Genomic DNA, 115343 nt, shown 5'->3' with positions numbered 1-115343 from the left:
TTGGGCGCTGCCGCCGTGGGCGGACTCTCGGCAGGCTTCTGGGCGGTGGCGGCGGGCTTGTTGGCCTGGGCGGCGCGGGCGGCCCCGCTGGCCGCGGCCTTTTTCTCGGCGGCTACCGAACTGGCGCTCTGCCCGAAGGCTTTGCGCTCCTCGGCGGCCACTACCACCACTTCGCGGCGCAGCACTGGAATGGTGAAATCATTGTCGATGGCCACCTCCACGAGGTCGTTGTCGAGCAGGCGCGTGACGATGCCTTCCTCGCGGCCAGTGAGCAGGCGGACCCGGTCTCCTACGTTCATATCTGTAATGCTGGATGTTGAATCTGAAAGGCTGAACGGGCGGCGTCGAAGCGCGCCCCAGCCCGGTAAAGGTACGCAGAATAGCCCCGGCCGGCCGACGGCGAAGAATTTTGGCCCATAGCGGGCCGCCGGGTTCCGGTAAAGAAAACCGTCAGGAGCGGAGCAGTTCCGGCCGCTTGGCGCCCGTTATTTTCCTTGGCTTTAATATTAATAGTAGAGCCCGTGCATCACGAAGCCGCGTTGGGAGTTGTACTCCAGGGCCGGGGCGGGCAGGTGAAAGATGCTGGCCACGTAGAAAACCCGCTTCAGCAGCTTGCTGCGGGTCGGAATGCGCATCAGGTTTACGTCGAAGCTGAGGTAATATTGGCGGTAAGCGTGCAGGCCCAGCGCGGCGTTGGCGTCCCGGTCGTTGAAGACCATCTGCTGGGCCCCGTAGCCCACGGCGGGCTGCAGCCACTTCGGCCACCGGCTTTCCGGCTTCAGCCAGGCGGCCAGGTCGGCGCAGACCCAGTAGGTGTGGCCGTTGTAATCCTTCAGGTACTGCTCGCCCAACGATTTGCCCAGCACGTTGGGCCGGAGCTTGGCGTAGCGGGTGGTGTGAAACGAGTACTTGGGCATCAGGCGCACCTCGTTCCAGGCCAGCTGCTGGGCCATCAGGCCCGCCGAGCCCAGGAAGTTGGCGGCCAGGTCGGTGGCCGAGGCCCCGTAGGCCGGGTCGTGGCCGTCGAAGTACTCGATGGGGCTCTGGAGCACGAAGCCCACCAGGCCCCCGTACCACAGCGCGCGGCGGTCGGGTACGCCCGCCCAGCGCAACATGTCCACGGCTCCGCGGCTTTCGTGGAAGGCGCCCCAGAAGTGGCCGGCCTTGTCGAGCTGCTTCCACTCGGGCAGGTCGTTGAACCAGTGAAACTGGCTTCGCTCCCCGGTGTACCAGCCCTGGTCGAGCACGTAGAGCAGCCCCGTGTACGTGACGGCCAGCCCACCGGCCAGCAGGGGCAGGCGGCGACTCAGCGTCGAGGAGTCAGTGGTGGTGAACAGGGGCGAGGCTGCCGCCGGCTCCCAGCGCCGGGTGGTAGCCGGCCAATGCCCGATGCGGCCCGGCGCGGCAGCCGAGGACAGCGGGGCGGCGGCCAGCGGAGCCGGTAGCACCGACTGCGCCAGACCCGGGAGCGGCAGGGCCAGCAGCGCGGCGGCCACTGCCCGCCGCCCCGATTTAAGCACCCCGGAAAAACGAAAAACTGCTCTCATGCATCGGCGGCTACTGCGGGAGCCGGGGCGCCAAAGCTACGAACAAAAGCACGGGCCGGCTTGGCTGCCGCAGAGAATGTTGCGTACCTTTAAGCTCGGTTTTTACCGCCGCCTCACGCCGTTTTTGTTGCGTAATATTTTCACGCTTCTATTTTTCTCCTTTCCCACCATCTTCATGAAAACACTCCGACTCCTGCTGGGCCTGCTGTTGCTGCTGGCCGGGCTGCCCGCGGCCCGGGCCCAGGTCGTGACGACCCAGCCCACCAGCTTCCGCGAAACCGACCCCGTGACGCTGATTTTTGACGCCACCCAGGGTAATGCCGAGCTGGCCAACTACACCGGCGACGTCTATATCTGGACCGGCGTGGTGACTAACCTGAGCACCTCCAACGTGCAGTGGCGCCACGTGAAGAGCCCCTCGTTTACGACGCCCGACCCGGCCGCGCTCATGACGCGCGACTCCAACAACCCCAACCTGTACCGCATCACGCTCACCCCGCGCTCCTTTTACCCGGTGCCGGCCAATGAGCAGATTCTGCGCCTGGGCATGATTTTCCGCAGCGGCGACGGCAGCAAGGTGGGCCGCGGTCCGGCCGGCGACATCTTCGTCGACGTAGCCCAGAACATCTTCGACGTGCGCTTCACCAACCCCGTGCCCAACGGCAACCCGGTGATTGTGGCCGCTAACACGCCCTTTTCCGTGACGGGCACCTCGGCCATTCCGGCCACGCTCACGCTCACGCTCAACGGCTCCCAGATTGCCCAAGTCAACAACGCCACCTCGATTACGACCAACGTAACCCTGACCCAGCCCGGCACCAGCACCCTGCGCCTGACGGCCTCCAACGGCACCACCTCGGCCTTCACCGAGCTGCAGCTGATTCCGCGGCCCGTCGTGACGGTGGCTGCCCTGCCGGCCGGGGCCAAAAAAGACGGCATCACCTACCTGCCCGGCGGCACCTCGGCCATTCTGAGCTTCTCGGCCCCGGGCAAGGAGTTTGTGTACGCCATCGGCGAGTTCAACAACTGGCAGCTGGCCAACGCGGGCTTCATGAACCGCACGCCCGAAACCGACGCCGCCAACGGCCGCTGGTGGGTGCAGCTCAACGGCCTGACCCCCGGCCAGGAGTACGCCTACCAGTTCCTCGTCGACGGCTACCTGCGCGTGGCCGACCCGTTTTCGGAGAAGGTGCTGGACCCCAACAACGACCGGTTTATTCCGGCCGTGACGTATCCTAACCTTAAAGCTTACCCCACGGGCGCCACCACCGGCATCGTGTCGGTGCTGCAAACCAACCAGCCCACCTACCAGTGGCAGGTCAATAACTTCCAGCGCCCCAAGCGCACCGACCTGGTGGTGTATGAGCTGCACCTGCGCGACTTTGTGGCCCGCCACGACTACCAGACCCTGACCGACACGCTGAGCTACCTCAAGCGCTTGGGCGTAAACTGCATCGAGCTGATGCCCGTCAACGAGTTTGAGGGCAACGACTCCTGGGGCTACAACCCTTCGTTCTACTTCGCTCCCGACAAGTACTACGGCACCAAGGACGCCCTGAAGCGCTTCATCGACGAGGCTCACCGCCGCGGCATTGCCGTGGTGCTCGACATGGTGCTCAACCACTCCTGCGGCCAGAGCCCGATGGTGCAGATGTACTTCGACGGCGGCAACCCCTCGACCAACTCGCCCTGGTTTAACCGCACGGCCACGCACCCCTTCAACGTGTGCTACGACTTCAACCACGAGTCGCCCTTCACCAAGTACTTCGCCAAGCAGGTCATGGCCTTCTGGCTGCAGGAATACCACGTCGACGGCTACCGTTTCGACCTCAGCAAGGGCTTCACCCAGACCAACTCCGGCTCCGACGTGGGCCAGTGGAGTGCCTACGACCAGTCGCGCATCAATATCTGGCTCGACTACTATAACTTCATGAAATCGGTTGACCCGACGCTGTACCCGATTCTGGAGCACTTCGCCGCCGGTACCGAGGAGAAAGTACTGGCCGACGCGGGGCTAATGCTCTGGGGCAACATGAACGGCGCCTACACCGAAGCCATCAAGGGCAACGGCGCCAGCTCCAACCTGGTCAGCTCCAGCTACCAAAACCGGCAGTTTCAGGAGCCCAACCTGGTCAGCTACATGGAAAGCCACGACGAGGAGCGCCTGATGGTGTCGGCCCTGACGGCCGGTAACGCCACCAACCCCGACTATAACGTGCGGGACCTGCCTGTGGCCCTGGCCCGGGCCGAAATGGCCGCTGCCTTCCACCTCACTATTCCCGGCCCGAAGATGATCTGGCAGTTTGGGGAGCTGGGCTACGACGTGAGCATCAACTTCAACGGCCGCACCGGTGCCAAGCCCATCCGCTGGAACTACCAGGCTGAGCCGGCCCGTCGTCGCCTCTACAACGTGTACGCCGCCCTGGCTGCCCTGCGCGTGCAGGAGCCCGCGTTTGAGTCGCGCACGTTCTCCGTGGGTGGCCGTACTAACATCAAGACCATCCGCATCACCGACCCGAGCATGAACGTGGTGGTCGTGGGTAACTTCGGCGTGGTGGCCGACAGCGTGTTGCCCGGCTTCCAGGCCCCCGGCAAGTGGTACAACTACCTGCGCGGCGACAGTATCACGGTCACCAATGTGGATGCCCGCCTGCCCCTGCGGGCCGGGGAGTACGCCGTCTATACCTCGCGCCGGGTGAAGCTGCCTGCTTCCGTGGTGCTCGGCACCACCCCGCGCCGCGCCACGGCCGCCAACCTGAGCCTGAGTGCCGCGCCCAACCCGGTTGCCGGCGTAGCCACGGTATTTTACACCCTGACGGCCGCCTCGCCGGTGCACGTATCGGTGACGAACCTGCTGGGGGCCACCGCCCAGGCCCCCGTGGAACTCGGGCGGCAGGGCAGCGGAGCCCACGAGCTAAAACTGCCCGTGGCCGGGCTAGCCAACGGCGTGTACCTGGTGCGCCTGCAGGCTGGCGAGCAGCAGCAGACCATCCGCTTACTGGTGCAGCACTAAGCGTACCCGCAAGGCATAAAAAAAGCGACCTGAGTTCAGGTCGCTTTTTTTATGCCTTGGCCGGCCAAGTTACTTGGTCAGGATGGTATGGTAGTCCACGAGGTCGTCGATGGGGGAGCGGATGATTTTGCCCACTTCCATGTCGTGGCTCTTGGCCACCTGGGCCAGCGCGTCGCGGAAGTTGTAGCCCACCGAGCCGATGCAGTTGAACGTGTAGTTCTGGTAGGTGGGGTAGTGCATTACCAGGTTCTGGAAGAATGTCTCGAAGCCGTCGAGCACGATTTCGCGGCAGTAGCTCACGTTGTTGTGGTCGTAGGCAAACTTGGCGAAGCTGGCCAGAAAGCGGTTGGGCAGGGGCTGGTTGTAGAGCCGGTCAATGACCTCGTCGCGGGTGAGCTTGTAAGTGTCGCGGAAAGCCTCCTGCAGGCCGTCGGGCAGCAGGTTGCGCAGGTAGTCGCGCAGCAGGCGCTTGCCGATAAACGAGCCGCTGCCTTCGTCACCGAGGAAGTAGCCCAGCGAGTCCACGCTGTAGGTGATTTTCTGGCCGTCGTAGAGGCAGCTGTTGGTGCCCGTGCCCAGGATGGCAGCAAAGCCCGAGCCTACGCCCAGCAGGGCCCGGGCCGCGGCCAGCAGGTCGTGGTCGACGTAGACCTTGGCCTGAGTGAACACCTGGCGCATGGCGGCGGCCACAATTTCCGCCTTCTTGGCCGACGAAATGCCGGCGCCGTAGTAGTGCACCTCCGTAATGCGGTCCTGGGCCAGAGTGTCGGGCAGGTTTTGCCGCAGCGAGGCCAGGATGGCGTCCGTACCCACAAAGTCGGGGTTGTAGCCTTCGGTGTTGAAATAGATGCGGGTGCCCTCGTCGTCGATAAGGCACCAGTTGGTTTTGGTTGAGCCGCCGTCGGCAATAATGACCATAGGAAAGAAGAAGTGAGTTAGGAGTTCCGAAGGGCCCGCAGCCGGGGGCAGCCAGCGGCGGCGGCACGGGGTAAAAGGTGCGGCAGGCGGCAGCTCAGCGTACGGCGGGGCTGCAATCTAGGGCTTAGGCCGCAATTATTCGCCACGTGGCCCGGCCCGCCGCCCCCGGTGACGGCAGCAGCGCAGCAGGAGCGGGAAATGTCGAAATAAATTACGCAAGAAATTTATGCCTCCGGTTAGTGAATAGTCACTCATAACACTTTTCTTTGTCTCCCGTATTGGCCTCAGGGTCGCCCGTTATTCAGCGGCTCGGCGGTACCCCACGATTCACACATCCTCTTATTTCACCCCCTTTTTTTCAACCCCACACCAATGAAAAAAATCTTTACCCTCGCGGCCCTGGGCCTGCTGTCGGCTGCCTCGTTTGAAGCTCAGGCTCAAATCACGGTCGACGGTGTGATGAGCGCCGGCGAAATCGGGGCTGCCAACTCCGGCCGCTACGTTTCGCTGGGTGCCTTTTCGTTAGCGCACCCCGCCGGTTTCGGCGACTGGGGTCTGCTGCGCATGTACGGCGCCAACTCGGCTACCAAGCTTTACATTGCCCTGGCCGGCACGCCCGAAGCCAACGGCAACGGCTTGCAGATCTACATGGACCTGCCCAACAAAACGGGGGTTCCAACCGGTACCGGCCTGCCCGCTGCCACGGGCCCTGGCACCACGATGTTTGAAGGCGCCGGCATCACCGGTACCATCATGGACCAGCAGACCGACGCCGGCCTGGCTCTGAAAGGCGAGTCTCTGACCTCGTTCAGCCCCCAGGCTGTAGTGTACACCTCGGCCACGGCTGGCTCGGCTGCCCAGCTGGCTCCCGCCCTGACCGCTACCGGCGCGGCCGTAACCATTGCCGGAGCTACCGGTAACTTCGCCATGTTCAACGGGACCCGCATGGCTTACCGTGGTACCACCGACGGCAAAATCACCACCAACCCCGGCAACACCAACGGCGGTGGCGCCGGCTCCTACGGCTGGGAAATTGAGCTGGACCGCGCGGCCCTGGGCCTGCCTTCCGGTGCCAACGTAGTACGCCTGTTTGCTGGCTACGTCAGCAACACCGGCTACTGGTCGTCGGACGTGATTCCGGAAATCCCCGGCAACACGTCGAACCTCGAAAACAGCCCGGACTTCACCCAGGAGACGGGTGTGCAGTCGGCTGCCTTCAACGTGGTAGTACTCAGCAACCGCAGCGCCGCTGAGGCCGCTGTCGCCATGAGCGTATTCCCGAACCCATCTTCCGATAAGGCTACGGTTACCTACCAGGTACTGGACCGCGCCCAGGCTGTGAACGTAACGCTGACCGACCTGATGGGCCGCACGGTACGCACGCTCCAGGACGGCGTGAAATCGGCTGGTTTCCACAATGTGGGCCTGAGCACCCAGGACGTTGCCGCTGGCACCTACATGGTGAAGGTGAAGGTTGGCGAAATGACCGCTACGCGCAAAGTAGTACTGCTGTAAGCATTCCTGCTGCCACTAAAAAGCCCGCTGCCCAGCAGCGGGCTTTTTTTGTGCCTTATCCGGAAGAAGGCAACGGCCCCGAAATGAGCTCTACCCTCCGCACGCCGGCAAACGCGCAGTTGGGCACGGGCCGAACAGGCTGCTGCGTGTGACTACGACCCTGCCATCTATAAGGAACCCAAGCGGTAAGGCCAGCGCGTCGCCTGCAGCCCGCAAGGCAAGACTAGCCCGACCCTAGACCAACTGCGGGAGGAACACGCCCTGGGAAGTGCGTAAGATTGGCTCGAACACCAGAAGGCATTGCCCGCACTACTTGCTCCTGCGGGCCAGCAGTATGGTCCGGTGGTTGGGTGCAAAAACCTAGGTACAGTGCTTAGGCAGCTAACCCAGCACGAAACATCGTTAGCGGCTGGGCACTGCTGGCGGATTTGCAGCAGGGGCATAAAAAAAGCCTTCCTGAGGGAAGGCTTTTTTTATGCTTGTGTCAGTCAGGGCTAGTAGCCGTCGTTCTGCTTCAGCGAGGGGTTAGCCGACAGGTCGGAAACCGGCAGGGGGAACAGGGTCCGGTAGGGCTCCAGGCCCGTACCGGCCTGCACGTTGCCCTTCCAAGGCCACAGATAGGTCGAGCTGGTATACACGCCAAAGCGGATCAGGTCGGTCCGGCGCTGGGCTTCCCAGTACATTTCGCGGCCGCGCTCGGCAAGCATAAAGGCTTCGGTGAGCGTGCTAACGTCCGAAACGGCGTTCGGCTGGTTCATGTCGAAGCCGTAGCCGCGGCGGCGCAGCATGTTGACGTAGTTCAGGGCCGTTGGGTCGGTGGTCTGACCCATACGCATTTTGGCTTCGGCGTACATCAGGTACACGTCGCCGAGGCGGAAGAGAGGGAAGTCCGTATCGGCGAAAGTTCCGGTTGGGTCTGCGGTAGGGCTGGGCTTGCCATCCGACTGCAGGTTTTTGAACTTGGTCACTGCCCAGCCGTCGCGGAACACGATAAGGCTGTTCATTTCCAGGTTTTGCCGGGTCGTGAAGAAGATGGCGCGCTTGTCGGCTGGGTTAGCCGCGTCAGCGGCCGTGCTCAGGCCGAAGCTCAGGGGCAGATTTTTCTTGGCGCGGATTCCGCTCCAGGCGTTGGTGATGCCCATGGCTACGGGCTGCAACGACCCACCCGAGGCGGCGTGCACCAGGAACGTGGTAGCGCCGTAGCTCTGGCTGCGGGTGCCGTCGCAGACAACCGGCAGGATGATTTCGTTTTTAGCCTTCACGTCGTTGTCGGCCAAGAACAACAGGCGGTACTCCGGCGCCAGCGTGTAGCCGGCCTTCAGGATTTTGTCGCAGTAGGTAATAACGTCCGCGTTGTGCTCGATACCGGTGTATACTTTGGCATTCAGGTACAGCTTAGCCAACAGCGTCCAGACGGCTGCCTGGTCGGCCCGGCCATACTCGGCCGCGTGGGCCGGCGTCATTAGGCCTTCGATGTCCTTGAGCTCCGTCTCGACGTAGCTGAACAGAGCAGCCCGGCTTTTCTGCTGGGGCACCAAGTCTTTGCCCGGCAGGTCGTTTTCCGTCACGAACGGTACGTTGCCGTACATGTCCAGGGCGTGGTAGTAGCTCAGCGCGCGCAGGAAGCGGGCTTCGGCGCGGTAGTAGCGGGCATTGGTCAAATCACCACCGGTGATGCCACGGCTGCTGAGCTTGTCGTCACTCATCTCCCGGATGTACTCGTTGGTCGAGGCAATCTGGAAGTAGATCCGGTCGTACATAGCCTGCACGAAGTCGTTGCTGGACGACCACTGCGAGGTGTTCAGGGCCTGGATAGAACCGTCGGTCCAAGCTACAGCGGCCTCGTCGGAGGTCAGCTCTTCCATTTTCCAGAGCAGCCGCAGGTAGGAGGTTGCACCTTGGTCGGCCCCGCGTACTTCGGGGTCCGGATCGTCGGAAGGCTTAAGGCCCGTCAGGTGCAGACCGCCGTAAAGCTTGGCCAGTACCTGCTTCTGCAGAACCGGGTTGCTGTAGATGGTCGCCGTGTTGAGGCCGAATTTGGGCTCCTGGTCCAGATCCTTCATACAGGAAGTGGTACCGAAAAGCAGAGCTGCGGTGAGCGAAGCCACCGTCAGGCCCTGGGTAATAGTTCTGTTCATCGGATGGGAAGTTTTAGAGACCAAAATTGAGGCCTACCGTGAAGGTACGCGGACGGGGGTACAGGTTCTTGTCGAGACCGTTAAAAATCTCGGGGTCAAGGCCTTTGTACTTGGTGACGGTGAATACGTTCTGAACAGCGAAGGTCAGGTGAAGGTTCGTGGACTCCTGGATCAGGCTGCCGAAATCGTAGCCCAGGGTGATGTTATCCATCCGGATGAAGGAGGCATCGTGAACCCAGTAGTCCGACAGGCGCGTCTTTTCGCCGGGGGCGGCAAACTGGCTGTTGAGCAGCTCCGGCGTGGCGTTGCCCAGGAAGGGCTGAGCCTGCAGCACGTTGGTGTAGTAGGAGTTGTTGGACCGGACGTTGTCGTACACGTAGTTCTTCTGGTAGGAGCGCAGCGTGAAGGCCAGCGTGGCCTTGTGAACCGACAGGTTGGAGCTCAGACCGTAGGTGGCCTTGGGAGCCGCCGAGTGGTAGCGGTACAAGTCCTGCTCGTTGATCTGGCCGTCGTTGTTGCGGTCTACGTACTTGTCCAGTACGGGCTTGCCGTTCTCGTACACCTGCTGGTACACGTAGTAGGAGCCGACCGGATAACCGGCGGTGTTTACCTTGATGTTGTTGCCGGTACCGCCGTCGATGCCTTCAAAACGGTTGCCGGGGCCGGCGTTAGCCGATTCCTGACCGAGGTTGGTGATTTTGTTGCGGTTCAGGGTGGCGTTGGCGTTCAGCGTCCAGTTGATGTCGGTGCTGCGTACCACTTGGCCGGTCAGGCCCAGCTCCAAGCCGCGGTTTTCGAGGTTACCGGCGTTGGTGAAGAACTGGTTCGAGAAGTTGGTGCCGGCCCGGGCCGTGATGAGCGCAATCAGATCATTGGTTTTGCGCAGGTACACGTCCACGGTACCCACCAGGCGGTTATCGAGGATGCCATAGTCCAGACCCGCGTTGTAGGTCTTGGTTTCCTCCCACTTGATGTTGGTATCGTAGGGGCTGATGCGCAGCGTGGGGTAGTAGATACCACCGAACTGGTAGCCTACCGTGCTTTCCCCGGGATTGTAGTTAGCCAGCGAGGGGTAGTCATTGCCAACGATATCCTGCTGACCCGTTACGCCGTAGCTGACGCGGAACTTCAGGTCCGAAATCAGCGTGTTGTTGGCCAGGAAGTCCTCGCCCTTCACCCGCCAGGCCGCCGATACGGCTGGGAACAGGCCGTTGCGCACCGACTTGGCAAAGCGGGAAGAAGCGTCGTTCCGCAGCGAGGCCGTCACCAGGTAGCGGTCCTTGTAGTTGTAGTTCAGACGGCCGTAGAACGAGATGAGCACGTTCCGGGAGTAAGCGTCAAAGCCCGACTTGGTCGACACCAGCTGGCCATCAGCCTGGTAAGCCTGCTGGAAGGGCGTGTTGCGGCGGAAATCCTGGTAGGAGTGACCGGCCAGCAGGTCGAGGCGACCCAGGTCGTTGGGCAGCTGCTTGGAGTAATTGAGGTAGAATTCGAGCAGCTTGTTGTCGCGGCTCTGCGAGTAATGGTCGTTTACGCCCTTGCGGTTAATCTCGGAAGCGGCAATGGCCGGTACGAAGGTGGTGCCGTTGCTGCGGGAGATGTCGTAGCCCAGGTTCAGGTTGGCGCGCAGGTCGGTCAGGAAAGGCATCTTGTAATCAAGCTGCACGTTGCCGATGCTCCGTTTGATGGTGCTCCGGTCGCGGCGCTGCTCCAGACGAGCTACCGGGTTGGTCGGGGCCAGGCCCACGAGGCCGCCCGTGGTCGAGGTCAGGTCGAGGGGCTGGTAGTAGCCTCCGTAGGCGGCGTAGCCGGCGCCCGGGGCAAATACTGGCTTGGTCGGGTCGAAGAAGGTTGCGGTACCTACTACACCCTGGTCGGCGTAGTTGTTGTCAACCCAGGAGCCCTTCACGTTCAGGTCCACCTTCAGATTGCCGTCGAGCAGCACCGGAGTGAGGCCCAGCGACACCGAGTTACGCTTCAGGTCGTTGGTTTTGAGCAAGCCCTGCTGGGTGAGGTAGCCCACCGAGGCGCGGTAAGGGAGCTTGCCGGCGCTGCCGGTCACGCTCAGGTTGTTGTCGCTGGTATTGGCGGTGCGGTAAATCTGGTCCTGCCAGTTGGTGTTGGTGCCGGGAAACAGGTTCGCCAGCGCCTTCTGGTCGTCGGTGCCCTTCTCGTTCACGATGGCACGAATCTGGTCGCCCGACAGCACTTCCGTCTGCTTGTAGTTTTTCGAAACTGAGAATTGGGTGTTGAAATTCACCCGGGTCTTCTCGCCCTGCAGGCCTTTTTTGGTCGTAATCAGAATAACGCCGTTCGAGGCGCGCGAGCCGTAGATGGCCGTAGCCGAGGCGTCCTTCAGGACCGTGAAGGTTTCGATGTCGTTGGGGTTCACCAGGCTCAAGGCGCTGGGAGCACCCTTCAGCTCGTTGTTGTCCACTGGCACGCCGTCGATGATGACCAGCGGGTCGTTGCTGGCGTTCAGCGAGGAGCCCCCGCGGATGCGGATGGTGCTGCCCGAGCCGGGCTGGCCGCTGTTGGAGGTAATCTGCACGCCGGCCACTTTGCCGTTGATGAGCTGCTCCGGAGTCGTAATCTGACCCTGCACAAACTCCCGGGAGCTAACCGTGGTGATGGAGCTGGTTACGTCCTGGCGGCGCTGGGTGCCATAGCCCACGACTACGGCCTCGCTGAGCAGGGTGGTGTTTTCGCCGAGCGTGATGCCCGCCACCGTGGCATTCTGGCCCGATACTACCGTCACGGGAATGCGCTGGGAGGTGTAACCTACAAACGACGTGACCAGCGTGTGCGGACCAGCCGGCACGTTCAGGATAGAGAAGGTGCCGTCGGAGTTCGTCGAGTTGCCGAGGCTGGTACCCTCGATCAGGACCGTCACCCCGGGCATGCCTTGGCTTTTCTCATCCACAACCCGCCCGCTCACGGAGCCAGTCTGGGCGAAAGCGCCGGTGAAGCCGGCACAGAAGAACAGCAGCAGAAACAGTAGTTTCGGCAGGTAAGGGTGTTTCATTGAAAAAGGGTTAGATGTGGGAATTAAATACCGAGTGGGCCGGTGATGAAAGGTGGTTGAGAGCAGAAGCGCGGCAGGAGCGAACAGGTTTCCGAAAAACCCGGTTTTTTCATGCTTTACTTTCGTTTTCAGGGCACCTGATGCGTTAATAAACTGCGAAAGATAAAGTTTTAAAAACCACAAAACCAAGGTCGGCTTAATTCCCCGTTTAAATAGCGTTTCGTTGGTTTAGTATAAGGTCCTGATGGAACAATGCAACTAGCAAATAAACAGTGAATTGCGTCTGTTAGGGTGGTGGTGCTTACCCCAAGGGCTAGCAAACCGGAATACTGCCTTTCGGGCCGCTAAGTTAGTGCGTAGTCACCAACCCGGGGGCAGAATACCAACCCAAATACTCGCAGCTGCATTGGAAATGTTATATTTATTGTGGTGGGTGATATGCAACTCCAGGAGCCGTTGGGCTACTAGCTCCAGTGAGGGAGCAAAAGCCCGGAAAACCTGCCCCAGGGCTCTGCCCGGCTGCGTCCGGCGGAAGCAGAAGCCACGGGAGCTACTCAGAAGCGGGTTTTCGCCGTTAGCGGCGCTTAAAGCGGCTTTTAGCGCCGAAAAGTCGGTACCTTGCCGCGCGGCCGGCCCGCTCCGGCGGCCGCGGCACCACCCGCGGGCTGCTGCGGCTCGACGGCGGGTAAATAGCCGCCCACTTTTCTGTCCTACTCTTCCTTTTTCCCACCCATGAAGCAGACTGTCCTTTTCCTGCTAACCTGGCTGACGGCCCTGGCCGCCTCGGCCCAGGTGACGCTCAAGCTCACCAGCGTGCCCGCCAACACGCCCGCCAACGCCGTGCTGTACGTGGCCGGCTCGTTCAACAACTGGAACCCCGGCAACGCGGCCCACGCCCTGACCAAGAATGCCGACGGCACCTACCAGATAACGCTGCCCGCCGGCACCGGCACTATCGAATATAAGTTTACCCGCGGCAGCTGGGCGGCGGTGGAAACCAACGCCACCAACGGGGCGGTGCCCAACCGGACCTACACCTTCGGCACGAGCAGCCTGGTCAACCACACGGTGCTGAACTGGGAAGACCTGGGCGGCAGCGGCGGGGGCTGCCAGAGCACGGCCCTGACGCCCAACGTACAGGTGATGAGCACCAGCTTCCAGATTCCGCAGCTCGGGCGCACCCGCCGCATCTGGCTGTATTTGCCCAACGACTACGCCAGCAACCCCGGTAAGCGCTACCCCGTGCTCTACATGCACGACGGCCAGAACGTATTCGACGCCTGCACCAGCTTTTCGGGGGAGTGGGGCGTGGACGAAACCCTCAAGCAGCTCCAGCAGCAGGGCCTCGACGCCACTGGCTGCATCGTGGTGGCCATCGACAACGACGGCGCCCAGCGCCTGAACGAGTACTCGCCCTGGAACAACCCCCAGTACGGCGGCGGACAGGGCGACCAGTACGTGGATTTTCTGGTCCAGACGCTCAAACCCTATATTGACACCAATTACCGCACCCTCACCGGCCGGGAGTTTACCGGCATTGCCGGCTCCAGCATGGGCGCCCTGATTTCCACCTACGCGGCCCTGAAATATCCGAGCGTGTTCAGCAAAGTGGGCGTGTTTTCGCCGGCTTTCTGGTTTGCCGAGCAGCCCCTGTTTCAGTACGTGCAGCAGCACCCGGCCAACCCCGATACCCGCTTTTACTTCGTGTGCGGCTCGGCCGAAAGCCAGACCATGCTGCCGCTGATGCAATCCATGCGCGACGCCCTGCAAACCGGCGGCGTGCCAGCCCAGAACCTGAGCTTCAACCCCCGCGCCGACGGCCAGCACGCCGAATGGTTCTGGAAGCGAGAGTTTGCGGCGGCCTACCAGTGGCTCTACGCCCCGGCTGCGCCCACCAGCGCCAAGGGCGGGACGCTGGCCCTGGCTTTCAGCGCTTACCCTAATCCGGCCAAGAATGCCCTGACCGTGCAGCTGCCCGAAGCCGTGAAGGATGCCAAGCTCGAAGTGCTGGACTCCACCGGCCGCGTGCAGCTTAAAAGCAAGGTCCGCGCCGGGCAGGTCGTCGACGTGAGCCGCCTGGCCAAGGGCGCGTATTTCCTGCGGTTGACGGCCGGCAAACTCTCCGGTACCCAGTCGTTGCTCAAGGAGTAACAACGCGGCCGCGGCCTTGCGAAAATGGGAGCCAAACCGGCGCGCTGTTGAAAGGTTTTCAACATAAAAACCCAAAAATTGCTTGCGCGGCCAGAAACCGAACCTATCTTTGCAGCGTTAAAGCCCAACAACAACTCGGCTCTGACCTTTCTCCATGACCTTTCACAACGCACAGCAAGCCTGGTGGTGGCCTCTCCGAAACTCCGGACGGGAAAGCCTGTGCGCGTAGGTAGGTCAGTGACATAACCTCGCATCAACTAGCAAGCAAAGCCCGGCCACCCGCCGGGCTTTTTTGTTTTCCGGCCGGTCGGCATCCTCACTTCCCTTTTCGTTTCTGCGCTGCTGCCACCCCGGCGCGGTGCCCGCAACCCGACTTCTCGCCATGCCTACCTTCGAACCCCTGGAGCTCAAAACCCGCCACGTCCGGCTGCTGGCCGACACCGTCACGCCCGTCGGGCTGTACCTGCGCCTGCGCGACCGGTACGACAACTGCCTGCTGCTGGAAAGCTCCGACTACCACGGCCAGCAGAACGCCTTTTCCTACCTGGCCTTCGACCCGCTGGCCCGCTTCCAGGTCAGCCGCGGCGAGCTGACCCTGACCCGGCCCGACGACTCGGTGACGACCGAAACCCTGGCTACGCCCCGCCTGGCCTTGCAGCGCCTGCAGGAGTTTGCCGATTCCTTCCGCACCGCGCCCAGCGAGTTCGACTTTATTACCGGCGGGCTGTTTGGCTACATCGGCTACGAGGGCGTGCAGTACTTCGAGGACCTGACCCTGAACGCGCAGAAGCAGGCCGCGGGCGGCATTCCGGAAATCATGTACGGCACCTACCGCTACGTTATTGCCATCAACCACGTCCGCAACGAGCTGTTCGTGTTTGAGCACACGCCGGCCGCCGAGCCTACCGACGAGGACGGGCTGCGGCAGCTGGTGAATCTGATTCGTAACCCCGTGGTGCCCGAGTTTGGCTTTGGGCTGATGGGGGAGGAGACGACCAACTTCACCGACGAGGAGTTTCTGAAGGTGCTGGCCGCTGGGCAGCAGCATTGCCGCCGCGGCGACGTGTTTCAGATTGTGCTCTCGCGCCGCTTCCAGCAGGGCTTCGTGGGCGACGAGTTCAACGTGTACCGGGCCCTGCGCTCCATCAATCCCTCGCCCTACCTGTTCTACTTCGATTACGGCAACTTCAAGATTTTCGGCTCCTCGCCCGAAACCCAGCTGCTGATCAAGGGCCGCGAGGCCAGTTTGTTCCCCATTGCCGGCACCTTCCGCCGCACCGGCCACGACGCCCAGGATGCCGCCCTGGCCCAGCAGCTGGCCGCCGACCCCAAGGAAAACGCCGAGCACACGATGCTCGTGGACTTGGCCCGCAACGACCTGGCCCGGCACGGCGACAATGTGCGGGTGAAGACATTCCGCGAAATCCAGTTCTATTCCCACGTCATTCACCTCGTCAGCGAAGTGAATGCCACCCTGGCTGCGGAGGCCAACTCCCTGCAGGTGGTGGCCGACACGTTTCCGGCCGGCACGCTCTCGGGGGCGCCCAAGCACCGGGCCATGCAGCTCATCGATGCCCTGGAACCCACCGGCCGCGGCTACTACGGCGGCTGCCTGGGCCACCTGGGCTTCAACGGCGACTTCAACCACGCCATCATGATTCGCTCTTTCCTGAGCACCGCGGGCCAGCTGTACTATCAGGCCGGGGCCGGCGTGGTGGCTGCCTCCGACATCAACTCCGAGCTCCACGAGGTGCACCACAAGCTGGCCGCCCTGCGCAAGGCCCTGCAGGAAGCCGAGCGGGTGGGGGGGAAGCTCACGGCCACCGTGTAATTACCCATTGCTGGATTCGCCCGAACAACTGCCATGAAAATTCTCGTCCTCGACAACTACGACTCCTTTACCTACAACCTCGTGCAGGTGCTGCGGGAGCTGGGCTACGGTGCTGCTACCACCGTGGTGCGCAACGATAAAATCAGCCTCGACGACATCGAGCAGTACGACGCTATCCTGCTTTCGCCCGGACCCGGGGTGCCCTCGGAAGCGGGGCTGATGCCGGACGTTATTCGCCGCTACGCGCCCACCAAACGCATGCTGGGCGTGTGTCTGGGCCACCAGGGCATTGCCGAAGCCTTCGGTGCGGAGCTCTACAACCTGCCCGCCGTGCTCCACGGCATTGCCACCGACGCCGACGTGCTGACTCCCGACGAGCGGCTGTTTCAAGGGCTGCCCGCCCAGTTCAAGGTGGGCCGCTACCATTCCTGGGTGGTCACGCCCGAGTCGGTGCCAGCCGAGCTGGAAGTTACGGCCCAGGATGCCCAGGGCCAGGTGCTGGCCTTCCGTCACCGCCGCTACGACGTGCGCGGGGTGCAGTTTCACCCCGAGTCCATCCTGACCGAACACGGCCACCAGATGCTCAAAAACTGGCTCGAAGGGTAGCCAAACCACAATTGCCTGCCGGCTGGGTGTAAGCCGGAAGGTCCGTAAGGCGGCGGGATTCCAGCGTTGAGTTCCCGCCCGCAGTATTCAGAAAGCCTCATTAGCTCCCGTGAAACAGTTTCTCGCCCCTCTTTTCGACCAACAGACCCTGAGCCGGGACCAAGCCCACGCGGCGCTGTCGCAGCTGGGCCAGGGCGCGGCCAATGCGGCCGAAACCGCCGCCTTCCTGGCTGTGTACCGCATGCGCCCCATCACGGTGCCCGAGCTGGCCGGCTTCCGCGACGCCCTGCTCGACCTCTGCCGCGACCCGCAGCTGGGCACCCACGAGCTGCTCGACATCGTGGGCACCGGCGGCGACGGCAAAGACACGTTCAACATTTCAACCCTGGCCTGCTTCGTGGTGGCTGGGGCGGGGCACAAGGTGGCCAAGCACGGCAACATCGGCGTGTCGTCCATCTGCGGCTCCTCCAACATCCTGGCGCACTTCGGCTACGACTTCGAGGCGTCGTCCGACGCGCTGCGCCGCCAGCTCGACGCGGCCAACATCTGCTTTCTGCACGCCCCGGCCTTTCACCCGGCCATGCGCCACGCCGGCCCGGTGCGCCGGGAGCTGGGCGTGCGCACGTTCTTCAACATTCTGGGTCCGCTCGTGAATCCGGCCCGGCCCACGGCCCAGCTGGCCGGCGTGTTCAGCCTCGAACTGCTGCGTCTGTACCACTACCTGTTTCAGCAGACCAGCACCCGCTACGCCGTCGTGCACGCCCTCGACGGCTACGACGAGGTGTCCCTGACCGGAGCCACCAAAATCGTGTCGGGGCGCGGGGAGCAGCTGGTGCAGCCCGCCGACCTGGGCCTGCCAACCTACGACGCCCGGGAGCTGGCCGGCGGGAGCACCGTGGCCGAGTCGGCAGCCCTGTTTGTGGGGGTGCTCGAGGGCCGCGCCACCGCCGCCCAGCGCGACGTGGTGACGGCCAACGCGGCCCTGGGCATCCAGTGCGTGCAGCCCGAACTCTCGTTTGCCGATGCCCTGGCCCAGGCCCGCGAATCCCTGGATTCGGGCCGGGCCCGCGAAGCTCTGCGCCAGCTGCTGGCCGCCTGAGCCAGCCGAAAAAAAACAGTTACACCACCCGTCCGGCCGCCAAAACCAACAACCGGCCGCCTGGACTTATCACCCCAAATGTCAATGAGCACGCCCACCATTCTCGATACAATCATTGCCCACAAGCGCCGCGAGGTAGCCGAACGCCAGAGCCTGGTGCCGGCCAAGCTACTCGAGCAAAGTCTGCACTTCGGCAGCCAGCCCCTGAGCTTGTGTAAGTACCTGCAGCGCGACGATTTGAGCGGCATCATCGCCGAGTTCAAGCGCAAGTCGCCGAGCAAGGGCGTCATCAACGCCCACGCCCCGGTGGAGCGCACCACGCTGGGCTACATGCAAGCCGGCGCCTCGGCCTTATCGGTGCTGACGGATACCGAGTTTTTCGGCGGCAAAAACGAGGACCTGACCATTGCCCGGCGCTTCAACTTCTGCCCCATTCTGCGCAAGGATTTCGTGGTGGATGAGTACCAGATTCTGGAAGCCAAAAGCCTGGGGGCCGATGCCGTGCTGCTGATTGCGGCCGTGCTCAGCGGGGAAGAAGTGTTGCGCCTGGGCCGGCTGGCCAAAAGCCTGGGCCTGGAAGTGCTGCTCGAAATCCACAGCGCCCAGGAGCTGGACGCCGCCCTGCACCCCGACGCGGTAAGCTTAGTGGGCGTCAACAACCGCAACCTACACGACTTCAGCGTGAGCCTCGACACGAGCGGGGAGCTGGCCCGGCTTATTCCGGCCGAATACGTAAAGGTGACCGAAAGCGGGCTGCGCACGGCTGCCGACATTGAAGCGCTGCGGGCCGTGGGCTACCGGGGCTTTCTTATCGGGGAAACGTTCATGCGCCACAGCCGCCCCGAAAAGGCCTGCGCCGCCCTGGTGCAGCAGCTGCGCGCCACCGAGGCCGTCACGTTGTTATAGCCTCACAAACGCCTACGCACCCAAGCTTATGTCCACTGCCGCCGCTGAAACTGCCGTTCCTGCCCTGCACCTGAAGGTGTGCGGCATGAAGTACGCCGACAACATTGCGGCGGTGGCCGCCCTGGAGCCCGACTTCATGGGCTTCATCTTCTTTCCCGGCTCGCAGCGCTACGTGGGCGACTCCCTCGACCGGCGCCTGCTGGAAAGCCTGCCCGCCACGCTCCGTAAAGTCGGGGTGTTCGTTGACGAAAGCCCCGCCGTTATTCACCGGCAGGCCGTGCGCTACGGTCTGGAGCTGGCCCAGCTGCACGGTCACGAAACCCCCGCCCAGTGCGCGGCCGTGCAGGCCCTGGGCGTGGGCGTTATCAAGGCGTTTGGGGTGGACGCCAGCTTCTCGCTGGAGCAGTTGCGGCCCTACGCGCCCCACTGCGCTTACTTTCTCTTCGACACCAAGGGGCCCCAGCCCGGCGGCAACGGCACGGCGTTTAACTGGGAGCTGCTGCGCGACTACAACCTGCCCGTGCCCTACCTGCTGGCCGGCGGCTTGGGGCTGGAAAATGCCGCTGACCTGCTCCGGCTCGATTTGCCCGGCCTGTACGGCCTCGACCTGAACAGCCGCTTCGAAACCTCCCCGGCCGTGAAAGACCCCGAGCGGCTCCGGCAATTGTTCCGGCTGCTGGGCCGGGCCTGATTCCCTTTCTCTGAACTAAACGACCTCATGGCAACTCTTCCCCCTTCTTCTTCGGCCTACGCGCCCAATGCCCGCGGCTACTACGGCGAGTTTGGCGGCGCTTTTATTCCCGAAATGCTCTATCCCAACGTGGAGGAGCTGCGCCAGAACTACCTAACCATCCTGGCCGACCCAGACTTTCAGCGCGAATACCAGCTGCTGCTGCGCGACTACGTGGGCCGGCCCACGCCGCTGTTTGAAGCCCGGCGCCTGTCGCAGAAGTACAACACCCGCATCTTTCTCAAGCGCGAGGACCTCTGCCACACCGGGGCCCACAAGGTCAACAACACCGTGGGGCAGATTCTGCTAGCCCAGCGCCTGGGCAAAACCCGCATCATCGCCGAAACCGGGGCCGGGCAGCACGGCGTGGCCACGGCCACCGTCTGCGCCCTGATGGGCCTGGAGTGCATCGTCTACATGGGCTCGGTGGACATGGAGCGGCAGCGGCCCAACGTGGAGCGCATGCGCCTGCTGGGCGCGGAGGTGCGCCCGGCCACCAGCGGCAGCCAAACTCTCAAGGATGCCACCAACGAGGCTATCCGGGACTGGATCAGCAACCCCGTTGATACCCACTACATCATCGGCTCGGTGGTGGGCCCGCACCCATACCCCGACCTGGTGGCCCGGCTGCAGTCGGTCATCAGTGAGGAAATGCGCAAGCAGCTGCTGGAAAAAACCGGCTCCGAGCTGCCCGACTACGTGGTGGCCTGCGTGGGTGGGGGCTCCAACGCCGCCGGCGCCTTCTACCACTTCCTCGACGAGCCCGCCGTGCAGCTGGTAGCCGTGGAAGCGGCCGGGCACGGCATTCACTCAGGCCACTCGGCCGCCACCTCGGTGCTGGGCAAGCCGGGCATCATCCACGGCTCGCGCACTCTGCTCATGCAGGATGAGGACGGCCAGATTACCGAGCCGTATTCCCTGTCGGCGGGCCTCGACTATCCCGGCATCGGGCCCCTGCACGCCTTTTTGGGCGCTTCGGGCCGGGCCCGCTTTATCAGCATCGAAGACGAGAAGGCCCTGGCCGCGGTGGCCGAGTGCAGCCGGCTGGAAGGCATCATTCCGGCCCTCGAAACGGCCCACGCCCTGGCTGCCCTGAGCCAGCTCGGCGCCGGCCCCGACGAGGTGGTCGTCATCAACCTCTCGGGCCGCGGCGACAAAGACCTGGAAACCTACCTGAAATACGCCGACCAGCTGCGCCAGTACTAGACGCCATGACCAACCGCATCCACCAAGCCTTTCAGCAGCCGGGCAAAAAGCTGCTCAACGTGTATTTCACCGCCGGCTACCCCACGCTCGACTCCACCGTTCCGGTTTTGCAGGCCCTGACCGCGGCCGGCGCCGACCTAATTGAAATCGGGATGCCCTTTTCCGACCCGCTGGCTGACGGGCCCGTGATTCAGCAAAGCAGCACCGTGGCGTTGCAAAACGGCATGAACCTGCGCGTGCTGTTTGCCCAGCTCCGGGATATCCGCCAGTCGGTGCCCAAAACGCCGATTCTACTCATGGGCTACCTCAACCCGGTGATGCAGTTCGGGGTCGAAAACTTCTGCCGCGAAGCCGCCGCCGTGGGCGTCGACGGGGTCATTCTGCCCGATTTGCCCCTCGACGACTACGTGGCCGAGTACCAGGAAATCTTCCGTCGCCACAACCTGCGACCCGTGTTTCTCATCACCCCCCAGACGGCCCCTGAGCGCATCCGCCGCATCGACGAGCTGACCGACTCGTTTCTCTACCTCGTGTCGGGGCCCGGCACCACCGGCGGGGCCAACACCCAGGCGGCGGGCGTGCAGGAAGCGTATTTCCGGCGCATCGAGGCCATGAACCTGCGCAACCCTCGCCTGATCGGCTTCGGCATCGGCGACCAGGCCTCGTTCCGCCACGCCTGCCAGTACGCCGAGGGCGCCATCATCGGCTCGGCCCTGATCCGGGCCCTCGACGGCGCCGCCGATGCCCCGGCCGCCGCCGCCCACTTCGTACGGTCGGTGCTGGCGTAAGCTGGGCCGCCGCTATTTACTTTTTGAAAATCAACCCAACCCCGTGATAATTCAACTTGATCCTACCATCTCGGAAGCCGCCAAGGCGGACATTCTGAGCCGCATTAACGACCTGAAATACAAGGTCACGGAAGTCAACACCCAGCGGGCCCACTACCTGGTGGCCATTGGTAAGGCCGACATCGACCTGCGCACCATCGGCCAGCTGCCCGGGATTCTGGACATTCACCGCGTATCGGACGAGTACAAGCTCGTGTCGCGCAAGTGGCGGGTGCGCCCCACCGTGCTGGACCTCGGCGACGGGGTTCGCATCGGGGAGGGCAGCCTGAGCATCATGGCTGGGCCGTGCAGCATCGAGAGCGAGGCTCAGATGGAGAAAATCATGCAGCACCTCGTCGACAACGACGTGCGCATCATGCGCGGGGGCGTGTTCAAGCCCCGCTCGTCGCCGTATTCGTTCCGCGGCCTGGGCATGGACGGCCTGAAGCTGTTTCACCAGATGGCCCGGGCCCGCGGCATCAAGATCATCACCGAGGTCATGCAGGTGTCGCAGGTCGAGGAAATGCACGACTACGTGGACGTATTCCAGGTCGGCGCCCGCAACACCCAGAACTTCAACTTGCTCGATGCCCTGGGTGGCGTCGACAAGCCCGTGCTCATCAAGCGCGGCATCTCGGGCACGCTCGAGGAACTGCTCTCGTCGGCCGAGTACGTGTTTTCGGGCGGCAACGAGAAACTGATTCTCTGCGAGCGGGGCATCCGTACTTTTGAAACAGCCTCGCGCAACACCCTGGATTTGAACGCGGTACCGATTCTGAAGGAGAAAACCCATTTGCCCGTTATCGTGGACCCCTCGCACGGCATCGGCATCCGCGACTACGTGGCTCCGATGGCGCTGGCCGGCGTGATGGCCGGGGCCGACGGCATTGTGTACGAAGCCCACGAAAAGCCCGAGGAAGCCGCCTCCGACGGGGCCCAGACCCTGAACTTTGCCGAGTCGGCGCGGCTGGTGCGCAACCTGCGCCGGGTGTACGCCCTGCGTCAGGAGCTCGAATAAAGGCAGTTTCCGGCAGCTACACCGGCCTGCTTCCCACTACGGCCCTTGTCACGCGCTGGCAAGGGCCGTTGGGTTGCCAAAACCTTGCTTACTTGCCCGGGCATCCGGCCCCGGCCGACATCCGGCCACCGCCCCGCGAGTTACGAGCACCGTCCCATGTTCTTCGGCTTTAATATTTACAGTGGCCTGCTACTGCCGTTTTTCGTGCAGGGCGTGGTAGTGAGCGGGGTCCTGGGGGTGCGGGGCTCCCGGCAGCAAACCGCCGCCGACGGCTGGCTGGCCCTGCTGGTGGGGCTGTTCACGCTGCGCCTGACTCAGTGGATGCTGGGCTTCGGCGGCTGGTACGACGCCCACGACGCCCGCACCACGCTCATGTTTTACCTGCCCTTCAACTGGGGGCTGGCAGTAGGGCCGGTGCTGTACCTGTATTTCCGCAGCCTGACCAACCAGGAATTTCGGTTTGAGCGCCGCCACTGGAAGCATTTCGCACCGGCGCTGGCGTATTTGGCCGTCCGCCTGCTCGTGCTGGCCTACGACCTGGGCTGGTGGCGGGGCCTGCGCGGGCAGCCCTTGCCGGCGCACTTCGGCACCAAGGGCCCGCTGATGGCCTGGCTCGACGGGCAGCCTTTTGCCTACGGGGTGGAAGTGCTGGGCTACGTGCTGGTGCTGCTCTACGCCCGCCGCACCCTGCGCGAGTACCGCTCCTACGCCCGCTACCTGAACGACAACTTCTCCGACACCGACCAGATCCGGTTTCGCTGGCTGCGCAACGTGCTCGTGGCCGTGCTCATCGGGACGGGCGTGACGCTGGTATTCAGCTTGATAGACGCGCTGGTTAGCCCCCTGAGCTACTACCAAGCCTGGTACGACTACCTGTTCACGGGCCTGCTGATTTACTACCTGAGCATTGCCGGTCTGCTCACCGGCCACCGCCTGGCCGGTCTGCACTTCCAGCCCGCCGCCGCTGCTGCCGGGGCCGCCGTGACAACCCCGCTGGCGGCATATTCGCCAACTTCCGCTGCCGAAGTACCTGCCGCGCCCGAGCCGGCGGAGCCCACCCGTACCTCGGCTGCCACCGCGCAAACTCTGGCCAAAGCCCCCGCAACAGAGCCGGCGGAAGGGGAGAAGGCCGAGGATGAGCTGGCGCGCTGGACCCGCCGTCTGCGCCGCCACCTCGCCACGGAGCGGCCCTACCTGGCACCCGAACTGACGCTGGGGGAACTGGCCGCCCAGCTGCGCACCAACACGTCCTGGCTGTCGAGGGTAATCAATGCCGGCTGCGGGCAGAACTTCAACGACTTCATCAACGAGTACCGGGTGCAGGAAGCCGAGCGGCGCCTGCGCGACCCGCAGTTTCGCCACTACACGCTGCTGGCCGTGGCGCTGGAATCGGGCTTCAACTCCAAGTCGACCTTCAACCGCGTGTTCAAAAAGCTGCGCGGCCTTACGCCCGGCGAGGTGGCCCGGTCGGGCTAGGGTGCAGCAGGTGCCAAACTATAAAGTGGCACGTCCCAGGCCATAAATCGGGGCGTCTGGGCGCAATGGGCACGGTTCCTTTGGGTATCGTTTCACGTCAACCCCATTGCCATGCCTGCCAAAACCTTCCTGCGCGCCCTGCTGATTGCGCCGTCCGCCGCCTTCTCGTCCCGCTGGGCCGATACCGCCCTGCTGCTGTTTCGCCTGCACCTGGGCTTGTCTATTGCCATCGGCGCCGGCTGGGCCAAGCTGGTCGGGCTCTACACCGCTACCGAGGCCGCCAAGCTCGCCGGCGCCGTGCCCGCCCCCCCCGACTGGTTTGTGCAGCAGGTGGCCGGTTTGGGCTTCACCCAGCCTTCGCCCTATCTATGGGCCTGGCTGGCCTGCTGGGGCGAGTTTGCCGGGGGCCTGCTGCTGGCTCTGGGCTTGCTCACCCGCTGGAGTGCCCTGCAACTGGCGTTTCAGTTTTTCGTGGTGGCCTTTCTGTGGTACGAAGCCCCCGAACCCCTGCTGGGGATGTACTATCAGCAACTGCTGTTCTGGTCTTTCGGGCTGGTGGCCGTGCTCGGCAGTGGCCGTTATTCCCTCGACCATTGGCTGAGCCAGAAACGGCTGCCGCGCGTACCACGGGTGGCCCTGGCGGGTGCCTTGCTGCTGGCGCTGTTAACTGCTCCGGTGGCGGCCCAGGCGCCGGCTACCGTGGCCATGCGGGAGCTAGCGGGGCTGGCTCGCCCGTGGCAGGGGTCTCTCACTTACTTAGACTACCAAACCAAGCGGCCGGTAACGCTGCCCACGGTGCTCAACGGCATGCAGTCGGCCCCGCGGGAGCTGGTGCTCGACTTCATCTACCAAGAGCCCGAGGGCGGGCAGGTGAAAGGCTACGACAAGCTGCAGCTATCCGCCGATGGCCGCCGGATTATTTGGGACGGCACCCCGATGCAGGTAATAAGCCGGCAGCGCGAAGCCGACCGCACCCTGGTACTCGTGCTCGAAGGCCCCGGGCAGGACGATAACCGCGCCTGCCTGATTCGCCGGACCCTGCGGCTCGGAACCCGCCAACTCTCCGTCGTCAAGGAGGTGAAGTACGCCGATTCCGCGGCTTTTCTCACCCGAAACACCTATCGGTTTACCCAAGGCGCGCCCTCAGCGGCAACAGGGGCGGATATTAAATCAGCTAAGTAGTCTATTAGCTATGCCTTGATTTTGAAGGGGTATTCTGAGTATTTAGATAATTGTTCTTGTCAAGTAGTATAAAAATTGAGGGGTGCTAGAAGAGGTAGCTGGTGTTACCTAAATGTTGCCCTGAAATAAACATGCCTTTTCGACATACAACGTATTTTAAATATCTCTATGTTTGCCCTCAGTATGATGATCCAAACCGCAATGTGCATTTGCCTAACCAATACTCGTCCTGTGCAGGACGGAGTCGGGCTGCGTTGCCGTTACGGAAGCTAGGAGCACATGCTACTTACCCTCTGAAATTCAACTGAAGCCCGACTCCTCCCCAGGAGCCGGGCTTTTTTTCTGCTCAAAAACGCCATGTTACAGCAAGAGTATTCCCGCTACACGGCCCAGGACCAGTTGGTCTGGAAAGTATTGTTTGACCGTCAGACGGCCCTGCTGCACAAGCGGGCGGCTTCGGCTTTCGCCCAGGGTTTGGCCAAGGTGGGCTTTCACCGCAACGCCATTCCCGATTTTGCCGAAGTAAGCCAGCGCCTCCACCAAGCCACCGGCTGGCAGCTCGAGCCGGTGTTGGGCACGCTCAACGACGCGGACTTCTTCGGCTTGCTGGCTCAGCGCAAGTTTCCCGCCACGGTTTGGATCCGGTCCATGGCGCAGTTCGACTTCATCGAGGAGCCCGACCTGTTTCACGGCGTGTTCGGGCACGTACCCCTGCTCATGGACAAGGCCTTTGCCGACTTTCTCTACTTTTTGGGTCACGTGGCGGCTCAGCATCTGCACGATGCGCCCGCCCTGGCCCAGTTGGAGCGGCTCTATGGCTTCACGGTCCAGTTTGGGCTGGTGCTCGAAAAAGGAGAAACCCGCATGTACGGGGCCGGTTTGCTGTCCTCGGCGGCCGAAATCCACCATTGCCTCAGCGACACGAGCAAGCGGCAGCCCTTCGACCTGGCCACCGTGCTGCAAACGCCCTACAGTGAGCAGCACCTGCAGGAGCAGTATTTCGTGCTCAACAGCTGGGAGCAGCTCACCGAAAGCGTCGCCGATTTGGCCGCCATTCTTTCCTCGGGCTGGCAGCTGCAGCCTGTTCGGTAAGATGATGAGGAGGAAATAATTTGCCTGATTCTCCAATAAAAAAGCCCCTCGGCATGCGCCGAGGGGCTTTTTTATTATCTGAAACTGTCACAGCACAACACGCTGCTTACTCGATAATCAGGCGCTTCACTATCTGGCCCTGGGCTGTGCTCAGCTGGACCGAGTATACACCCCGGGCCAGGCCGCTCAACGACAGCGCGTGCTGACCGGAACCAGGCGCCGCCAGCGAGTAGGTGCGTACGGTTTGGCCCAGGGAGTTAAGCAGTGTAGCCGTCACGGGGTGCTGGGCCAGCGAAATCGGGAGCAGCAGCAGGGCCTGGTCGTGGGCGGGGTTGGGGTAGAGCTGCACCTGGGGCCCGAGCGCGCCGGGGGCAGCACTCGTCACCTGGCGGGTGCTGAACAGCACCCGGAAGCGCGGCCCGTCGAAGCCGGCACTCAGGCTGAAGCGGTAGGTGGGCTGCTGGGTTAAGTCCGTAACCGTGCCGGTTTGGGTGTCCTGCAGGTAGGCGCGCATTCCGGCGGGCAGATTCAGCAGCCGGGCGGCTTCCAGCGAATACGTACCCGCTACCGTCGCCCACACCCGGACCGGTACGGTTACGTCGGCGCCGGTCAGGGCGGGCAGGCCGCTGATGGACAGGGTTTCGGCGTCGGCCGGCAAAGCCAGTCCGGCGACGGGGCCACTGAGCTTGTAGGCATCAAAGGCCGGGTCGAAGGCGGCAGTAGCGCCTTTTTCAAAGTATACCGTGGCGGCGTCGCGCTGGGTGCCTTGTACCAAGTCGAGCTGCAGCAGGGGCCGGGTTTCGACGGTGGCCGGGCGGCTGAAGTCCGGGTTTAGGTAGCTCGTCAGGCGGGCGGCGTTGGTAAACGAGAGGCTGCCGGCCACGCCCGCCGTGGTAGTGCGCACAAAAAAGCCTTGGCCTACCGCAAGGTAGCGGGCATCCCCCACACCGTTGACGAAGCTGCCGTAGCTGCCCTCGTAGGGCCCCGACGATTTGTACACGTACACGGCGTTATCCAGCCCTGATAAGCCAGCTGCGGCCACGGTCCAGTCGATGGGCGCCGGGTACGGATTGCCCAGCAGGTGCCAGCCTGAGGCGGCCTCGGGGCCTCGGGTGAGGCCGGTGCGGGCAATGGGCCCGGTGGTGAGCGGACCCACAAAATCAACGAGGGCCGCGGCGCCCAGATTCACGGTGTAGCCCACGCCGGGAGCCATAGTTTCGGTGGTAGCGGCCGGCGAAAACCAGCCTTGGTCAAAGGAGCTGCGTGCCCCGCCGATCCGGCTTTCGTTGAAGCCAAACACCGTCGGGTAGGGTAGCACGGCGCCGGGAGTAATGGCTGAGTTGTACGCCGGGTTCAGCACCGGCGCGAAACCAGTCGTGGCCAGGTCGCCCAGGGTCGTGTTGCGGACCGGAGCGGCGTAATGCCGGTAGCCCAGGCCGGGGTTGGCAGGATTGATGTAGCGCTGTACGGTGGCATTGCCGGTGACGGCCGCCGCGCCGTTGTTTACGACCATAGCCGAGCCCGTAGCGTCCGAGAGCAGGGTCAGGGCTTGGGCGTTGGTGGTTAGGTTGCCGTTCAGGGTCAGCAGGCGGCTGACGGCCACAGGTCCGCTCAAGCTGGCGCCGGCCGAGCCCACTTCCAGCGTGCCCACCGTCAGCCGACTGCTGCCCCCCAAACTTTGCGCCGCGGACCCGGCCGTGACGAGCATGCCTTCCCCACTCAGGGGGCCATTGGTGAGTACCGTGCCGTTCACGGTCAGGGTGCCAGGACCGGCCAGGGTCAGGCTGGCCCCGGCGTCAATGGTCAGGCTGTTGACGCTGGCGGCGGCCGACAAAACCGGCATCCGAACGGCGGTGGCCGGGATGGTGACGTTGGTGGAAACGGTCGGGACCACGCTGGTGCTCCAGTTGGCCGGGGCAGTGTACACGCTGCTCACGCTGCCCGTCCACTGGCTGCTCACGGCCGGCGGATTCACGACGACCGTAATGGGAAACTGTTCGGTTTGGGACGGGGCGCCGTCGTCGGTGGCCGTCACCAGAATGGTGGAGGTGCCGATGTTGCAGGCCCCGCCGGTGACGCTTAGATTCAGGGTCGGATTCACGGTGTTGGTCACCGAGTACGACGTGTTGCAGAGGCCGTTGGTGTTCACGGCCAGCCGCACCGTCTGCCCGACTTCGGGGCCCGAAAACTGCGGGGCAATGCTGACGGTTTCACCCTGGTTAACGAAAATTGTGTTGTTGGCCGGTAGGTTGGACGCCACCGGCGGTAGGTTGCCCGGGGCGAAGACGCGGTACGATACGCACCGGCCATCGAGCCAGTTGACCCCGCTCGGATTCACGTTGTCGGGGTGGGAGGCGTCGTTGAGGTTGAAGCGGCCCGTCTGGATGAAGTCGATGCCGTTGCCCCGGTTGGCGCCCACCGTGGCTGGAGCCCCGCCGAAGCCATTGACGCCCTGGGAAGCGCTACCCGTGGTCCACTGCATGTCGCCGTAGGAAAACGACACGTCGTCGGTAACGATGTCGGCCCGGTTGGCCCGCAGCACAATCTGGAAAGTGTTTTTCTTGTCGGTGGCCGCGTTGTAGTAGCCCACGCGGTTCCAGGTCACCACCAGCCGGTTCTCGTAGAGCTTGTACCAAATGCTGCCGCTGCTGGCCGGGTTCGTATCCACGTCGGCCCAGAAGGCGGCCACCATGGGCGTCGAAATCGGGAAGCCCGAGGCCGAAAACGCCTGCAGGGGGCTCGTAAACGTGAGGTTGCCGTTGGTATTGATGTAAACCGAAGTGTAGGGCGTGCCAAACAGCGTGAAGGTGAAGCCCAGATTGATTGGGCCCAGGGAGCCGTCGTCGTTGCGCGGCACCTGGGTGTAGCCGCCCACGGCCGGAATCGACACCGAGTCGAGGGGCTCGAAGCAGGCGGGCAGGGGCCCGGTGCTGGCGGGAAGCAGTTCCGGCGTCGGAGCCGCGAGGCGGTGCGCGGCGCTGAGTTGGCGCTTGCGGGCGGCGTAGGTCGGGTCGGACAACGCCGGGTCATGCACCCGGGGCGGCGCCGACGGCGCCTGGGCGCGGGTATAGGAAATGGTGCAGGCCGCCAGCCAGACTGTGGTAAGAAACCGGGGTAACAGGGTAGAGTAGAAGTTGGGCATACGCTACAGAAAGTAAGAATCAGAGGGGCAAATACAGGAGCAACGGCGAAACGCCAGCAGCGGCAGCTTGCCGTATCGGGCATTTTTTCGCCGCCAAGTAAACAGGTTAAAAAGGCGTGGCTACTGCCTTCAAATTACTGTGCCGATGGCGGGAGCACAGAGCTGGCTTGGGTAGGAAATAGTCAGGTAAGCGGGTGTGGAATAGGTGACTTCAGGGGTAAATCTATCAGAGTTTCAGCAGAGTTGAAAGCCGGGAGTAGCACAAAAAAAAGCTCAGCTATAACAATAGCTGAGCTTAGGGGTGATCAGGGTTCCGGCTGGGCGCGGCGGGCTGCGTCGAAACGAAGCCGCGGTAAACCAGATGCTACAACCATGGCCTCAGAAGGCAGTTGGCGCCCGCGGGCTTATCGGGCGCCGGTCTGTACCACGGCGCCGAGTTCCGTGAGCAGGGCGTAGAGGCCCACGTAGGTGCGGTTGAGGTAAATAAAATGCTCTGAGCCCCGGGGTTCGCGCTGCTGGCGTAGCTCGGGCTGCTGCAAAAGGTCGTCGCCGAGGGCATAGAGAGCCTGCATGTAGGCGGGGTCGCCGAAGTCGAAAGTGGGCTGGCGAAACGGGCGGCCTACCAGCTCGAGCGAGGCCTGCATGGTGCGCAGGTAAAAGGCGCGACGCGCGGGGGAATCGTCGGGCCGCAGCACGCCAGCCTGGGTGAGTAGATCCGCCAGCCGGGTTTCGTCGGCCAGGGTTTCGGTCGTGAGCAGGGCCGTAAACAGCGCGTAGACGTCGGCCGGAATTTCCTTCACGCAGCCAAAGTCGAGCACGCCCACGGTGCCGCCCGCGTCGGAGCGGAGCAGGAAGTTGCCGGGGTGGGGGTCGGCGTGCACCTGCCGGAGCGTGTGCATCTGGAAGGCGTAGAAATCCCATAAAGCCTGCCCAAGCTGGTTGCGCACGGCCTGACTGGGCTCGGTGAGCAGAAATTCCTTCAGGTGTTGACCCGCCAGCCAGTCCATGGTCAGGATGCGGGCCGCCGACAGCTCGGGGTAGTAGCGGGCAAACTCCAGGTGGGGCAAATGGGCGCAGCGGGCCCCGATGTCGGTGCCACGCTGCAGCTCCAGGACGTAGTTGGTTTCTTCGAGCAGGCGGGTTTCTACCTCCTCCAGATAGGGCCGCACCTGGGCTTCACTGAGCCCCATCACCCGCAGGGCAATGGGCTTCACGAGCCGGATGTCGGAGCGGATGCTGTCGGCCACGCCGGGGTACTGCACTTTCACGGCCAGGAGCTGCCCGTCTTTGCGGGCCTGGTGCACCTGCCCGATGCTAGCCGCCTGCCGGGCCTGCAGGTCAAACTCATCGAACAATGCGAAGGGCGACTTGCCAAAGGCCGTCTGGAACGCCTTGACCACCAGCGGGCCCGACAAAGGCGGAGTTTGGTACTGGGCCTGAGCAAATTGGTCGGCGTAGGCCGTGGGCAGCAGGTTTTTCTCCATGGCCAGCATCTGCGCCACCTTCAGCACCGAGCCCTTCATTTCGCTTAGCGCCCCGTATAGCTCGGCCGCGTTGGCCTGGTGCAGGTCGGCGGAGCTGCTGTCGGCGCCCACCGAGCGGCGGGCGTAGTGCTTCACGTAGTTGGCGCCGACTTTCAGGCCGGTTTTGGCGAAGCGGGCCGCCCGGGCCACTTTGGTGGTCGGCAGCGAATCCAGCGAGGACGCGGGGGCCCCGGCGGCCGCCGATGGGGGTAGCGGAGCAGGCAGTTCGGGTTCTTCCGGCATCAGCGGCGACGAATCAGGAAGCGGGCAAAGTCCAGGGCCGAATCCAGAGAGTTGCGGCCCACTAGGTCGAAACTCAGCGTCACGGCCTTTTCCACGGCGGCGTCGGTGCGCTCGAAGTTGAGCGAGTCGTCCTTGGCAAAGAAGCCCAGCACAAACAGCGCCTGAGCCCAGAAAAAGCGCGGGTACTGGCCCTGCACCAGCGGGCGGGAGGCCACTTCCTCGGTATGGCGGCCTTCGCGCAGCAACTCTTCCACAAACTGCTCGAAGTCCTGGCGGAAGTCGTCGAGCACCCGGGGCGTGAGGCCGGGCACCGCGGGCAAGTACGTCCGCAACGACCACAGGGCGTAGCTGCGGTGCTGCTTCAGGATTTCGAGCAGGGTAAAGTAAAACGCCAGCAGCTTCTCGCGGGCCCCGTAGGTAGCCCACACCGGCTCCTGGGCCGCCCGCGCCCGGGCGTCGCGCCCGAAGTCGGCCCAGATATCCCGGTCGATGGCGTCGAAAGTGGCGTAGTAGCGGTAGAAATCAGCCTCGGGAAGGCCCAGCTTCTGGGTCAGCTTATATACCGAAGCCGGGGCCGCGCCTTTGCGCAGCACGTGGTCGAGGTAAGCCTGTTTGATGCGCTCTTTTTCCATGCTTCTATAACCGGCAGAGGGTCCGGAGGTTCCTGCCGGACCGGATTAAAACGACTGCCGGCGGCCTTTATTCGGCCGCCCGGTAGGCCGCCCGCAACGTGTCGATGGCGCGCTGGCGAGCCAATTTGTGCTCCACGATGGGCGCGGGGTACTTATCGGTACCGAATTCGGGAATCCACTGCCGGGCGTAGGCCAGCTGGGGGTCGTACTGCTCCTGCTGGCTAAGGGGGCTGTAGACCCGAAACCAGGGCGCGGCCACCACGCCGGTGCCCGCCATCCACTGCCAGTTGCCCACGTTGTTAGCCATTTCGTAGTCGATGAGCTTGTCGGCAAAGTACCGCTCCCCCCAGCGCCAGTCGATGAGCAGGTGCTTGACCAGAAAGCCCGCCGCCGCAATCCGGGCCCGGTTGGGCAGGTAGCCGGTTTCGTTGAGCTCCCGCATGCCCGCATCCACGAGCGGGTAGCCCGTGCGGCCTTCGCACCAAGCCTGAAATTCCTTTTCGTTGTTGCGCCAGGGCACCCGGCGCAGGCGCTTCTCGAAGCTTTTGGTGGCCGTTTCGGGATAGTGCCAGAGCAGCATCATGAAGTAGTCGCGCCAGATCAGCTCGTCGAGCAGCTTGGGGTTCAGCTCCCGAGCCTGGGCCATCATTTCCCGCACGCTGAGCGTGCCGAAGCGCAGGTGCACCGAGCGGCGGGTGCTGCCGGGCTCCAGGGCGGGCTGGTCCCGGGTCTGGTCGTAGTGTTTCACCACCGCATCGGAAGGCAGCTTGGCGGGCGGCACCGGCTGCTCGTTGCGCTCAAAGCCCATGTCGGCCAGCGTGGGCCGGGCCGGGGCCTTGGCAACGTGGTGGAGGTGTTCTTTCTTGAACTGCCGCTTGGTGGGGTAGGGCCGGAGCTGCTCGTCCCGCAGGGCCGCGTGCCAGGCCCTGTTGTAGGAGCCGTAAGTCCGCTGGGGCTTGCCCGACTTACTGAGCAGCTCGTCCTTGGCAAAAATCACCTGGTCCTTGACGAGGTGCAGCTCCGCGTCGTGCTTTTTCAGCAGCTTCCCGATGGCTGCGTCCCGCTCGGTGGCGTAGGGCTCGTAATCCTCGTTGGTGTACACGGCGGCCACGTCGTGCTCCTGGAGCAGCTGGGTGAAAATCTTCTCCGGCTGGCCGTAAAAAGCCAGAAACGTGCCGCCGGCTGCCTTGGTCTGAGCCGCCAGCTGTTCCACCGCGTCGAAGATGAACGTGACGCGGGCATCGCGCTTGGTGGGCAGCTGGCTGAGAATTTCCTGGTCGTAGATAAACAGGGGCACCACCGGCAGCCCGCTTTCCAGGGCGGCCGTCAGCCCCGCGTTATCATGCTGACGCAGGTCGCGCCGGTGCCAGAACAGAACGATTTTCATCTAGTTGTCAGTTGCTCGTTGTTGGTTGTCAGTTACTTAGTTGTTCGGCCTTGCTGACGGCTGCTCCTAAGACCTAACAGCCAACAATGAACAACTAAAACCCCTACTTCAGCCGGCCCATGCCGCCATCCACGGGCAGCACTTGGCCGGTAATGTAGGAGCTATGGTCGGAGAGCAGAAAAGAGGCCATGTAGGCCAGGTCCCGGGGCTGACCAATGCGCTGCAACGGGCTGCGCTTGGCGCTGGCTTCCTGCTTTTCGGGCGTGTTGAGCAGCGGGGCGGCCAGGGGCGTATCGGTCAGGGTGGGCGCCACAGCATTCACCCGCACGCCGCTGGCGGCGTACTCGGCGGCCAGGGCCCGGGTGAGGCCTTCCAGACCGGCCTTGGCCGTGGCAATGCTGGCGTGGAAGCTCATACCCGTAGTGGCGGCCACCGTACTGAAGAGCACCACCGACGCGCCCTCGGCCTTTTTAAGCTTCTTCATAACGGCCTGCAGCACCTGCACGGCCCCAAGCACGTTCAGCTCGAAGTCGGAGCGGAAGTCGTCGAGGGGAATCCGCTCGAAGGGGCGCAGCTTGATGCTGCCCGGGCAGTAGACCACCCCGTGCAACACCTCGGGCAAGGCCGCCAGCGTGTCGGCCGGCAGGGGCTGGGTGGCGTCCCAGGGTAGAAACGTGGTGCCCAGCGCGGCCAGCTCCGCCGATTCGTGGCGGGAAGCCGTGAACAGGTGAGCCCCAAGTCCTTGGAGCAGTTCGGCCGTGGCCAGCCCAATGCCGGACGAGGCACCAACGAGAAGAATGTTCTTTTGCGAAAAATCCATGCAGGAGCTACAGTCGAGGTACGAGCTGACAACTAGGCTGCGCAGCCAAGGTTTATATATTGTAACCTAAATCCCGTTTTTGAAGAATAGCAACTATGCGAATAATTGCTGTTAGCAAAAATTCGCTGTTTGATTCGCGCCCTTGCCGTCCTTTTGCCTAGCTTTCGGTCCTGAACGTCACCTCCACGCCAAACCGCTCTTTTCGCGCTATGAACATTCGTAAACTGCTGGTCGCCAACCGCGGCGAAATTGCCATCCGCGTGCTGCGCGCCGCCACCGAGCTAGGCATCCCGACCGTGGCCATCTACACCTACGAGGACCGCTACTCCCTGCACCGCTACAAGGCCGACGAGGCCTACCAGATCGGGCGCGACGACGACCCGCTCAAGCCCTACCTCGACATTGAGGGCATTCTGCGGGTGGCCAAGGAAAACGGCGTGGACGCCATTCACCCTGGCTACGGCTTTCTCTCCGAAAATGCCACCCTGGCCCGGCGCTGCGGGGACGAAGGCATCCGCTTCGTGGGCCCGCGCCCCGAAGTGATGGAGGCCCTTGGCGACAAGGTGGCGGCCAAGAAAGTGGCCGTGCAGTGCCAGGTGCCCATCATCGAAAGCAGCCAGGACGACCTCAACGACTTCGAAACGGCCCAGCGCGAGGCCAACCGCATCGGCTATCCGGTGATGCTCAAGGCGGCCTCCGGCGGCGGCGGCCGGGGCATGCGCGTGATTCGGGACGACGAGCAGTTGGAGCGGGGCTTCTTCGAGGCCCGCAACGAGGCCCTGAAAGCCTTCGGCGACGACACCGTGTTCCTGGAAAAGTATGTGGAGCGGCCCAAGCACATCGAAGTGCAGATTGTGGCTGATACCTACGGCAACATCGTCCACCTCTACGAGCGGGACTGCTCGGTGCAGCGCCGCTTTCAGAAAGTGGTGGAGGTGGCCCCCTCGCTCGATCTGGCCGACCACCAGCGCCACCTGCTCTACGAGTATGCCCTGCGCATCTGCCGGGCCGTGAACTACAACAACGTGGGCACGGTCGAATTCCTGGTGAACCCCGAGCTGGACCGCATCTACTTCATTGAGGTGAACCCGCGCATTCAGGTGGAGCACACCGTGACGGAGATGATAACCGGCATCGACCTGATCAAAACCCAGCTCTACATTGCCGACGGCTACCGGCTCTCCGACCCTGAAATTGGGCTGGAAGTGGGCGGCAAGCCGATGAAAACGGGTTACGCCATTCAGTGCCGCATTACCACCGAGGACCCCGAAAACGACTTCAAGCCCGACTATGGCACCATCGTGGCCTACCGCTCGGCCGGGGGCTTCGGCATCCGCCTCGACCAGGGCTCGGTGTACCAGGGCGCCAAGATTTCGCCGTTTTTTGATTCGCTGCTGGTCAAGGTGTCGGCCCACGCGCCCACGCTGGAAGGGGCGGCCTCGAAGATGGCCCGGACCCTGGACGAGTTCCGCATCCGCGGGGTGCGCACCAACATCCAGTTTCTGCAGAATATCATTGCCCACCCCGAGTTCGTGAGCGGGCACGCCAACGTGGACTTTATCAAGGACCACCCCGAGCTGTTCCGCTACAAGCCCCGGCAGGACCGCGGCTCCAAGGTGCTGGGCTTCGTGGGCGACATTATCGTGAATGGCAACCCCGACGTGAAGGGCCTCGTGGACCCCAAGCGGGAGCTGCGCAAGCCCAAGCTGCCCACCTTCGACCCGGCCGCCGACTATCAGCCCGGCACCAAAAACAAGCTCACCGAGCTGGGCCCCGAAGGCTTTGCCCAGTGGCTGCGCGAGGACCCGCTTATCCACTACACCGATACCACCTTCCGCGACGCCCACCAGAGCCTGCTGGCCACGCGCATGCGCACGTTCGACATGCTCAAGGTGGCGGAGCGCTACGCCAAAATGCACCCGCAGACGTTTTCGATGGAAGTCTGGGGCGGCGCGACCTTCGACGTGGCCCTGCGCTTTCTGCACGAAGACCCCTGGGAACGGCTGGCTAAAATCCGCGAAGCTGTGCCCAACATCCTGCTCCAGATGCTGATCCGCGGGGCCAACGGCGTGGGCTACAAGGCGTATCCGGATAACCTGACCGAGCGGTTTGTGCAGCAGGCCTGGGAAACCGGCGTCGACGTGTTCCGCATCTTCGACTCGCTGAACTGGCTGCCGGGCATGGAGTCCTGCATCAGCTTTGTGCGCAAGAAAACCAAGGGCCTCGCCGAGGCCAGCATCTGCTACACCGGCGACATTCTGGACCCCAAGCGCAACCAGAAGTACTCCCTCGACTACTATCTGCGCCTGGCCAAGCAGGTCGAAGACGCCGGCGCCCACATCTTGTGCATCAAGGACATGGCCGGCCTGCTCAAGCCCTACGCCGCCACCGAGTTGATTACGGCCCTGCGCGAGACGGTCAAGATTCCGATTCACCTGCACACCCACGACACCTCGTCGTTGCAGCCGGCTACCTACCTGAAGGCGGTGGAAGCGGGCGTGAACGTGATTGACGTGGCTATGGGCTCGTTGTCGGGCCTGACTTCCCAGCCCAACTTCAACGCGGTGGTGGAAATGTTTCGCGGCACGCCCCGGCACCGGGAGTTCAACCAGGAGAGCCTCAACGATTTCTCCAACTACTGGGAAACCGTGCGCGAGTACTACTACCCCTTTGAGTCGGGCCTCAAGGCGGGCACCTCGGAGGTGTTCCAGCACGAGATTCCCGGCGGTCAGTACTCCAACCTGCGTCCCCAGGCCGCCGCGCTGGGCCTGGGCGACAAGTTCGAGCAGGTGAAAAAGACCTTCGCTGATGTCAACGAGCTGTTCGGTGACATCGTGAAAGTGACGCCTTCATCGAAAGTGGTCGGCGACATGGCTTTGTTTCTGGTGACCAACAACCTGACCACGGCCGACGTGCTCGACAAGGGCCACGCGCTGAGCTTTCCCGAGTCGGTGCAGAGTTTGTTCCGCGGCGACATCGGGCAGCCCGAGGGCGGCTGGCCTAAGGAACTGCAGAAGCTGATTCTCAAGGATGAAAAGCCCTTCACCGACCGGCCCAACGAGCACCTCAAGCCCATCGACTTCAAGAAGGAGATGAAGGAGTTTGAAGCCAAGTTCGGGGCGCCGGGCAAGTTCACCGACCTGCTCAGCTATCTGCTCTACCCGAAGGTATTCGAGCAGTACTGGGCGCATTTGCAGGAGTTTGGTGACGTGTCGGTGGTGCCGACCCGGGTGTTTTTCTACGGCCTCAAGCCCGGCGAGGAAACCATCATCGACATTGCCCGCGGCAAGTCAGTGATTATTAAGCTGCGGTCCGTGGGCGAGGTCAACGGCGACGGCTGCCGCACCGTGTTCTTCTCCTTCAACGGGCAGACCCGCAACCTGGAAGTGCGCGACAAGTCGGTGGAAGTCAAGACCGTGCGCAACCAGAAAATTGACAAGGGCAACCCCCGGCAGGTGGGCGCCCCGCTCCAGGGCATGCTATCAAAGGTGCTGGTGCAGAATGGGCAGCCGGTTAAGAAAAACACCCCGCTATTCATCATCGAGGCCATGAAGATGGAAACCACCATCACCGCCCCCGACGACACGACCGTGCAAAGCCTGCAGCTGCCGGAAGGCACCCTGGTCAACGCTGACGACCTGGTGCTGACGCTGGGCTAAGCCGCGGAAAGCAGAATGAAAAAGGCGTTGAGCCCGGCCAGAGGGCCCGGTTCAACGCCTTTTTCGTTGGCAACTCTCTAGCGCAGATACACTGCGTGCAGCACGGCAGTCGGGCTGGTGGCCGCGTCTGCGAACAGGCGCAGCGTGTCGCCGCTGAGTTGGTAGGTGCGGGTGGCTTCGAGGGCCCTGGTAAAGCCGGTTTCGGTGACGGTGCCGGCCGGATCGACGCAGGCCATACGCGTGGAAAGCAAGGGGCCGAAGCGTAGCTGGCCAGTGGCGGGCAGCTCAATCGTGCCGCTGAAGCGGTTGCAGCTGCCGTTGCCCTCGGCCCGGAGCTCGGTTTCGCGCAGCAGCAGGTAGGGCTCCCGGCTTTCGGCCGGCGGCGGTACGGGCTGGCCGTTGAGTTGGCGCAGCACCCAGCGCGTGTTGCGCAGCGGTGCCGGGGGCGTCGTGGCCGGCGCCGGGGTGGTAGTGGTGGCCGGAGCGGAGGTGGCGGGGGGCGTGGTCTGGCAGGAAGCGGCGGCTAGGCCGGTTGTCAGCAGCGCGGCAATACGGAGGCGGGAAAGAACCATGAGTGGCAGGCTTTAGGCGGAAAGACGACGGCGCAAGGGCAAAAATTTCGGCCCTGGCGCCCCGAATTCTACTCAAAACCTTGCAAAAGAGTTATTTTGCAAGATGCAAAGAGTACTATTCGCCCTGCTGTGCAGCTGCCTTATTCCCACCGCGCTGCTCGCCCAAAAAAAACCTGTTGCCGCCCCTGTTGCTTCCCCCATTGCCACCGCCACTGTTGATAGAGTGGTGCGCGCCCTGGCCGCCGACGACATGCAGGGCCGCGCCACCACCCAGCCCGGGGGCCTGAAAGCCGCGCAGTTTCTGGCGGCCGAGTTCCGGCGCCTGGAGCTGGCCATGCTGCCGGGCCTGACCACCTACGAGCAGACCTTTCCCGCCTACGAAACCCGCACGGCGGCCCTGTACGTGACTATCAACGGCGTCAACGTGCCCCATGATAAGGCTCTGCTGGTGTCGGGGGAGCCCAAGCTGAACTGGTCCGACGATGACGACCCCGCCGCCCGGGTGATGGTCATTGGGGAGCAGGCCCTGCCTCCGCAGCTGTTTGGCCAGATTTTGCAGCCCAAGGAAAATCTGATTGTGATTCTGGACCCAGCCCACGCCCCGGAGTTTGAGCGCCTGGCCAGGCGCCTGCGCGGGACCACCCTGCACGCCGACAAGCCCGGGCCGTATTCCTGCGTGGTGGTGCTGACGACCACACCCAACGCGGCCATCAAGTTTCGGGTAGCGGCCAACACGGCCGTGCGGCCCCTGGAGCTACGCAACGTGGTGGGCGTGCTGCCCGGCCACGACAAAGCCCGAGCCGAGGAGCTGGTCGTTTTCTCGGCCCACTACGACCACCTGGGCTTCCTGCCGCCCGTGGCCGGCGACTCCATTGCCAACGGCGCCGACGACGATGCCAGCGGTACCACGGCCGTAGTGGCGCTGGCGGAGCACTTCAGGAAGAAAAACGACAATGCCCGCACGCTGGTGTTCGTGGCCTTCACGGGCGAGGAAATCGGGGGCTACGGCGCCCAGTACTTCTCCAAGCAGCTCGACCCCCAGCGGGTAGCGGCCATGTTCAACATCGAAATGATTGGTAAGCAAGCCAAGTTCGGGCCCAACACGGCCTTCATCACTGGCTTCGACAAGTCCGACTTCGGCAAGCTGCTCCAGCAGAACTTAGCCGGTTCCCCGTTCCGCTTCGAGCCCGACCCGTACCCCGAACAGAACCTGTTTTACCGCTCCGATAATGCCACCCTGGCCCGGCTGGGCGTGCCGGCCCACACCATCAGCACCGACCAGATTCCGACCGATAAACGCTACCACACCGTTGACGACGAGGTGGAAAGCCTGGACGTGGCCAACATGACGGCCGTCATTACCGCCATTGCGCGCAGTGCCACCGGCATCATTTCGGGTGCCCAGACGCCGACGCGCATTGCTCCCGAAGCCGTGGTAAAGCGGCCGTAGCCCTGCCATTCCGAGCACGAAAAAGCCCCGGCATCACAACGATACCGGGGCTTTTTCGTGGCTGCCAGGGCGCGGTGGCCGCGGCCTTATTGCTTACGCAACGACGAATTAATGCCGGGCAGAGCGGGGGCGGGCGGGGAAGGAGGCGTGGCAGACGGAGAAGTTGGTTCCTCCAGCAGCGTATCGACCGGCGGAGGCAGCTGCTCGTGCTGGAGCTGGGCCAGCACCCCGGCGTTGAGGTAGCGTGGATTGGCCGGTTCGGGGTCGTTGAGGCCGGTCAGGGAAGTGCCGTGCCGCGGCATATCGGCCGACTGGGCCCAGCTATAGTGCGTCGCAACCATGAAGAGCAAAGCGAGAAGCAGAAAGTATAATTTCTTCATGTCGCGGTTTTTTAACATTTATTATTGAACAAATATAATAAAAGGATTTAAACAAAAAAACAGCCGGACGAAAAACGCCGGCTGTCAGAACTATGGGATAGGAAGACGGGGCTAGTGCAGCGGCATTCGTAAGCTCAGGCCGCCGCCCACGGTGAACCCCTGCCGGGCGGCGCCGGACAGGGCCTGCCCCGCCGTGAGGTCGAAGCGCAGGCCCGGGTAGGGCCGCCAGGAAACGCCAGTAGTCAGGCCCGGCGCCAGCTTCTGCTGCTGCCGCCAGGTGGTGTAGCCCTCGGCGAAGAAGTTGAACCGCCCACCCAGAGGGCCGTGCAGGGCCAACGTACCCAGGTATTGGCCCACCTTGGTATCGGCGGCGCGGAAGCCCCGCTGCCGGAAACCCAGGTTGGATTCGAGCCGGTACCGCTCCCCGATAACCTGGGACACGAGCAGGCGGCCGCCGGGCTCCAGAGTCTTGTCCTGAAAGGATTTGTCGCCATTGCGCATGGTCATTTCGGCCAGCACTATCACCTGCGAGCGGGCATTCTGGGTGGTGGAAGCCAGAAACTTAGCCCCCACGGTCAGGGGGGCGAAGCCGGTGGGGGTGACCACGGCGCCGGGCGTTTCGCTCGAGGCCCCGGGCCGGGCCAGGGGCGTCACGTAGCTCTGGGCCACGCGCAGCTCGATGTCGTTGAAGAAGCCGATGCGCAGCACGCCGGTCGAAACCGGCCGGTTTAAGGACCCGGTGCTGCTGAAGGGGTAGTAGTGGTGCAGGTCCGCGTCGAGCTGAAATTGCCCGGGGTACAGCATGTTGGTGGTGATGGTTTGCCCCGAGCGGTCGGGACGAACCTGGCGAACGAAAGTTGACTCTTTGTAATCAATGATTTCCGTCTGGGCCAAGGTGCGGGTGGCGGCGCTCAGTAGCACGGCCGACCCAAGCAGAATGGTCTTGCGCATTCCTTGTGACGCAAGCCGCTGCTTTTAAGTTCGACTTTTCCGGGAAAACTTATCTTTTACGAAGACAACTAACCCAGGGTTACGGTACTAGGAGTATCTTTTTGCCCCGATTTTTGCCGGCCGCAACCCAAACTCAGTTACTCCAGTCGCTCCAGCGCCGTCCGGTCCCAACGGGCCAGCATGGCGCCGGCTTCGTAGGTGCTCTGCAAAAAGGAAAGCAGCTTGTGGTCGGGGTTGGCTGCGGTCCGGACGGCCTCGTAGGGCAGCAGAAATTCGCCCAGCGCGTCGTTGAAGTAGGCTTCCTTGGGGTGCACGTGAAAACCGGCCAGGCCCTGGGGGCTGGGGGCCGCGTAAGCGTAGAAAGCGGCATCCTGGTCCCCGACGCCCGGCCAGAAGCCGTGGCTGATAACTTCGTGGGAATAGGCTTCCCTCGTGATACGGTCGGCGCCGTCCCGGGCCGGTGCGCGGCGGCCCGAGAAGCGGGTGACGGCCAGATCGAAGCTGCCCCAGAAGAAATGAACCGGGCTGCATTTGCCCAGAAAGCGGCCCCGAAAAACCTCCAACACCCGGCCGGCCTGACTCAAAGCCCGCCAGAAGCGGTGGGCGTACTCCGGGTCGTAGCTGGCGTGCTCGTGGTCCTGGTCGAAGGGAATGGGGTCGTCGATTTCCACCGGCACCTTCCAGATTTTCACGTACAGCCCCAACTCGGCCAGCTGGTGCAGAAGCTCCTGGTAGAAGTCGGCCACGCTGCGGGGCTCCAGCTTCAGGGTGCGCCGGGCCCCGTCGCTGCACTGAATCAGCAGCTGGTGGTCGATGAAGTCGAAGTCAATCTGGAAGCTGCGGGCCTCGTAGGGCATGGCCGTCGTGGTCAGGCCCCGGGCCGTGACGTAGAGCGGCACATTCCACCAATGGTTGACCAGCGGCACGCAGGCCAGCCGGATTTTGCCCACCATCTGCGTCCACAGGTGCAGGGTCGAGCGGGTGTCTTGCCATTCGGCCAGCGGCAGGGCCGGCCAGGCTTCGTGCAGGTGAGTAGAGGCAGCCATAGGAGGGAAGAGTGAGGGAATCAGAGCAGTAGTTGAATATAGGAAAACCTGCTCGGATATCGACTGCCGCCAACGCCAGCTTGCCCTGCCGGCCGTTTGCGGACCACTGCCGGGAATTTCTACCTTCGCGGACCGCCCACCCGGGCGGCGTTAGTTGGCCACTAAACCCCGTTGCTGCTCATGAAAAACGTTCCGCGCCTGCTTCTGATTGTGTTGCTTCTGCTGTGCGCGGGCCCGGGGGCCTGGGCGGCCAGAGTGGATACGGTGGCCATTGCCAGCCCGGCCATGCAGAAAACCTACAAGGCGGCCGTGGTACTGCCCGATTCTTACGCCAAAAACAAGAAGGCCGCGTACCCGGTGCTGTACCTGCTGCACGGCGCCTTTGGTCACTTCAGCAACTGGCTGGCCAAGACGCCCGATAAAAGCCTGGTGCACCGGCTTGCCGACCAGTACAACCTGATTATTGTGCTGCCGGAAGGGGAAACGTTCAGCTTCTACCTCGACAGCCCCATAGACAAGGGCAGCCAGTTTGAAACCTACCTTACCCAGGATGTTATCGGGAAGATTGACGCCACCTACCGCACGGTGCGCCGCCGCGAGGGCCGGGTTATTTCGGGCCTGTCGATGGGCGGGCACGGCGCGCTGTATTTGTCGGGGCGGCATCCGGAGCTATTTGCCGCCGCCGGCAGCATGAGCGGGGCCCTGGATTTGTCGACGGCCAACCGCCGGCTTACCCCCGAGGAAGTGAAGTTTCGGCAAAACATCTTCGCCCCCATTCTGGGCACCGAGGAGGCCAATCCGCAGCTCTACGCCGCCAACTCGGTGATGATGATGGCCGACAAGCTGCGCGCCAACGGCTTGCCCCTCATCATCGACTGCGGCGTGGACGACGGCCTGATTGACATCAACCGGGAGCTGCACCGCCGCCTCGTCTACAACCACACGCCCCACGACTACGCCGAGCGGCCCGGGGCCCACACCTGGGAGTACTGGCAAAACGCGCTGCCCTACCACCTGCTGTTTTTCAGCAACGTGCTGCGGGCCAACGGCGTGCTGGTGCCATAATCGGTCGAGCCGCTAACAGCCTGATATGATGCCGTAGAGACGCATAATTGCGTCTCAATCGTTGGACGAAAATGCTCGAACGACTTCCTGACGGCGCGGACGCAGAGCCCCAAGGTTGCGGCTCTACATTGTTTGGTACATCCCAAGTAACTCGCTGTTGAAACTTCAGTTGTAAGTCCTTTTCAAAAAAAGCCCGGCACTGCGCCGGGCTTTTTTGTCGGGAATAGGGAAGGTTAATGGGCCATTTCCAGCTCCCGCTGTTCGGTGTGAAGCTCGGGGTCGTTGCCGTAGTGGGTGTGCTCGGCGCGGTAGAACCGTTCGAAAATCAGCGGGAAGATGAACAGCGTGAGCACCGTGCCGGTAATCAGGCCGCCGATGACCACGATGGCCAGGGGCTTGCTGGTTTCGGAGCCGATGCCCGTACTCAGCGCGGCCGGCAGCAGCCCGATGGTGGCCATCAGGGCCGTCATGACCACGGGCCGCACCCGGCTCGTGACCCCGTCGAAGATGCTGCGGTCGAGGCTAAGCTTGCGGACCAGGTTCTGCTTGAAGACCGATATCAAAATCACGCCGTTCTGGATGCAGATGCCGAAGAGGGCAATGAAGCCGATGCCGGCCGAGATGCTGAAGTTGGTGTGGGTGATGAGCAGGGCCGCCACGCCGCCGATGATGGCAAACGGCACGTTGATGAGCACCAGGCCCGCGTCCTTGAGGTTGCCGAAGAGCACAAATAGAATAAAGAAAATCAGGGCCAGCGAGATGGGCACCACCTGGGTCAGGCGCTGGGTGGCGCGGCGCTGATTTTCGAAGTCACCGGTCCACTTGAGGGTGTAGCCCTTGGGCAGTTGCACGGCGGCGGCCACCTTCTTCTGGGCTTCCTCGATGGTGGAGCCCATGTCGCGGCCCCGAATGCTGAACTTGACGGCGGCAAAGCGCTGGTTGTCGTCGCGGTAGATGAGCGAAGGGCCTGTGACCATGCCGATGGTGGCAATTTCGGACATGGGCACCGTTTTGCCATCCTGAGTGGGCACCATCAGGGCCCCGATTTCCTCGGGCGTCTGCCGGAACTGCTCCTGGTAGCGCACCCGGATCGGGAATTTTCGCTCCCCTTCGTATAGCTGGGAGGCCTGCTTGCCGCCCACGGCCAGCTCGAGCACGGCGTTGGCGTCGGCCTTGCTGATGCCGTAGCTGGCCATGCGGCCCTCGTCGAGGCTGACCTGGAGCTCGGGCTGGCCGATGTTGCGCAGCGCGCCCAGATCATCGATGCCCTTGATATTCTTGAGGATGCCGTAGACCTGGCGGGCCTTGCTTTCCATAAGTTTGAGGTCGGTGCCGTAGATCTTAACGGCAATGGAGCCTTTCACGCCCGAGGCGGCTTCCTCCACGTTGTCGGTGATGGGCTGGGAGAAGTTGAAGTCGACGCCGGGGAAGCGGGCCAGTTTCTCCTTCATGTGCTCAATGAGGGCCTCGCGGTTGGCCTTGCTCTTCATTTCCTTGTTGACCTCGGGCGTGTGCTTGAGCTGGACCAGAAACTCGTTGTTGTAGAAGCCCGTCGGGTCGGTGCCGTCGTTGGGGCGGCCGGTCTGGCTGACCACGTCGCCGACCTCGGGGAAGGTCAGAAACACCCGGCGCATCTCGTTGCAGAGCTTGTTCGACTCGTCGAGGGAAATGCTCAGCGGCAGCTGGGCCCGCACGTAGATCGAGCCTTCGTTGAGCTCGGGCAGAAACTCCGAGCCCAGGAAGTGAAACGAGCCCAGCCCGACCACTACCGCCGCCGAGGCCAGCAGCAAACTGATTTTCTTGCGGCCGTAGGTGAAGCGGAAAAAGCGCTGGGCGCCGCTGTTGATGGCCCGCACGAAGAAGTTGTCTTTCTCCCGCACGTTCTTGTTGAGCAGCAGCGAGGCCAGCACCGGCACCAGCGTCAGGGTGAAAATCAGGGCCCCGAGCAGGGCGAAGCCCAGGGTCCAGGCCAGGGGGCTGAACACCTTGCCCTCGACCTTCTCGAAGGAGAAGATGGGCAGCAGAGCCGTGATGATGATGGCCTTGGCGAAGAAAATGGCCTTGCCCATCTCCCGGCCGCTCTTTTTGATCAAGCCCAGCTTGGCCAGCTTGTTGAACTTCTCCATGCCGACCTTGTGGGCGCGATGGTCGAGGGCCACGAACAGCCCCTCGACCATCACCACGGCCCCGTCGATGATGATGCCGAAGTCGATGGCGCCCATGCTGAGCAGGTTGGCCGACATGCCCTTCAGGCGCAGGCAGATAAAGGCGAACAGCAGGGCCAGCGGAATGATGATGGACACGATGATGGTCGTGCGCCAGTCGGCCATGAACAGAAACACGATGAGCGTGACCAGCACAATACCTTCCATCAGGTTGTGAATCACGGTTTCGGTGCTGAAGTCGATGAGCTGTTGCCGGTCGTAGAACGTTTTGATCTGCACGCCGGCGGGCAGGATTTTCTCGTTGAGCTCCGTGACTTTATCCTTGAGGCGGGCAATAACTTCGGACGGATTCTCGCCCTTGCGCATCACCACGATGCCCTCCACCATGTCATCGTTGCGGTTGCGGCCCACCCGGCCCAGGCGCGACAGCGCCGACTCGTGCACGATGGCCACGTCCTTGACCAGAATCGGGGCCCCGCCCACGTTCTTGACCACCGTGTTGTTGAGGTCGGAGATGTTGTTGAGCAGGCCGATGCCGCGCACCACGTAGTTCTGCTGCCCGGCCGTGATGACGTCGCCGCCCACGTTCACGTTGGAGCGCGAAATGGCGTTGTAGAGGTCCAGGGGCGTCAGGCCCAGGTTCTGGAGCTTGCCCGGGTTCACGCTGATTTCGTAGGCCTTCACCTCGCCGCCGAAGCTGTTCACGTCGGCCACGCCGGGCACGGCCTTCAGGTTGCGCTCCACCACCCAGTCCTGCAGGGTTTTCAGCTCCCGGGTGGTCTGGTCCTTGCTTTCCAGGGTGTAGCGGAAGATTTCGCCGGTCGGGCCGTAAGGCGGCTGCACGTCGGGGTCGGCGCCCTCGGGCAAATCCACCTCCCGGAGCAGGTTGTTGACCTGCTGGCGGGCGAAGGCGTCGTCCACTCCGTCGTCGAAAATCACCTTCACCACCGACAGGCCAAACAGCGAGGTGCTGCGCACGTTGGTTTTTTTCTGGACCGGGTTCAGGGCAATTTCGATGGGCACGGTCACGAACTTCTCAATCTCCTCGGCCGAGCGGCCCGGCAGCTGGGTGATGATGGTAATTTCGGTGTTCGTGACGTCGGGGAAGGCCTCGATGGGCGTGTTGCGGTAGCTGACCACCCCGGCAATGATGGTGGCCAGGGTCATCAAAAAGATGAATCCTTTGTTTTTAAGCGAAAAGGCGATGATGCCCTGGATGAACTTATTCATTTGCTGCGGCTTAACGGGTAGCGCGGAGGCGAAAGGGAAGGCAATGCGGAGCCGGGCAACCGGCTCCGGGGAGCGGGAGGGACCGTAGAATCAGAAGAAAGCAGGGTGGAACTAGTCGTTGAGTTCGTCGTAGACCAGCAGCTGGTTCTGGGCAATGATTTTCTCGCCGTCCTTGAGGCCCGCGGCCACGTAGCTCACGTCGCCCACGGTCTTGTCAATCTTCACCTCGCGGGTCTGGATGTGGCTTTTATCGTGAAACACCATCACGAAATTGCGGTCCTTGTCAAACACCACGCTCTTGGCCGGAATGGCCAGCATGGCGCGGTCCTCGGTGTTGCGCACCTTGATCTGGGCGTACATGCCGGGCTTGAGCAGGTAGCCCGGGTTTTCGAGGCGCACGCGCACCTTCATCACCTTGCTGTCGGGGTCAAGCACGTTGAACACCTTATCGATGCGGCCGCTGAAGAGCTTGTCGGGGTAGCTCAGGGTGGTCACGTCGGCGTGGTAGCCCTGCTGCATCTTGGCAATATCCGACTCAAACACGTTGGCCATAATCCAGACGTTGTCGAGGTTGCTGACCGTGAATAGGTTGCCCACGTTGTCGGCGTTGAACTGCATGTGGTCCGTCACGTTTTTCTCGGTGATAAAGCCCGAAATCGGGGCCCGCAGTTCGTAGGTGCCGTCGGCCGACACGCCGTAGACGCTCAGCTGCTTGCGGCTCTTGCCCACGTTGCCCCGGGCCTTTTGCAGCTCCTTGCGGGCCAGCACCACGTCGCGCTCCGAGCTCAGGCCGGCGGCAAACTGGTCTTCGGCCACCTGCAGGTTTTTGCGGGCAATGTCGAGGTCGGTGCCGGCGGCGGAGCTTTGGTTTTGCAGGTCGGCAATTTCCCCGCTCTTAATCACGGCCAGCACCTGGCCCTTGGTGACATGGTCGCCGAGCTCCACCGAAAGCTGCTCCACCACGCCGCCCACCAGCGGGTACACCTTCACGGTCTTGTCGCCGTCGGTGGCAATCTGGCCCGACAGCGTCAGCTCGTTGCGCACGGGCTGCTCGCGCACCGTGTCAATCTTGATTTCGCGCAGCATGGTGTCGGAAAGCGTGAAGCCGGCGGAGGCTTTGGCGGTTTCGGCGGGCTGGGAGCAGGCAGCCAGGCCCAGAGCCAGCGGCAGGGCGGTGGCGAGAAAAAGAGGAAAGCGGTTCATATCGGAGGTCTTAAGGACGGAGGTCTTAGAAATCAGGCTTTGGGAATCAGGGCTTAGGCGGTAGAGAAGGGGCGAAAAATCTTAGCCCCAAGGCCATAAACCCTAAAGTCTACTCGGCTTTGAAGAGGGGGCGGCCGACGGCGTAGTTGAGTTGTTCGAAAGCCCGCACGCGGCTGGCGCGCAGGTTGTTGAGCTGCACGAGGTTGTTTTTGTAGCTTTCGTAGAAGTCCAGAAACTCGACGATGGTCAGGTTGCGCTTGGCGTAGCTCTGCTCGATGCCGCCCATGAGCCGGTCGAAGTCGCCGGTGGTGCCGTCGGTGCCTTGCAGCAGCAGGCTGGTTTGCTGGGCCAGGCGCCAGGCCTCCTGCACGTCGTTGCGCACCACGAGCTGCTGCTGGCTGAGTTGGGCCTTGGTTACTTCTACCTGCGCCCGGGCCGAACGGATGTTGCCCTGGTTGCGGTTGAACAGCGGCACGGCCACGCCCAGGGTCAGGGCGTTGTAGTTCTGAATGTAGGAACCAGCCCGGTCGTAGACGTAGCCTACGGCCAGGTCGGGCGTGGCCAGGGCGCGCTGCAGGCGCAGGTTCTGGTTCTGCTGCTGCACGGCGGCCTGCCGGGCCCGCACATCGGCGCGGGCTACCAGGGCGGTATCGGCCAGCTGCTGCTCGGAGTAGCCGTTCAGGCTCAGCCCGCGCAGCCGGTCGAGCGAAGCTACGGGCCGGTAGTAGACGCCAGAATCATCGTGGAGCAGCACGCGCAGGTCGGTTTGCTCGGCGGCAATGTCGGAGAGCAGCTGGTGGCGTTCATTCTCGAGCTGAAACAGAAAGGCCTTGAGGCGAATAACTTCCTTTAGCGCGATGTTGCCCTTGGCGTACTGCCCCTGGTAGAGGCTGACCGTGTGCCGGAACGAGGCCACTTCCTGGTCGTAGACGGCCACGCTGCGCTGCTTGAAATACAGGTCGTAAAAGGTGGTGCGGAGCTGGTAGCGCAGCTGGCGCAGCAAATCCTGGAAGTTGAACTGCTCGACCAAGGCGTTTTGCTGGGCCACGTTCGCGGCGGCCTTACGGCGGCCGGCCAAGGCAAACAGCTGCTGCACCTGCACAATGCTTTGGCCGGTGCGGGTCACGTCCAGGGTTTTGCGGGTCACCTGGTTGTAGGTGTTCTGCTCAATCGAGACGGTGGGGTTGTCCCAGACGCGGGCCTGCTGAATCAGGGCCTCGGCCGCCGACACGTTGTATTGCTGAGCCAGCAGCGAGAGGTTGCCTTCCACAAAGCGTCGCTCGGCGTCGGGCAGGGTGAGCGAGGCGGTGTCGGGCTCGATGGGAGCGGGGGCGGCTCCGGCGCGGGCAGTGCCGGCGAGGAGCAGAAGGGCAAAAAGCAGAAAGCGGGAGCGAAGCATATCCGGAATTCGGGGTTGGATATGCAAGTGTACTGGGGCAGTATTAGGCCGGAATTAGAGCCACATTAGAACCGCATTAGAAAAGCGAAATTCTTTCAAAAACTGCTTTTGGGGCTTCCCAACGAAGATTCTTTTCGCTGAAAAAAAGTAAAAAAGAGGCTGGGCCGCCCGGCCGGCCACGCCCGGTCCGGCTAAAAGCAGACCTCGGCCACCGTGCCCCGACCCGGCTCCGACTGAATCCGCAGCTCCCCGCCGTGCAGCTCGATGATGCGCCTAGCCAGGGGCAGGCCCACGCCGTGCCCAACCACGCCGCGGGCGTTGGCGGCCCGGAAGAAGGGCTGGAAAATCTGGCCCAGGTCTTTTTCCTCAATGCCGATGCCCTGGTCGGTGATGCGCACGCGCACGTGCCCGTCTTCAAAGGCGAAGCGCACGGCCACCGGCTGGGTGCCCGAGTACTTCAAGGCGTTGTCGAGCAGGTTGGTGAAGGCCCGGCTGAGCAGCTGGCGGTTGCCCCGGATTTCCATCCGTTCGGGGCTGGGCGGCAGCTCGGCCATCGTAATCTGCACCCGGGGGCGCTGGGCGGGCGCCACGGCCTCGCGGGCTTCCCACACCAGCTCGTCGAGGCGGATTTCGTCGGCGCCAGCCGCGGAGTCGGTGGCTTGGGTGAGTTCGAGCAGGTTGTTGATCAGGGATTTAAACTGCTGTAGCTCGGCCAGTACCGAGCCCAGAGCTTCGCGGTAGGCCGCCGGGTCCCGGTCCCGATTCAGCAGCACCTGGAGTTCCCCGATGGTGGCCGTAAGCGGGGTGCGCAACTCGTGGGAGGCGTTGGAAACGAAGGTGCGCTGGCCCTCAAAGCTTTCCTCGAGCCGCTCCAGCATTCTATTAAAGGTGCGGGCCAGCCGGGTTATTTCGTCCTGCTCGGTGCTCAGGCGCTCATCCACGCGCAGGTGCAGGTCGCGGGCGGTGATGCGGTCCACTTGGTCGTTGACGGCGGCAATGGGCGCCAGGGCCCGGCCCGAAAATACCCGCCCCGCCACGTAAATCATGACCAGGCTGCCCACGAAGATGCAGGCCAGAATAGTCGCCAGGTGCTCGAGGCGGGCCCGGCCGGAGTGGTTTTCGGCGGCCGCCACGATGATGTACTCGCCCTGATTGTCGCGGTAGAAAATGCCCACGGCCTGGCGGTTGGCCATGTCGAAGTACACCTCCTTCTCGGTCAGGATACGGGTCAGGATTTCGTCCGAAATCTGAATGCGCTTGTCCTGCTCAATGAAGCGGGGGTGGAGCTGAGCGTCGTAGATCTGCAGGACCTCGCCGGTGAGCGTGCGCAGGTAGCGGCGCTGAAACTCGCGGAAGGCCTCGGCCCGCAGTTCGTCCTGCTCCAAAAATACGTAGCCCGTCACTTCGGCCCGGTCGCGCAGGCGCTGGTGAAACTCCTCGTGGGTGTAGTCGGCCTGCAGGATGTAGATAACCGACATGGCCGCCAGCAGCAGCACCGCCACAATCCCCACAAATAGCCACGTGAGCCGGTTCCGAATGGTCATTATTTCAGGTGCCAGTTTTGAGTTGCGAGTTACCAGTTGCGAGTTACCAGTTGTCAGTAATCGTTGAACGAACTGGCAACACGCAACTGGCAACTGGCAACTCAATCTTCTTCCCGCAGCACGTAGCCCATGCCGACCACGGTGTGGATGAGCTTCTGGGAAAAGCCTTTGTCGACTTTGTTGCGCAGGTAGTTTACGTACACGTCGATGACGTTGGAGCCCGCGTCGAAGGAGTCTTCCCAGGAGTTTTCGGCCAGCTCGGCCCGGCTCAGCACCCGGCCCTTGTGGCGCATAAACAGCTCGAGCAGCCCAAACTCCCGGGCCGTGAGCTTGATGGGCTGGCCGTTGCGGGTCACGGTCTTGGCCGAAGTGTCCATGGTCAGGTCGGCCAGGGTGAGCAGGGCGCCCTTGGTTTCCTGCCCGCGGCGGCGGGTCAGGGCCCGGACCCGGGCCAGCAGCTCGGGAAAGTCGAAGGGCTTGACCAGGTAGTCGTCGGCGCCGCCGTCGAAGCCTTTGAGCTTGTCGGTGGTGGTGCCCAGGGCCGTGAGCATCAGAATCGGGACCTGCTGATCCTGGGCGCGGATGGCGTGCAGCACCTCGATGCCGCTGAGCACGGGCAGAATCACGTCCAGAATAATCAGGTCGTAACCCTTGTTGAGGGCCAGCTGCCGGCCGTAGTGCCCGTCGTAGGCCACGTCGAGCTCGAAGTGCTCTTCCTCGAGCCCGCGCCGGATAAAGGCCGACACCTTGGGCTCGTCCTCCACGAGTAGGATTTTCATCGGCCCGCGGCGTTATTCATCCTCGTAATCCAGGCCCAGCAGCGAGTTTAGGGCTTGCTGTAGTTCACTGGCCGCGTGCAGCTGCCCGGCCTGGCGGCTGACCTGCAGGCCCCGGCGGTAAACCTTTTCGGCCTCTTCAGGCTTTTCCAGTTGCTCCAGCAGCTTGCCGGCGTGGTAGTAAGTGCCCACGTACCCGGGGTGCTCGTCCAGCAGCTTTTGGTAGTAAGTCAGGGCCCGGTGGGGCTCCGTGGCCCGGTACTCGGTGGCAATGGCGTAGATGGTGAACGGGTCGTTCGGATCATCGGCATAAAAGCCTAGGAGTTGCTGCAGGCGCGTGGGCGTGGTATCCATCGGGAGGTAGTTTTCTGTATCTTCGCCCGAAATTAGGGGCTTTCCCGTAGTTTATCTTCCATCACAAGCAGCCGTAGATGAAGTTTCTCGTTTGCATCAGCAACGTACCCGACACGACCACCAAAATCACCTTCACGCCCGATAACAAGGAGTTCAACAAGGCCGGAGTGCAGTTCGTGATTAATCCCTGGGACGAATACGCCCTGACCCGCGCCATTGAGCTCAAAGAAGCCCAGGGCAGCGGCACCGTTACCGTCCTCAACGTGGGGGAGGCCGACACCGAGCCCAACATCCGCAAGGCCCTGGCCATCGGCGCCGACGACGCTATCCGCGTTAATGCCGCGCCCAAGGATGCTTACTTCGTGGCCCAGCAGATTGCCGCCATTGCCAAGGAAGGCGCCTACGACGTGATTCTGATGGGCAAGGAAAGCATCGACTACAACGGCTTCCAGGTGCACGGCATGGTGGGCGAGCTGCTCGGCATCCCGACCGTGGCCCCGGCCATGAAGCTCGACATGAGCGGCAGCACGGCCACCTTGGAGCGCGAAATTGAAGGTGGTAAAGAAATTGTCGAGGTAGCCGCGCCCTTCGTGGCCTCCTGCCAGCAGCCGATGTGCGAGCCCCGCATTCCGAACATGCGCGGCATCATGACGGCCCGCACCAAGCCGCTGAAAGTGGTGGAGCCCGTGGGCGAAGGTGCCCGCACCGAGGTAGCCGAGTACGCGCTGCCCCCCAAGAAGCAGGGCGTGAAGCTCATCCCGGCCGAGTCGGCCGGCGACCTGATCAAGCTGCTCCGCAACGAAGCCAAGGTTATCTAGCTGGTTTTTGGTAGCTGGTTTTTGGTTTTTGGCCTCGGCTGATTTCTGATTCCAGCGCCTATTGGAACTTCCCAAAAACCAAGAACCAAAAACAAAAAACCAAGAATATGTCCGTTCTAGTAGTTGTTGAATGTGATAATGGCGAAGTAAAGAAGTCTTCGCTGGAAGTGGCTTCCTACGGTAGCCAGGTAGCCCAGATGCTCGGCACGACGGCCACGGCCGTCGCCGTGGGCGTAGCTACCGAAGCCAACCTGGCCCAGCTCGGCGAGCAGGGCATCAGCAAGGTGCTCTACGACGCCGAGCCCCGCCTGAAGGATTTCGTCAATGGTGCCTACACCAAGCTCATTGCCGCCGCCGCCGACAAGGAGCAGGCCCAGGTGATTGTGCTGGCCAACTCCAACATCGGCGCTTCGGTGGGCTCGCGCCTGTCGGTGCGTCTCAAGGCCAGCCTGGCCACCAACGTGGTGGAACTGCCCAAAGCCAACGGCAGCTCGTTCACGGTGAAGCGCGGGGCCTTCTCGGGCAAAGCCTTTGCCGACGTGGTGCTGTCCGGCGACCGGAAAATCATTGCCGTCAAGAAAAACTCCATCGAGGCCCTGCATGAGGCCGGCAAAACGGCCACGGTGGAGGCTTTCTCGGCTTCGCTGACCGACGCCGACTTCGCCGATGCGCCCAAGCAGGTGGTGATGCAGGACCAAGCCGGCGGCATTCTGCTGCCCGAAGCCGATAAAGTAGTTTCCGGCGGCCGCGGCATGAAAGGCCCCGAAAACTGGCACCTCATCGAAGACCTGGCCAAGGCCCTGGGCGCGGCTACGGCCTGCTCCAAGCCCGTGTCGGACGTCGACTGGCGCCCCCACCACGAGCACGTGGGCCAGACCGGCATCACCGTGTCGCCGAACCTGTACAGTGCCTGCGGCATCTCGGGCGCCATCCAGCACCTGGCCGGCGTCAACTCCTCGAAGGTGATTGTGGTTATCAATAAGGACCCCGAGGCGCCATTCTTCAAGGCCGCCGACTACGGCATTGTGGGCGACGTATTCGACGTGCTGCCCAAGCTGACGCAAGCCGTAAAAGAGCTGGGCTAAGCCGCCCGAAAGTTGGGAACCCGGACCCTGGCCCCGCGCCGGGTGCTTGCGGGTTCCCAATTTTTTTGCCTTTTCCCCCGCCTATTCCAGGGCCTTTACTTTCTTTGTACGTAAGTAAGGCCGCAACCGAAGTCCCAACGACCCCAGCCGCAGGTCCGCGGAAGCTAAGTCCCAAGACCCTTGAAAAAAATCCAGCTTGAAATTCTGGGCCTGTCGTCCAGCCAGTCGCAGTCTGGTTCTTTCGCCCTGATTCTGGGCGAGAAGACCGGCAACCGGCGCCTGCCGATTATTATCGGCATGTTCGAGGCCCAAAGCATTGCTATTCAGATTGAAAAGATAAGCCCTAACCGTCCGCTCACCCACGATTTGTTTAAGTCGTTTGCCGAGCACGTGCACGTGGCAGTGCTGGAGGTTCTGATTTCGGATCTGAAGGAAGGGGTCTTCTATTCCAAGATTGTCTGCACCGACGGGGCCACTACCTTCGAGCTCGACGCCCGCCCTTCCGACGCCATTGCCATCGGGCTGCGCTTCGGAGTGCCTATTTTCACGGTGGAAAGCGTGCTCAGCGAAGCCGGCATCATCCTCAGCGACCTGGACGAGAATGCCGACGACGCGGACGACGACGATGAGGACGAGGATGACGACCTCACCGGCGGCGGCAGCAAGCCCGAGCCCACGCCCCGCGACCCGAGCGGGCAGGTGTCGCTCGACGAGCTGACCAAGATGCTGGCCCAGGCCCTCGAAAAGGAAGACTACGAGAAAGCCGCCAAAATCCGCGACGAACTCAACAAGCGCAACGGCTAAGCCCGAAGCTCGACTCCAACTAAAAAGGCTGTCCCGACCCCGGGGCAGCCTTTTCTTCTTACTTTGCTGCCATGACGAACCCTACCGACGAGCACCTACGCTATCCTATCGGGCATCCGCAGCTACCCACTCAGCCGTTGAGTGTCGCCCAGCGCACGGCCTATATCACCCAGCTAGCCGAGCTGCCGGCCCAGCTGCTGGCCGCCGCCAAAGCGGCCGGGGGCGAGGCCCTGCTGAAGCCCTACCGCCCTGGGGGCTGGACCGGCCGGCAGGTAATTCACCACGTGGCCGACTCCCACATCAACGCCTACACCCGCTTCCGCCTGGCGCTGACCGAGCAAAACCCTACCATCCGGCCCTACGACGAGGCTGCTTGGGCCGAGTTGCCCGACGTGGCCGCCACACCCATCACCGTGTCGTTGACTCTGCTCGAGGCTTTGCACACGCGCTGGGTCAATCTGCTGCACCATCTGAGCGAGGAGCAGTGGCAGCGCACGTTCTACCACCCCGGCAACGACCGGACCTCCACGCTGGAGCAGACGCTGGCTCTCTACGCTTGGCACGGCCGCCACCACCTGGCCCACGTGCAAAGCCTGCACCCGCAAGGATAGTCTTGAGCAAAGGCGTAAAAAAGCCCTGCCGCGCGGAAGCGGCAGGGCTTTTTTAAATTAGTATAGGCCAGCCTTAACCGGCCCGCTCGTTGGCCTGCTCGTCGCTGAGGGTTTCGTCGACGATGGCCGCGAGGCCGCCCTCGGATTCTTCGTCCACCTTTTTAGCGGCGCGCACGAGGCTGCTGCTGAAAATAAACTCCTTGAGCTCGGGTACGGTGGTATTCAGGATTTCGTCCTTGTTGCCATCCCAGAGTTTCTGGCCCTTGTGCAGGAAGATGATGTGGTCCCCGATTTCAACCACCGAGTTCATGTCGTGGGTGATGACGACGGTGGTGATGCCGTACTCGTGGGTGATTTCGTGAATCAGCTCGTCAATCTTGATGCTGGTGGCCGGGTCGAGGCCGGAGTTGGGCTCATCGCAGAATAGGTAGGTGCAGTTGGGCGCAATGGCGCGGGCAATGCCGACGCGCTTTTTCATGCCGCCCGAAATTTCGGAGGGCATCTTGTTGCCCGCGTTTTCCAGCCCCACGCGCTTCAGGCAGAACTCCACCCGGTCGCGGCGCTCCTCCCGGGTCATCTCGGGCGTGAGCATCTTGAGCGGAAACTCGGTGTTTTCAAACACCGTCATCGAGTCGAACAGGGCGCTGCCCTGGAACAGCATCCCGATTTTGCGGCGGATTTCCTGCTTGATGTCCACCTTGTTGTTGGTGAACACGGTGCCGTCGAAGGTGATGCTGCCGATATCGGGCTTCATCAGCCCCACAATGCACTGCAGCAGCACGCTTTTGCCCGTGCCCGAGCCGCCAAGCAGCAGGTTGCACTTGCCCGTTTCAAACACGCAGTCGATGCCCCGCAGAATTGGGTTGCCGTTAAAGGATTTCTGGACGTTATGAATCTCAATCATGGGAGTTAGAGCAGAACGGCGGCCAGCACGTAGTCGGCCAGCAGAATGGCAATAATGGAGTTGGTCACGGCCCCGGTGCTGGCCGCGCCGACTTCCAAGGCCCCGCCTTCGGTGTAGTAGCCTTTAAACGAAGAAATGGCCGACACCAGGAAGGCGAATACCACCGACTTGATCAGGGCAAAGGCAATGTTGTAGGGTACAAAGTCGGTGCGGATGCCTTCCACGTACTCCTGGGCCGACATGGCGCCCGAAAGCGTGCCGGCCAGGTAGCCGCCGGTGATGGACAAAACCATGGCCAGAATCACGAGCAGGGGAAACATGAGCATGGCCGCCACGATGCGCGGCAGCACGAGGTAGGACGCCGAGTTGATGCCCATCACTTCCAGGGCCGACACCTGCTCGGTGATGCGCATCGTGCCCAGGCCGCCGGCAATGCTGGAACCCACTTTGCCCGCCAGCACGATGCTGGTAATGGTGGGGGCCAGCTCCAGAATCGTCATTTCGCGCACCATAAAGCCGATGGTCGACTTTGGAATGAGCGGGTTGACGAGGTTGTAGGCAATCTGGACGCAGGTAACGGCCCCGATACAGGCCGAAACGATAGAGACGATAAAGACCGAGTCGATGCCAATGAGGATGGCTTCATCGAGGGTGCGCTGCCAGAGCACCGCAAACCGCTCTTTCCGGACCAGCATGCTCTGCATGAAAATCAGGAACTCGCCGAAGGTTTTGACCATAAAATCGAAAAACAGAAGAAAGAAAGCGGAAACTTGCGCCGGAAGGGAATAGTGGCCCCAGCCGGAAAGCGGGTCCGCTACCCTTACGTAAAAACCTCAACCGGAAGCAAAGGAATGCAAAAATATATCGTCGTAACGGGTGGTACGAAAGGAATTGGGCGGGCCGTGGTAACCCGCTTTGCCCAGGCAGGCTTCGCCGTAGTGACCTGCGCCCGCTCGGCCGCCGACCTGGCCACGCTCACAACCTCCCTGGCCCAGCAAGTTCCCGGCGCCGTGGTGCACACCTTGGCCGCCGACCTGAGCCAGGCCGCCGAAACTGCCCGCTTCGCCGAATTTGTGCAGCGCTTCGGCGCCCCGATTGAGGTGCTGGTCAACAACACCGGGGCCTTCGTGCCCGGCCGCCTGCAGGATGAGCCCACCGACGGCTCCCAGCTCCGGCAGATGATAGACGTGAACCTGTACAGCGCCTACGACCTGACCCGGGCTCTGCTGCCGGCCATGATGCAGCGCCGCACGGGGCATATTTTCAACATGTGCTCCACGGCCAGCATCATGGCTTACCCCAACGGCGGCTCCTACTGCGTGGCCAAGTTTGCCCTCTACGGCATGACCAAGGTGTTGCGCGAGGAGCTCAAGGAGCACGGCCTGCGGGTGACGGCCATCCTGCCCGGGGCCACGCTCACGGCCAGCTGGGAGGGCGCCGACCTGCCCGCCGAGCGGTTTATCAAGCCTGAGGACGTAGCCGAAGCCGTGTTCGGGGCTTATTCCCTTTCGCCCCAGGCCGTGGTGGAGGAGCTGCTCATTCGCCCTCAGCTGGGCGACATATAAAGGAATGAGCTGCGAATGGGGAATTGCTCGTGGCCGTAATTCCCCATTCCACTAGTTGCCCTGGAGTACTTTGCCCTTGTCGGTCACCTGGAGGCTGACTTGGGCGGGGTTGCCCTGGTAATGGACGGTGCCGGTGCCGGCGTGGCTGCCGAAGAGGGCTTCCGCAAACGAGACAAACGCGTCGCCGTCGGAGTCCTTGGTCAGGCGCAGGGAGCACTGCCGGGTTTGCAGGCCCTGGGCGCGGAGCGTGCCGCTGCCGCCCACCAGCAGCTTGGCATCGTCGGCGCGGCCGCGGATGCTCACGTCGCCGAGCTCGTACATGTCCAGGTTGAGGTAGTGGCTGCTGATGTCGAGGTCGAAGTCGCCGGCGCCCACGAGGTGGCAGAACAGCGTGTCGGCCCGAAAATTACCGGCCGTGCGCACGTTGCCCTGGCCGTGCAGGCGCACGTCGAGCAGGCGGGGCAGGTGCAGGGTCACTTCCCGGGGCGTGTCGTAACGACGCATCCAGTTGCAGCGGCTGGTGTTTTTAATCACCAGCTGCCCGTTGCTGACCGTGAGTTCAATGTCTTCCTGCAGATTCTTACCCGTGCGCACCTCGGCGTAGGTTTCCGCGTCCTGCACCAACGTCACGTCGACATTGTCGTTAGCGGTAAGGATGCGGAAGGGGGCCAGCTCCCGGCGCTCGGTGGTCACCTTGCCCGTGCTTTTAAGGCAGTCCGTTTCGTGGTCTTTGCCGCAGGCGGCCAGTAGCAGTACGGCGCCGAGCGTAGCGCCCGCACCCAAAAGCCGCCGGGCAGCGTTACCTTGCAGCACATTTTTTATCCGAAACATCACGCGCAATATGGACCTGACCGGCAAGATAGTTATTCTCACAGGCGTCAGCAAAGGAATCGGCCGGGCTACGGCGGAGGCGCTGCTGGCCAAGGGCGCCATCGTTGCCGGCTGGGGCCGTACGGCTCCCGAAGGACTGGAGCACGAGCGGTTTCAGTTCATTGAGTGCGACGTGCGCAGTGAAGTGTCGGTGCAGGAAGCCTACGTGAATACCCACCGGGAAGTGGGCGAGCAGGTGCACGTGCTTATCAACAACGCCGGCGTGGGCATCATGGGCCCTGTCGATGGTTTCGCCGGGGACGACTGGCGCACAATGTTCGACACCAACGTGCACGGCACCTTTTACTGCTGCCGGGCGGTGCTGCCGCAGATGAAAAAGCAGCAGCTGGGCCACATCATCAACGTGGCTTCCCTGGCCGGCACCGTAGGCAGCGAAAATATGGCCGGCTACTGCGCCACCAAGTTTGCGGTGCGGGGCTTTTCGGAGGCGCTGTTCAAGGAGGTGCGTCACGACGGCATCAAGGTCACCTGCCTGAGCCCCGGCTCGGTGGAAACCAACTTCACCGGGGCCACGCCCGGCGCCGTGCCCAACCCCCACAAGCTCCAGGCCCAGGACGTGGCCGCCGCCATCGTGCACGCGCTGGAAACTCCGGCCGGGGTGCTGATTTCGGAAGTAGAAATGCGACCTTTGCAGCCCAAGAAATGAGTTGTTCGTTGTCCGTTGCTAGTTGTTAGGTCGTTCAAGAACTGACAACTGACAACTGACAATGAACAACCGGCAACTGGCAACTGGCAACTGGCAACTCATAAAATGGTTGAAATAAAAGGCCTCACCAAAATCTTCGGCATCCAGCATGCCGTGGACAACATCAGCTTCACGGTGGGCAAGGGCGAAATCCTGGGCTTCCTGGGGCCGAACGGCGCGGGCAAGTCCACCACGATGAAGATTGCCACTGGCTACGTGCCGCCCACGGCGGGCACCGTGCGCATCGACGGCTTCGACGTGCTGACCGACGCGCTGGAAGTGCGTCGGCGGGTGGGCTACCTGCCCGAGCACAACCCGCTCTACCTCGACATGTACGTGCACGAGTACCTCGAATTTATCGGCTCGGTGCACGGGCTCGGCGGGGCCGCGCTGCGCCGCCGGGTGCAGGAGCTGGTGGATAGGGTAGGGCTGGGCCGGGAGCAGAACAAGCTTATCGGGGCTTTATCGAAAGGCTACCGCCAGCGCGTGGGCCTGGCCCAAGCCCTGATTCACGACCCCGGCGTGCTCATCCTCGACGAGCCCACCACCGGCCTCGACCCCAACCAGATCCAGGAAATCCGCCAGCTGATTCGGGAGCTGGGCCAGGATAAGACCGTCATTTTCAGCACCCACATTCTGCCCGAAGTCACGGCCCTGTGCAGCCGCGCGGTCATCATCAACCGCGGGCAGCTCGTGGCCGACTCCCCGGTGGCCGACCTGGGCGCGGGCGCGGCCGGCGAAACCATCATCCGCGCCGAGTTCGAGCAGCCCATCGACCCGGCGCCCCTGCTGGCCTTGCCCGGCATCAGCCGGGTGGAAGCCGAGGGCGCCAACACCTACCGCATCCGCGCCGCCGCCGGCACCGACCAGCGCGGGGCCATTTCCCGCCTCGCCGCCCAGCAGGGCTGGGTTCTGCTCGGGTTAAGGCAGGAAGAGCAAAGCCTGGAGCAGGTGTTTCAGGCGTTGACGAAATAGATATATGCAGGTTAATGAGGTCAAGCCATATTTTACAAGGAAGATAGCGCAAAGCCTTGCGTTGTTAATTCCTGTTACTTTTTTGGCTTCAATAGGCGTTTTTGGGCTGTTGAGAAATAAAGTATTTATTGATAATCTGTCCGTATTAAACTTTCTTCAATTTAATCTGAAAGGAAGTAGCTATAGTTGGATTCCAGGTATTATATCATATGGATTAGTCGGAGGTATGATTATTTACCTCTGGTCTTCTGTCTGGGTTATGCTTCCTCAGCTCAAAGCTGTTGCACTTATTTTCTTGATTTCTGGATTGCTTCTACTTTACCTGGGTTTTTTTAGCGTAGAACCCGACAATGATTCGCTGTTTTCTATTGAAAAAGCTAGTAAAATATCCTTTTGTTATATTTTAACTACGGTATTGGCATATTTTTTTATGCTTGGTAAAGTAAGTAAAATTTATAACCGGATAATTATTGTTACTGTAGCATTGTATTCAATGTATCTATTGTTTTCTGCGCCATATTCAAAAACTGATTTTTTGAATCAAAATCACTTTATAATCCTAGGTATGGTCTGGTATTCATATTTCTACCTGTTTTTGAAAAGCGAATGTTCGATAAGTTATCCAGTGGAAAATGCTTTGAAAAACAAACCAAAGTTCTCGTAATGCTTGCCATCCTTCGCAAAGAATTCAACTCCTTCCTGAACTCGCCCGTGGCCTACGTGGTGCTGGGCGTGTTTCTGGTGGCGACGGGCCTGTTCGTGTGGGTTTTCCCGGACAGCTCGGTGCTCGACTACGGCTTTGCCGACCTGCAGACGCTGTTCAACATCGCGCCCTGGATTTTCCTGTTCCTGATTCCGGCCCTGACCATGCGCACCTTCGCCGAGGAGAAAAAGGCCGGTACCATCGAGCTGCTGCTCACCCGCCCGCTCACCGACGGGCAGATTATCGGGGGCAAGTACCTGGCCTGCCTGCTGCTGGCCTTGCTGGCCCTGGTGCCCACGCTACTCTACTACTACTCGGTGTACCAGCTCGGCGCGCCGGTCGGCAACATCGATTCGGCTGCTACCGTGGGCTCCTACCTGGGTCTGGCCCTGCTGGCGGCGGTGTTTGCGGCCATCGGCATCTTCGCCTCGGCCATTACCCGGGACCAAATCATTGCCTTCCTGGTGGCCGTGGTGGGCTGCTTTCTGGTGTACTCGGGCTTCGACTCCCTGGCCTCGGTGTTCGACGGCGCCCCGGCCTACTACATCAGCCAGCTCGGCATTGCCGCCCATTACCGCGACATCAGCAAGGGCCTCATCGACTCCCGCGACCTGACCTATTTCTTTTCCCTGGTTGCCGCTCTGCTGCTGGCCACCCGGCTGGTGCTGCAAAGCCGGAATTGGTAAAGAACGAATTCCCCTCCTTTTTTCAAGGAGGGGTGCCCGCAGGGCGGGGTGGTAAAATCGTTGAACGACTCGTTGCTTTGGTAAATACGCAACGACCATCAACCACCCCCAACCCCTCCTCAGCTGCGGAGGGGAGCCGTTAGCTCTAAAACATTTGCCACGTATGGCTTCTGATACCACCGAAGTTTCTGCCCACCCCAACGCTTCCCGCCGCCGCCGCGACTGGCTCCGCTTTCTGGCCGTGGTCGGCTTGCTGCTGCTGTTCAACTTCATCGGCCAGCAGTTTTTCTTCCGCCTCGACCTGACCCAGGAAAAGCGCTACACCATGGCCCCGGCCACCCGGCAGTTGCTCGAAGGCCTCAAGCAGCCCGTGACCGTAACCGTGTACCTCGACGGCGACTTTCCGCCCGCGTTTCGGCGCCTGCAGCAGTCGGTGCGCGAAACGCTCAATGAAATGCAGGTCTACGGCGGCGCCAACCTGCACTACGTCTTCGTGGACCCCTCGGCGGCCGCCACCGAAAAGGCCCGCAACGAGTATTACGCGTCGCTCTTTAAGAAAGGCCTGAAGCCCACCAACCTCGGGGCCAACGAAAACGGCAAGCGGGTCGAGAAAATCATCTTCCCCTGGGCCACCGTGGCCGCCGGGGGCAAGGAGGAGCAGGTGCTGCTGCTGCGCGGCAACCAAGCCGCGCCCTCCGACGTGCGCCTCAACCAGAGCATCGAGGGCCTCGAATACGAGCTGGCCAGCGCCATCCGCAAGCTCACGCCCGGCACCCGCAAGCGCATTGGCGTGCTCGAAGGCCACGGCGAGCTGAGCAACGTGGAGGCCGGCGACCTCATCGGCTCGTTGCAGCAGTACTACGACGTGTTCCGCGTGGATCTGAACAAGGTGCGCCCCCAGGACATGCAGAGCCTGAGCGCCGTTATCGTAGCCAAGCCCGCCACGGCCTACTCCGAGCCCGAGAAGTTCAAGCTCGACAAGTTTATCACCGAGGGCGGCAACGCGCTGTTTTTCGTGGACGCCATGCGCGTGAACCTGGACAGCGCCAACCGCGGCGGCATGCTGTCTTTCCCCCTCCAGCTCGGCCTCGACGATTTGCTCTTCAAGTACGGCGTGCGCGTCAACCCCGATTTGCTGCTCGACCTGAACTCGGGCGTGATTCCGCTCATCACGGGCATGAGCGGCGACAAGCCCAAGGTGGAGCCCATGCCCTGGCAGTTTTACCCGCTCATCAACAACTTCAGCCAGCACCCCATCACCCGCAACCTCGACGCGGTGTACACCAAGTTCGTCAGCTCCCTCGACACGGTGAAGGCCGTGGGCATCCGCAAAACGCCGCTGCTGTTTACGTCGCGCTACACCCGGGTCTTGCCCTCGCCGGTGCCCATCAACCTCAACGACGCCCGTCTGGAGCCCGAGCAGAAGCTCTACAAGCAAAGCTTCAAGCCCGTGGGCTACCTGCTCGAAGGGCAGTTCAGCTCGCTCTACGCCAACCGCGCCGCGCCCGGCACCACCGAGTTTCAGCCCGCAAAATCCCCGCAGGCTAAGCCCTCGAAGGTGCTGGTGCTGTCCGACGGCGACTTTATCCGCTCCGAAATCGACGCCAAGACCGGCCAGCCCTACCGCCTGGGCTTCGACCGCCTGGCCAACACCGAATTTGCCAACCGCGAGCTGGTGCTCAACGCCGTCGACTACATGCTCGACGAAAGCGGCTTGATTTCGGTGCGCGGCAAGCAAATCACCCTGCGCCCCTTGGATAAGCTCAAAGCCCAGGAGCAGCGCCGCAGCTGGCAGCTGCTGAATCTCGGCGCGCCGCTGCTGCTACTCGGCATCTTCGGCGCCGTGCGGGCCTGGCGGCGCAAGCGGCGCTACGCGCGGTTTTAGAAAGCCGGTGGCGTTTGCTCCACCAGTTTCCCCAGCACCTCGGCCTCCCGCTCCAGCCCGGCGATGCGCGCTTCGAGCAGCTTCTGGGGGCCCGCGCCGCAGTCGTCGAGCAAACCGCTTTGGGCTTCGGCTTCAAACAGGGCCAGCCAGTTTTCTTCCAGCGCGGGGTTGCGGACAGGACCGGTCCAGGCGCGCAGGGCGGGCAGGGCTTTCAGGCGGGCCTCGAAAGGCACAGCCCGGGTCTGCATCAGCTTCAGCTTGTAGCGCAGATTGCGCAGGTGGTGCTGGCAGTAGTCGAGACGGGCCAGCAGTGGCTCCGGGTCCGGAGTGGGTGGGGGCAGGGGAGGCGGGGCCGGCTGGGTCTGCCCGGCCGCGTCGAGCACCCGGCCCAGGCTGGCAAAGGTCAGGCGGGCTTCCTGGAGGGCGGCACTATGGGGCAGCGACCGATGGCCCTGCTCGGCCAGCGTCACACTTACGCGGCCTAGCCCTAGCCAGCTGGCCATTCGTTCCTGGGTTAGCCCAAATTGGGTTCGGATGGAGTCAGCCACGCGGGAAGGAGTGAGGTGAGAGGAAAAGACGTAACAATTTTTGTTGTAACAATATAGAATGTTACAAAAGAAAATGTTACGTCCTTCGGCTAATACCGGATTTCTCCCTCCGTCACGAAGGTCGCCAGCACGGTGTGCAGGGCGTCGCTGCCGGCATCGGCGGTTGAGGTGAAGTACTCCGTTTGGCCCGGGCGCTGGTAGCCGGCCAGGTGCTCAAACTCCCGCGAGTTCACGGCCCGGAACCCCATGCTCCACTGCGAGAAATTGCGCTGCGCTATCGGGCCGTCGGCGAGCTTCACCACGCCGGTGTGGCGGTAGTCCTGCTCGATGCGGCGGAAAATGGAGGTCACCTCCTCCTCCGGGCCTTCGAGCACCTGCATGATCTCGCCGTGGCTGTAAAGCAGCACGCCGGTCAGGTCGTGGGCCGTATTCCAGGCCCGCGACTGCCGTAGCAAGGCCTCCAGCTCCGGCTCGGTGAAGGGCGTGGTGGCGGTGCTTTGGTAAACCAAGTGGTAGAGCGGGGCAACAGACATACGGGGCAACGAAAAACGGTCGAACTGCGAAGTACGGGGCTTTGCCGGGAACGCGCAATGGTTGAGGTTACCTGAAGCTGCGCGGGTGGCCGACGGGGGGGTTGGGTACGGTGGCCGGCGCCCGCCGAAAGGCCGGGATTCTCTGCCGCCGGGGCGCTAGAAAACCCCGCCGCGGTTCCCTATCTTTGTCGTCTTCCCAAAACGCCCGACAACCCCCGTTCCTATGAAGTTTATCGTCTCGTCTTCCGCCCTGCTCAAGCAGCTCCAGAGCATCAACGGCGTGGTCACGAACAACCCCGTGGTGCCGATTCTGGAGAACTTCCTCTTCGAAATCGAGGACGGCAAGCTGACGATTACGGCCTCCGACCTGGAAACCAGCATGATTACCGAGCTGCCGGTGGAAGCCCGCGAGAGTGGCCGCATTGCCGCCCCGGCCCGCATCCTGCTCGATACGCTCAAAAACCTGCCCGACCAGCCCGTGACCTTCACCCTGGACGAGGAAACCTACACCATCGAAATTGCTTCCTCGAACGGCCGCTACAAGCTGGCCGGCGAGAATGCCACCGACTTCCCCCGCGTACCGGTCGTGAAGGGCTCGGCCCCGATTGAGATGCCGTCGTCCTCGTTGTCGCGCGCCATCAACAAGACCATCTTCGCCGTCAGCACCGACGAGCTGCGCCCGGCCATGACCGGTATCCTCGTCCAGCTCGCCGACGCCCAGGTGACCTTCGTGGCCACCGACGGCCACCGCCTGCTACGCTACCGCCGCTCCGACGTGGGCGCCGGGCAGACCGCCAACCTCATCATCCCGCGCAAGGCCTTTAATCTGCTCAAGAGCGCGCTGCCCTCCGAGGCGACCACCGTGCGCGTGGAGTTCAACAACTCCAACGCCTTCTTCAGCTTCAACCAGATGCGCCTCGTGTGCCGCCTGATCGACGAGCGGTACCCCGACTACGAGAACGTTATTCCGGTGTCGAACCCGAACAAGCTCATCATCAGCCGCGCCGACTTCCTGAACTCGGTGAAGCGCATCAGCATCTACTCCAACAAGACCACCCACCAAGTGCGCCTGCGCCTGGCCGGCTCCGAGCTGACCATTTCGGCCGAGGACCTCGACTTCAGCAACGAGGCCAACGAGAAACTGCCCTGCCAGTACGACGGCGAAGACATGGAAATCGGCTTCAACGCCCGCTTCCTGGCCGAGATGCTGTCCAACATCGACTCCGAGGAAATCACCCTGGAGCTGAGCACCCCGAACCGCGCCGGCCTGCTCATGCCCACCACCCCCGACGACAACGAAAGCATCCTGATGCTGGTCATGCCGGTGATGCTGAACAACTACGTGTAAGGACGGTTTTCAGAGCCCAACAGAACAATCTGTCATCCTGAGCTTGCGAAGGACCTTATCACGAACGAACGGCCGGCGTATCAACGACTCGTTCAACGGGCATAAGGTCCTTCGCAAGCTCAGGATGACACACTTTTTTACAAGAACATCCTTCCGATGAAAAAATCCGAAATCCGCTTCAGCATTGCCCTCGACGACCAGAAGGTGCCCGAGGCCATCAGCTGGCAGGCCACCGATGCGGGCCCCGATATTCACTTCGCCAAGGCCATCAACATTGCCCTCTGGGACCGGGACCAGGCCGGCACGATGAAGATTGACCTCTGGACCAAGGACATGCCCGTCGATGAGATGAAGCACTTCTACGTCGACACCATCGGGGCCATGGCCGAGAGCCTGCAAACTGCCACCTCCGACACCGTGATGGTGAAAAAGATGCGTGAGCTGTGCCAGGAGCTGATGAACCACATCAACGAGGAAGCCGAAAAAGGCGGCAGCAACTAGCTTCGCCGCTTGCGCTTAACGCATAAAAAAGCCCCGCTGGAAATTCCAGCGGGGCTTTTTTATAGAGTTTGCCGGTGAGCCTAGCGGCCCCGTACGGCGGAAGCGCCAGTGGTCCGGGCTTTGGGCGTGGCGGGCCCGATGGTAGCGCCCCGGCTGCTGGCGGGCAGCGGGTTCTGCACCGAGTTAACGAAGTTGGAGTTGGTTACGCGGGCCGCATAGTCCTTATCAAACTTATAGAAGTCCGAGCGGGAGTCGTAGTAGTCGCTGTACTGGTCCGTGGACAGCACGGCGCGCAGCTCCTGGTCGCGCTCCTTGCAGACCAAGCCGCACTGCTCGTCGATCAGCTTGGCGTTGCCGGCGTTTTTGCGCTCAATGGCGGCCATCTTAGAAACTTTGTCCTCGTTGATGGCGCGGAGCTTGGTGCTCTGGTAGCCATTGAGGCGCAGGTCGCGGGCCATCTGGTCGGAGAGGCGCTTGGCGCGGACCTGTACGTCGGAGAGGCGGGGTGAGGGTTGCGTTTTATCCTGGGGCTGAACAAGCGAGGGCTGCTGGGCCTGAACGCCGAGCGTGGCAGCCAGAAGCAGTGCGCCGAGAGCAAGTGACTTTCTCATGATATAGAACCGTTTGCTTGACAAATCCGTGAGGACCCCGGGCCGGCGCATAGCACCTTACCAAGGCCATTGTGCCTTTACTAACGAAAAACTGTGCCAGGGAGTTCGGGTGACCAGCCTACGGCCCCGCGTCAGAACGCACCGGACGGCGCCCGCATTGCCCGCCGGCAGTTATATTCTACGACCCCGGCCGCCGCGCCACCAGAACACGAAAAAGCCCCGGTCTGGGGCAGAACCGGGGCTTTTCTGAGGTGCACCGTCAACAACGGCGGGAAGTAGGCTGGGCTGACAGCGCCGCGCTTCGCCCCCCGCCAGGACAAGGTTTTATAACCCTACCACTCGTTTTTCCACATCATCGACTCCACCGGCTTGTCGGTGCGGTCGTTGTATTTGGCGTTGGCCTTGCGGTTGTAGAAGGTTTGCACGTCGCCCTGCACGGCGAAGTAGATCAGCTGGCCGATGGGCATGCCGGGGTAGACGCGCACGGGCTGGGTGACGGAAATTTCCAGGGTCCAGGTGTTGCAGAAGCCCACGTCGCCCTTGCCGGCGGTGGCGTGAATGTCGATGCCGAGGCGGCCGACGCTGGACTTACCCTCCAGAAACGGCACCTGGGCGTGGCTTTCGGTGTATTCCTCCGTCACGCCCAGGTAGAGCACCCCGGGCTGGAGCACGAAGCCTTCGTCGGCGGGCATTTCAAACACGTCAATTTCGTTGTGCTTGCGGGCGTCCAGCACGGCGTCGCGGTAGGTGGCCAAGTAGCGGCCCAGGTGCACATCGTAGGAGTTCGTGCCCAGGCAGCTGGGGTCGTAGGGCTCGATGACGATGTTGCCCCGCTCTATTTCGGCGAGAATCTGCTGGTCGGTCAGAATCATGGGTTCGGGTGGAAATGGATAATGCAGGGGCGAAGCGGTTCAGAACGGACTTAGTTCGCGTCCTCGTCCTCGTACCGGTCTTCGGGCAAAGCGCCGGCGGGGCGCCGCTTCGGGCGGCTCGGGTCGGGGCGCTGTTCTTCGAGCTCCTCGGCTAGGCCGTCGAGGCGGGCGCGCAGGTCGGGCAGCACGTTCAGCAGCATGTGGGCCAGCATGCACGTAGATCCGGCGGCCAGCAGCAACGTCAGGTAGTCGAGCCAGTCGTGGTGGGAGGGCGCGGCGGCTTCGGGGGACCGAATAACCGGGGCCGTAGCCGATTCCGCGCGGGCTTCGGGCTGGGGCGTGGGGTCTTCGATGGGGGCCGTAACGGGGGGCTCGGCGCCAGCATCGGCGGGAGGTACGGCGGCGCCGTCGGCAGCCAGATCCTCGGGGGCCGGATCTTCGGAGGCGTTGAACTGGGCCGCGGCCTGCTTGATAACCCGCTCTTCGGCCCGGATCAGGGCCACCCGCTCATCCCGCGGCAGGTTGTGGATGAAAAACTCGAAGTTCTTGTCAAGTAGGATGCTGCGCAGCTGCTTCTCGAACTCCACCAGGTCGGTGCGGCCCTTGCCGAAGCGGTTTTTGAAGCGCTCCGAGGCGTCGTTGTAGTTCTGGAACAGCTTTTTCAGGTCCGTATTGGCCCCGAAGCCGTCGAACTGCCGACGGGCGGAGTGGGAGCGGAGCGCCACCGGAAACTTGCTGCGGGTAAACGACTTGTCGTACACCGTTTCCATCGTGCGGAAGTTGAGCTCGTCCACGGTGCGGTCAAACAGGCGCTTGTTGGCCACAGCGGGAGCTTCGGTCTGAGCCCGCAGCGGACCCGGAAAAGCCACGCACAACAGGAAAAATACCGGAAACAAGAGGCGAAGTCGGAGCATAGCGGCGGAGCAGTTTTGCCGCAAAGGTAACCGGTTGGCGGTCTGGTTCGGAAGCCCGGGCGAAAAACTGTTTGCGGACCGCAGTGCGGAGTCTGTTGGGCGACCTGGCCGGATAGGCAACGCAAAGGACCTCATCCGGCCAGAACGACCATCGTACCAACGACTCGTCCTGACCGGATAAGGTCCTGCAATTGACTCCGGATGGCCCAAGTGAGCAGCCATCCGCTACAGCCTAAGCCTTACAGGCCGTGGGCTTCGCGCATCGACTCGCGGCAGGCGTCCAGGTAGCGGTCCACCAGCTCGTCGGTCATGGCCGTCGATACGAACAGGGTTTCGTACTGGGCCGGGGCCAAGTAGATGCCGCGGTGCAGCATGGCCCGGAAGTAGCGGCCAAACGCCTCGGTGTCGGAGGTTTTGGCGTCTTCGAGGTCGTGCACCGGCTTGTCGGTAAAGAACACGCTGAACATCGAGCCCACCTGGTTGACGGTGTAGTTCAGGCCCATGTCAGCGGCAATCTGCCGGGTGCCGTCGGCGAGGCGGGTAGTGATGCGCGCCAGCTCGGTGTAGAGCTCGGGGTGCTCCTGCAAATACGTGAGCTGGGCAATGCCGGCGGCGGTGGCAATGGGATTGCCGGAAAGCGTGCCGGCCTGATAAACTTTGCCGGCGGGGGCCACGCAGTCCATGATGTCGCGGCGGCCGCCGTAAGCACCCACGGGCATGCCGCCCCCGATGATCTTGCCGAGCGTGGTCAGGTCGGGCGTGATGTTGTAGAGTTCCTGGGCGCCCCCGCGGGCTAAGCGGAAGCCGGTCATCACCTCGTCGAAAATCAGCACGATGCCGTGCTCGGTGCACAGCTCGCGCAGGCCCTGCAGGTAGCCTTCAGCCGGGGCTACGAGGCCCATGTTGCCGACTACGGGCTCCAGAATCAGGGCGGCTACCTGGTTTTTGTTGGCTTTGATGGCCTCCCGGGTAGCTTCAAGGTCGTTGTAGGGCACCGTGATGGTGTCGCGGGCCACGCCCTCGGTGACGCCGGGCGAATCGGGGGTGCCCAGGGTGAGGGCGCCGGAGCCGGCCGCAATCAGGAAGGAGTCGCCGTGGCCGTGGTAGCAGCCCTCAAACTTGATGATCTTGTCGCGCCCCGTAAAGCCCCGCGCCACCCGAATAGCCGACATGGTCGCTTCCGTACCCGAGTTGACGAGGCGAACTTTCTCGATGCTGGGCACCATCTTCTTGATGAGCTCGGCCATTTCCACCTCCCGCCGGGTGGGGGCGCCAAACGAGAGTGAGTTCTGAATAGCACCCTGCACCGCGTCGAGCACCACCTGCGGGGCGTGGCCCAGAATCATCGGACCCCAGGAGTTGATAAAGTCCAGGTACTGGTTGCCATCCACGTCGGTCAGCCACGCGCCCTTCGCCGACTGCATAAACACGGGGTGGCCGCCCACGGCCCGGAAGGCCCGTACGGGCGAGTTAACGCCGCCGGGACTGTGGTCTTTGGCGCGGGTAAACAGCGCGTCGGAGGTGGTCAGAGTCAGGTCGGGGGAGGAAGTGGGAAGGGACATGGGCAAAAGTAGATAGTGCCGGGCCGGAGCCCGGATGAAGCGTGAGAGAAGCGGAAGCGGTTAGCGGACCCCAACCGGGTTGAGGACCTCAAGTTCGAGCCGCTCGAGCTTGGTAAAAGGCACGTACTGGTTGTCGTGGGCGCCGCCGGGGTAGCCGATGCCCTGGAATACGCTGCCCGAAACCGGCCCGGAGGCGGCCAGGTTTTGCTGGAAGGCGGGACCGTTCTGGTGAAGTTGGGAGCCAAAGTAATACAGCAGCTCGAAACCCGTGAAGGCAAACACCGACGGCGGCAGATTCTGGCGCTGGGTGTAGAGCTGGCGGAAGCGGCGCACCCCGGGCAGGGTTTTGTCGAGGTACTTGGGGTGCACGAAGTACACGTCGCGGGCGTCGAGCTGGCCCAGGCTGATACGCGGGTTTTCCAGCCACGAAGCGTACGTCAGCAGGGGCAGCCGGGCACCCTGGGTTTGCAGCACGCCCAGCGTGTAGGGCCCGATCTTGCGGGCGTCGGAAGCCACCACGAGGTGCCCGACGGTTTTCAGATCCAGCCCCGCAAAACCCGCGGCCAACGACTCGTCCACGTCGGAGTTGATGCGGCGCAGGGCCTGAACTTTGCCGCCCAGGGCTTCGTAGGTGGTTTTGTAGGCCTGGGCAAAGGCGGCTTCGTCCTTGGTGTCTTCGTAGAGCACCACGGCCGTGCGGGCCGTAAACTGGCTGAAGGCAAACTGCGCCGCCAGCCGGGCCTGGGTGGCCGAGCTGGACTCAAACAGGTAGTGCCAGCCGTTGTCGAGCACCAGGTCGCCGTCCTGGGAGAGGGGATTGACGCAGATAATCTGGTGCTGCTGGGCGTAGCGGGCCAGCAGCTTGCTGCCCGACTTATAAATGGGCCCAATAATCAAATCCATGCCGGCCAGCTCGGGCAAAGCCAGCACCTGCTTGAGCTGGAGCGTGTCGGCGCCAGTGTCGTACGAAAACAACTGCACCGGCCGGCCCTCACGCTGGAGCGAGTCCTGGGCCAGACGCATGCCGGCGTAGAGGTCCGTCACAAACTGGTTTTTGCGGACTTTCTCCCAGCTCGGGTCGTTGAATTCGAAGGGCAGCAGCACGGCCACGTTGTAAGAGCTTTTCTTGGCCGGCTTGGGGCGGGGCGTGTAGCGGCTGCGGTCGAGGCTGAGCTGGGTGATGAGCTGGTCGAGCGTGGCCTTGTCGGCGTCGGTGTACCAGCCCCCGTTGGCGAGCTTGTCGGCGTAGGTGCGGCCCAGCGTGGCATCTTGGGGGTAGCGGGTCAGCAGGGTCTGAAACTGCGCTTTGTCCTTGAGGCGGGGCAGATACACGGCCTTCATGTTTTCGCGCTCCGCCACGAGCTGGCCGGCGGGCAGCTGGCTGAGCATTTTCAGGGCATTGTCGGCCTCGCCCTGCTCGAAGGAAACCTGGCCCTGCAGGAAAAAGGCGTCGGCCATGCCGGCCCAGCCGGGGTACTCGGTGCGCAGCAGGTTCAGCATCTGCTCGGCCTCGGCCCACTTCTTGGCCCGGGTGGCGGCCACGGCGTAGAGGTAGGCCGCCTCGGGGGCGCGCTCAAACCGGGCCCCGGGCTGGGCCAGCGGCTCCAGTTCCTGCATGGCCAGTTCGTAGCGGGTCTGGGTGATGAGCGTCTTGCCGTTCTGGTAGCGGATGTTAGGGTCGGACGAGCCCAGGTTGGCTGGCAACGGCGGCCCCACGGGCTTGGCCGGCGCCGGTTTGGGAGCCACTGCCGGGGCGGGAGCGGTGGCACCGGGCTTGGCCGGCGCCGTGGCCGCGGCTTTAGCTGGCGCGCCCGAAGCCGGAGTGCCGGGCTTGGTCGGCACCGTGGTTTTAGCCGGCACCGTCGGCTTAGCCCCGGCAGGTGCGGTGCCGGATGCTGCTGCGGCTTTGCCAGGTGCGGCCTTTGCTGGCGTGGTGGCCGTGGCGGGCTTGGCCGCGGCCTTGCCCGCCGGAACTGAACTAGCGGCAGGCGTCACTTTGGCCGGCGCTGATTTGGGCGCCGGAGTCGGGCGGGTAGTAGGCTGCTGGGCAAGGGCGGGCAGCGCCAGCAGGGCGGTGGTCAGCAGGCAGAGCAGGCGGGGCGAACGGGTATGCCTCATCGGGGCGGGCCGGGTTGGTTGGGAGCAGGAGCAAGGGGCACAAAACGACGGGGCACGCCATTCCGGCCGGGCAAAGGTACGCAGGAACCGCGGGGAAGATTTGGTGCTTCCGGGGGCCGGCAATACCGGGCCGGGTAAAATTTCCGTTATTCGTTCTTCGCGAATCCGCTGCCCTATGCCCGTCCCGCTCCCGCTGCTTTCCTTCGACTACATGCGTCGCCGCCTCGGCCTGCTGCTGCTCTTCGGAGCTTCCATGGCGCTGAGCGTAGCGCTGCTGGCCTTCCGCATCTACCTTACCCACCAGGTTACCTACGTTTTCCTGCTCTGGAATCTGTTTCTGGCCATTGTACCCTTCGGGATGAGCACCATGCTGGGTTTGCTGGCCCGGCCGGCCCCACCCCGGGTGCTGCTACCGCTGGCGGCCGTCTGGCTGGTGTTTTTTCCCAACGCCCCCTACATCGTCACCGACTTCGTTCACCTCAATACTTGGCCCGAGGTGCCCGTGTGGTATGATCTGACCCTGATTCTGTCCTTTGCCTGGAACGGGCTGATGCTGGGCTTCTGCTCGTTGCAAGAAATGCAGCGCCTGTTCACCCGGGCTTACGGGCTGCTCTGGGGGTGGGTATTCGTGGGCACGGCGCTGCTGCTGGGCAGCCTGGGCGTGTATTTCGGCCGCTTTCTGCGCTACAACAGCTGGAACGTGGTATCGAATCCGGTGGCCCTAGCCCAGGACCTGCTAGCCCGCTTTCTGCACCCGTTTGCTTACCCCGGCACCTACGGCGTGACGCTGCTGCTGACGGCCTTTCTGCTGCTGGGCTACCTCACGGTGCGGCAGCTGGGCCATTTTGCCCGGGAATAGGACGGGGCTAACCGCGCAGGCCCAGCAGCAGGTACACCAAAAACAAGGCGCTGCCGGTCAGGATGCCGAACAGCACCCAGCGCAGGGCGTACCAAACCGGGGAAGCGCCTTCCATTGGCCGCAAGCCGGGCCAGGCCATCCACAGACTAATAAAGGCAACAAGCAGCGCGGCGTAGAGCATCGGCGGAAAGAGTTAGAGCGTTCCGGCAAAAGTAGACGCTTCCGCCCCAATCAAAAACTGCCGCCCCAGTTACCCGGAGCGGCAGTTTTATGCTTATATCAGCCAGGGTTATTCCCACTCAATCGTTGCCGGGGGCTTCGAGCTGATATCGTAGACCACGCGGTTGATGCCGCGCACTTGGTTGATGATTTTGTTTGACACGTCGGCCAGGAACTCGTAGGGCAGGTGGGCCCAGTCGGCCGTCATACCGTCCACGCTGGTCACGGCGCGCAGGGCTACCACCTGCTCGTAGGTCCGCTCGTCGCCCATCACGCCCACGCTCTGAATCGGCAGCAGCATCACGCCGGCCTGCCACACTTGGTCGTAGAGGCCGTAGCTTTTCAGGCCGTTGATGAAAATGGCGTCGGCCCGCTGCAGCAGGTTTACTTTCTGCGGGGTGATGTCGCCCAGAATCCGGATACCCAGGCCGGGGCCGGGGAAGGGGTGACGGTGCAGAATGTTGTGGGGCAGGCCCAGCGCGTCGCCCACGAGCCGCACTTCGTCCTTGAACAAGGCCCGCAGCGGCTCCACGATTTTCAGGTTCATTTTCTCCGGCAGCCCACCCACGTTGTGGTGGCTTTTGATGGTCACGGCCGGGCCCTTCACCGATACCGACTCAATCACGTCGGGATAAATGGTGCCCTGGGCCAGCCACCGGGCGCCCTGCACTTTCTGCGCTTCCCGGTCAAACACCTCGATAAAGGTGCGGCCAATGGCCTTGCGCTTCTGCTCCGGGTCGGTGAGGCCGGCCAGCCCGGCGTAGAACTCCTGGGAGGCATCCACCCCGCGCACGTTCAACCCCAGATCCTTATAGGAATGCAGCACGTCGGCGTACTCGTCCTGGCGCAGCAGCCCGTTGTTGACGAAGATGCCGTGCAGGCGGGGGCCGATGGCGCGGTGCAGCAGCAGGGCCGCCACGCTCGAATCGACGCCGCCCGAGAGGCCCAGAATCACCTGGTCGTCGGGGCCAATGGTGTGTTGCAGGGCCTGCACCATGCTGTCGACGAAGTGCTCGGCGGTCCAGTCGGCCGCGCAGCCGCAGATGTCGAGCACGAAGTTGCGCATCAGCAGCTTGCCTTCCGTGGAGTGCGTGACTTCGGGGTGAAACTGGATGCCGTAGGTGGGCTGGCCCTGGACGTGGTAGGCGGCCACGGCCACTTCCGGCGTGCTGGCAATAATGTCGTAGCCGGCCGGCAGAGCCTGAATCGTGTCACCGTGCGACATCCACACCTGCGAGTCCCGGGTCAGGTCGCGCAGCAGGGGGCTGGCCGCGTCGAGGTGGGAGAGGCGGGCGCGGCCATACTCGCGGATGGTAGCCGGCAGCACTTCGCCGCCGCCCTGCTGGGCCAGCAGCTGGGCCCCGTAGCACACGCCCAGCACCGGCACGCGGCCCAGGTAGCGGCTCAGGTCCGGGTTGGGCGCTTCTGGGTCGCGCACGGAGCATGGCGAGCCCGAAAGCACAACGCCCCGGATATCCTCAGTGAGGTCCGGGGCGCTGCTATACGGGTGAATCTCGCAGTACACATTCAATTCCCGAATGCGTCGGGCAATGAGCTGGGTGTACTGGGAGCCAAAATCGAGAATCAGGATTTGTTCAGGCATGCGACAAAGGTAGTAAGGCGCGGCAACCGGGCAAAGTAGGTGAGCGAGTGGGGAGAGAATCAGGTGCTTTATGTTGTTACTATATTTTTATTTTATAGAACTTATTTGGTAAATTTCTGAGCTCGTAATTTGAATAATAAAATATATTATCGTTATAATTACATCATGTTTTGGCTTTCTCACCCACTCGGGCACTGGCGCCAAGACTGCCCCCGCCTCGCTCTCACCTCCAATCCTGTTGCATGAAACGTGTTTTTTACTCCTGTGCAGTGCTTGTGGCTCTGCTGCCCCTGACCACGGTTGCCCAGTCTACCTCGGCGGCTTCCCGGCAGCTGCCGTCCCAGTCCCTGGCCGTGCTGCTGCCCGCCGCCGCCGAAGCTGCTGCGGGTGCCGCTGCTGCGCCCACCAGCCACCTCTACACCGGCAAGGTCCTCAACGAAAAGGGGCAGCCCCTGGCCGGCGCGCTGGTAGCCAGCGGCCCCAACAAAGACCAGATTACCGTGACCAACGCGGACGGGGTGTATTTGCTGCCGGCCAAAGCGCCCGTGGCCCTGCTGCGCGTGACTTACGCCGGCTACGAGGATGCCGAGCTCAGCGTGGTGAACATACAGGCCGTCACCTTCAACCTCGAACCCGTCGACCACTACCGGCGCCAACTCAAAAAGCAGGGCCGCGCCGCCGACAAGGCCTTTTTCAACAAGTAAGTACCGCGTTCCGAGCTAGTGCCCCCGTTCCACCGTAGGCGTCCGGGCCGGCCTTCGCAAGCCGGGCCGGACGCTTTTGGAGTGGGCCAGTGGCCGGTACCGAAAAAATAAGCGGCTGGCTACGAAGCACAAACCGCTCGAAACGGGGCGAATGGCGCGGAAACCGGTTTTTTATTTGCCCCCACCAAATTCCTGCGTACCTTTGCAACGGCGAGTCAGAACGACCAGCTCCTGTTGAACTCCCCCAGGACCGGAAGGTAGCAAGGGTAAACGGTTGAGCGGTGCGATTTTGGCTCGCTTTTTTTTGCTCTTTTCCCAGGCCCCACTGCCAACCTGCGCCGCGTTTGACGGCAAACGGTTAGCTTTGGGGTATTCTTTTTCCAAGCAATTCCCGCATGAAATTCTTCATTGACACCGCCAACCTCCACGATATTCAGGAAGCCGTCGACCTCGGCGTGCTCGATGGGGTAACCACCAACCCCTCGCTCATGGCCAAGGAAGGCATCCGGGGCGTCGACAATATCATGGCCCACTACCGGCAGATCTGCGAGCTGGTGGACGGCGACGTGTCGGCCGAAGTTATTGCCGTGGACTTTGCCGAGATGGTGCGCGAGGGCGAAATGCTGGCCGACCTGCATCCCAACATCGTGGTGAAGGTGCCCATGACCCGCGACGGGGTGAAAGCCATCCGCTACTTCTCCGACAAGGGCATCAAAACCAACTGCACCCTGATTTTCTCGGCCGGACAGGCCCTGCTGGCCGCCAAGGCCGGCGCCACCTACGTGTCGCCCTTCGTGGGCCGCCTCGACGATATCGGGCACGACGGCCTGCAGCTGGTGGAGCAAATTGTGCAGATTTTCGCCAACTACGGCTATCCTACCCAGGTGCTGGCCGCCTCCGTGCGCCACGTACCCCACCTGATTCAGTGCGCCGAAATCGGGGCCGACGTGGTGACCTGCCCGCTCAACGTCATCACGGGCCTGCTCAAGCACCCGCTCACCGACAACGGCCTGGCCACCTTCCTGGCCGACCATAAGCGCGTCAACGCCTAACAATTATGAATTCATAGACCGGCACCACCAGCCAATTCATAATTCATAAGTAGCTCCGCCGTGTACATCATCAAAGTAAAGGGCAAAGCCAAGATTCCGGATTATATCCAGCTGCGGGATGAGAATTTCGTGCTCATTGCCTATTTCCGGGCCGACCGGCCCCTTAAGGACCTGCACCGCTACGGCCTTGAGGCCAAGGAAACCGAGCTGGCCGCCGTTATTGCCGGCCTGGAGTTTGGCAAGCTGCAAAAGCTGGAAATCTGATTTTTAGAGTCTTGGGAGGGTTGGGTTTCGTTCAGCGCAAACCAACTTTCCCAAGCCAGACCCCAGGCTCCCAAGCCCCCTAAGTACCCCCATCCGCATGGCCGTTATTGAATTGCACGATGTTTTCGTGATGCAGGACGTGAATACGGTGCTGCAGAAAGTGTCTTTCACGCTCGAGAAGGGCGAGTTTGCCTACTTGGTGGGCCGCACCGGCTCGGGCAAAAGCTCCCTGCTCAAAACCCTGTACGCCGACCTGCCAGTGGGAGCCGGGGCGGCTACCGTGGCCGGCTACGCCCTGCCCAAGCTTAGCAGCAGCAAGGTGCCGTTTCTGCGCCGCAAGCTGGGCATCATCTTCCAGGATTTCCAGCTGCTGTTTGACCGCACGGTGGCCGAAAACCTGATTTTCGTGCTCAAGGCTACCGGCTGGAGCGGCAAGGCCAAAATTCAGCAGCGCGTGTCGGAGGTGCTGATGCGCGTGGGGCTGGCCGGGGCGGCCGCCAAGATGCCCCACCAGCTTTCCGGCGGAGAGCAGCAGCGCGTCGTCATTGCCCGGGCCCTGCTCAACGAGCCCCTGCTGCTGCTGGCCGATGAGCCCACCGGCAACCTCGACCCCGACGTGGCCGACAGCATTATGCGCCTGTTCGTGGAAATCAATAACTCCGGCACGGCCGTGCTCATGGCCACCCACAACTACCAGATCATCCGGCAGTATCCGAAGCGGGTGCTCAAGTGCGAGAACGGGCAGCTTATCGACTCGGCCAAAACGCCCTTCGAGCTGAAAAGTGACTTTTAGCGCTGCCGACGCGGGCATTACGGGCGGCGCCTGACCTGCGGGTTGGGCGCCGCTCTTATATTAGCGTTGTTTACTTCTTCCTCCCGACTTTGCAGATGCCTGGCCTTTCGGTGCTGATTCCGGTCTTTAACCGCGACGTGACGGTGCTGGTCAGTGACCTGCTCGTGCAGGCCGCCGACTGGGGCGGGCCGGTGGAAATCCTGTGTTTCGACGACGGCTCGGCCCCGGAGTTTCGGGAGCTGAACGCCCTGCTGCGGGCCTGGCCCGCGGTCTGCTACCAGGAGCTGCCGCAGAACGTGGGCCGGGCCGCCATCCGCAACCGCCTGGCCGCCGCCGCCCGCCACGAGTGGCTGCTGCTGCTCGACAACGACAGCCTGCTGCCCGACGACCAGTTGCTGGCCCGCTACGCCGCGGCCCGCGCCCTGGCCCCGGTGCTGGTGGGCGGCACCATCTACGAGTTTGCCCCGCCCGCCGACCCGGCCCTGTACCTGCGCTGGCACTACGGCCAGGAGCGGGAGTCCCGCCCGGCTGCCGTGCGCCAACTGGAGCCTCACGCCCAGCTTACGCTCAACAACCTGCTGATTCAGGCCGTCGTCTTCCGGAAGTTTGGCCTCGACGAGGGTCTGACCCGCTACGGCCACGAAGACACCAAGTTTGGCTGGCGCCTGCAGGAAGCCGGTATTGCCGTGCGTCACCTCAACAACCCCGTGCTCCACGATGGCCTGGAGCCGGCCCAGGTGTTTCTGCGCAAAACCCACGAGGCCGTCCGCAACCTTGCCCTGCTTTACCGCACCCAAGGGCTGGGCACCACCACCCGCCTGCTGAGCACGGCCCTGCGGATGCGGCGTATCGGCCTGGGCTGGGCCGCCCGCCTGGCGCTGGCCCCGTGGGTGGATACCTGGCGTCGCAACCTGCTCGCGGGCCAGCCCAGCCTGCGCCAATTGGATTTACTTAAGCTCTACTGGCTGCTCCAGGAGTTGCATGAGGAGCCGGCGCAGCCAGGAGTATCCGGCCCTGAACGGCCATAAGAAAAGGCCCGCTGCGCAGTGCAGCGGGCCTTTTCTTATGAAGCGGGGAGCTTAGTCGTTGTCCGTGTTTTTCACTTCGGACTTCACTTCCTTGTAGGCGCCCTTCACGGCGTTGCCTACTTTGCTGCCGACTTTGGCGGCGCCTTTACCGACATCCTTGCCGGCGTCCTTCACGTCGGAAGCGGTGTTGCTGATGGCTTGGCCGGCTTTGCTGCGCTCATCGGCGGTTTCCATCTTGGCATCCTTGGCCTCGCCCTTCACGGCGTCGATGCCCTGCTCGGCGCGGATACCGGTTTTATCGGCCGACTTGATGGCGGCGTACTTCAGCTTTTCCTTCTGAATCTCGGCCAAGTCCTTGGCGGGAATGTCGCCTTTTACCTTGTCATAGGCTTCGTCCAGGGCGCGCCACTCGGCGTTGATATTACGCCAGTCGTTGATGTCGTACTGGTTTTCGCGGGCCTTCACGTTGTTGACAAACGTTTCGTAGGTGGTCCGGGCGTTGGCGGCCGTTACCTGGGCCGCGGCATTCGACAGGGTGTAGTACTTGCCCATCGTCGGGGCCGTAGTCGTGGTGGTCGACATGCTGCCGCTGCGGTTGCGCCAGGCTTCGTCGCGCTTGTCGTAGGCCGTGGTGTAACGGGTGCGCAGCTGCTCGATTTCCTGGCGGCGGGTGTCGTCGTACTGGTCGGCGTATTTATCGACGGCGGCAACTTTGGCGTCGAAGTCAGCCTTCATCCGGGCCGTTTCGGCGTTGAAGTCGGCTTCGGTTTCGTTGGCGGCTTTCGTGGCTTCGTTGTCGGCGGTAGTTTCTACCGTGGCTACGTAATCCTTGAAGTCATTGTAGGCCTGGTCGCTTTCCTGCGACACTTCCTTCTTTTCGGCCTGCGTGCAGCTGGTCTGGGTGAAGGTCAGGCCGCCGATGGTAAGCAGAGCGGCCAGCGCGTTCAGGGTGAGAGTTTTTTTCAGCATGGGGGAGAGGCGTTAGGGGAACGGAAATATGGCAGCATTTGAATACCGCTCTGCTGAACCTAACGCAAGCCCTCCGGTTCGGGTTACGCGGCCCCGCCGCACCCGCCCGCCGGCGCCCGGGTTCCGGGCGGGGACGAAAGTGCTTTCTGGCCTTCCCGGGCAGGTTTCCGCTGCCTACCTTTGAAGCTCACCGTAAGCCCGCCCCGCGTGTCCCCGCATTCCACCCCGCCCGCGCCCATTCAGATGCTGGACCTCGCCGCCCAGCACGCTCCCATTCAAGCTGAGCTGGACGAGGCCCTGCGCCACACCCTGCAGGAGGCCGCCTTTATCCAGGGGCCCGCCGTGCAGGAGTTTGCCCGGGAGCTGGGCGCCTACCTCGGCGGCCCCCACGTGATACCCTGCGCCAACGGCACCGACGCCCTGCAGCTGGCCCTGATGAGCCTGAACCTGCCCGCCGGCGCCGAAATCATCATGCCCGCCTTTACCTACGTGGCCACGCTTGAGGCCGCCGCCATCCTGGGCCTGCGCCCGGTGCCGGTGGAAGTGCACCCCGACACGTTTAATCTGGACCCGGCGGCGGTGGCGGCGGCCATTACGCCCCGCACCGGCGCCATTATCGTGGTCCATTTGTTCGGGCAGTGCGCCGACCTGGCCGCGCTGGGCGCCCTGGCCGACCGGCACGGGTTGCCGCTCATCGAAGACAATGCCCAGGCCATCGGGGCCACCTACGCGCTGCCCGACGGCCCGACGGTGGCCGCGGGCACGGCGGGTTACGCCGGCACCACCTCGTTTTTTCCGTCTAAAAACCTGGGGGCCCTCGGCGACGGCGGCGCCCTGTTTACCCGGGACGAGGCCGCCGCCCGCTACCTGCGCCAGCTCGCCAACCACGGCCAGACCCGCAAGTACCACCACGAGCATATTGGCCTCAACTCCCGCCTCGATACGATCCAGGCGGCCCTGCTGCGCGTCAAGCTCCGTTGCCTCCCGGCCTGGACCGCCGCCCGCCAGCAGGTGGCCGCCCAGTACGATGCGGCGCTGGCAGACCTGCCCGGCGTGCGGATTCCGGCCCGGGACCCGCGCAGCACCCACGTGTTTCACCAGTACACGCTGACGGTGGCGGAAGGGGAGAAGGGTGCACCTAACCGCCGCGACCAGCTCCAGGAGTTTTTGCGGGCGCGCGGCATTCCCAGCGTGGTCTACTACCCGCTGCCCAACCATTTGCAGCCCGCCTACGGCTACCTGGGGCACCGCGCCGGGGAGTTTCCGGTGGCCGAGCGGCTCTGCCGCACGGTGCTTTCCCTGCCCATTCATCCCACGCTCACCGAAGCGCAGGTGGCGCAGGTGGCGGAAGCCGTGGGTTACTTTTGCGGGCGCCGGGAATAACCCGGTATGGAAGTCCGCCGCCCCTATACCCGCCGCAACGTCATCTGCGCCGCCCTGCTGGGCCTGGTAGCCGCCGCCTACTGGCTTTTTATCTGGTGGCTGACCACCGACATGCAGCGGGCCGCCGCCCAAGGGGCCCGGGGCGAAGCGGCGGGCCTGTTCTTGGCGGTGCTGTTCCCGCTGGCTTTGTATAGCTCCCTGTTTTTCTTCGCCGCCTTCTCGTCGGCCCTGCAGCGGGGTAGCCGGCCCATGAGCTACTGGCTCCTGGCCCTGGGCCTGCTGCCGACCCTGCTGCTGACCGGACTACTGGGAGCTGGGCGTTGGCTGCTGTAGGTAAAACCCGACTCCCGGTCACCAAAATCCCGACCTGCAGTCACCAACATCCCGACCCGAAGTCCCAACGATTCGCGGCCTGGTCTCGATGGTTCGGGGCCGGGTTCCAGTCGTTGGCGGCCAAGTCTCAACGGCTCGCGGCCCGGCTCCAGTGGTTCGCGGTGCCGCCGCAGTCGTTCGCGGCCCCGCCCCGATGATTCGCGGCCTGGTTCCAACGGTTCGCGGCCTGGTTCCAACGGTTCGCGGCCTAGTCCCAACGGCTCGCGGCCTGGTCTCGGTGGTTCGCGGTGCGGACGCGGGCGTTCGACGCCCGGCTTCCCCGTTTCGCGCCCCGGAACCGGGGTTTTCCTGGGGTAGTGTTGCCGCGTGCGGCCCCGGCTGATATTGCTTAGTTTTGCCCGATACCCCGCGCCGCGCCGCCGGCCGGCTCCGCCCGCACCCGCAAACCCTTTCCCGTTGCCCGACTCCCTGCCCGCCGTTCGTTTTGTTATCTGCGGCGTGGGCCACATCGGCCGCCGCCACGCCACCTTCGTGCACAGCCACCCGGCCGCCGCGCTGGTAGCCCTGATTGATACCGACCCGGCCCGCCAGGTGCCGCTGGCCGCCGAATTTCCCGGCGTGCCCTTTTTTGCTTCCCTGGAAGACTACCTCGCCCACGGCCCCGCCGCCGACGTGCTGACCGTGGCCACGCCCAACCACCGGCACGCGCCCCAGGCCATTCAGGGGCTCCGGCACGGCCTGCACGTGGTGATTGAAAAGCCCCTGGCCCTGCACCGGGCCGACGCTGAAGCCGTGGTGCATACGGCCCTGCAAACCGGCCGGCTGGTGTTTGGCGTCATGCAGAACCGTTATTCCCCGCCCGCGGCCTGGCTTAAGCAAATCTACGACGAAGGCCGCCTGGGGCAGATTTACCTGGTCCAGATCAACTGCTTCTGGAACCGCGACGCCCGCTACTACCAGCCCGAGGGCTGGAAGGGCCGGCAGGCGCAGGACGGCGGCACGCTCTTCACCCAGTTCAGCCACTTCGTCGATTTACTCTACTGGGTCTTTGGCGACATCACCAATATCTCGGCCCGCTTCCGCGACTTCAACCACGCCGGCCTTACCGATTTCGAGGATTCCGGCCTCGTCACCTTCGACCTGTTGCGCGGGGGCAGCGGGACTTTGCAGTACAGCACCGCCGTCTGGGACCGGAACCTGGAAAGCTCCCTGACCGTGGTGGCCGAGCACGGCAGCCTGCGCATCGGCGGGCAGTACATGGACCAGGTCGAGTACTGCCACCTGCGCGACTACCAGATGCCCCAGCTGCCGCCCACCAACCCCGCCAACGACTACGGACCCTACCAGGGCTCGGCCGCCAACCACGTCCAGGTCATCGAAAACGTGGTTGACACGGTGCAGAAGCGCGGTTTTGCCACCACCAACGCCTTGGAAGGCATGAAGGTGGTCGAGATTATCGAGCGGATTTATAGCTTGAAGTAATGGCCATTCCAGCCCAAGTGAAGGTGTTGTCTGGTGGGCTTATTGTGCATAAGCTGACCAAAAACGATTGGCTGTATCTGGGATGCCTTCTGGGGGTGATGGTGTGGCCCCTGCTATGGTCGGCACTAACTGCCGGGATTTATTTCCTGGGGTATTATGAAGACTTGCGGCCCCAGGGAAATTGGCACGCGTATTATTGGTCAATCGGAGGCCTAGTGGCCTATCTGACGATTGATCCAATCATCGGCACCCGCTTTCGGAACCTAATATTTTCCCTGTTATGGCTCAGTCTGATCCTGGGACTAAGTGTGGGTACACAAAGCTTAAGCGGCTCCGTTATGCCGCTCGGTGCTTTCCTGTACTATCATCTAATTCGACTCATGTTCTGGCGGCAGTATCGGGTGGAACTCGTTCCGTGGGTACCTTCCAAATATGGGTATGACCGAAGCTACTATCCGCTGGAAAACCGCTGGAGCAGGCGGATGGAGTTGGACTACTCCAAACTTTGCTACCGAGGCGGCTTCCTAGTGTTGGCTGGTTGTGCTATACTAGCCCTTGCAATGAATACCCGATGAACCCCACCGACCAGCAAGCCTATGCCGAGCTGCAGGCCTGGCAGCAGAAGATGCAGCGGGCCCCGTCGCTGCTCAACCGGGTGGCCCGGCGGGTGCAGACGCGGCTGAATGCGTTGCTGCCCGAAAAGGTGCACCAGGCCATTACGGCCGCCATCAAGCAGATGGTGCGCGGGGTCTTGTTCGGCTCCACTCACCTCACCCGCAAGCCGGTGCTCGAGGCGACGCTACCCCAGCGCGAGGACGCCGTGCGCCGCCACATCGGGCACTACCGCACCACGGCTGCCGCCGAAGGAGCCATGACCGGGGCGGGCGGCTTTCTGCTCGGCCTCGCCGATTTTCCCCTGCTGCTCGGCCTCAAGCTCAAGCTGCTCTTCGACGTGGCGGCCCAGTACGGCTACGACGTGCGCGACTACTCCGAGCGGCTGTTTCTGCTCCACGTCTTCCAGCTCGCCTTCAGCAGCCAGCACACCCGCAACGACATCTACCGCCGCCTCGCCGACTGGGAAACCTACCGCCACACCCTGCCCCCGGACGTGCACGAGTTCGACTGGCGCACCTTCCAGCAGGAGTACCGTGACTACATCGACCTGGCCAAGATGGCCCAGCTCGTGCCCGTTATCGGGGCCGCCGTGGGCGCGGTGGCCAACTACCGGCTCATCGACCAGCTCGGCGACACGGCCATGAACTGCTACCGGCTGCGGTATTTTGCGGGGCAGTTGCCCAAGCCGCTGGGGGAGGGGTAACAAAATACAACGCCCCAAAAGAACGTCATGCAGAGGCGAAGCCGAAGTATCTCGCGTGCTGACGCCAGAGTGGTAAACAGCCTCTCTCTTCCGGAGAGGGGTTAGGGTGAGGCAAACGAAGCGGTAGAGATGCTTCGTGGGGCTTAGTATGACATGCCTTGGGGTTTCACATTTTCCGAATCAATTCCGGGTTTGCAAATCCCAGCTGGGCGGGGCTACCTTTGCCCCATCAATTCTTTACCCCCAAAGGATTGTTTTTATACAGAGGCGCTGAGAGACAGGCTCGATGAAGCGTCGGCAACCACCCGCAAGCTGCGGAACGGTGCCAATTCCTGCTCATATAAAAACAAGTTGCCGTGGAGCGTTTCCCCAACCAGCCCGTTTTAGTAGTTGTTGCCGCCCTCTTGCCGGTGCCCGCGGGCGCCGCTATGGGCTGTTGTTGCTGTTGTTGAGACTGCCGTAGCGCGAACGTTGCAGTTCGCGTACCCCGCGCCGGTTGGCCGTTCTGGTCACGCGCAATTCCCGCCGTGTAAATCGTTCTGGTGCGCGAACTGCAACGTTCGCGCTACGGCCCCAGGCCTCCTTGCTTTTTCCTGATGCCCGTTTTTCGGCATCGTTCCACGATTCGCGAAGCAAGGCTTCGCGTTACTCCCTTTTATGCTTAAAAAATCACTGGCGCTGCTTCAGCTCGAAGCCGCCGAATCGGGTACGGGTACCCTCAAGCGCAGCCTGGGCGGCGTGAGCCTGATTGCCATCGGCATCGGCGTCATCATCGGGGCGGGTCTGTTTTCGCTCACCGGCATTGCCGCCGCCAACAACGCCGGCCCGGCCGTCACGCTTTCCTTTCTGGTGGCCGCCATCGGCTGCGCCTTTTCAGCCTTGTGCTACGCCGAGTTTGCCTCCATGGTGCCGGTGGCGGGCTCGGCCTACACCTATTCTTACGCCACCATGGGCGAGCTGTTCGCCTGGATTATCGGCTGGGATTTGATTCTGGAATACTCCGTGGGCGCCGCCACGGTGGCCATCAGCTGGTCGCAGTACCTGGTCAAGGTGCTCGACAAGTTCAACCTGCACATTCCGCCCCAGCTGGTGATGTCGCCCTTCGAAACCGCCAAGCTCGCCGACGGCGCCGTGGTGTCGGGCGTGGTCAACGTGCCGGCCATGCTCATCGTGCTGGCCATTACGGCCATTATCATCCGCGGCACCCAGGGCTCGGCCTGGTTCAACGCCTTGGTAGTGACCCTGAAGGTGGCCGTGGTGCTGGTGTTTATTGCCCTGGGCTGGAAATACATTGACCCCAGCAACTACCAGCCCTACATTCCGCAGAACACCGGCAAGTTCGGTGAGTTTGGCTGGAGCGGCATTTTGCGCGGGGCCGGGGTGGTGTTTTTCGTCTTCATCGGCTTCGACATCGTGGCCACCATGGCCCAGGAAACCAAGAATCCGCAGAAGAATATGCCCATCGGCATCATCGGCTCGTTGCTGGTCTGCACCGTGCTGTTCGTGCTCTTCGGCCACGTGCTGACCGGCGTGGCCAACTACAAGGAGTTCAAGGACAGCGCCGCCCCCGTGGCCATTGCCATCGAGAAGACGCCCTTCGGCTGGCTCTCGTCGGCCATTATCATTGCCATTCTCATCGGCTATACGTCCGTTATCTTGGTCGACTTGATGGGGCAGAGCCGGGTGTTCTTCTCCATGTCCAAGGACGGGCTGCTGCCGAAGGTCTTTGCCGAAGTACACCCCATCTTCCGCACCCCGCACAAGTCGAACCTGCTGCTGGGCGCCTTTATCAGCCTGTTTGCCGGCTTCGTGCCCATTAAGGTGGTTGGCGAAATGACCAGCATCGGCACCCTGCTCGCCTTTGTGATGGTGTGCCTGGGCATTCTGATCATGCGCAAAAAGGAGCCCAACGCCCCGCGCGGCTTCCGCACGCCCTGGGTGCCGGTGGTACCCATCCTGGGCATCCTGACCTGCGTGCTGATGATGGTGTCGTTGCCCGAGGAAACCTGGTGGCGCCTGGCCGTGTGGCTGGCCATTGGCCTGGCCATCTACTTCGGCTACGGCAAAAAACACAGCAAGCTGGGCCGGGAAGCGGCGGCCGAAACTCCAGTGAGCAGCTAAGCCGAACAACGGCTGTCATCCTGAGCCTGCGAAGGATCTGCCTCTGATTTTCTTCAGGCGTTGAGAGATAAAAAAAGCCCTTTACCATCCGCTGGTAAAGGGCTTTTGTATTGAACAACAATTAACAGAGGCGACGAGGAAGGTCCTTCGTTGCGCTCCGGGTGCCAGACGATTGCCGGCCTACAGGGAGAATTATAAGCACTACATAAATAGCTTGCGCAACGCCCACAGGCTCCACACAATCACCATCAGGCCCACGCCCACGAACATGCCGCGCACGGGGATGCGGCCGGCCAGGCGGGCCGCCAGGGGCGCGGCGGCCACCCCGCCCACGATGAGGCCCAGAATAATCTGCCAGTGGGTGATGCCCAGCGTGGCGAAAAACGTGAGGGCGCTGGCGAAGGTGACGAAGAACTCGGCCACGCTCACCGAGCCGATAACGTACTGCGGGGTGCGGCCCCCGGCAATGAGCGTGCTGGTCACCAGCGGGCCCCAGCCCCCGCCCCCGAACGAGTCGAGGAAGCCGCCGGCCGCGGCCAGCAGCCCCAGCTTCTTGTGCTTGGTGCGCTTGCCGGGCTTGCGGAAGGCCTTGGACAAAATGCGCAGCCCAAGCAGCAGCAGGTACACGGCCAGCAGGGGCTTGACATAGCCCGCGTAGGTATCCCCGAACTGCGAGAGCAGATAGGCACCCGTAATGGCACCGAGTACGCCCGGAATCAGCAACACCTTGAACAGGCGCTTGTTGACGTTGCCGAAGCGGTAGTGGTGGTAGCCCGAGGCCCCGGAGGCAAACATTTCGGCGGTGTGAATGCTGGCGCTGACCGCCGCCGGGGCAATGTTGATGCTCATCAGGCTAATGGCCGTCACCACGCCGTAGCCCATGCCCAGCAGCCCGTCGATAAGCTGGGCGCCGAAGCCGATGGCCACGAAAATGTAGAACATCCGCGAGGTGGAAGCCACGTCCCAGACCTGCTGCCAGGTCACGTAATACGACAGGATATTAAAGCACAGCATGGCCGCGAAGGCCAGCAACGACAGCGTGGCCAGCCGCCGCCACTGGGCCGCCGCCGCCGACTCAGGGGCCCAGCGCGGTAGCGGCACGGTGGGGTGGCTCGGACGAGGATCTGGGCCCAGAGTGAAGTCGGACTCGGCGGGCGCGCTGGCCACGTGGCAGAGCAGGCGCTGGGTTGTAGCGTGGGCTTTCACCCGGCGGTTAAGCTCCGCGTGGGGAGTGGCCACGAACACGATGTCGTGGCCGAGCAGGTCGGGCAGGTCGTAGGACTTCTCGCGCAGCAACACCTGCGGGTGGTCGGCAGCCAGGGCCCGGATTTCGGGCCCAACTATTTCACTGACAACCGTAACGGCCGCCGCCGGGTGGTGGGTGAGCAGGGCGGTGAGCGTGGCGAGGCCCGCCGCGCCGCCGCCCACCAGCAGGACCCGCCGGTGTTGCAGCTTGAGCAGGATGGGCAGCGGCTCGTGGGTGGGGGGCGTGACAGCCAGCACCGGCCCCGGCGGGGGCGGCAGACCGTCGGAGGAAGAAGAGGGAAAGGGCGTCATGGTTGGGTTGGTAGGAGAGCGGCGCGGCCGGAGCCGGGTGGATAAGATACTCAGATTCAAAACAAGATGCCGGCGCAGCCGCTGCAACTCCGCCGGTGGGGCGCTACCGCAGCACGGTGTTGTCGAACGTCAGCGCCACGTAGTAGAGGCCGCCGATGCTGGGGCCGGCCGCGTACTGAATGTAGCGCTGGTTGAGCAGGTTGGCGCCCCCGATTTTGAGCGTGGTTTTCAGGGCCGGCACGCGCACGTTCACCTGGGCATCCACGGTCTGGTAGGCGGGCACGCGGCCGTTGGCCAGGGGGCTTTCCCAGAAAAAGGCGCTCTGGCGGCGCCACACCACGTTGAAGCCCAGGTTGCGCACGACTTCGCGGTTGCCGAAGGTCAGGTTGGTGGCCCACTTGGGCGTGTTGAAGCCGGTCACGAAGATGTCGGACTGGGCGTTGGCCCGGATGTCGTTGAAGCTCACGTTGCCGCCCAGGGTAAACTTCTGGTAGAAGTTGTAGGTCGCGCCCACCGTGGAGCCGTAGCTGCGGTACTTGTTCAGGGCGTTGGTGTACACGCGGTAGCGGTCCTGGCGGGCCGAGCGGTTTTCGGCCAGCGCGGCCCGCACCGCGTCGTCGGAACCGACGGCCACCTGCTCGCCGGCGACATTTTTGGGCACGCTCACCTCCACCTGGCCCAGGAAGCCGGAGTACACGTTGTAATAGGCGTCGGCGTCGAGGGAAAGGCGGTTGTCGAGCAGCACGCTGCGGTAGCCGACCTCGTAGGCGTTGATCTGCTCGGGATTCTCGGTGGGCAGGTTGCCGACTTGCAGCAGGCTGCGGATTTCGGGGCGCACGGCGGCGGCGGCGTTCGTGCCGCCGTTGGCCGCCACGTAGGCATTCACGGCCGCGTTGAAGGTCGAAATCGAGGCCAGGGTGTAGGAGTTGTCGAGGTAGTTGAGCCCCTCGTTCACCCGGGCCAGGCCGCCCACCCGGCGCACGTTGCCGTTATTGACGAAGGAGAGGGCCTCAAACAGGGACGGGAAGCGCCAGCCGTTCTGGTAGGAAGCGCGGAAGTTGTGCTTGTCGGCCAGGGTGTACACGGCCGCCACCCGCGGGTTGAGCTTGGGCGCAAACTCGGGGTTGTAGTCGGCGCGCAACGAGGCGGTGAGCTTGAGGCGGCGGCCCAGCAGCTCCCGGCTGGCCTGCACGAAGCCGCCGACTTTCTGGTAGTACTGGTTCTGCCCGCCCGGCTGGGTGCGCTCCGAAAGCGGCTTGCTGAAGTCGACGAAGTTGTTGCCGTCGGGAATGACTTCGTAGAGGCGGCTGTCGGCGCCCACCAGCACGTCGGCGAACTGCACGCGCGAACCCAGGTTCCAGATGGCTTCGGCGTGGTAAGTGCGGCTGCGCTGGGTGAGGGCTGCGCCCCCGGGCACCGGGGCGCCCTTCACGTTCACGCCGCTGTCCCAGTTGTTGGTATGCACAATCTGGCTTTTCAGCTTTTCAAACTCCGGGGTGCCGGGCTGCGCCCGGCCGGCGTCGGCAACCACCCGGGCCTGGCGCATGGCGTCGGCCAGGGTGGCGCCGCCGTTGAGCTGGCCGAGCAGGGCGGTGCGGAACTTGTCGCCCCAGCCCGTGCCCGAGCCCGTCACGTTGGTGGTGCTGGTGGCCCCGTTCTGCAAGTCCAGGTTCAGGGCCAGGGGGTTGAGGTTATAGGAGTCGCCGGTGTTTTCAAGCAGCGCGTAGGCCCGGGCCGTGAAGTCGCGGCCCTTGAGCTCGAGCTTGTGATTCTGCACGGTCACGCCGTCGAGCTGAATCTTGTTGCCGCGCTGAAACACGCCGTCCATGAGCCCGAAGCGGTAGCCGTAGCTGAGCTCGAGCTGGTCGGTGAGCTTGTAGTGCAGGCTGGCGTCGATTTTGGCGTTGCGCACGGTGGGGTTGGTCAGGTCCCGCTCGTAGTAGCCGGTGCGGCGCACGTTGAAGGTTTCGGTGCGGCCCTGGTAGGGAATTTTGATGGCCACGTTGCCCGCGTTGTCGTCGCCGTAGCGGTTCCACAGGTCGGCGGCGGGATTGTTCTCCCCGCTGAGCTCGGGAAAGCGCGGGTTGGCCGAGCTCAGGTTTTGCGGGTTCTGGTCGGTCTGGGTGTTGGCCAGCCAGTCGGTGCCGCGCAGGTAGCTGCCGTTCACCTTATAGGCCCAGCGCTGGCTCTGGCCCAGCACCTGGGCCCAGCGCACGGCCGTTTCGGTCAAGGCGCTCGGGTCGCGGTCCGTGCCGTCCACGTGGTTGACGCCGACTTTCTGGTACACGCTCAACCCCTGGTAGGTGAAGGGGCTTTTGGTGGTCAGGTTGGCCATGCCGTTGATGGCGTTCATGCCGTAGAGCGCCGAGGCCGCCCCCGGCGTGATTTCCACGCTGGCAATGTCGAGCTCAGTCGGCCCAATGGCGTTGCCCAGGGGCACGCCCAGCGTGGCCGCCTGCATGTCCACGCCGTCGACGAGTTGCATGAAGCGGAAGTTGTTCGGGATGTTGAAGCCGCGGGTGTTGGGCACCTTGAAGGTGAGCGAGCTGGTGGTCATCTGCACGCCCTTCACGTTTTCCAGCGCGTCGTAGAAGCTCGGGGCCGGCGTTTCCTTCAGGGCCCGGATGTCGAGCTTCTCAATGGCCACCGGGGAACGGAGCCGGCTTTCCTCCACGCGGGAGGCCGACACGACCACCTCGTTGGTCAGCACCGCGTGCGAGGACAGCGCCACTGCCAGCGGGCTCGTGGCACTCACGATTTCAACTTCCTTGGCGTCGTAGCCGAGCATATTGAAGACCAGCGTGAAGGGAAACTTGAGCTTGGACTTGAGGGCAAATTTGCCGCCCGCGTCGCTGAGCACGCCGGTGGTGCCGCCCTTCACGCTGATGCTCACCCCGGGCAGGGGCTGCTGGGTGCCGGCCTCGCGCACCACGCCGCTGATGGCCACTACCTCGTCCTGGGCCCGGGCGGGCGTCAGCGCGCCCAGCAGCAGCAGAATCCAGAGGGCCGGGTAACTATTTTTCATGGGAAGGAAGTCAGGCTTGGGGGAAAGAAAAGTCGGGGCACCGGGCGCGGGGCCGCCGCGCGCCGTCGGAAGTGCAGGCACAGGTCACCGGCGCTTACCCGAAACCGGCAGGCTCAGGGAAGCGGGACAGGAGCAGTGGGTGGGAAAAGGAGCGGGAGGGGTATAGATTTTCGAGGGGGTCAAAAAGCTATACCCCCTCAGGCGACGCAGCGGGAGGGTATAACTTTTCGAGGGGGGTAAAAACTTATACCCCCCGGGTAAGCCGCCGGCGGGGAATAGATTTTTGGGAGGGGTAAAAATCTATTCCCCGGACCTCGGGCCAGCAGGCGGGGAATAGATTTTCGAGGGGGGCAAAAATCTATTCCCCGGCCGGGTCGGCTACTGGGCCAGGCGTTCGGGCTCGGGTTCAAGCTCCTGGCCGCTCGGCACGGCTTCGACCATGCCGGCGGCCAGCGTGTCGCCGCTGAGCTCATCGACGAGGATAAAGGCGCCGGTGGCGCGGTTGTGCTGGTAGTCATCCACGACCAGCGGGGCGGCCGTGCGCAGGCGCACGCGCACGATGTCGTTGAGCTGGGCCGAGTCGGCGGCGGCGCGGCCGTAGGTGCGCACGTTCACCTTGTGGGTGATGGCCGCTACCACGGCTTTCACCACCGCCGAGTGGTGCTGCACGAGCAGCTTGCGGCCCGGCCACAGGGGCCGCTCGTCCATCCAGCAAATCGTCGCCTCCAGCTCCCGGCTCACGCGCACGGGGCTGCCCACGGGCACGATGGAGTCGCCGCGGCTCACGTCCACGTCGTCGCGCAGGCGTAGTACCACGGCCTGGGGCGCGGCGGCCGTTTCCACCTCCCGCTGATCCACCTCAATGGCTTCCAGCACCGATTCGCGGCCGCTGGGCAGCACCTGCACCCGCTGGCCGCGGCGGTACTCCCCGCTCTGGATGCGGCCGGCGTAGCCGCGGTAGTCGGGGTAGTCGTCGGTCTGGGGCCGAATCACGAACTGCACCTGAAAGCGCGGCTCCCCGCTGGTGGCTTCCTCGAAGGCCGGCACGCTTTCCAGGTGCTCGAGCAAGCTGGGCCCCTGGTACCAGGCCAGGTTTTTGGAGCGCGTCACGATATTGTCGCCGAGCAGGGCGCTGAGCGGAATGGCCGTCACCGGGGGCAGGCGGAGCTGGTCGGCCACGGCGGCGTAGTCGGCCACAATCTGGTCGAACACGGCCTGGTCGTTGCCCACCAAATCCATCTTGTTCACGGCCAGCACGAAGTGGCGGATGCCCACGAGCGAGGCCAGCAGGGAGTGGCGGCGGGTTTGCTCCACCACGCCCTGGCGGGCATCGACCAGCACGATGGCCAGGTCGGCGGTGGAGGCGCCGGTCACCATGTTGCGGGTGTACTGCACGTGGCCCGGGGCGTCGGTGATGATAAACTTGCGCCGGGGCGTGGTGAAGTACTTGTAGGCCACGTCGATGGTGATGCCCTGCTCCCGCTCGGCCCGCAGGCCGTCGGTGAGCAACGCCAGGTCGACGCCCCCGTGCACGGTGGGCCGGTTTTCCAGGGCCGCCAGCACGTCCAAGGACACCGAGTCCGAGTCGTACAGCAGCCGCCCAATCAGCGTGCTCTTGCCGTCGTCGACGCTGCCGCAGGTGATAAAGCGTAGTAAGTCCATGGGGTTAGTTGTCAGTTGTTAGTTGTCAGTTGCTAGTTGTTTGTTACCGGTCAGAGAAAAAGCTGACAACTAGCAACTGACAACTGACAACTAGCAATTTAGAAATAGCCGTTGCGTTTGCGGTCTTCCATGCCGGCTTCGGAGATGTTGTCGTCGAGGCGGGTGGCGCCCCGCTCACTGACTTTGGCGCTGAGCAGGTCCTCGATGATGTCGTCGATGGTGGCCGCGTCGCTTTCCACGGCGGCCGTGCAGGTGGCGTCGCCCACGGTGCGGAAGCGTACCTGGCGCTCCACGATTTGGTCGGTTTCGTCGAGGCGCAGGTGCTCGTTGAGGCCCAGCAGCTGGCCGGTGGGCAGCACCACGCAGGTGCGGGGGTGGCCGAAGTAGATGCTGGGCAGCGGAATGTTTTCGCGCTGAATGTAGCGCCACACGTCGAGCTCGGTCCAGTTGGAAATCGGGAACACGCGCACGTTTTCGCCCCGCTGGATGCGGCCGTTGTAGATGTTCCAGAGCTCGGGCCGCTGGCGTTTGGGGTCCCACTGGCCAAACTCGTCGCGCACGGAGAAGATGCGCTCCTTGGCCCGGGCCTTTTCCTCGTCGCGGCGGGCCCCGCCGATGCAGGCGTCGAAGCCGAACTCCTCGATGGTTTCGAGCAGGGTGTAGGTTTGCAGGGGGTTGCGGCTCGGGAATTTGCCGCCCGGCTCGCGCAGGTGCTGGCGCCGGATGGTGTCTTCCACGCGGCGCACGACGAGCTTTTCGCCCAGCTCAGCGGCCAGCGCGTCGCGGAAAGCCAGGACCTCGGGAAAGTTGTGGCCGGTATCCACGTGCACGAGCGGGAAGGGGAAGCGGCCGGGGCGGAAGGCCTTTTCCGCCAGGCGGGTCAGCACGATGGAGTCTTTACCGCCCGAAAACAGCAGGGCCGGCCGCTCAAACTGGCCCGCCACCTCGCGCAGAATGTGGATGGCTTCGGCTTCCAGCCGGTCGAGGTAATCGAAATGCAGGGTACTCATAACGCTCAGAATGACAGACGATGTTAGTTGACCCCGACCACCGGCTCCACCACCGGGTCGGGGCCGTTGTGGGGGTGGGTGCTGTGCAGGCCGCACTCCTTGGCCGACTGATCTTCCCACCACCAGCGGCCGGCCCGGAAGTCTTCGCCGGGCTGGATGGCCCGGGTGCAGGGCGCGCAGCCGATGCTGACGAAGCCCTGCTGGTGGAGGGGGTTGAATGGAATGCTGTGCTGGTGCACAAAGTCCCAGCACTGCTCGAAGCTCCAGTCGAAGAGCGGGTGCACTTTGAGCAGCTGGTGGCCGGCATCCCACTCCACGGCGTGCATGTCGTGGCGGTTGGCCGACTGCTCGGCGCGGATGCCGGTCAGCCACACCTGCTCGCCGGCCAGGGCCCGGCGCAGCGGCTCCACTTTGCGCAGCCCGCAGCACTCCATGCGGTTGTCGATGCTGTCGTAGAAGCTGTTGGGGCCCTTTTCGCGCAGCAGCTGTTCTACGCCGGCCTGCTCCGGGAAGTAGGTTTCGATGGGGCGGCCGTAGCGGTGCCGGGTCTTGCTCCAGGTGGAGTAGGTCTCCTGAAAGTTGCGGCCCGTATCGAGCGTGAACACCCGGATGGGCAGGTTCAACTCAAAAATCAGGTGGGTGATAATCTGGTCTTCGAGGCCGAAGGAAGTCGAGAAGACGGCCTGGCCGGGAAACTGCGCGGCGGCGGCCGCCAGCACCGCGGCGGCCGGCTGCCCGGCGAACTGCCGGCGCAGGTCCTCGACCAACGCCTGGGAGGCTACGTGCATGCTGAAAATCGGATGGGGCATTCCTGGAGGGAAAACCAAATGGGGGAAGGGCCCGCGGGAAGCAGAATCAGCGGCCCCGGAGCGGGCAACGAAACCAGTGCGCAGCGGCGAAGCCTAGCGGGCTAAGCGCGGGAAACCAAGCCAAAAAAAGGAAAAAGGCCGGACTACCAAGCCCAACACCGACAGCAGCGCAGGCGGCCCCAACAACCATGCGGTAGGGCGGCAAGGGCGGCAGAAGAACGGCGGATGTTGGAAGAGGCTTGCACGGCAACTTGTTTTTATATGGTCAGGACTTGGCACCGTTTCCGCGGTTGGGCGGCTGGTTGCCGGCGTTTCGTCGAGCCTGTCTCTCCGCGCCTCTGTATAAAAACAATCCTTTGGGGGGTAAAGAATTGATGCTGCAAATGTAGCAGCGCGCTTTTCAGACTTCCTAATTTTACTTTTTGCTAACTGGAATCAGTCCAGTGGGTTAGCTAATGACAGAAAGAAGTTGAACTTGATTGTGAATTACTTAACGTAATAGCAGATAACTACAGGTTATACCTTGTTTCGTAATTTTTGTAGGTAAGCCGTGGCTTCGGGCGCCGCGTTGGTGCCCAGAATGAGGGCAGCGTAGAGGATGGTCAGCCCCGCGGAGCGCAGCAGCATGGTAAGCAGGTGCGAGTGCACGAACGGCACGAGCCCGGCCAGCAGACCGCTAGCGGCGGCAATACCCAGGATCAGCGGAATGCGGCGGTCGAAGGGCTGCAGGCGGTAGCTGTACCACACAAACCAGGTCCGGGCCGCGTTGATGCCCACAATGGCAAGGAGCGTGGCCAGGGCCGAGCCGGTCAGGCCGAAGCGCGGAATCAGCAGCCAGTTCATGAGCACCGTGAAGCCGGCCAGGGACAGGTTGAAAATCAAGTCGAAGCGGTAGCGCGGGGAGGTGACCACAATCAGGCCATTGACCCCGGTGATGCCGTCGAAGAGGCGGCCGGCCAGCAGCAGCACGGCCGTGGTGCCGGTGGCGTAGACCGGGTTTTTGATCAGGGAGTAAATAAAATCCAGGTTCAGGCCGATGCCCAAAGCCAGGTAGCAGCCCAGCACGGTGTTGAGGCGGGTAGTAGAGCGGTAGAAGTCGGCCATCTTGGCCATGTCCTGGTCTTTCCAGAACTGGGCCAGGAGCGGGAAGGCAATTTTGTTGAGCGAGCGGGCCGGGATGGTCAGGGCCGTGCTGATGTTGTAGGCAATGCCGTAGACGCCGGCCGCGGCCAGACTGAGCTGGGCCCCCACCATCCAGGAGTCAATAAAGCCCAGGATGCTGCCCGACAGGCTCGAGAGCAGGGCAAACCCCCCGAAGCGCACGATTTCGCCCACCGGCCGCACCCGCAGCGCCGCCCGGGTGGGCCGCAGGTGCAGCTCCCCGATGTAGCTTACGTAGAGCGTCAGCAGCAGCAGAATGATGCCGTAGAGCCCGACGTAGCCCAGCACAAACTCGTGAAAGCTCAGGTAGCCCCGGCCGTAGAGCAGGGCCAGCCCTACGATAAGCAGGCGCAGCACGATATCCTGCAGAAAGCCCGAAAACGCGGTATGGTAGAGTCCCTTCAGGTACGCATCCTGCAGGGAATACAGCAGCGTGAACAGGGCCAGCACGCTGCCCCACCAGTAGTAGGGGCCGAGCAGGGCGGCATCGGCAGGGGCATATTGGGCCAGCAGCAGGGGCCGCCCGAGGCCGTAGAACAGCGTGACCAGCAGAAAGCCCAGCATCGGCAGGGCCAGCAGCAGGGGCAGAAAGCCCTGGTGACCGGTTTCGCGGCTGCGGAAGTAGGGAAAGAAGCGGATGCCCACGCTGGCAAACCCGAAGGCCGCAAACTGGGCGTAGACCGTGGCAATAGAGACCAGTAGGGTGGTCAGGCCCAGCTTCTCGGGCGCCAGCAGGTGGGGCAGCACAAAGGCCGTATTGACGAAGCCCAGCGCCAGCCCGAGGTAGGAAATAACCGTGTTGCGCAGCCCCTGCCGCTGAACGATACCCAAATCAGTTGTCAGTTATGAGTTGCCAGTTGCCAGTTGCCAGTTATCGGTTGCGTGTTGCCAGTTGCTAATCGTTGAACGAACTGACAATTAACAACCAACAACTGCTGAACAGATGTCCTGCCCGTTGACGAAGGCCACGTGGCGGCTGCGAAGGTACTCCATGAGGGCGTGGAACTGCCGGGGGCCGTTGTGCTCGTTGGCGGGGTCGAAGTTTTCGTTGTGCCAGAGCACGGTGCACACGCCGCCGAACCGCTCGATTTCCGCCAGCATGGGCGTCAGCGCCGGCAGGATTTCGTCGGGCGCCAACTGCAGGTAGTTGGGGTGGTAGAGCGTGGCGTCCATCACGTTGAGCGGGATTTCGAGGAAGTCGTGGGCTTGGCCGTGCTGGAAATCGAAGAGGCGAAACGGATGGCAATAGGAATGGCGGAAGCCGAAGTGCTCGGCAAAGCCCAGGGTAGTGTCGTACGCTATGCCCACTTGATTGAGTACTGAGGGCGTCCGGCGGGGTTCCCAGCTCAGGTAGTGAAACCGGTTGCCAATACTATGGCCGGGCAACTGGGCCCGTTTCGTTTGTAGGAGCCGGGCATCGGTAGCAGTGCCCAAGCTACCGTGAATGGCCAACTCGCTGCCCTGAGCCGCGAGGCTCTGTAGGCACCCCTGCAGGCCCGGCGCAGTCAGCCGGTAATCGGCATTGGGCGTGCCACTGGCAGCCGGGCGATGCTCGGGCAGCAGGAAAAACGTGCTTTTCGCGCCGTATCCGGCAACCGTCTGCTGCACCTGCTCTAGATTGTCCCAGGCGTCGGGCTGGGTGAAATGCTGCCAGAGCTGCCGGCCGAAGCGCAGCAGCTTGCCTTGGCGCAGAGCTTCCTTGGCGGGCTGTTTCCAGGCGCTGCGCAGATTGTCGATGTCGTGGGTGATGAAGGCGGCGTAAGGCGCCTCCGGAGCCCAGCGGCGCGGCCGGCAGGGCCGGCCCGTCACGTGCTCCACGGCCGTTTTCAGCAGGTCGAAGTAGTAGTTGACTACCGGCACCGTCACGAAGCCGTAGCGGTGCTGCACGCTGGCCGCGAAGGGGAAGCGGCCGTGCCGGTCCCGCGCCTCGGAATAGTACTCCTGCCAGCCGCTGAGCAGGTAGAAGGCCGCCGAAATAAGGTCGGCGTAAATCCGGGCCCGGCCGTTGGGCAGCAGTTCGAGCAGGGGTTTGTCAGCGGGTGGCCCGAAGAAGAACGGCAGCTTGCGGCCCTGCCACTCGCGCCACTGCGGCTCCGGCGGGTATGGGTTGGTCTGGCTGAAAAAGGCGCCGGCCCCGTCGGTCAGCTGCACCTGCGCGTCCTGGTAGTCGATACTGACTGTCGGGACGTCTGCGTAGGCCGCCCGGAAATGCTGGAGAACGTAGACCAGGCGGGTTTCAGCGGAAGTAGGTGGAGTAGTAGGAAGCGGAGGCAGCATGGTGCAAGGTAGCGGGCTGACGTCGGTTCCCGCAGAGGAAGCGGAGGATTTCGCGGCGGGCGCGGAGTCGTGTTTACCCTAGCCACTCACCAAGCAGGCGTAGGGCCCGCCGCTGGCTGTGGCCTTCGTCCGGGGTGCCCAGCGTGGCGTTGTAGTAGGCGGCGCGCCGGTACTGGTCGGCGGGCTTATGCTGCTGGTACTGCCGCAGCAGGGCCGTCAGCTCGGGCAGGGAATGGGCGCGGTCGACCAGGCCGTGGGCCACGTAGCCGTAGTAGTCGTCGGCAATGGCGTGGGCGCCGAAGCGGTAGTAGATGCTCACCACGTTCAGCAGGGTGGCTTCGAGGTGGGTGCTGGTGTCGGCAGCAATCAGGGCGTCCTGCTCGCGCAGAAACTCGAACACGTTTTGCCGACGAGCATCCGAAAACCGCAGCTGCGGGTGCTTGCGCCGCAAAAACGTGAAGTCGCGCCGGTCGGAGGGGTGGGCCCGGAACGTGAAGTTCAGGTCTGGGAACGTGCCGAGCAGATGGTCGACAGCGGCCGCAATGGCGTCGGTAGCATCGAGCACGTTGCAGGCCATCCCCACGCGCTGCACGGTGGGGTGCTGGTTTTTTTGAGCCAGAAAGGCGTCGGCCTTGGGCATCCCGACCAGTTCCACCCGGCCCAGCACCGGCCCGCACTGCCGGTACTTGTCCAGCGCGTCCTGGCCTTCGAGCAAGCTCAGATCAAAGCTCAGGGGCGGGAAGTTGGTGCTCACGCTGGCGTGCTGCACGTAGGCCGTGGGTACGCCGCAGGCGCGGGCGGCCAGTAGCAAGGCCCGGGAGTCGTCGTTATGGTCGTTGGCGAAGATGATGGCCCGGGGCCGGTAGTGGCGCAGAGCCCGCCCGTACACCTCGTAGTAGCCCACGGCGTTGAAAATCAGGTCGAAAAAGCGCCAGGCCCGCCGACCCTCGGTGCGTAGCAGCGCCGCCAGTACCAGCGGAAACTGCCAGTAGTAGAGCAGCTTGCGGCGCAGGGAAAGGCGGTTGACCACCGCGTTGTAGCGCCCGATTTCTTTGCTCTGGCCCGCTACCAGCACGCTGTCGGGCCGGGCCTCGCGGATGAATTGCAGGGCCTCGTAGTTGTTCTGGCTCACCACGTACAGCCACACGGCCCCGCGCAGCTGCTCGGGGTTCTGGATGAGCCGAAACACGTTGCCCACGAGGCGTACCACGGCGTAGCCGAGCACTTTGAGCAGGCGACGCCAGGGGCTGGTGGGCGAAATCGGGTCCAGAATCGGCTCGGGCAACGACGAAAATAGGTCGGTGAAGCGCAGCTGGAGCTGGTTGCGGACCCGCTCGGCCGCTTCGGCTACGAGTGCCATCCGCTACAGGGCCTCCCAGTTCAGGGGCTGGCCCGCGCGCAGGTTTTGCCGGGCCGGCTTGCCCAGCAGCTGGTCGTAATAGCGCGGGGGCAGCCCGTCGCCGGGGCGCACCACGCGCAGGTTTTCCCTGGTAAAAATCTGGCCGGCGGCAATGTCCTGGGCCACGTAGAGGGAGCGTTTGTAGAGGCGGCTATTCTGCTCGGCCCGCTGAATGCCGTACTGAATCTGCCCCAAAGCCTGCCAGGCCCGCTCGGTTTCGGTTACCAGCAAGGCTACTTCCTCGGGCTCCAGGGAAAAGGCCGAATCCACGCCGCCGTCGGCGCGGCGCAGCGTGACGTGCTTTTCCACCACGCTGGCGCCCAGGGCCACGGCGGCCACGGCCGCGCCCACGCCCATCGTGTGGTCGGAGAGGCCAATGACGCACTCGGGGAAGAGCTGGGCCAAGTGGGGAATGGTGCGCAGGTTGGTGTTCTGGGGCGTGGCCGGGTAAGTGCTCGTGCACTTGAGCAACGTCAGGTCGCGGCAGCCGGCTTCGCGCAGAATGGCCACGGCCTCGGCCACTTCGGCCAGAGTACTGGCGCCGGTGCTCATGATGACGGGCTTGCCGGTGGCGGCCACGCGGCGCAGCAGGGGCCAGTCGGTGTTTTCAAAGGAGGCAATCTTGTAGGCCGGCACGTCCAGGGTTTCCAGGAAGTCAACGGCGGTTTCGTCGAAGGGCGAGCTGAAGGCCAGCATGCCGTGCTGCTTGGCGCGGTCAAACAGGGGCTTGTGCCAGTCCCAGGGCGTGTGGGCTTCCTGGTAGAGGTCGTGCAGCTCCCGGCCGTACCAGAGCGAGTTGGGGTCCTCGATGCGGTGCACGCCGGGCAGCGTCATCGTGTCGGCGGTGTAGGTCTGGAGCTTGATGGCGTGGGCGCCGGCCGCGGCCATGGCATCCACGATGGCCAAGCCGCGGCTTAGGTCCTGGTTGTGGTTGCCGCTGAGTTCAGCAATGATAAACGGGGGCTGGTCGGGGCCGATGAGGCGGCCGCCAAGGGAATGAGTTGCCATAAACGAAGGCGGGGGCGTTAAGCGAATTCGGGAAAGAAAGCCGGGTTGAAGCAGGCCACCAGCAGGCGGTCCACGGGCTGATTATCGACCAGGTAATGGCCTTTGAGGCGACCTTCCTCAACCCAGCCGGCGCGGGTGTAGGCTTTGTAGGAACTCTGGTTGGTTTCGAACATGCCCCCAAACAGCTTGCGCAGGCCAAACTCTTCGAAGGCAATGGCGTTGCCCAGCCGGATGGCGTCCACAGCCAACCCCTGACCGTGAAAGCGCCGGTCGCCGATAAGCACCACGAGGTCCGAAATCTTGTGGTCGTGGTTGATCGGGCCGAGCTTGATGGTGCCGATGCAGGCCTGGCTGGCCCGGTCGACGATGGCAAACACGTAGCTCGTACCGGCCGCAATGCCCTGGTTGATGTTGGCCAGCAGCGACTCCCGGGTGTGGGTCTGGCGGGAGTTGGTGTAGAAGCGCATCAGGTCTTCGTCCTGAAACCAGCTCAGGAAAGCATCGTCGATGTCGGCGGGCTTGAGGCTGCGCAGCTCCAGGCGCTCAGAAACGTAGGGCTTGCTCAGGTGAATCAGGTCGGTTTCTTCCATAGCGTAAAGATAACCGACTCCGGAGCACAATTGCGGACTTAGCGCGGCAGCAGGCGCGCAAATTCGGCCCGCAGCCGCTCGGGCACCAGCTGCCGCACGTAAGGCACCCGGGGTTCGTGGCCTAGCCAGTGCAAGCCACGCAGCAGCGCCTGGCCCAGTTCCTCATCCGAGAGGGCCGGGAAGTCGCCGAGGGAAAAGGCCTGCTGCCGGCCGTGCGCGTAGGCGGCCAAAGGCTGTTGGTTACCAACGAAGTAGCCCGTCAGCGCCGCTTTGCCCAGCACCAGGCTTTCAATCAGTATCGTGCTGGCCGGACACACCACGGCCTGATAGTGTTGGAGCAGCGTCACCATGTCGGGAGCCGGGGCATTCTGGTAGAAGCGCACGGCCTTGCCGGGAAAGGCGGCCGCCAAGTTGTGCAGGGCCTCGGCGTGGGGAAACGCGCTGCCCGTCAGCACGCCTACTTCCTGCAATTCGGGCAGCGTGAGCAGCACGGCCAGGCAGCGGGCGGTAAGCTGCAAGGGGTCGGCGCCGCCGAAGCAAAGCAGAGTGCTGATAATAGGCGCGGGTGGAGCCGGCGGGTGGGCTGCCGCCAGGAAGGGGGCGCGCAGCAAGGAGTATTCGGGGCCCAGACAAAACCGGGTGTGGCGGGCCGCCTGGTAGTCGGCCACCGTGATGCCGGGGGAGTGGTTGATGACTAGGTCCACGGCCATGGGCCACGCGTGCAAATCGTCGATGGCCACCAGGCGGCAGCCGCTGGCGGCCAGGGTTTGCTGATAATGGGTATCGAAGCCGTAGCCATCAAGCACCACGATATCGGTGGGGCCCAACTCAGCGGCCAGGGCGGCAGCTTCGGCGGCGGGCTCCCGCACTGGCAACTCCCAGAGCTGCCGGCCGCTTTGGGCTACCAGCTCCCGCACGGCCGGGGCGGGCGCCTGGATGGCCACGAAGCCCGGCGCCAGCGGCCCCACGATGTCGGCTAGGGCCAGGGAGCGAACCAGGTGGCCCAGGCCAATGGTGGAGTTGCCGTCGGCCCGGAAAATGAGGCGCATAGAAGGGGAGTAGGCCGGGCGCGACAAGGCGCCTCAGCGGGTGAAATCGTACTTTTTCTGCTCCGTGCCGGCATTCAGGGCCACCAGTTCGGGGTGCTGGTTCAGTAGCTCAATCAGCGCATCAGTGGTAAGCGCATCGGCGTGGTACTGCTCGAGCAGGGTGCGCAGCAGGGTGAAGTCTTCGGCCGTATCCAGGGTTAGGCGCAGCTGGCTGGCGTCGGGCTGCCGGGTCACCTGCTCGATGACGACTGTGCCCGAGCGGTTCTGGTGGATGTAGGGCGTCACGTGTTCCCGGTCGGAGGCGCTGCGGGCGTGCTGCTGGGCCTGTTCAAGCAGGGCAAACGAGAAAACCTCGAAGTCGAGGCCCCGGGGAAAGGTGCGCTCCAGTCCGTTGGAAATGTAGAGCTGCGGATTGCCGGCGGCCACGTACCGGTCCACGGCCGCACGAATCAGGCCGGCGTCGAGCAGGGGGCAGTCGGAGGTGACGCGCACAATGACGTCGAGGCCGAAGTGGCGGGCCGTTGCGTAGTAGCGGCCCAGCACGTCGTCGGTGCTGCCGCGGTAGCAGGGCACGCCCAGGGCGGCGGCGTGCTGCTCGATGGCGTCGTCTTCGGGCCCAGTGGTAGTGGCAATGTAAATGGGCAGGCCGCTGCCGCGCAGCCGCTCGACGTGGTAGGCGAGCATGCTCTGGCCGCGGGCCGTGAGCAGGACCTTGCCCGGCAGGCGGGTACTGCCCATACGGGCCTGGGTGATGATGCCGGGCGTGCTCATAATCATGCTACAAACTCCAGAATACAGTCGATGACGTACTGCTGCTCCTCGTCGGTGAGGGCCGGGAACATCGGAATGCTCAGGCACTGGTCGTAATAGGCTTCGGCCTGCGGGAAGTCGCCGGGTTTCCAGCCCAGCTCCTGGTAGTAAGGCATGGTGTGCACCGGAATGTAATGGACCTGGGCAAAGATCTGCTTGGTGCGCAGGAAGTCGTAGAGGCCCTTGCGGTCGGCCACCCGAATCACGTACAGGTGGTAGGCGTGGCCCGGCGTGGCGGCCAGCGGGCGCACGGCGGGCACTGCCGCAAAGGCCGCATCGTAGCGGACGGCCAGCTGGCGGCGGCGGGCCAGGCCCTCGTCGGCGCGGCTGAGCTGACTGATGCCCAGGGCGGTAAGGATATCGGAAATGCGGTAGTTGTAGCCCAGGGTCTGCATTTCCATGTACCAGCCCCCGTCGTGGCGGTGCATCTGGGCCGGGTCTTTCGTGATGCCGTGGGTGCGCAGCACGAGCAGCTTTTCGTAGAGGTCGGCGCGGTTGGTTGTAATCATGCCGCCTTCGCCGGTAGCAATGTGCTTGACGGGGTGAAACGAGAAGATGGCCAAGTCGGCCAGCTGCCCGTTGCCGCATCCCTGCTGCTGCCCGGCGCTATCCTCGAAAAAGCCGCCGGGGGCGTGGCAGGCATCCTCAATAATCCAGAGGCCAAACTCGTCGGCCAGCTTTCGGGCTTCCTCCAAATGAACGGGCAGGCCAGCGAAGTCCACCGGAATCAGGCCGTGGAAGTAGCCTTTGGGGTGGCTTTCCAGCAGGCGGCGCACCTGCGCCAGGTCAATCAGGGCCGTGGCCGGGTCGATATCGGCAAAGTGCACCTCGCCGCCGCAGTAGAGCACGCAGTTGGCCGAGGCGGCAAAGGTGATGGGCGTGGTGATGACGCGCTGCCCGGGCTGCACGCCCAACGCCAGGGCGCACAGGTGCAGGGCCGCCGTGCCATTGCTGACGGCCACCGCGTACCGGGCCCCAATGTAGGCGGCAAACTTTGCCTCAAATTCGGCCACTTTCGGGCCCTGGGTCAGAAAGTCGGAGCGCAGGGTTTCGGCAACGGCCTGGATATCCTCCTCCGTGATGTGCTGGCGGCCATAAGGAATAGGATGCGAGGGCTGAAAAGACATAGGGCGGGGCAAAGAAAAGCGGATGAAGCGCCCCCAAACTACCGGGCTAGACCGACGGCTGGGGCTGGCGCAAATATAACGGACCGCGCACTCCGGGCCGGGGGCAGGGCTCAGTTAAGCAAACAGCAAATAAATCTTAAAGGCAGGGTGCTAGGCGACTATCTTTGTTTTCTATTTCTGGTTTGCCATTCAATTTTATCCTTCTTCGTATGAAAAGAATCTTTACAGGATTTTTAGCGCTTCTTTGCTTGGCCTACAGCCCGCTGTTGGCGCAGCGGGAAACCCAAAACTGGCACTTCGGCAACAATGCCGCCCTCAGCTTTGCCACCGGTGGCCCCGTGGCTCTGCCCACCAGCGGCATGGTCACCTACGAAGCGACGGCCACTGTTTCCGATCCGGCCGGCAACCTGCTGTTTTATACCAACAGCGTCAACGTCTGGAATCGGAACCACCAACTGATGACCAACGGCCAGGCCATGGGCGGCCACGAGTCGGCCACGCAGGGCGCCGTGATTGTGCGCGACCCCGGCAACCCCACCCGCTACTACCTGTTTGTGGTGGATGGCTGCGATAACCAGCTGGTTGGGGGACTGAAGTATTCTATCATCGACATGACCCAGCAGGGGGGACTCGGCGCCGTCACGTCGAGAGCCAATCAGCTTTCTTCCTTCCCGGTAACGGAAAAGCTCACAGCCGTGCGTCACCGGAACGGCCGCGACACCTGGATTGTCGTGCACGGCTGGCAGAACAACACTTTTTACGCCTACCTGCTGTCGGCCACCGGCCTTAGCGCACCCGTGGTTACTAACCTGGGGTCTGTGCATAGTGGGGGAGGAGGCAGCTTTGGCAATGCCAATGCCGTGGGCTACCTGAAGGCTTCCCCGGCCGGCAACAAGCTCGCCCTGGCCAAGCGCGACAGCAACTTTGAGCTCTACGATTTCAATAACGCCACCGGCCAGCTGTCGAATTTCGTACCCCTCACGCAGGACTACCGCAGCTACGGGGTGGAGTTTTCGCCCGACGGCTCCCGGTTGTACGGCACCACGCTCGATGGCAACCGAATCTACCAGTATAACCTGCTGGCGGGCTCCGGAACGGCCATTGCGGCATCCGCTACCCTCGTTGGCACCACTGCTTCCGGAAGCGCCTACGCCGGGGCTCTGCAGCTGGCCTCCGACGGGAAAATCTACTTGGCTATTTACAATAGTGCGGCGCTGGGCGTAATCAACTCCCCGAATGCACTGGGTGCTGCCTGCGGTTACCAAAACAACGGACCTACCCTCGGCGGCCGGCTGAGCCAGCTGGGTTTGCCCAACTTTCCCAACGCCTTCGTGCAAAACGAATGGACCGGGGCCGTCAGCCCTGACTACACGGAGGCGGCCAACTGGAGTGCCCGCTACGTGCCCGGCAGCACCGACGACGTCGTTATTCGCGCCACTGCTACGCGCATGCCCGTGCTGACGACCAGCGCCGCCGTCCGCCGCTTTACGGTTGAGAGCGGGGCCTCCATGACAGTCGATGGAACATTTGCCGTGAACGGAGACCTAGTTAACCAGGGCAGCTTCGGAGGCCAGGGAGAGCTCCAGGTTGTGCAAGCCGGAGCCCACAGCATAGGTGGCAATCAGTTTAGCATTCGAAACCTGACTGTCGGTACTGGGGCGCCTACTACGCTGACGGGCAGTGCCCGGATTACGGGCGTGCTGGCCCTCAGTGCCAACCTGACGACGAACGGCAACCAACTGACGCTAGGCTCGGATGCTGCCGGCACGGCCATGGTCGTCAACACTGGTTCGGCAGAGGTAGTGGGCGCCGTCACGGTGCAGCGCTACCTTGCCCCCAGACTCAATGCCACGCTCGGCTACCGTCATTTTTCCGCCCCGGTGCGCAACACGACCTTGGGCGACTTGGCGACGCCGGAGTTCAGTCCGGTCTTTAACCCGGGGTATAACACGGCCGCCGTGCCGGGGTTGGTTACGCCTTTCCCCACGGTGTACAGCTACGACCAGCAACGGCTCGTAACGGCGGCCACGCTCACCAACACCGGTTTTGTGGCCGGCTTTCTTTCGCCGGCCGGCCCAACTGATGCCATGACGCCCGGCTTGGGCTACACCGTGAATATGGGAACGGCCTCGCCCGTCGACTTCGTAGGCACGCTCAACAATGGCAACCTCACCCGTGGCAACTTGTTGCGCAACACGGAGGCGGACGGCGGCTGGCACTTTCTCGGCAACCCTTACCCGGCCCCCCTCGACTGGGAACTGACGTATGCCGGAGCCACCAACCTGCTCAATTCGGTGTACGTGTTCAAATCCACGGGGCAGTACGACGGCAGCTACGACAGCTACGTCAACGGCGTGGGCGCGGCCCGTTACATTGCTTCCAGTCAAGGTTTTTTTGTGCGCGTAGCTGCTGCGGGAGACGTTGGTAGCCTGACGTTTACCAATGCCGCCCGACTCACGTCTTACCTGAGTCCGGAATTCAACCGTCCTGCAGCGGAAGCGCGTCCTCTGGTGCAGCTGGATTTGGTGAGTGGTTCGCGGCATGACGCTACCCACGTCTATTTCGAGCAGGGAGCTACGGTGGGTTTCGACGCCGGATTTGATGCGTACAAAATCACCACGGGCGAAGTGCCGGCGCTTTGGGTGCAAAGCACGAAGGACGCTCTGTCGATTAGTGGCTTGCCGGTTGGGCAGTCCGTTGCCGGCGTGACGGTACCGCTGGGGATATACGTGCCGCAGGCGGGTGCCTATACCCTGCAGCCCGTGCGGGTGCTGAATCTGCCGGCGGGCACCACGGTGTATTTGCACGACAACCAGACGGGTGCTGTAGTTGACCTGCAGCAGGTACCGACCTACACGTTCAGCACTACCGCCGCCCTGCAAAGCACCACCCGCTTTGCATTGCGGTTTGCCCCGCGCCATGCGCTGGCCAGTTCACGGGCGCAGCTAGAGGCGCAGGTTGTGCTATTTCCAAACCCGGCCCAGGAACAGGTATCCCTGCTTTTACCAGAACTCGTGCAACAGCCGGTTACCCTATTGTTGATCAATGCGCTGGGACAGACTGTTCGGGAGCAAAAGGTGCCGGCAGGCTCGCGTAAAACAACTCCCGTAACGCTGCCCTTGGGGGGAGTAGCCAAGGGGGTATACACGCTGCGGGTCCGCGGCGCTGCCATAGTAATCAGCAAGAAGCTGGTAGTCGAGTAAGCTGCCGGCCGGTCTGGCTGGAATGCAAAAGAGGCGCTGTATTGCTCAGCGCCTCTTTTGCATTCCAGCACGCAGCCAAATGCCTTGACCTGTTCAGGCAGCCGCTACCTCGTTCGGCAGCCATTCTATCCAGTAGTCTGGTGGAGCGTTACAGCGGATAATTTTCGTTTGCCTGCGCCGCGCGTACCTGGTATCGGGCGGCTTCAAGCTCCAGAAGTGAAAGTTATGCCGGCATCAAACAGCTTGCGTAGCCCGCACTCCTGCGGCTTTTCGGACTAAGCTGGCTAGCAAATCCGTTGATTACCCGTAAATTTGGCTGGGCAACTGTATCTGGCCGCGAAAAGATAGCCGAAGACAGTTGCAGCAGCGGAGCCTATGAAGCATTGGTTTACTCTTTTTTGGTGCTGTCTGCTCTCGTTTGGCGCTGCGGCTCAGCAGGAAAGCCGAAACTGGTATTTCGGCAACAACGCGGGCCTCACCTTCACCAACGGCGTGCCGGCGGCCGTCAGCGGTGCCCGCGTCGGCTACGAGTCGACGGCGGCAGTGTCGGATGCGGCGGGCCGGCTGCTGTTTTATACCAACAGCGTCGACGTCTGGGACCGGAACCACCAGCCCATGCTCAACGGCCAGAACATCGGCGGGCACGAGTCGGCGGCCCAGGGCGCGGTCATTGTGCGGCACCCGGGCAATGCCAGCCAGTACTTTATCTTCGTCACCGACGGCTGCGACAATTACCTGACCGGGGGCCTGAAGTATGCCCTGGTCGACATGACCCGGCAGAAACGGGCCGGGGCGGTGGTGTCGCGGGGTAATCAGCTGCTCGGCCTGCCGGTGGCCGAAAAAGTGACGGCCGTGCGCCACCACAACGGCCGCGACACCTGGATTATCGTGCACGGCTGGGAAACCAACGCCTTTTACGCCTATCTGCTTTCCCCCACCGGCATTGCCGAAACGCCGGTTATCAGCACCGTCGGCTCCGTGCACAAGGGTGGCAGCGGAGCTTTTCACAATGCCAATGCCGTGGGCTACATGAAAGCTTCCGCCGACGGCAGCCGACTGGCCCTGGCCAAACGGGACAGCAACTTCGAGCTTTTTGACTTCGACAACGCCACCGGGCAGCTTGCCAATCCCATCACCCTGCCCCAGTTCTACCGTAGCTACGGCGTAGAATTTTCCGCCGATGGCGCCTACCTGTACGGTTCGACCCTGAACGGCAACTGCATCTACCAGTTCGACCTGCGGGCCGCCACGCCCGCCGCCCTCGTGGCTTCGGCCACGCTGGTAGGCAGCAGCGCCGGCTATGGCTTTGCCGGCGCCCTGCAACGGGGCCCCGACGACCGGATCTACGTGGCGCTCTACAACAGCCACTACATCGGGGTTATCGGGCGGCCCAGTGAGCCCGGCACGGCCTGCGCTTACCAAAACGAGGGCGTGCCGCTGGGCGAAATGGTAAGTCAGCTGGGCCTGCCCAACTTTCCCAACGCTTTTGCCCTCAACGAGTGGACCGGTGCCGCCAGCACGGCCTACGCCGACCCCGGCAACTGGCTGAACGAGGTGGTGCCGGGCGCCCAAGACGACGTGGTTATTCGCGCCGAGGCCGGGCGCATGCCGGTGCTGGAATCGGCCGCCGCCGCCCGCAACTTTACCGTCGAGCCGGGCGCCTCCATGACTAATAATGGCACGCTCACGCTGCGCGGTAACCTGCGCAATGAGGGCCGTTTCGCGGGGGACGGCACGCTGGTAAGTGCCGGAGAGGGTCTGCACCGCTTTGGGGGCAACCTGCTCACGCTGGGCAGCCTGACGGTGGAGCACCCCGCCGAAGTGCAGCTCACCGGCCCCGTCCGCCTCCGGCAGGTATTGACCCTAGATGGCAACCTGCGCACCAACGACCACGCGCTTACGCTGGTTGCGGATGCCGCGGGCTCGGCCCTGGTGGTCAATCAGCGCGGCGCCGTGACGGGCAGCGTGACGGTGCAGCGCTACCTGCCGGCCGCCGCTGGCACGGGTGCGGCTGTTTACCACCTCGCTACGCCCGTGCAGCATCCCCCGCTGGCCAGCCTGGCTTCTACCGCTACGGCGCCCAGCATCTTCACCTACAACGGCAGCACCGCCACCGACTTTAGCAGTGGCTGGCAGGTTTCGGCCCCGGCCGCCACTTTGGTCGGGGGCCAGGGCTACTCGGTTAGCCTGCCGGCCCAAACGGTGAGCTTCGTGGGGGAGCTCAATAACGGTTCCTACGCGGCAACGGGGTTGAGCCGGAGCGCGGGGCCGCAGGCGGGGTGGTGGCTGCTGGGCAATCCGTATCCGGCCCCGATTCTGTGGGACAAAACCTTGGCCGGCGCCGTGGGGTTGGATGACGCGGTGTACGTTTTCAACCCCGCCGGGCCGTTTCCGGGCAGCTACAGCAGCTACGTGCGCGGGGTGGGCGTCAACGGGGGGCGCAACAGCCTTGCCCTGGGGCAGAGCTTTTTCGTGCGCACCAGCCGGCCCGGCACCTCCGGCAGCCTCACCTTTGCCAACGGCGCCCGCCAGACCACCTACGACGCCCCCGCGGCGCCCCCCGACGCGCGGACGCGGCTGCAGCTCGAGTTGCAGGGCGGCGCGGGCACCGACGAGGTTGCCGTTTACTTCGAGGAGCAGGCTTCGGCCGGTTTCGATTCCGGGTTTGATGCCTACAAGCTGGCTGGTACTAATCCGCTGCTGATTTCGGTGCCGGTGGGAGCCGAGCAGCTTGCCATTCAGGGGCTGGCCTCCCTGCAAAGCCAGGACGTGCCGGTGCCGCTGCTGGTGCGCTTGCCCCAGGCCGGGCGCTACACGCTCCGGGCCAGGCAGCTGCTAAACCTGCCCGCGGGCTCGGTGGCCTACCTGCTCGATGCCGAAACCGGACTCAAAGTGGACCTGCGTCAGCAACCCGCCTATACTTTCGCGGCCGCAACGGCCGGGGCCAGCCGTCGGTTCTCGCTGCTGTTCACCGGCCGGCAAACGCTGGCCGTCAGCGGCCCGGACCAGGACTTCTCGCTGTTTCCGAACCCGGCCGAGGGCGAAGCGTGGCTGCAGTTGCCGCCCGGACTGGCCCGCAAAGGCGTGGTGGTGACGCTCTACAACACCCTAGGGCAGGCCGTGCGCGAGTACAAGCTTTCCCCCACGGCTTCCGACGTGGTAAGCCTGTCGTTGATTGGACTCATTGAGGGAATCTATGTCGTGCAGGTGCTCACGGCCCTGGGCAAGATGAACCGCCGCCTGCGCGTCCGGTAAGCTGCGCCAAGACCAAATACAATAGGCCTTCCATTCGATAATGGAAGGCCTTTTAGCTAACAGCGGCGGTGGCGCTACACTTCGAAACCGGCGTCGACGTGGAGGCGGATTTCCTCGCGGATCTGCTCGGCCGACAGCCAATGGTCGTTGTTGGCCGAGTTGTAGTGGAAGCCGTCGGCGACGCGCTTGCCGTCGAAGTGCTTGATGAAATCGTCCACGTTCCAGCGCGAGGTGAAGGGCAGAATCACGTAGTACTTATCGAGTTCCACGGTGCTCAGCGCGTCGGTTTCAGTTATCATTTCTTCGTGCAGCTTCTCGCCGGGCCGGATGCCCACGATGTCCTGCCGGCACTCGGGACCAATGGCCTGGGCCACTTCCGTAATCTTGTACGACGGAATCTTGGGCACGAAAATCTCGCCGCCCCAGGCGTGCTCCAGCGCGTAGAGCACCAGATCCACGCCCTCTTCGAGCGAGATATTGAAGCGCGTCATGTCGGGGTGGGTGATGGGCAGTACGCCGGTGTGGCGGCGCTGCAAAAAGAATGGCACCACCGACCCGCGCGAGCCGATAACGTTGCCGTAGCGCACCACCGAGAAGCGCAGGTCGCGGGCGCCCTTCATGTTGTTGGCAGCCACAAACAGCTTGTCGGAGCAGAGCTTGGTGGCCCCGTACAGGTTGATGGGGGCCGCGGCCTTGTCGGTACTCAGGGCCACCACGTCCTTCACGCCGCAGTCGAGGGCGGCGTTAATCACGTTTTCGGCCCCGAAGATGTTGGTTTTGATGCACTCCATCGGGTTGTACTCGGCGGCGGGCACTTGCTTGAGGGCCGCGGCGTGCACAATCACGTCGATGCCTTCGCAGGCCCGCTTAAGCCGCTCCCCGTCGCGCACGTCGCCGAGGAAGTAGCGGATGGCGGGAAACTTGTCGTGGGGAAACACCTGCGACATTTCGTACTGCTTCAGCTCGTCGCGGGAGAAAACCACCAGGCGCTTCACGTCGGGGAATTGCTCGAAAACCGTGGCAACGAACTGCTTGCCGAAGGAGCCGGTGCCACCGGTCACCAGAATGGATTTGTGATTTAAGTCGAGGGCCATAGGAGGAAAAGTGCCGGGGCCAGGGGGGCTGGCAAAGCGCAAAAGTAGGCATTCTGTGGCTAGTTGTTCGTTGTTGGTTGTTTGTTGTTAGGAGCGGGCACGGAAGCCCGCTGGATGGTTAGTTGTAGCTTTGTCCCGGAAAAATCTGGGCAGCATCCGACCTGGACGGTGCGGCTCGCAAGGGCGTAAGCGCACCTAGCCGAGCCTGGGTGCTTACTTCCGGCAACCAGCAACGAACAACTAACAACGAACAACGAGCATGAAACCGGCACCCGACGCCCCCGTCAAAGTCGTTATCTGGGACCTGGACGACACCTTCTGGCGCGGCACGCTCTCGGAGGGCGCCGTGGAAGTCCTGGCCGACAACCTGGCCCTGGTGCGCGACACCGCCGCCCGGGGCATCGTGCACACCATCGTGTCGAAAAACGACTTTGCCGCCGCCGAGGCCAAGCTCGTCGAGCTGGGCGTCCGGGAGCTGTTCGTGTTTCCCCGGATCAGCTGGCAGCCCAAGGGGCCCATTATCAAGGAACTGCTGGAAAAAATGCAGCTGCGCGCCCCCAACGCCCTGTTTCTCGACGACAACCCCATCAACCGCGCCGAGGCGCTGTTCTACAATCCGGAGCTGCAGGTGGCCGACCCCGCCGACCTGCCCGCGCTGGCCCCGCTCTTGCGCGCCAGCGGCAAGCCCGACCCCACGCTGAGCCGCCTGGAGCAGTACCGGCTGCTGGAGCGCCAGCAGCAGGCCCGCTCCGCGTACCAGGACAACGTGGCCTTCCTGCGCGACTCCCAGGTGCGCATCGAGTTTCGCGAGGGGGCGGCCGTGGCCCCCGACCTGGACCGCATCGAGGAGCTCATCAACCGCTCCAATCAGCTCAACTTCACCAAGCAGCGCGTCACGAAGCAGGAGCTGGCGGCGGGTTTGGCCGACGAGCACCAGCGCTGGGGCACCGTGCGCGTCCACGACCGGTTCGGCGACTACGGCCTGGTGGGGGTGTATTGCCTGGATCAGCGCCTGAATCAGCTTCGTCAGCTCGTGTTTTCCTGCCGGATTCTGCACCTGGGCGTCGAGCAGTTCACCTACGCCTGGCTGGGCTTTCCGGGGCTCGACGTGCAGGGCGAGGTGGCCACCGAGCTCAACGCCACCGACCGGCCCGACTGGATTACGGTGGAAGCCGCCGACGCGGGCAACACGGCCGAAAATGCGCCCGAGGCCGCGCCGGCTGGCCGCCTGCGGGTGTTGCTCAAGGGCGGCTGCGACCTGGGCCAGCTCACGCCCTTTCTGCAGGCCTACCAGCTCGACGTCGTTGAGGAGTTCAACTTCGTGAACGAAAATCAGATTCCGGTCCACTTCGAGCACACCGAGCTGCTGCGCCAGGGCCGGGAGCTGCCCGCGGCCGAGCAACAACGCCTGGCCGCGAGCCTGCCGTTTCTGGGCCGCGAAGCCTACGACACCCGGCTCTGGACCGGGGACTTCGACGCGCTGGTGTATAGCCCCCTGATGGATTACACCCAGGAGCTCTACCGCGAAAAAGCCACGGGCTTGGTCGTGCCCTTCGGCGGCTACCAGAACCTGCTGGCCGTGGACCCCGCCGCTCAGGCCGCCAAGTACGCCCAGCGGCGCTTCCGGGGGCTGGATGAGGAATTCCTGCGCCGGTTTCAGCAGGAGTTTGCCTTCGAGGGCCAGATTTCCCCCGCCCGGTTCTCCGAAAACCTGCGCTGGCTGCGGCAGCAGCTGCCCGCCCACGTGCCCATTTTCCTGCTGAACGGGGCCGAAATCGAGGTGCCCGGCTCCGGCGAAACCGGCGCGGCCCGGCGGCAGGCGCTAATGAACCAGGCCCTGCAGGAATTCGTGGCCACGGCCGCCAACTGCTTCGTGGTCGACGTGCGCGGCTTTGTGCGCACCCCGGCCGACGTGACCAACAACCTGCGCCACTACCAGCGTCCGCACTACCGCACCCTGGCCCAGGGCGTGGCCGAGGCCATCAGCGCCTGGCACGGGCAGCAGCTGGCCCGCTCCCCCTGGGCCGACTGGCGGGCCCGGCTGGCCAGCCGCGTGCCGGGCAAGCTGCGCGGGGTCTGGGAAAAGCTGCGGTAAAAGGGCCGAAACAGGCTAGGGGCGCCGAATCAGCTTGGTGAGGCGCTCAGTGAGGGCGCGGCGGGAGTAGCGCGAGTGGTTCAGGGCCGGCAAATCCAGGTTCGGGTTCAGCCGCCAGGCCGCCACCTGGGCTTCCAGGTACTCGAGCATGTCGCCGTAGGCCACGTAGGCAAAGGCCCGGCCCGCCCCGCACTCTTCCAGCAGCGTGTCGGCGTCGGAGCCCACGGGACCGACGCAGATGATGGGTTTGTTGGCGGCCAGGTACTCGAACACCTTGCCGGGCAGGATGCCGAAGTTGTGGTCGACGTCGGGAATGGCCATCAGCAGCACCGTGGAGCGCAGCAAATAGCCCACCGACTGCTCGTGGGGCACGAAGGGAATAAATTCGGTGCGGGCACTGAGTTCGTGGTCGTGAATCAGCTCCTGCACCCCGGCCGATACCTTGCCCACGAAGCGCAGGCGCAGGTTCACGTCAGGGTGGCGGCGGCTGCACTCCCCGCAGGCGGCCAAGAACAGCTCGATGTGGTAGATTTCCGAAATCGTGCCCGTGTGCGTTATCAGCAGCGAATCCGTAGGCGGTGCCGACGGCTCGCGGAAGTCACTCTCGTCGTAGCCGTTGGGCAGCACGTGAAACTTGCCGGCCGTGAGCTTCGCCGACTTGCCCAGCAGCAGCCGCTTGGTGTCGGGGCTCGTGACCAGCACCTCGTCGGCCTGCTCCAGCACCTGGCGCTCGTACCACTCGTCGAGCCAGCGGGCCGGGGCGGTCTGGTTGAGCTCCTTGGAGTAGTAGATGTCGGTCCAGGGGTCGCGCAGGTCGGCCAGCCAGCGCAGGCCGTAACGCTTTTTCAGCGCCAGCCCAATCAGCTGGGTGGAGTGGGGCGGGCTGCTGGTGAGCACCGCATCGAAGGTTTCGCCGGCGCGCAGCAGCCCGGCCACGGCCCGCAGTACGTGGGCGTTCCAGCCCCGGCGCGGGTCGGGAATAAATACGTTGCCGCGCACAAACTTGAAAAAGCGCTGCTGGAAGCTGGTCTTGCTTTCGTTGGCAAAGCCGCCGTAGGGAATCTGCTGGCGGCCGGTGAGCTTTTTATAGGAGCCGAAGGGCTCGGAAGTGTCCGTGCGAATCACCCGGACGGAAGCCGGAATTTCGGCCGCCAACGACTCGTCGAGCACGGGGTAGGCGCCCCGGTCCGGGTCCACGGTTATCACCGTGCACTCCACGCCGAAGGACGGCAGGTGCTTCACAAACTTCAACGTCCGCTGCACGCCCGCGCCCCCGGAGGGCGGCCAGTAATACGTAATAACGAGCAGGCGCATAGCTGAGGCGGGAGCAGAGTTGGGGCGTTTGGCGGGGCGAAGGTAAGCAGCCGCCCCGGTTTGCGGGGGCTGCGTGAATTATTGGGGGCAAAAAGGCTGTTTCCCCCTAACTTGCGGAGGATGCCGTATGCCCTCGGGCCCGGGCGCTTCGCTGCCCGTTCCCCATCCTTTATTTCTACCCTACTGCCGATGAAGTCCGTTTCTACTCCTGCCTTCCCCGAGCCCACCGGCCGGGTGGCGGGCCCCGCCCTGGGGCGCCGCTCGTTTCTGTTTTACAGTGGGGCCAGCGTGGCACTGGGTAGCCTGTGGCTGGCCGGCTGCACCAAAAAA

General features: G+C 63.2%; 90 protein-coding genes, 1 other RNA gene and 2 riboswitches (1 of these 93 running past the window's edge). Of the genes, 43 read left to right on the top strand and 48 right to left on the bottom strand.

Annotation, left to right across the window (positions count from 1 at the left end; translation table 11 throughout):
- A protein-coding gene (locus EWM57_RS04640) for a Smr/MutS family protein (protein ID WP_129919967.1) crosses the window boundary here: on the bottom strand, window positions 1-299 show its start. The gene continues 802 nt to the left of window position 1, outside the view; the window shows 299 of its 1101 coding nt (coding positions 1-299); the start codon lies at window positions 297-299; the stop codon falls past the left edge of the window.
- A 207-nt stretch (window positions 300-506) separates the two neighbouring features.
- On the bottom strand, window positions 507-1547 hold the full coding sequence (locus tag EWM57_RS04635; RefSeq protein ID WP_129919966.1) for a DUF2279 domain-containing protein: 1041 nt from the start codon (window positions 1545-1547) through the stop codon (window positions 507-509).
- Between the two features lie 175 nt (window positions 1548-1722).
- On the opposite strand from EWM57_RS04635, the gene EWM57_RS04630 reads away from it, so the two are divergent.
- Window positions 1723-4560, top strand: a complete 2838-nt coding sequence (locus EWM57_RS04630; RefSeq protein ID WP_129919965.1) for a DUF4961 domain-containing protein — start codon at window positions 1723-1725, stop codon at window positions 4558-4560.
- Window positions 4561-4629: 69 nt separating this feature from the next.
- On the opposite strand, the gene EWM57_RS04625 is transcribed toward EWM57_RS04630, so the two are convergent.
- Window positions 4630-5478: a BadF/BadG/BcrA/BcrD ATPase family protein gene (locus EWM57_RS04625; RefSeq protein WP_129919964.1), complete on the bottom strand. Its 849-nt coding sequence runs from the start codon at window positions 5476-5478 to the stop codon at window positions 4630-4632.
- Window positions 5479-5850: 372 nt separating this feature from the next.
- Here EWM57_RS04625 and EWM57_RS04620 point away from each other — a divergent pair, with 372 nt between their 5' ends.
- Entirely contained in the window at window positions 5851-6993 is a 1143-nt protein-coding gene (locus EWM57_RS04620) for a T9SS type A sorting domain-containing protein (RefSeq protein WP_129919963.1), read from the top strand.
- Between the two features lie 494 nt (window positions 6994-7487).
- Here the strand turns inward: EWM57_RS04620 and EWM57_RS04615 are convergent, their stop codons facing one another.
- A complete protein-coding gene (locus tag EWM57_RS04615; RefSeq protein WP_129919962.1) occupies window positions 7488-9131 on the bottom strand; it encodes a RagB/SusD family nutrient uptake outer membrane protein in 1644 nt (547 codons plus the stop codon).
- Window positions 9132-9144: 13 nt separating this feature from the next.
- The gene (locus tag EWM57_RS04610) at window positions 9145-12156 is read right to left on the bottom strand and encodes a SusC/RagA family TonB-linked outer membrane protein (protein WP_129919961.1); all 3012 of its coding nucleotides are present in this window, start codon (window positions 12154-12156) and stop codon (window positions 9145-9147) included.
- 732 nt (window positions 12157-12888) lie between these two features.
- Here EWM57_RS04610 and EWM57_RS04605 point away from each other — a divergent pair.
- The 12 genes from EWM57_RS04605 to EWM57_RS04550 all read left to right on the top strand — a co-directional run bounded on the left by EWM57_RS04605 (window position 12889) and on the right by EWM57_RS04550 (window position 26280).
- Window positions 12889-14307, top strand: coding sequence for an alpha/beta hydrolase-fold protein (locus EWM57_RS04605; protein WP_129919960.1), 1419 nt, complete (start codon window positions 12889-12891; stop codon window positions 14305-14307).
- A 382-nt stretch (window positions 14308-14689) separates the two neighbouring features.
- The gene (locus tag EWM57_RS04600) at window positions 14690-16138 is read left to right on the top strand and encodes an anthranilate synthase component I family protein (protein ID WP_129919959.1); all 1449 of its coding nucleotides are present in this window, start codon (window positions 14690-14692) and stop codon (window positions 16136-16138) included.
- A gap of 33 nt (window positions 16139-16171) precedes the next feature.
- The gene (locus tag EWM57_RS04595) at window positions 16172-16744 is read left to right on the top strand and encodes an anthranilate synthase component II (RefSeq protein WP_129919958.1); all 573 of its coding nucleotides are present in this window, start codon (window positions 16172-16174) and stop codon (window positions 16742-16744) included.
- A 109-nt stretch (window positions 16745-16853) separates the two neighbouring features.
- Window positions 16854-17843, top strand: a complete 990-nt coding sequence (gene trpD, locus EWM57_RS04590; RefSeq protein ID WP_129919957.1) for an anthranilate phosphoribosyltransferase — start codon at window positions 16854-16856, stop codon at window positions 17841-17843.
- A 78-nt stretch (window positions 17844-17921) separates the two neighbouring features.
- On the top strand, window positions 17922-18749 hold the full coding sequence (trpC, locus tag EWM57_RS04585; protein ID WP_394345392.1) for an indole-3-glycerol phosphate synthase TrpC: 828 nt from the start codon (window positions 17922-17924) through the stop codon (window positions 18747-18749).
- Window positions 18750-18777: 28 nt separating this feature from the next.
- The gene (locus tag EWM57_RS04580) at window positions 18778-19440 is read left to right on the top strand and encodes a phosphoribosylanthranilate isomerase (protein ID WP_129919955.1); all 663 of its coding nucleotides are present in this window, start codon (window positions 18778-18780) and stop codon (window positions 19438-19440) included.
- 27 nt (window positions 19441-19467) lie between these two features.
- Entirely contained in the window at window positions 19468-20685 is a 1218-nt protein-coding gene (gene trpB / locus EWM57_RS04575; RefSeq protein ID WP_129919954.1) for a tryptophan synthase subunit beta, read from the top strand.
- A gap of 5 nt (window positions 20686-20690) precedes the next feature.
- Entirely contained in the window at window positions 20691-21473 is a 783-nt protein-coding gene (trpA, locus tag EWM57_RS04570; RefSeq protein WP_129919953.1) for a tryptophan synthase subunit alpha, read from the top strand.
- A 43-nt stretch (window positions 21474-21516) separates the two neighbouring features.
- Window positions 21517-22530 (top strand): 3-deoxy-7-phosphoheptulonate synthase, encoded by a 1014-nt coding sequence (gene aroF / locus EWM57_RS04565; protein WP_129919952.1) that lies wholly within the window; start codon window positions 21517-21519, stop codon window positions 22528-22530.
- Window positions 22531-22686: 156 nt separating this feature from the next.
- Complete coding sequence (locus EWM57_RS04560) at window positions 22687-24006, top strand: helix-turn-helix domain-containing protein (protein WP_129919951.1); 1320 nt, start codon at window positions 22687-22689, stop codon at window positions 24004-24006.
- 111 nt (window positions 24007-24117) lie between these two features.
- Window positions 24118-25188 carry a DoxX family protein gene (locus tag EWM57_RS04555; RefSeq protein ID WP_129919950.1) on the top strand — a complete coding sequence of 357 codons (1071 nt, stop codon included), beginning with the start codon at window positions 24118-24120 and terminating at the stop codon, window positions 25186-25188.
- A 357-nt stretch (window positions 25189-25545) separates the two neighbouring features.
- Window positions 25546-26280 carry a phenylalanine 4-monooxygenase gene (locus EWM57_RS04550; RefSeq protein ID WP_129919949.1) on the top strand — a complete coding sequence of 245 codons (735 nt, stop codon included), beginning with the start codon at window positions 25546-25548 and terminating at the stop codon, window positions 26278-26280.
- Between the two features lie 106 nt (window positions 26281-26386).
- Here the strand turns inward: EWM57_RS04550 and EWM57_RS04545 are convergent, their stop codons facing one another.
- From EWM57_RS04545 to EWM57_RS04525, 5 genes are all read right to left on the bottom strand, one after another.
- A complete protein-coding gene (locus EWM57_RS04545; RefSeq protein ID WP_129919948.1) occupies window positions 26387-29422 on the bottom strand; it encodes a nidogen-like domain-containing protein in 3036 nt (1011 codons plus the stop codon).
- Window positions 29423-29826: 404 nt separating this feature from the next.
- On the bottom strand, window positions 29827-31188 hold the full coding sequence (locus EWM57_RS04540; protein WP_129919947.1) for an ABC1 kinase family protein: 1362 nt from the start codon (window positions 31186-31188) through the stop codon (window positions 29827-29829).
- The gene (locus tag EWM57_RS04535; RefSeq protein WP_129919946.1) at window positions 31188-31820 is read right to left on the bottom strand and encodes a TetR/AcrR family transcriptional regulator; all 633 of its coding nucleotides are present in this window, start codon (window positions 31818-31820) and stop codon (window positions 31188-31190) included. Before EWM57_RS04535 ends, EWM57_RS04540 begins: the two co-directional genes overlap by 1 nt.
- Before the next feature lie 67 nt (window positions 31821-31887).
- A complete protein-coding gene (locus tag EWM57_RS04530; protein ID WP_129919945.1) occupies window positions 31888-33207 on the bottom strand; it encodes a cryptochrome/photolyase family protein in 1320 nt (439 codons plus the stop codon).
- A 103-nt stretch (window positions 33208-33310) separates the two neighbouring features.
- Window positions 33311-34027, bottom strand: a complete 717-nt coding sequence (locus EWM57_RS04525) for an SDR family NAD(P)-dependent oxidoreductase (protein WP_129919944.1) — start codon at window positions 34025-34027, stop codon at window positions 33311-33313.
- Window positions 34028-34236: 209 nt separating this feature from the next.
- On the opposite strand from EWM57_RS04525, the gene EWM57_RS04520 reads away from it, so the two are divergent.
- The gene (locus EWM57_RS04520) at window positions 34237-37686 is read left to right on the top strand and encodes a pyruvate carboxylase (protein ID WP_129919943.1); all 3450 of its coding nucleotides are present in this window, start codon (window positions 34237-34239) and stop codon (window positions 37684-37686) included.
- A 77-nt stretch (window positions 37687-37763) separates the two neighbouring features.
- Here EWM57_RS04520 and EWM57_RS04515 read toward each other — a convergent pair whose 3' ends face one another.
- On the bottom strand, window positions 37764-38258 hold the full coding sequence (locus EWM57_RS04515) for an META domain-containing protein (RefSeq protein WP_129919942.1): 495 nt from the start codon (window positions 38256-38258) through the stop codon (window positions 37764-37766).
- Between the two features lie 103 nt (window positions 38259-38361).
- Here EWM57_RS04515 and EWM57_RS04510 point away from each other — a divergent pair, with 103 nt between their 5' ends.
- Window positions 38362-39708 carry a M20/M25/M40 family metallo-hydrolase gene (locus tag EWM57_RS04510; RefSeq protein ID WP_129919941.1) on the top strand — a complete coding sequence of 449 codons (1347 nt, stop codon included), beginning with the start codon at window positions 38362-38364 and terminating at the stop codon, window positions 39706-39708.
- Between the two features lie 86 nt (window positions 39709-39794).
- Here EWM57_RS04510 and EWM57_RS04505 read toward each other — a convergent pair whose 3' ends face one another.
- The 3 genes from EWM57_RS04505 to EWM57_RS04495 form a co-directional block, all read right to left on the bottom strand.
- Window positions 39795-40106: a hypothetical protein gene (locus tag EWM57_RS04505; protein ID WP_165370412.1), complete on the bottom strand. Its 312-nt coding sequence runs from the start codon at window positions 40104-40106 to the stop codon at window positions 39795-39797.
- Between the two features lie 93 nt (window positions 40107-40199).
- A complete protein-coding gene (locus tag EWM57_RS04500; RefSeq protein ID WP_129919939.1) occupies window positions 40200-41039 on the bottom strand; it encodes a transporter in 840 nt (279 codons plus the stop codon).
- Between the two features lie 137 nt (window positions 41040-41176).
- A complete protein-coding gene (locus tag EWM57_RS04495; RefSeq protein ID WP_129919938.1) occupies window positions 41177-42085 on the bottom strand; it encodes a DUF5996 family protein in 909 nt (302 codons plus the stop codon).
- 180 nt (window positions 42086-42265) lie between these two features.
- Here EWM57_RS04495 and EWM57_RS04490 point away from each other — a divergent pair, with 180 nt between their 5' ends.
- Window positions 42266-43150, top strand: coding sequence for an alpha/beta hydrolase (locus EWM57_RS04490; RefSeq protein WP_129919937.1), 885 nt, complete (start codon window positions 42266-42268; stop codon window positions 43148-43150).
- A 233-nt stretch (window positions 43151-43383) separates the two neighbouring features.
- Here EWM57_RS04490 and EWM57_RS04485 read toward each other — a convergent pair whose 3' ends face one another.
- The 6 genes from EWM57_RS04485 to EWM57_RS04460 form a co-directional block, all read right to left on the bottom strand.
- On the bottom strand, window positions 43384-46545 hold the full coding sequence (locus EWM57_RS04485; protein ID WP_129919936.1) for an efflux RND transporter permease subunit: 3162 nt from the start codon (window positions 46543-46545) through the stop codon (window positions 43384-43386).
- Between the two features lie 111 nt (window positions 46546-46656).
- The gene (locus EWM57_RS04480; protein WP_129919935.1) at window positions 46657-47748 is read right to left on the bottom strand and encodes an efflux RND transporter periplasmic adaptor subunit; all 1092 of its coding nucleotides are present in this window, start codon (window positions 47746-47748) and stop codon (window positions 46657-46659) included.
- Window positions 47749-47857: 109 nt separating this feature from the next.
- Window positions 47858-49147, bottom strand: a complete 1290-nt coding sequence (locus EWM57_RS04475; RefSeq protein ID WP_129919934.1) for a TolC family protein — start codon at window positions 49145-49147, stop codon at window positions 47858-47860.
- A gap of 191 nt (window positions 49148-49338) precedes the next feature.
- Window positions 49339-50691 (bottom strand): ATP-binding protein, encoded by a 1353-nt coding sequence (locus EWM57_RS04470; protein WP_129919933.1) that lies wholly within the window; start codon window positions 50689-50691, stop codon window positions 49339-49341.
- A gap of 101 nt (window positions 50692-50792) precedes the next feature.
- The gene (locus tag EWM57_RS04465) at window positions 50793-51470 is read right to left on the bottom strand and encodes a response regulator transcription factor (RefSeq protein ID WP_129919932.1); all 678 of its coding nucleotides are present in this window, start codon (window positions 51468-51470) and stop codon (window positions 50793-50795) included.
- 12 nt (window positions 51471-51482) lie between these two features.
- Window positions 51483-51821, bottom strand: a complete 339-nt coding sequence (locus tag EWM57_RS04460; protein ID WP_129919931.1) for a tetratricopeptide repeat protein — start codon at window positions 51819-51821, stop codon at window positions 51483-51485.
- Between the two features lie 77 nt (window positions 51822-51898).
- Between EWM57_RS04460 and EWM57_RS04455 the strand changes: the two genes are divergently transcribed.
- The 4 genes from EWM57_RS04455 (at window position 51899) to EWM57_RS04440 (ending at window position 55139) form a co-directional block, all read left to right on the top strand.
- The gene (locus EWM57_RS04455; protein ID WP_129919930.1) at window positions 51899-52639 is read left to right on the top strand and encodes an electron transfer flavoprotein subunit beta/FixA family protein; all 741 of its coding nucleotides are present in this window, start codon (window positions 51899-51901) and stop codon (window positions 52637-52639) included.
- A 107-nt stretch (window positions 52640-52746) separates the two neighbouring features.
- Entirely contained in the window at window positions 52747-53724 is a 978-nt protein-coding gene (locus EWM57_RS04450; RefSeq protein ID WP_129919929.1) for an electron transfer flavoprotein subunit alpha/FixB family protein, read from the top strand.
- Between the two features lie 180 nt (window positions 53725-53904).
- Entirely contained in the window at window positions 53905-54528 is a 624-nt protein-coding gene (locus EWM57_RS04445; RefSeq protein ID WP_129919928.1) for a bifunctional nuclease family protein, read from the top strand.
- Between the two features lie 71 nt (window positions 54529-54599).
- Complete coding sequence (locus tag EWM57_RS04440) at window positions 54600-55139, top strand: YfiT family bacillithiol transferase (RefSeq protein ID WP_129919927.1); 540 nt, start codon at window positions 54600-54602, stop codon at window positions 55137-55139.
- Between the two features lie 73 nt (window positions 55140-55212).
- On the opposite strand, the gene EWM57_RS04435 is transcribed toward EWM57_RS04440, so the two are convergent.
- On the bottom strand, window positions 55213-56043 hold the full coding sequence (locus EWM57_RS04435; protein WP_129919926.1) for an ABC transporter ATP-binding protein: 831 nt from the start codon (window positions 56041-56043) through the stop codon (window positions 55213-55215).
- A 5-nt stretch (window positions 56044-56048) separates the two neighbouring features.
- On the bottom strand, window positions 56049-56780 hold the full coding sequence (locus EWM57_RS04430; protein ID WP_129919925.1) for an MlaE family ABC transporter permease: 732 nt from the start codon (window positions 56778-56780) through the stop codon (window positions 56049-56051).
- A 114-nt stretch (window positions 56781-56894) separates the two neighbouring features.
- Between EWM57_RS04430 and EWM57_RS04425 the strand changes: the two genes are divergently transcribed.
- On the top strand, window positions 56895-57608 hold the full coding sequence (locus EWM57_RS04425) for an SDR family oxidoreductase (protein WP_129919924.1): 714 nt from the start codon (window positions 56895-56897) through the stop codon (window positions 57606-57608).
- A 51-nt stretch (window positions 57609-57659) separates the two neighbouring features.
- Here EWM57_RS04425 and EWM57_RS04420 read toward each other — a convergent pair whose 3' ends face one another.
- Window positions 57660-58391: a head GIN domain-containing protein gene (locus EWM57_RS04420; RefSeq protein WP_165370411.1), complete on the bottom strand. Its 732-nt coding sequence runs from the start codon at window positions 58389-58391 to the stop codon at window positions 57660-57662.
- Window positions 58392-58449: 58 nt separating this feature from the next.
- Between EWM57_RS04420 and EWM57_RS04415 the strand changes: the two genes are divergently transcribed.
- The 4 genes from EWM57_RS04415 to gldG all read left to right on the top strand — a co-directional run bounded on the left by EWM57_RS04415 (window position 58450) and on the right by gldG (window position 63433).
- A complete protein-coding gene (locus tag EWM57_RS04415) occupies window positions 58450-59145 on the top strand; it encodes an SDR family oxidoreductase (protein WP_129919922.1) in 696 nt (231 codons plus the stop codon).
- 105 nt (window positions 59146-59250) lie between these two features.
- Entirely contained in the window at window positions 59251-60159 is a 909-nt protein-coding gene (gene gldA / locus EWM57_RS04410) for a gliding motility-associated ABC transporter ATP-binding subunit GldA (protein ID WP_129919921.1), read from the top strand.
- A 663-nt stretch (window positions 60160-60822) separates the two neighbouring features.
- Window positions 60823-61548 (top strand): gliding motility-associated ABC transporter permease subunit GldF, encoded by a 726-nt coding sequence (gldF, locus tag EWM57_RS04405; RefSeq protein ID WP_129919920.1) that lies wholly within the window; start codon window positions 60823-60825, stop codon window positions 61546-61548.
- Between the two features lie 163 nt (window positions 61549-61711).
- The gene (gene gldG / locus EWM57_RS04400; RefSeq protein WP_129919919.1) at window positions 61712-63433 is read left to right on the top strand and encodes a gliding motility-associated ABC transporter substrate-binding protein GldG; all 1722 of its coding nucleotides are present in this window, start codon (window positions 61712-61714) and stop codon (window positions 63431-63433) included.
- Here the strand turns inward: gldG and EWM57_RS04395 are convergent.
- Both EWM57_RS04395 and EWM57_RS04390 read right to left on the bottom strand, forming a co-directional pair.
- Entirely contained in the window at window positions 63430-63936 is a 507-nt protein-coding gene (locus EWM57_RS04395; protein WP_129919918.1) for a hypothetical protein, read from the bottom strand. The genes gldG and EWM57_RS04395 overlap by 4 nt on opposite strands.
- A 134-nt stretch (window positions 63937-64070) precedes the next feature.
- Complete coding sequence (locus EWM57_RS04390) at window positions 64071-64514, bottom strand: BLUF domain-containing protein (protein WP_129919917.1); 444 nt, start codon at window positions 64512-64514, stop codon at window positions 64071-64073.
- A gap of 223 nt (window positions 64515-64737) precedes the next feature.
- Here EWM57_RS04390 and dnaN point away from each other — a divergent pair, with 223 nt between their 5' ends.
- The gene (gene dnaN, locus EWM57_RS04385; RefSeq protein ID WP_129919916.1) at window positions 64738-65862 is read left to right on the top strand and encodes a DNA polymerase III subunit beta; all 1125 of its coding nucleotides are present in this window, start codon (window positions 64738-64740) and stop codon (window positions 65860-65862) included.
- A gap of 156 nt (window positions 65863-66018) precedes the next feature.
- Window positions 66019-66363 (top strand): gliding motility protein GldC, encoded by a 345-nt coding sequence (gene gldC, locus EWM57_RS04380; protein WP_129919915.1) that lies wholly within the window; start codon window positions 66019-66021, stop codon window positions 66361-66363.
- A gap of 80 nt (window positions 66364-66443) precedes the next feature.
- Here gldC and EWM57_RS04375 read toward each other — a convergent pair whose 3' ends face one another.
- From EWM57_RS04375 to EWM57_RS04355, 5 genes are all read right to left on the bottom strand, one after another.
- Complete coding sequence (locus tag EWM57_RS04375; RefSeq protein WP_129919914.1) at window positions 66444-66974, bottom strand: hypothetical protein; 531 nt, start codon at window positions 66972-66974, stop codon at window positions 66444-66446.
- Window positions 66975-67306: 332 nt separating this feature from the next.
- Entirely contained in the window at window positions 67307-67846 is a 540-nt protein-coding gene (dcd, locus tag EWM57_RS04370; RefSeq protein WP_129919913.1) for a dCTP deaminase, read from the bottom strand.
- Between the two features lie 50 nt (window positions 67847-67896).
- The gene (locus EWM57_RS04365) at window positions 67897-68760 is read right to left on the bottom strand and encodes a hypothetical protein (RefSeq protein WP_129919912.1); all 864 of its coding nucleotides are present in this window, start codon (window positions 68758-68760) and stop codon (window positions 67897-67899) included.
- 239 nt (window positions 68761-68999) lie between these two features.
- Window positions 69000-70322 (bottom strand): glutamate-1-semialdehyde 2,1-aminomutase, encoded by a 1323-nt coding sequence (gene hemL / locus EWM57_RS04360; RefSeq protein ID WP_129919911.1) that lies wholly within the window; start codon window positions 70320-70322, stop codon window positions 69000-69002.
- A gap of 60 nt (window positions 70323-70382) precedes the next feature.
- Window positions 70383-72440 carry an ABC transporter substrate-binding protein gene (locus EWM57_RS04355; protein WP_129919910.1) on the bottom strand — a complete coding sequence of 686 codons (2058 nt, stop codon included), beginning with the start codon at window positions 72438-72440 and terminating at the stop codon, window positions 70383-70385.
- A gap of 175 nt (window positions 72441-72615) precedes the next feature.
- On the opposite strand from EWM57_RS04355, the gene EWM57_RS04350 reads away from it, so the two are divergent.
- Window positions 72616-73299 carry a DUF1361 domain-containing protein gene (locus EWM57_RS04350; protein WP_129919909.1) on the top strand — a complete coding sequence of 228 codons (684 nt, stop codon included), beginning with the start codon at window positions 72616-72618 and terminating at the stop codon, window positions 73297-73299.
- 7 nt (window positions 73300-73306) lie between these two features.
- Here the strand turns inward: EWM57_RS04350 and EWM57_RS21070 are convergent, their stop codons facing one another.
- On the bottom strand, window positions 73307-73480 hold the full coding sequence (locus tag EWM57_RS21070) for a hypothetical protein (protein ID WP_165370410.1): 174 nt from the start codon (window positions 73478-73480) through the stop codon (window positions 73307-73309).
- A gap of 108 nt (window positions 73481-73588) precedes the next feature.
- The gene (gene guaA, locus EWM57_RS04345; protein WP_129919908.1) at window positions 73589-75121 is read right to left on the bottom strand and encodes a glutamine-hydrolyzing GMP synthase; all 1533 of its coding nucleotides are present in this window, start codon (window positions 75119-75121) and stop codon (window positions 73589-73591) included.
- Window positions 75122-75363: 242 nt separating this feature from the next.
- Between guaA and EWM57_RS04340 the strand changes: the two genes are divergently transcribed.
- From EWM57_RS04340 to EWM57_RS04315, 6 genes are all read left to right on the top strand, one after another.
- A complete protein-coding gene (locus EWM57_RS04340; RefSeq protein WP_129919907.1) occupies window positions 75364-75825 on the top strand; it encodes a carboxypeptidase-like regulatory domain-containing protein in 462 nt (153 codons plus the stop codon).
- Between the two features lie 207 nt (window positions 75826-76032).
- Window positions 76033-76129, top strand: an RNA gene (gene ffs / locus EWM57_RS04335) — signal recognition particle sRNA small type.
- A 91-nt stretch (window positions 76130-76220) separates the two neighbouring features.
- Entirely contained in the window at window positions 76221-76877 is a 657-nt protein-coding gene (gene fsa, locus EWM57_RS04330; protein ID WP_129919906.1) for a fructose-6-phosphate aldolase, read from the top strand.
- A gap of 60 nt (window positions 76878-76937) precedes the next feature.
- On the top strand, window positions 76938-77141 hold the full coding sequence (locus EWM57_RS04325) for a fructose-6-phosphate aldolase (protein ID WP_129919905.1): 204 nt from the start codon (window positions 76938-76940) through the stop codon (window positions 77139-77141).
- 97 nt (window positions 77142-77238) lie between these two features.
- A complete protein-coding gene (locus tag EWM57_RS04320) occupies window positions 77239-77934 on the top strand; it encodes a cell division ATP-binding protein FtsE (RefSeq protein ID WP_129919904.1) in 696 nt (231 codons plus the stop codon).
- A gap of 95 nt (window positions 77935-78029) precedes the next feature.
- A complete protein-coding gene (locus EWM57_RS04315) occupies window positions 78030-78962 on the top strand; it encodes a glycosyltransferase (protein ID WP_129919903.1) in 933 nt (310 codons plus the stop codon).
- 51 nt (window positions 78963-79013) lie between these two features.
- On the opposite strand, the gene EWM57_RS04310 is transcribed toward EWM57_RS04315, so the two are convergent.
- Window positions 79014-79931, bottom strand: a complete 918-nt coding sequence (locus EWM57_RS04310) for a hypothetical protein (RefSeq protein ID WP_129919902.1) — start codon at window positions 79929-79931, stop codon at window positions 79014-79016.
- 207 nt (window positions 79932-80138) lie between these two features.
- On the opposite strand from EWM57_RS04310, the gene EWM57_RS04305 reads away from it, so the two are divergent.
- The 5 genes from EWM57_RS04305 to EWM57_RS04285 all read left to right on the top strand — a co-directional run bounded on the left by EWM57_RS04305 (window position 80139) and on the right by EWM57_RS04285 (window position 86568).
- A complete protein-coding gene (locus EWM57_RS04305; RefSeq protein ID WP_242509980.1) occupies window positions 80139-81314 on the top strand; it encodes a DegT/DnrJ/EryC1/StrS family aminotransferase in 1176 nt (391 codons plus the stop codon).
- Window positions 81315-81320: 6 nt separating this feature from the next.
- Window positions 81321-81647, top strand: a complete 327-nt coding sequence (locus tag EWM57_RS04300; RefSeq protein WP_129919901.1) for a hypothetical protein — start codon at window positions 81321-81323, stop codon at window positions 81645-81647.
- Between the two features lie 456 nt (window positions 81648-82103).
- Window positions 82104-83129 carry a Gfo/Idh/MocA family protein gene (locus EWM57_RS04295; RefSeq protein WP_242509979.1) on the top strand — a complete coding sequence of 342 codons (1026 nt, stop codon included), beginning with the start codon at window positions 82104-82106 and terminating at the stop codon, window positions 83127-83129.
- Window positions 83130-83700: 571 nt separating this feature from the next.
- Window positions 83701-84447: an EcsC family protein gene (locus tag EWM57_RS04290; RefSeq protein ID WP_129919900.1), complete on the top strand. Its 747-nt coding sequence runs from the start codon at window positions 83701-83703 to the stop codon at window positions 84445-84447.
- A 254-nt stretch (window positions 84448-84701) separates the two neighbouring features.
- A riboswitch (SAM riboswitch) is annotated at window positions 84702-84794 on the top strand.
- A gap of 310 nt (window positions 84795-85104) precedes the next feature.
- Window positions 85105-86568 carry an amino acid permease gene (locus tag EWM57_RS04285; RefSeq protein WP_129919899.1) on the top strand — a complete coding sequence of 488 codons (1464 nt, stop codon included), beginning with the start codon at window positions 85105-85107 and terminating at the stop codon, window positions 86566-86568.
- A 201-nt stretch (window positions 86569-86769) separates the two neighbouring features.
- On the opposite strand, the gene EWM57_RS04280 is transcribed toward EWM57_RS04285, so the two are convergent.
- The 13 genes from EWM57_RS04280 to pseC all read right to left on the bottom strand — a co-directional run bounded on the left by EWM57_RS04280 (window position 86770) and on the right by pseC (window position 104052).
- Window positions 86770-88125: a TSUP family transporter gene (locus EWM57_RS04280; RefSeq protein WP_129919898.1), complete on the bottom strand. Its 1356-nt coding sequence runs from the start codon at window positions 88123-88125 to the stop codon at window positions 86770-86772.
- 103 nt (window positions 88126-88228) lie between these two features.
- On the bottom strand, window positions 88229-91150 hold the full coding sequence (locus EWM57_RS04275) for a TonB-dependent receptor (RefSeq protein ID WP_129919897.1): 2922 nt from the start codon (window positions 91148-91150) through the stop codon (window positions 88229-88231).
- A 378-nt stretch (window positions 91151-91528) separates the two neighbouring features.
- On the bottom strand, window positions 91529-92812 hold the full coding sequence (locus EWM57_RS04270; RefSeq protein ID WP_129919896.1) for a sulfate adenylyltransferase subunit 1: 1284 nt from the start codon (window positions 92810-92812) through the stop codon (window positions 91529-91531).
- A 98-nt stretch (window positions 92813-92910) separates the two neighbouring features.
- The gene (gene cysD, locus EWM57_RS04265) at window positions 92911-93822 is read right to left on the bottom strand and encodes a sulfate adenylyltransferase subunit CysD (protein WP_129919895.1); all 912 of its coding nucleotides are present in this window, start codon (window positions 93820-93822) and stop codon (window positions 92911-92913) included.
- 23 nt (window positions 93823-93845) lie between these two features.
- On the bottom strand, window positions 93846-94631 hold the full coding sequence (locus EWM57_RS04260; protein ID WP_242509978.1) for a phosphoadenylyl-sulfate reductase: 786 nt from the start codon (window positions 94629-94631) through the stop codon (window positions 93846-93848).
- Window positions 94632-94885: 254 nt separating this feature from the next.
- Window positions 94886-94980, bottom strand: a riboswitch (SAM riboswitch).
- A gap of 167 nt (window positions 94981-95147) precedes the next feature.
- Window positions 95148-96623, bottom strand: coding sequence for a lipopolysaccharide biosynthesis protein (locus tag EWM57_RS04255; protein ID WP_129919894.1), 1476 nt, complete (start codon window positions 96621-96623; stop codon window positions 95148-95150).
- 87 nt (window positions 96624-96710) lie between these two features.
- Complete coding sequence (locus EWM57_RS04250) at window positions 96711-98069, bottom strand: DUF7033 domain-containing protein (protein WP_129919893.1); 1359 nt, start codon at window positions 98067-98069, stop codon at window positions 96711-96713.
- 73 nt (window positions 98070-98142) lie between these two features.
- The gene (locus tag EWM57_RS04245) at window positions 98143-99429 is read right to left on the bottom strand and encodes a glycosyltransferase family protein (protein ID WP_242509977.1); all 1287 of its coding nucleotides are present in this window, start codon (window positions 99427-99429) and stop codon (window positions 98143-98145) included.
- A 3-nt stretch (window positions 99430-99432) separates the two neighbouring features.
- Window positions 99433-100476, bottom strand: a complete 1044-nt coding sequence (gene pseI, locus EWM57_RS04240; RefSeq protein ID WP_129919892.1) for a pseudaminic acid synthase — start codon at window positions 100474-100476, stop codon at window positions 99433-99435.
- Between the two features lie 17 nt (window positions 100477-100493).
- Window positions 100494-101066, bottom strand: coding sequence for a GNAT family N-acetyltransferase (locus tag EWM57_RS04235; RefSeq protein WP_129919891.1), 573 nt, complete (start codon window positions 101064-101066; stop codon window positions 100494-100496).
- A gap of 38 nt (window positions 101067-101104) precedes the next feature.
- The gene (pseG, locus tag EWM57_RS04230) at window positions 101105-102115 is read right to left on the bottom strand and encodes a UDP-2,4-diacetamido-2,4,6-trideoxy-beta-L-altropyranose hydrolase (protein WP_129919890.1); all 1011 of its coding nucleotides are present in this window, start codon (window positions 102113-102115) and stop codon (window positions 101105-101107) included.
- Window positions 102116-102148: 33 nt separating this feature from the next.
- Complete coding sequence (locus EWM57_RS04225; RefSeq protein WP_242509976.1) at window positions 102149-102892, bottom strand: cytidylyltransferase domain-containing protein; 744 nt, start codon at window positions 102890-102892, stop codon at window positions 102149-102151.
- Entirely contained in the window at window positions 102889-104052 is a 1164-nt protein-coding gene (gene pseC, locus EWM57_RS04220; protein WP_129919889.1) for a UDP-4-amino-4,6-dideoxy-N-acetyl-beta-L-altrosamine transaminase, read from the bottom strand. Before pseC ends, EWM57_RS04225 begins: the two co-directional genes overlap by 4 nt.
- A gap of 209 nt (window positions 104053-104261) precedes the next feature.
- Here pseC and EWM57_RS04215 point away from each other — a divergent pair, with 209 nt between their 5' ends.
- Together EWM57_RS04215 and EWM57_RS04210 are read left to right on the top strand one after the other, a co-directional pair.
- Window positions 104262-107255, top strand: coding sequence for a T9SS type A sorting domain-containing protein (locus tag EWM57_RS04215; protein ID WP_129919888.1), 2994 nt, complete (start codon window positions 104262-104264; stop codon window positions 107253-107255).
- 375 nt (window positions 107256-107630) lie between these two features.
- Window positions 107631-110510: a T9SS type A sorting domain-containing protein gene (locus tag EWM57_RS04210; RefSeq protein WP_129919887.1), complete on the top strand. Its 2880-nt coding sequence runs from the start codon at window positions 107631-107633 to the stop codon at window positions 110508-110510.
- Window positions 110511-110584: 74 nt separating this feature from the next.
- On the opposite strand, the gene pseB is transcribed toward EWM57_RS04210, so the two are convergent.
- Window positions 110585-111604 carry a UDP-N-acetylglucosamine 4,6-dehydratase (inverting) gene (gene pseB, locus EWM57_RS04205; RefSeq protein ID WP_129919886.1) on the bottom strand — a complete coding sequence of 340 codons (1020 nt, stop codon included), beginning with the start codon at window positions 111602-111604 and terminating at the stop codon, window positions 110585-110587.
- A gap of 259 nt (window positions 111605-111863) precedes the next feature.
- Here pseB and EWM57_RS04200 point away from each other — a divergent pair, with 259 nt between their 5' ends.
- Window positions 111864-113699 (top strand): hypothetical protein, encoded by a 1836-nt coding sequence (locus EWM57_RS04200; protein ID WP_129919885.1) that lies wholly within the window; start codon window positions 111864-111866, stop codon window positions 113697-113699.
- Between the two features lie 15 nt (window positions 113700-113714).
- Here EWM57_RS04200 and EWM57_RS04195 read toward each other — a convergent pair whose 3' ends face one another.
- Window positions 113715-115013: a glycosyltransferase family 4 protein gene (locus tag EWM57_RS04195; RefSeq protein WP_242509975.1), complete on the bottom strand. Its 1299-nt coding sequence runs from the start codon at window positions 115011-115013 to the stop codon at window positions 113715-113717.
- Window positions 115014-115343: the final 330 nt, after the last annotated feature.

Source organism: Hymenobacter persicinus, assembly GCF_004167665.1.
Lineage (GTDB): Bacteria > Bacteroidota > Bacteroidia > Cytophagales > Hymenobacteraceae > Hymenobacter > Hymenobacter persicinus.
This window is presented reverse-complemented; position numbering and strand designations above follow the sequence as displayed.

Coding starts and splice junctions, on each gene's coding strand:
- EWM57_RS04290 (WP_129919900.1), top strand. CDS start 83,701: ATGAACCCCACCGACCAGCAAGCCTATGCCGAGCTGCAGGCCTGGCAG.
- EWM57_RS04270 (WP_129919896.1), bottom strand. CDS start 92,812: ATGGACTTACTACGCTTTATCACCTGCGGCAGCGTCGACGACGGCAAG.
- EWM57_RS04275 (WP_129919897.1), bottom strand. CDS start 91,150: ATGAAAAATAGTTACCCGGCCCTCTGGATTCTGCTGCTGCTGGGCGCG.
- EWM57_RS04550 (WP_129919949.1), top strand. CDS start 25,546: ATGTTACAGCAAGAGTATTCCCGCTACACGGCCCAGGACCAGTTGGTC.
- EWM57_RS04635 (WP_129919966.1), bottom strand. CDS start 1,547: ATGAGAGCAGTTTTTCGTTTTTCCGGGGTGCTTAAATCGGGGCGGCGG.
- EWM57_RS04250 (WP_129919893.1), bottom strand. CDS start 98,069: ATGCTGCCTCCGCTTCCTACTACTCCACCTACTTCCGCTGAAACCCGC.
- EWM57_RS04365 (WP_129919912.1), bottom strand. CDS start 68,760: ATGCTCCGACTTCGCCTCTTGTTTCCGGTATTTTTCCTGTTGTGCGTG.
- EWM57_RS04495 (WP_129919938.1), bottom strand. CDS start 42,085: ATGGCTGCCTCTACTCACCTGCACGAAGCCTGGCCGGCCCTGCCGCTG.
- EWM57_RS04415 (WP_129919922.1), top strand. CDS start 58,450: ATGGACCTGACCGGCAAGATAGTTATTCTCACAGGCGTCAGCAAAGGA.
- gldA (WP_129919921.1), top strand. CDS start 59,251: ATGGTTGAAATAAAAGGCCTCACCAAAATCTTCGGCATCCAGCATGCC.
- EWM57_RS04225 (WP_242509976.1), bottom strand. CDS start 102,892: ATGATTATGAGCACGCCCGGCATCATCACCCAGGCCCGTATGGGCAGT.
- EWM57_RS04245 (WP_242509977.1), bottom strand. CDS start 99,429: ATGGCACTCGTAGCCGAAGCGGCCGAGCGGGTCCGCAACCAGCTCCAG.
- EWM57_RS04545 (WP_129919948.1), bottom strand. CDS start 29,422: ATGCCCAACTTCTACTCTACCCTGTTACCCCGGTTTCTTACCACAGTC.
- EWM57_RS04540 (WP_129919947.1), bottom strand. CDS start 31,188: ATGCCGGAAGAACCCGAACTGCCTGCTCCGCTACCCCCATCGGCGGCC.
- EWM57_RS04515 (WP_129919942.1), bottom strand. CDS start 38,258: ATGGTTCTTTCCCGCCTCCGTATTGCCGCGCTGCTGACAACCGGCCTA.
- EWM57_RS04430 (WP_129919925.1), bottom strand. CDS start 56,780: ATGGTCAAAACCTTCGGCGAGTTCCTGATTTTCATGCAGAGCATGCTG.
- cysD (WP_129919895.1), bottom strand. CDS start 93,822: ATGAGTACCCTGCATTTCGATTACCTCGACCGGCTGGAAGCCGAAGCC.
- gldG (WP_129919919.1), top strand. CDS start 61,712: ATGGCTTCTGATACCACCGAAGTTTCTGCCCACCCCAACGCTTCCCGC.
- EWM57_RS04450 (WP_129919929.1), top strand. CDS start 52,747: ATGTCCGTTCTAGTAGTTGTTGAATGTGATAATGGCGAAGTAAAGAAG.
- EWM57_RS04280 (WP_129919898.1), bottom strand. CDS start 88,125: ATGACGCCCTTTCCCTCTTCTTCCTCCGACGGTCTGCCGCCCCCGCCG.
- EWM57_RS04215 (WP_129919888.1), top strand. CDS start 104,262: ATGAAAAGAATCTTTACAGGATTTTTAGCGCTTCTTTGCTTGGCCTAC.
- dnaN (WP_129919916.1), top strand. CDS start 64,738: ATGAAGTTTATCGTCTCGTCTTCCGCCCTGCTCAAGCAGCTCCAGAGC.
- EWM57_RS04260 (WP_242509978.1), bottom strand. CDS start 94,631: ATGCCCCATCCGATTTTCAGCATGCACGTAGCCTCCCAGGCGTTGGTC.
- EWM57_RS04210 (WP_129919887.1), top strand. CDS start 107,631: ATGAAGCATTGGTTTACTCTTTTTTGGTGCTGTCTGCTCTCGTTTGGC.
- EWM57_RS04475 (WP_129919934.1), bottom strand. CDS start 49,147: ATGCTTCGCTCCCGCTTTCTGCTTTTTGCCCTTCTGCTCCTCGCCGGC.
- pseI (WP_129919892.1), bottom strand. CDS start 100,476: ATGGCAACTCATTCCCTTGGCGGCCGCCTCATCGGCCCCGACCAGCCC.
- EWM57_RS04300 (WP_129919901.1), top strand. CDS start 81,321: ATGGAAGTCCGCCGCCCCTATACCCGCCGCAACGTCATCTGCGCCGCC.
- EWM57_RS04610 (WP_129919961.1), bottom strand. CDS start 12,156: ATGAAACACCCTTACCTGCCGAAACTACTGTTTCTGCTGCTGTTCTTC.
- EWM57_RS04490 (WP_129919937.1), top strand. CDS start 42,266: ATGAAAAACGTTCCGCGCCTGCTTCTGATTGTGTTGCTTCTGCTGTGC.
- EWM57_RS04355 (WP_129919910.1), bottom strand. CDS start 72,440: ATGAGGCATACCCGTTCGCCCCGCCTGCTCTGCCTGCTGACCACCGCC.
- EWM57_RS04460 (WP_129919931.1), bottom strand. CDS start 51,821: ATGGATACCACGCCCACGCGCCTGCAGCAACTCCTAGGCTTTTATGCC.
- gldC (WP_129919915.1), top strand. CDS start 66,019: ATGAAAAAATCCGAAATCCGCTTCAGCATTGCCCTCGACGACCAGAAG.
- EWM57_RS04350 (WP_129919909.1), top strand. CDS start 72,616: ATGCCCGTCCCGCTCCCGCTGCTTTCCTTCGACTACATGCGTCGCCGC.
- EWM57_RS04530 (WP_129919945.1), bottom strand. CDS start 33,207: ATGAAAATCGTTCTGTTCTGGCACCGGCGCGACCTGCGTCAGCATGAT.
- trpA (WP_129919953.1), top strand. CDS start 20,691: ATGACCAACCGCATCCACCAAGCCTTTCAGCAGCCGGGCAAAAAGCTG.
- EWM57_RS04480 (WP_129919935.1), bottom strand. CDS start 47,748: ATGAACCGCTTTCCTCTTTTTCTCGCCACCGCCCTGCCGCTGGCTCTG.
- EWM57_RS04235 (WP_129919891.1), bottom strand. CDS start 101,066: ATGGAAGAAACCGACCTGATTCACCTGAGCAAGCCCTACGTTTCTGAG.
- EWM57_RS04315 (WP_129919903.1), top strand. CDS start 78,030: ATGCCTGGCCTTTCGGTGCTGATTCCGGTCTTTAACCGCGACGTGACG.
- EWM57_RS04310 (WP_129919902.1), bottom strand. CDS start 79,931: ATGCTGAAAAAAACTCTCACCCTGAACGCGCTGGCCGCTCTGCTTACC.
- EWM57_RS04375 (WP_129919914.1), bottom strand. CDS start 66,974: ATGAGAAAGTCACTTGCTCTCGGCGCACTGCTTCTGGCTGCCACGCTC.
- EWM57_RS04425 (WP_129919924.1), top strand. CDS start 56,895: ATGCAAAAATATATCGTCGTAACGGGTGGTACGAAAGGAATTGGGCGG.
- EWM57_RS04470 (WP_129919933.1), bottom strand. CDS start 50,691: ATGACCATTCGGAACCGGCTCACGTGGCTATTTGTGGGGATTGTGGCG.
- EWM57_RS04525 (WP_129919944.1), bottom strand. CDS start 34,027: ATGGATTTTTCGCAAAAGAACATTCTTCTCGTTGGTGCCTCGTCCGGC.
- EWM57_RS04195 (WP_242509975.1), bottom strand. CDS start 115,013: ATGCGCCTGCTCGTTATTACGTATTACTGGCCGCCCTCCGGGGGCGCG.
- EWM57_RS04500 (WP_129919939.1), bottom strand. CDS start 41,039: ATGCGCAAGACCATTCTGCTTGGGTCGGCCGTGCTACTGAGCGCCGCC.
- pseC (WP_129919889.1), bottom strand. CDS start 104,052: ATGTCTTTTCAGCCCTCGCATCCTATTCCTTATGGCCGCCAGCACATC.
- EWM57_RS04560 (WP_129919951.1), top strand. CDS start 22,687: ATGTTCTTCGGCTTTAATATTTACAGTGGCCTGCTACTGCCGTTTTTC.
- EWM57_RS04600 (WP_129919959.1), top strand. CDS start 14,690: ATGCCTACCTTCGAACCCCTGGAGCTCAAAACCCGCCACGTCCGGCTG.
- pseG (WP_129919890.1), bottom strand. CDS start 102,115: ATGCGCCTCATTTTCCGGGCCGACGGCAACTCCACCATTGGCCTGGGC.
- EWM57_RS04200 (WP_129919885.1), top strand. CDS start 111,864: ATGAAACCGGCACCCGACGCCCCCGTCAAAGTCGTTATCTGGGACCTG.
- EWM57_RS21070 (WP_165370410.1), bottom strand. CDS start 73,480: ATGCTCTACGCCGCGCTGCTTGTTGCCTTTATTAGTCTGTGGATGGCC.
- EWM57_RS04595 (WP_129919958.1), top strand. CDS start 16,172: ATGAAAATTCTCGTCCTCGACAACTACGACTCCTTTACCTACAACCTC.
- EWM57_RS04465 (WP_129919932.1), bottom strand. CDS start 51,470: ATGAAAATCCTACTCGTGGAGGACGAGCCCAAGGTGTCGGCCTTTATC.
- EWM57_RS04320 (WP_129919904.1), top strand. CDS start 77,239: ATGGCCGTTATTGAATTGCACGATGTTTTCGTGATGCAGGACGTGAAT.
- hemL (WP_129919911.1), bottom strand. CDS start 70,322: ATGTCCCTTCCCACTTCCTCCCCCGACCTGACTCTGACCACCTCCGAC.
- EWM57_RS04625 (WP_129919964.1), bottom strand. CDS start 5,478: ATGGTCATTATTGCCGACGGCGGCTCAACCAAAACCAACTGGTGCCTT.
- guaA (WP_129919908.1), bottom strand. CDS start 75,121: ATGCCTGAACAAATCCTGATTCTCGATTTTGGCTCCCAGTACACCCAG.
- EWM57_RS04340 (WP_129919907.1), top strand. CDS start 75,364: ATGAAACGTGTTTTTTACTCCTGTGCAGTGCTTGTGGCTCTGCTGCCC.
- dcd (WP_129919913.1), bottom strand. CDS start 67,846: ATGATTCTGACCGACCAGCAGATTCTCGCCGAAATAGAGCGGGGCAAC.
- trpC (WP_394345392.1), top strand. CDS start 17,922: ATGTCAATGAGCACGCCCACCATTCTCGATACAATCATTGCCCACAAG.
- EWM57_RS04605 (WP_129919960.1), top strand. CDS start 12,889: ATGAAGCAGACTGTCCTTTTCCTGCTAACCTGGCTGACGGCCCTGGCC.
- trpB (WP_129919954.1), top strand. CDS start 19,468: ATGGCAACTCTTCCCCCTTCTTCTTCGGCCTACGCGCCCAATGCCCGC.
- EWM57_RS04285 (WP_129919899.1), top strand. CDS start 85,105: ATGCTTAAAAAATCACTGGCGCTGCTTCAGCTCGAAGCCGCCGAATCG.
- EWM57_RS04615 (WP_129919962.1), bottom strand. CDS start 9,131: ATGAACAGAACTATTACCCAGGGCCTGACGGTGGCTTCGCTCACCGCA.
- EWM57_RS04580 (WP_129919955.1), top strand. CDS start 18,778: ATGTCCACTGCCGCCGCTGAAACTGCCGTTCCTGCCCTGCACCTGAAG.
- EWM57_RS04535 (WP_129919946.1), bottom strand. CDS start 31,820: ATGGAAAAAGAGCGCATCAAACAGGCTTACCTCGACCACGTGCTGCGC.
- EWM57_RS04520 (WP_129919943.1), top strand. CDS start 34,237: ATGAACATTCGTAAACTGCTGGTCGCCAACCGCGGCGAAATTGCCATC.
- EWM57_RS04555 (WP_129919950.1), top strand. CDS start 24,118: ATGCCTGCCAAAACCTTCCTGCGCGCCCTGCTGATTGCGCCGTCCGCC.
- EWM57_RS04440 (WP_129919927.1), top strand. CDS start 54,600: ATGACGAACCCTACCGACGAGCACCTACGCTATCCTATCGGGCATCCG.
- fsa (WP_129919906.1), top strand. CDS start 76,221: ATGAAATTCTTCATTGACACCGCCAACCTCCACGATATTCAGGAAGCC.
- gldF (WP_129919920.1), top strand. CDS start 60,823: ATGCTTGCCATCCTTCGCAAAGAATTCAACTCCTTCCTGAACTCGCCC.
- EWM57_RS04395 (WP_129919918.1), bottom strand. CDS start 63,936: ATGGCCAGCTGGCTAGGGCTAGGCCGCGTAAGTGTGACGCTGGCCGAG.
- EWM57_RS04390 (WP_129919917.1), bottom strand. CDS start 64,514: ATGTCTGTTGCCCCGCTCTACCACTTGGTTTACCAAAGCACCGCCACC.
- EWM57_RS04505 (WP_165370412.1), bottom strand. CDS start 40,106: ATGTTAAAAAACCGCGACATGAAGAAATTATACTTTCTGCTTCTCGCT.
- EWM57_RS04630 (WP_129919965.1), top strand. CDS start 1,723: ATGAAAACACTCCGACTCCTGCTGGGCCTGCTGTTGCTGCTGGCCGGG.
- EWM57_RS04435 (WP_129919926.1), bottom strand. CDS start 56,043: ATGATTGAGATTCATAACGTCCAGAAATCCTTTAACGGCAACCCAATT.
- EWM57_RS04455 (WP_129919930.1), top strand. CDS start 51,899: ATGAAGTTTCTCGTTTGCATCAGCAACGTACCCGACACGACCACCAAA.
- EWM57_RS04510 (WP_129919941.1), top strand. CDS start 38,362: ATGCAAAGAGTACTATTCGCCCTGCTGTGCAGCTGCCTTATTCCCACC.
- EWM57_RS04620 (WP_129919963.1), top strand. CDS start 5,851: ATGAAAAAAATCTTTACCCTCGCGGCCCTGGGCCTGCTGTCGGCTGCC.
- pseB (WP_129919886.1), bottom strand. CDS start 111,604: ATGGCCCTCGACTTAAATCACAAATCCATTCTGGTGACCGGTGGCACC.
- EWM57_RS04485 (WP_129919936.1), bottom strand. CDS start 46,545: ATGAATAAGTTCATCCAGGGCATCATCGCCTTTTCGCTTAAAAACAAA.